Origin of the sequence: Variovorax davisae, from assembly GCF_030316845.1 — a bacterium.
Classification (GTDB): domain Bacteria; phylum Pseudomonadota; class Gammaproteobacteria; order Burkholderiales; family Burkholderiaceae_C; genus Variovorax; species Variovorax davisae.
In genome coordinates this window covers 1-109410 of sequence record NZ_JASZYS010000007.1, presented here as the reverse complement: position 1 = coordinate 109410, position 109410 = coordinate 1, and the positions used below count along the sequence as shown (strand labels likewise).

Sequence of the window (109410 nt, the reverse complement as noted above, 5' to 3'; positions counted from 1 at the left end):
GCGATTTGCGCATCCTCGTTCGACTTCACGCCGCTGACGCCGACGGCGCCGATGACCTGCCCGTCCTTGATGATCGGCACGCCGCCTTCGAGCAGCCCCTGCACGCCCGGCGCGGTCAGGAACGAGGTCCGGCCGCCGTTGATCATGTCTTCGTAGGTCTTGCTCTCGCGCCGCCCCATGGCCGCCGTATGGGCCTTGGCGGGCGCGATGTGGGACGACAGGGCCGCGGCACCGTCGAGCCGCTGCAGCCACAGCAGGTTGCCGCCGTCGTCGGCGATCGCGATGGTCACGGCCCAGTTGTTCTTGAGCGCCTCGGCCTCGGCGGCAGCGGCGATCGCCTTGACGTCGGACAGTTCGAGAAAGGATTTGGTCTTCATGGTCTTGCAGGAAAGTTGAGCAACTCCCAAGCATAGCGTTCAGGATGGGGGCCGAACCCGGCGACGACAGGAATGTTCGATGTCGGGGTTTTTCTGCGGGCCCGGCCTTGCAGGCCCCTAGAATGCGCCAACCTGCAGCGTTGCAGCCAACCCAGGAGCTTCAGCAATGAACGACCGCCTCAACACCCTCGACACCTCCGTCGGCTACGGCCAGACGCTGCCGCAGGCGGAGCGCCAGCGCGTCCTGCGCAACACCTACTGGCTGCTGGCCCTGAGCCTGCTGCCCACCGTGCTGGGGGCCTGGCTGGGCGTCGCCACCGGCATCACCCGCTCGCTGACCGGCGGCCTGGGCCTGATGGTCTTCCTGGGCGGCGCCTTCGGCTTCATGTTCGCGATCGAGAAAACCAAGAACTCGGCCGCCGGCGTGCCGGTGCTGCTCGGCTTCACTTTCTTCATGGGGCTGATGCTGTCGCGCCTGATCGCGATGGTGCTGGGCTTCAGGAACGGCTCCGAGCTCATCATGACGGCCTTCGGCGGCACCGCCGGTGTCTTCTTCGTCATGGCCTCGCTCGCCACCGTGATCAAGCGCGACCTGTCCGGCATGGGCAAGTGGCTGTTCGTCGGCGCTCTGGTGCTGATGTTCGGCGCCATCATCAACATCTTCGTCGGCTCGAGCGCCGGCATGCTGACCATCTCGGTCGCGGCCATCGGCATCTTCTCGGCCTACATGCTGTACGACCTGAAGCAGATCATCGACGGCGGCGAGACCAACTACATCAGTGCCACGCTGGCGCTGTACCTCGACCTCTTCAACGTGTTCCAGAGCCTGCTGGCCCTGCTCGGCATCTTCGGCGGCGAACGCGACTGAGCGCCTTCCGCAGCGATCGAGAAAAGGGCCCCCGGGGCCCTTTTTTCATGCCCGCTCGAAGACCGCGATGGACTCGACGTGCGCCGTGTGCGGGAACATGTTGACCACGCCCGCATGGGTGCAGCGGTAGCCCGCCTGGTGCACCAGCAGGCCGGCATCGCGGGCCAGGGTCGAGGGGTTGCAGCTGACGTAGACGATGCGCTTCGGCGGCGCCCAGCCGCCGTCGTGCAGTTCGACCTGCTGGTGCAGGTCGGCGAGCGCCTTGGCCAGCGCGAAGGCGCCCTCGCGCGGCGGATCGACCAGCCATTTGTCGGCTGCACCGTCGGCCACCAGCATCGCCGGCGTCATTTCGAACAGGTTGCGGGCGACGAAGGTCGTCGGCGACAGCGCGCGGCGGCCGGGCACGGCGGCGCGGTTGCGCTCGTAGTTGGCGCCGGCGCGCCCCACCAGCGTGTCGCTGCCCTCGATGCCGAGCACCTCGCGCGCCCGGCTCGCCAGCGGCAGCGTGAAGTTGCCGAGGCCGCAGAACCAGTCGATCACGCGTTCGTCGGGCCCGACGTCGAGCAGGCGCAGCGCCCGCCCGACCAGCACCCGGTTGATGTGCGGATTGACCTGGGTGAAATCGGTCGGCTTGAACGGCATCGTGACACCGAACTCGGGCAGCGCGTAGGCCAGGGCCGGTCCGCCCTCCTCCAACAGCTTCACCGTCTCGGGCCCCTTCGACTGGAGCCACCACTGCACGCCCTCGTTGCGGGCGGCGAAGTCCTTGAGGCGGGCCACGTCGGCCTCCGACAGCGGCTCCAGGTGCCGCAGCACCAGGGCGATCACGCCGAGGCCGGTCCCGCCCGGCGAATCACCGCAGGCCAGCTCGATCTGCGGACAGGTCTCGCGCGCATCCATCGAGCCGATCAGCGCGCGCAATGGCATCAGCATGGCGCTGACCTGCGCCGGCAGCACGGGGCACACCTGCATGTCGGCCAGATAGCGGCTCTTGCGTTCGTGGAAGCCGATCAGCACGGTGCCCTTCTTGACCACGTGGCGCACCGACAGGCGGGCCCGGTAGCGGTAGTGCCAGGCCGGCCCCTCGAGCGGCCGCAACACGTTCTCGGGCCGCACCTTGCCGAGATGCCAGAGGTTGTCCTCGAGCGAACGCTGCTTGACGGCCACCTGGGCTGCCGCATCGAGGTGCTGCATCTTGCAGCCGCCGCAGGCGCCCGGGTGCAGGCCGAAATGCGGGCAGCCGGGGCGCACGCGCTGCGAAGACTCGCGGCGGATCGCGGTGACCGTGCCCTGGGCCCAGTTGTTCTTCTTGCGGTGCACGTTGAGGCGTACCTCCTCGAACGGCAAGGCGCCCTCGATGAAGACCACCATGCCGTCGGCTTTGTGCGCCACGCCCTGGGCGTCGAGATCGAGCGACTCGACCCGCAGCCATTCATCGTGCGCCGGGGGCGCTTCCTTTTTGTCTGTAGCTTCCGTCATCCCCGGATTGTCTCAGGGCGGCGGCGGCCGCTCGGCACCCGCCCCTACAGGAGGGCATCGCGCTGCACGCCGGCGCGCGCCAGCTGCCGGCGCATCTTGGCCAGCGCCTCGTTCTGGATCTGCCGCACGCGCTCGCGCGTCAGGCCCAGCCGCAGGCTGAGCACCTCGAGCGTCTCGGGATCGCGGTCATGCAGCCCGAAGCGGCCTTCGAGCACTTCGCGCTCGCGCTCGCTCAGCGCCAGGATCCAGCGATCGAGAAGCTGCTCGACCTCGTGCGTCTGCGTCACGCCCGTGGGGTCGCCGCCCTCGTCGTCCGATGCCACGGTGTCGGCCAGCGTGAAGCTGTCGTCGCCGCGTTCGCTGCCGGCATCGAGCGACCGCGGCGCCTCCGCCAGCGCCAGCAGGTCGGCGACCTCCTGCACCTCGCGCCCGAGCAAGGAGGCCAGGTCCTCGACCCGCACGCCATCGGGCCGGCGGGCCAGGAACTCGGCATCGCCCTCGAGCGTGCGGCGCGCCCGCATGACCTGGTGCAGTTCGCGCACCACGTGCACCGGCAAGCGGATGGCGCGCGCCTGCATCATGGCGGCGCGCTCGATCGATTGCCGGATCCACCAGGTCGCGTAGGTGGAAAACCGGAAGCCCCGCTCGGGCTCGAACTTGTTGATCGCGTGCATCAGCCCGAGGTTGCCCTCCTCGATCAGGTCGGCCATCGGCACGCCGCGGCCGAGGTAGCCCTTGGCGATATTGACCACCAGGCGCAGGTTGTGCTCGATCATCGACTGTCGCGCCGCGAAGTCGCCGCTGCGCGCGGCGCAGGCGGTGCGGTATTCCTCGTCGGGCGTGAACAGCTCGGTACGCCGGATCTCGCGCAGGTAGAGCGTCAGCGAGTCGCTGCCGACCAGTTCGCCCGGCAGCGACTCGCCGGCCCTGTCGTCCAGGTCGGATTGGGCGATTCGCGCGAGGGTAGGAGCGCCGCCGTTGCCCGCCACTCGCCGCACGTCCGCGGTGCGATGAGGGCGAGCGGCGGCCATGGCATCAGCGCACCGGCAGATAGCGGGCCGGATCGACCGGCTTGCCCTGGCGGCGGATCTCGAAGTGCAGCTTCACGCGATCGGCGTCGCTGTTGCCCATCTCGGCAATCTTCTGGCCCTTCTGCACCGACTGGTCTTCCTTGACCAGCAGGGTGCGGTTGTGCGCATACGCCGTGAGGTAGGTGTTGTTGTGCTTGAGGATGATCAGGTTGCCGTAGCCGCGCAAGCCCGCGCCGGCATAGACGACGCGGCCGTCCGCCGCGGCCAGCACCGAGTCGCCCGCCTTGCCGCTGATGTCGAGGCCCTTGTTCTTGGCTTCGTCGAAGCCGGCGATCAGGGAGCCCTGCGCGGGCCAGATCCAGCCCACGTCCTCGTCGCCCGAGGCCGCGGCCGGCGGGGTCGGCGATGCCGTGACGGGCGCCGGCGGCTTGGCGGCCGCACTGGCGGCCGGGGCGGCGGTCGTGGCACCCGGGGGCGACGACGCTGCGGCCGCGGCCGCGGCAGCCGCAGCGCTGGCGGGAGCGACGATCGGCTGGGTCACCGGCCGCGTGGTGGCATCGGTGGCCGAGGCCGTCGCGCCGGTCGGCGGGATCACGCGCAACACCTGGCCGACTTCGATCAGGTCGGGATTGTCGAGGTTGTTCCAGCGCGCGATGTTCTGCCAGGTCTGGCCGGTCTCGATGCCGATGCGGCGGATGGTGTCACCCGGGCGCACCGCGTAGTAGCCGGGCTTGCCGTAGTTCTCGATGCCCGGCAGCGGCTTGCCGGAGGCATCGGTGGTGATCGGGGGCCCGCCCGCAACGCCCGAGCCGGGGGCCGCGCCCGGCGCCTGCGACATGGTGCCGCGGTCTTCGACCGGCACCGGACCGCGCGGTGCGGCACACCCCGCAATCACGAGCGCACCCACCAGCATCACGCCGGCGAGCCAGCTCCGATTGCCAATACCCTGCATTGTTCTTTCCCTTCAAGCAATTCCCGATTTTAGGGGGACAAAGTGGACCGCCTCAAGAATGCGGCGCTCGAGGCCGCGGGCGGTTTTATCGATGACGACCAGCGCCTGGCCGCCGCTCGCGGACTGGGTCGGCGCGACGATCCGGCCGCCGACCGCCAGCTGCGTGACCCAGGCCTCGGGCACCGCCTCGCCGCCCGCGGCGGCGATGATGCCGGCATAGGGCGCGCCTTTCGCATAGCCCACCATGCCATCGCCCAGCATCAGGTGGACCGTCGCCAGCCGGAACGGGCGCAGGTTGACCCGCGCCCTCTCGTGCAGGCCGCGCAGCCGCTCGATGCTGTAGACCTCGGCCGCGACATGGCTCAGCACCGCCGCCTGGTAGCCGCAGCCGGTGCCGATCTCGAGCACGCGTCCCAGCCGCTCGCCGGGCTTGTGGGCCAGCGCGGGGGCGCCCAGCAGCAGTTCGATCATGCGCGCCACCACGTTCGGCTTCGAGATCGTCTGGCCCAAGCCGATCGGCAGGCTCGTGTCTTCGTAGGCCTGGTTGACCAGCGCACTGTCGACGAACAAATGGCGCTCGACAGTGCCCATGGCGCGCAGCACGCGGGCGTCTGCGATGCCCTGGGCCGCGAGCCGCTGGACCATGCGCGCGCGCACCGCACCGGAAGCCATCGAGGGCGTCGTCGGAACGAGCGGCTTCACCGGCACCGAAGGCAGGCGTCCACGCGTTGCCGCGGAGGCCAAAGGCGTCAGGCGTACGGGAAATCCTGGCCGTTGACTTGCCAAGGTCAGCCTCCCGCCGCGCTGCGCGCGACACGCGCCATGGTCTCGTTCCAGTCCCCGAGATTCGCGTGGTCGGTGAGGTCGATCTGCAGTGGCGTGAGGGCCACGTGGCCGGCCGCTGTGGCATGGAAATCGGTGCCTTCGCCGCTGTCCTTGGCACTGCCGGCACCGGCGATCCAGTACATGGTCTCGCCCCGCGGGCTGTCCTGCGTGATGACCTTTTCTGCCGCATGGCGGCGGCCCAGTCGGCAGACCTTGACCGGCTTCAATTGGTCGAAGGGCAGGTTCGGCACGTTCACGTTGAGCAGGAACGGGTTGCCTCCGATCAGCTTCTCGCGCTCGATCTGCAGGACCAGGCGGCGTGCCACCTGCGCCGCGGCATCCACGTGCGCCCAGCCCTTCTCGATCTGCGAGAAGGCGATCGCCGGAATGCCGAACAGATAGGCCTCCATCGCGGCCCCGACGGTGCCCGAATAGATGGTGTCGTCGCCCATGTTGGCGCCGTTGTTGATGCCGGACACCACCAGGTCGGGCCGGTAGTCGAGCAGCCCCTTGAGCGCGATGTGCACGCAATCGGCCGGCGTGCCGGTGACGTAGCGGAAGCCGTTGTGCGCCTTGTGCACGTACAGCGGCGCGGCCAAGGTCAGGGCATTCGACTTGGCGCTGTTGTTGTGCTCGGGGGCCACGACCTCGACCTCGGCGATGTCCTTCAACGCGTCGTGCAGGGCGACGAGGCCGGGCGCCTGGAAACCGTCGTCGTTCGAAATAAGTATCTTCATGGCGTCAGTCTGTGGCGGCGATTGTAGGCGGGGGGTGGGTCACGGCAGGGACATGCGGCAACCGCGACAGCCGCCTATCATGGCCCGGATTTTCCGTTGCCCCAAGACTCAATCACAGGAGACACGAGCATGCACGCATGGCTCTGCGAGAACCCCGTCGGCGTCGAGGCGCTGACCTGGAAGGAACTGCCCACGCCCAGCCCGGGCCCGGGACAGGTGCTGATCGAAATCAAGGCCGCGAGCCTCAATTTCCCGGACCTGCTCATCGTGCAGAACAAATACCAGATGAAGCCGCCCCTGCCCTTCGTGCCGGGATCCGAATATGCCGGCGTGATCGCCGCGGTCGGCGAAGGCGTCACGCACCTGAAGGTCGGCCAGAACGTCGCCTGCCTGTCGGGCACCGGCGGCTTCGGCACCCACACGCTGGCCCCCGCGGCCTTGTGCATGCCATTGCCCGAAGGCTTCGGCCATGTCGACGCCGCCGCGTTCATCATGATCTACGCGACGTCGTGGCATGCATTGATGGACCGCGCCCAATTGAAGGCCGGCGAGACCGTATTGGTGCTGGGAGCCGCCGGCGGCGTCGGCACTGCGGCCATCCAAATTGCAAAGGCCGCCGGCGCCCGCGTCATTGCAGCGGCATCGACCGACGAGAAATGCGAACTGTGCAAGTCCATTGGCGCCGACGCCACGATCAACTACACCACGCATGCGCTGCCCAATGGGTTCCGCGAGGCCGTCAAGGCAGCGACCGACGGCAAGGGTCCGGATGTGATTTACGACCCGGTCGGTGGTGAATTCGCCGAGCCCGCATTCCGCTCCATCGGCTGGCGCGGCCGCTATCTGGTCGTCGGTTTCGCCGCCGGCCCGATTCCTTCGCTGCCCCTGAATTTGACGTTGCTCAAGGGTGCCTCGCTGGTGGGTGTGTTCTGGGGCGATTTCGCCCGCCGCGAGCCCAAGGCGAATGCACAGATGATGGCCGAATTGGCCACCTGGTACGGCCAGGGCAAGATCAAGCCGGTGATCGACCAGACCCTGCCGATGTCGGAACTCAAGGCAGCCTATGCGCACATGGGTTCGCGGGGCGTCAAGGGCAAGCTGGTCATGGTGAACTAGGCCGCCCGCCCGCGGCCGGCGCGAACCGGGCCGCAGGATGCAAAAAAGCCCGCGGAAGCGGGCTTTTTTGCATCTGGGAAAGCTGCAGGCCTTACTTGATCTCGAAATCCGACAGGGACTTGCCGGCGGTCAAGGCTTCGGTGATCCAGCGCGGCTTGCGGCCACGGCCGCCGGACCAGGTTTCGCCGGTGGGGCTGCGGTATTTGGCCGCGCTCTTGGGCGCCGCGGTGGCGGCACTGCGCTTGCCGGCGCGAGCGCCGAGCTTGAGATCGCTGGCGGTCAGGCCGTATTCAGCGATCTTCTTGCGCAGCTCTTCGATAACGCCAGCCCGCTCCTGATTCCGCAGATCTTCGGCTTGCTTGCGCAATTGCGCGATCTGCTCGTCGTGCTTCTTGATCTGGGAATTGATGTCGGCAAGGGTTGAAGCCATCTGTGCTTATCCTCTAATTGGAAAGCCAAAATTTTAATTCAAATCCCAATTGCCGCAAGCCGGGCCGCAAAAAAAACACCCCGCCTCGGCTACGGGTTTGTGTCAATGGCTGGCAGGTCCAGGGCTTGATTGGGGGAACCCAATCTACCGCGGCGGCCGGTCCTGGCCGCACAAAGCAAAACAGGCACCGAAGTGCCTGTTTTGCTGACGAATGTCTTTGGGGTGGCTGATGGGACTCGAACCCACGACGACCAGAATCACAATCTGGGACTCTACCAGCTGAGCTACAGCCACCGCTAAGCCATCAATTGTAGCGTGAAAAAAGCTAGCGTCCGGCCCCCGCTGTCGAATCTGCAGGCTTCGGCACCAGAATCTCGGCCTTGAAGCGGTTCTTGAGCAGGTTGTAGTAAGCGGCGGTCTCGGCCCCGCCCACCGCCTGGGCGTACTGTTCGGTCTCCTGCTTGGCCATCTCGGGCGCCGGCGGCGTGCGCGGCACGTTCTTGATCACCCGCACCACCGCATAGCCCTGGACGCCCAGATCGGCGCCGACCAATGCCGGCAGCTTGGCGGTGTCGGCGCGCAGCGCGACCTCGATCACCGGCAGCGGCTGCGATTGCGCCTCGAGCCGCGACACCGTGACCGGAGCGCCGAAGCCGGCACCGGTCGCATCGGTCTTCCAGGCCGCCAGTTTCGCCTCGCCCTCGGACCGTGCCAGCGCCGCCGCACGCTCGGCGACCAACTGGGTGCGCACCTTGTCCTTGACTTCGTCGAGCGGCAATGCGCGCGCCGGTTCGTACTGCACCACGCGTCCCGAGGCCAGCTGGTTGGCGCCGATCTCGATGGCTTCCGTGTTGTGCTTGCGCTCCAGCGTGTCGGGCGCGAACAGCGCATTCAGGAAGTTGCGGCTGGCCAGCGCGCCGGCGGCACCCGGCAGGGGCATGCGGGCGACGTTGCTCGCGGTCTGGATCGTCAGCTTGAGCTTGTCGGCCGCCGGCTGCAGGCTGTCGGGCTGCTGGTAGACGATGTCGGTGAAGGCCTCGGCGGCCTTGGCGAACTCCTGCGTCGCCTGCTGGCTGCGCACTTCGTTCTCGATCGTCGCGCGCACCTTGTCGAACGGCGGCACCACGCCCGGCTTGATGTCGTTGACCAGGATGATGTGATAGCCGAACTCGGTCTCGACCACGTTGCTGATCTCGCCCTTCTTGAGCGCGAACAGGGCATCCTCGAACGGCTTGACCATCGCGCCGCGGGTCACGACGTCGAGGTCGCCGCCCTTCTCCGCCGAACCGGGGTCCTGCGAATTCTTGCGCGCCACGTCGGCGAAGGTGTTGGGCGCCTTGCGCAGGTCCGCCAGCAGCTGTTCGGCCTTCTTGCGGGCCTGCTCGCGCTCGGCGGCCGGCGCGCCCTGGGGCGCGGCGATCAGGATGTGGCTCGCGCGCCGCTCTTCCTTGGAGCCGAAGCGGGCGGCATTCTGGTCGTAGTAGGCGCGCAGGTCGGCCTCGCTCACGGCGATGTTCTTCTTGGCGGCTTCGAGATCGAGCACCAGGTACTCGACCTTCGCGCTTTCGGGCTGCTGGAACTGCGCCGTGTGGGCCTTGTAGAAGGCCTCGAGATCGGCGTCGCTGACGCTCACCTTGGACGCGAAGTCGGCCGGCTTGAAGAGCGCGACCTGGATCTCGCGGCGATCGTAGAAGGCGTTGAGCGTGGCGGCGGCCTGGGCCGGCGTGGCGAAGGCCGTGCCCGAGACGCCGAGCGACACCTGCTGCGTCGCCAGGTCGGCGCGCACCGAGGCTTCGTACTGCTCGGGCGTGCGGCCGGTCGCCCGCATGAAGGTCTCGCGATCGAACTTGCCGTCGGCGGTGCGGAAGCTCGCCAGGCCCGGATCGGCCGCGAACAGCCGCGCCAGCCGCTCCTCGGACACCGACATGTTCGACTTCGACGCCGCCGCCGCGAGCACCCGCTCGCGCACCATGCGCTCCAGCGTGGCGTAGCGCGCCGCATCCGAGTCGAGCATCGCCGGGTCGATGGTGGGCGCCTGCTGGCGAATCCGGTCGACCTCGTTGCGATGCTGGGCATCCCACTCGGGCCGCGTGATGTCGGTGCCGGCCACGCGCGCGACCTTCTCGCCCTGGCCGCCCCCTTGGTAGCGATCGACGCCGAACAGCACGAACGAGGGAATGATCAGCAAGAACAAGAACACCATGATGATCTTGTTGTACTTGCGGAAGGAATCAAACATGCTTGAGCACTCTCTAGGACGAAAATTGACGCAGCAAGAAAAAAGGCGAACGATCCGTTCGCCTTTGCATCGGGTGGTGGGTGCTGAGGGGCTCGAACCCCCGACCTACGCCGTGTAAGAGCGCCGCTCTACCAACTGAGCTAAGCACCCCACCTTCAATCGATGGTCTCAGTTCAGCGCGTCTTTGAGCGCCTTGCCGGGACGGAACTTGGGAATCTTGGCGGCCTTGATTTTAATCGCGTCGCCGGTGCGCGGATTCCGGCCGGTCCGGGCGGCGCGCTTGCCGACTGCAAAAGTGCCGAAACCGACGAGCGACACGGAGCCGCCCTTCTTGAGCGTGGTACGAATGGCGCCGATCGTGGATTCGAGTGCCCGCGTGGCAGCGGCTTTGGAGATGTCGGCGTTCTTTGCGATGTGCTCAATCAGTTCGGTTTTGTTCACAAGGGCCCCTTGCAGAAAATTGTTGATCAGGGTCGTCAGAAGCGGCGCCAGCCCCGTGGCGACGCCACGGGGGTGGGTACAGCAGGTGGGTGGCAACTCTGACGCGCCGGCAGCGCGCTGCCGACAAGGATTACAACCACTGGTCTCGGGGGTGTCAATACGACGCAGCCCCGTGAAACGCAGCGAGGAGCGCAATTTTAGTGGCGTTTTGGCGAAGCGATTTTCAAAGCGCCTCGGCGATCGCCTGCCCCAGATCAACAGTTCCCGCGGTTCCGCCGATGTCCGGCGTGCGCGGGGCGCCGCTGCCGTGCGCGAGCACCTTCTCGATCGCGGCCAGGATGGCGTCGTGCGCCGCCTTGTGGCCCAGGAATTCCAGCATCATGGCGCCGCACCAGATCTGGCCGATCGGGTTGGCGATGCCGCGGCCGGCGATGTCCGGCGCCGATCCGTGCACCGGCTCGAACAGCGAGGGCGTGGTGCGTTCGGGGTTGAGGTTGGCGCTGGGCGCGATGCCGATGGTGCCGGTGCAGGCCGGGCCGAGGTCGGACAGGATGTCGCCGAACAGGTTGCTCGCCACCACGACATCGAAGAAATCGGGCCGCTGCACGAAGTGCGCGGTCAGGATGTCGATGTGGAACTTGTCGAGCGCGACGCCCGGATAGTGCTTCGCCATCGCCGCCACGCGCTCGTCCCAGTAGGGCATGGTGATCGAGATGCCGTTGGACTTGGTGGCGCTCGTGAGGTGCTTCTTCGGCCGCGACTGGGCCAGCTCGAAGGCGAACTTGAGCACCCGGTCGACGCCGATGCGCGACATCACGGTTTCCTGGATCACGATCTCGCGCGGCGTGCCCTCGTACATGCGCCCGCCGATGCTCGAGTATTCGCCCTCGGTGTTCTCGCGCACGATGTACATGTCGATCTCGCCGGGTTCGCGCGGCGTGCCGTCGCGCCGCACCACCGGCGCCACGATGCCGGGCATCAGGCGGGCCGGCCGCAGGTTGATGTATTGGTCGAACTCGCGCCGGAACAGCAGCAGGGAGCCCCAGAGCGACACATGGTCGGCGATCTTCTCGGGCCAGCCGACCGCACCGAAGTAGATCGCATCGTGGCCGCCGATCCGGTCCTTCCAGTCGTCGGGGAGCATCTTGCCGTGCTTCTCGAAGTAGTCCCAGCTCGAGAAATCGAAATGGTCGAACTTCAGGTCGATGCCGAACTTGCGGCCCGCGGCATCGAGCACGCGCAGGCCCTCGGGCATGGTCTCCTTGCCGATGCCGTCGCCGGCGATGACTGCGATGCGTTGGGTGCTCATGTCTCGATCCTTTGGTTCGCTTGAAAGAAAGAAAGCGCCTCGGCCAGCAGTTCGGCCGGCGCCTCCTCGGGAATGTAGTGTCCGCACGGCAGCGCGCCGCCGGTGACGTGGTCGGCCCGCTCGCGCCACAGCGACAGCACATCGAACGAGCGCCCGACCGCGCCATGCTCGCCCCACAGCACGCGCAGCGGCTGGCCCAGCCGGCGGCCGGCGGCGATGTCGGCACGGTCGTGGTCGAGGTCGATGCCGGCCGAGGCCCGGTAGTCCTCGCAGATCGCCTGCGCGCTGCCGGGGATCGCGGCGCAGCGTTCGTACTCGGCCATCGCCTCGGGCGCGAAAGGCGCCAGCCCCGCGTGGCGGCCGCCCATCACGCTGCGGATGTAGCGAACCGGATCGCTGTCGATCAGCGCTTCCGGCAGCGGCGGCGGCTGGATCAGGAAGAACCAGTGCCAGTAGGCACGGGCGAAGGCCTCCGAGGTGTGCTCGTACATCGCCAGCGTCGGCGCAATGTCGAGCAGCAGCAGCCGCTCGACCGCCTCCGGGTGGTCGGCAGCCAGCCGGTGGGCGACGCGCGCGCCGCGGTCATGCGCCAGCACGCCGAAGCGTTCGAAGCCGTGCTGGCGCATGGCGTGCAGCGCGTCGAGCGCCATTTCGCGCTTGCCGTGGTTCGAATGGGCGTCGTCGGCGGGCGGCCGGCCCGAGTCGCCGTAGCCGCGCAGGTCGAGCAGGACGACCGTGAACCGTTCGGCCAGGCGCGGCGCCACCCGATGCCAGTTGGCATGCGTCTGCGGATGGCCGTGCAGCAGCAGCAGGGGCGCGCCGCGGCCGCCGATGCGGCCATGCACCTTCACGCCGTCGCGCGTCAGGTCGAAGGGGGTGAAGGCATCGAACATGCGCTCGATTGTGCGTTGCGCGCCCGGGCACATCAAGCAACAATGAGCCAATTGATAATTTCCGAAATGGCACGAATGGAACGCAGTGACCTGGCGCTGGTGCTGGCGATCCGCAGCCGCGGCAGCCTGGCCGGCGCCGCGCTCGCGCTCGACGTCGTCCCGTCGGTCGTGACCAAGCGGCTGGGCGCGCTGGAGGCCCGGCTGGGCCAGCGGCTGTTCGAGCGCACCACGCGCCGGCTCAGCGCCACCGCCGAGGGCGAAACCGTGTGCCTGCATGCCCAGGGCCTGCTGGAGGGCTTCGCGGCGCTCGAGAACGAACTCGGCGAACGCCAGAGCGAACTCAGCGGGACGGTGCGGCTGGCCGGCACTTTCGGCTTCGGCCGCCGCTGGCTGGGCCCGGCGCTGGCGAGCTTCAACCAGCGCCACCCCGGGCTCGAGATCCAGCTGCAGCTGGTCGAGGCCCTGCCCGATCTGGGCGCCGAGGGCTTCGACGGCGCGGTCTGGCTCTGGGCGCCGCAGCATCGCCGCGCCGGCGACTGGGTCAGCCGGCGCATCGCGCGCAACCAGCGGGTGCTGGCCGCCAGCCCGGACTACCTCGCGCGCCGCGGCATGCCGGCCGACGTGGCGGCGCTGGCGGCGCACAACTGCCTGGTGGCGCGCGAGAACAGCGCCGGCGGCGAGCGGGAGTTCGCCCTGTGGACGCTGCGCCACGCCAGGGACGGCAGCACCGCGCGCGTGCGGGTGCGCGGCCCGCTGTCGAGCAACTCGGGCGAGATGGTGCGCGACTGGTGCCTGGCCGGCCACGGCATCATGCTGCGCAGCCTGTGGGACATCGCACCGCAGCTGGCCTCCGGCGAGCTGGTGCGCGTGCTGCCGCAGCATGCGATGCCGGATGCGGACATCCAATGGGTCGCGCCCTGGCGCCCCAAGACGCCGCGCCGGGTGCGGCTGCTGATCGATTTCCTGGTCGACAGCTTTCGCGCCGAACCGTGGAAGTACAGCGGGCCTACTTGACGACCAGGCTGACGCCGACCGCGGTGATCGCGATGCCGGCCAGGGTCAAGGCGGTGATCGGTTCCGCGAACAGCAGCCAGGCCATCACGGCCGTGCACGGCGGCACCAGGTAGAGCAGACTGGTGACGGCGGTGGCGGTGCCGCGCTGGATCAGCATGTAGAGCAGCGAGCTGCCGCCCAGCGACAGCGCGAGCACCGACCACGCCATGGCGCCGCCCGAGGCCAGGTTCCAATGGATGCTGTCGGGCTCGAGCGCCGCGAACGGCAGGGTGACGATCAAGGCCGCGGCCATCTGGATCGCGCTGGCGCTGCGCACGTCGCAGGGCGCGAGAAAGCGCTTCTGATACAGGGTGCCGGCGGTGATCGACAACAGCGCCAGCAAGGCCAGCCCCATGGTCAGTGCGCTGACCTCCCCGCCCTGCCCCAGCTTGCGCGACACGACCAGCACCAGGCCGCTGAACCCGAGCAGGAGCCCGGTCCATTGGCGCGCCGTGATCCGGCCGCCGAACATGCTGAGCCAGACCGCCGTCAACACCGGCTGGATGCCGACCAGCAGCGCGACCAGCCCCGATCCCATGCCGGCCCGCACCGCAGCCCAGACGCCACCGAGGTAGCCGGCCTGCATCAGCACGCCGATGACCGCGAGATGGCGCCATTGCGCGCGGTCGCGCGGCCAGGCGACGCGCGCCCAGCGCACCCAGACCAGGAAACACACCATGGAGAGCGCATAACGCACGGCAAGGAACTTGAGCGGCGGCGCATGGGGCATGCCGTAGCGCGCCACGATGAAGCCGGTGCTCCAGATGAGCACGAAGACCGCCGGCATCGCCCTCAGCCAGCCCGTCGACCGGGCCGCGGTCATTTCGCGCGGGCCCGGATTTCGGGGATCGCCTTCTGCAGGTAGTAGACCATCGACCAGACCGTGAGCACGGCCGACAGCCAGATCAGCCATTGACCCCAGGTGCCGGTGTCGATCCAGCCGAACAGCACGCCGTCGAACAGCAGGAACGGGATCGCCACCATCTGCACCACGGTCTTCACCTTGCCGACCATGTGGACCGCCACGCTCTTGCTGGCGCCGATCTGCGCCATCCATTCGCGCAGGGCGGAGATCGCGATCTCGCGGCCGATGATGATCAGCGCCACGAAGACGTCGGCGCGGTTCAGGTGGACCAGCACCAGCAGCGAGGCGCAGACCAGGAACTTGTCGGCCACCGGATCGAGGAAGGCGCCGAAGGCCGAGGTCTGCTTGAGCCGGCGGGCCAGGAAACCGTCGAGCCAGTCGGTCGCCGCGAAGACGATGAACATCACCGTGGCGATCCAGTTGCGCGTCGGCTCGGCCATCGGCAGGTAGAACACGCCCACGATCAGGGGGATCGCGACGATGCGCGTCCAGGTCATGATCGTTGGCAAGGTCCAGAACATTGCGCTGGAGTATAGGGGCGGGGACGACCCCGGTTCGGTCGGCAGGCTCAATGCAGCGCCCGGTAGATTTCCTCGGCCAGGTCGAAGGCGATGCCGTCCACCGACGCGATGTCCTCCACGCTCGCCGCGGCCACGCCGCGGATGCCGCCGAAGCGCTGCAGCAGGCGCGCGCGCCGCTTCGGGCCGATGCCCGGGATGTCCTCGAGCTGGCTGCCGCCGACCCGCACCTTGGCGCGCTTGGCGCGCATGCCGGTGATGGCGAAGCGATGCGCCTCGTCGCGGATCTGCGCCACCAGCATCAGCGCCGCGGAATCGCGGCCCAGGTAGACCTTCTCGCGGCCGTCGGCGAACACCAGTTCCTCGAGGCCGACCTTGCGGCCCTCGCCCTTCTCGACGCCGACGATCAGCGACAGCGGCAGGCCCAGCTCGCTGAACACCTCGCGCGCCATCGACACCTGGCCCTTGCCGCCATCGACCAGCACCAGCTCCGGCATGCGCGCCGATCGCGTGCCCGGCTTGGCGTCGGTGCCGGCGCCCGCGGCATCGCCGGCCGGCGGCGCCTCGGTCTCGGCCGCCATCGCCTCGGCCAGCTTGCCGTAGCGCCGGTGCAGCACCTGGCGCATCGCCGCGTAGTCGTCACCCGGCGTGATGCCGTCGATGTTGTAGCGCCGGTACTCGCGGTTCTGCATGGCGTGGTGCTCGAACACCACGCACGAGGCCTGGGTCGCCTCGCCCGCGGTGTGCGAGATGTCGAAGCACTCGACGCGGAAATTGTCGAGGTCGTCGGGCGCCAGTTCGAGCGCATCGACCAGCGCCCGGGTGCGAGCCTGCTGCGAGCCCTCCTCGGCCAGCAGGCGGGCCAGCTGCAGCCCGGCGTTCTTGCTCGCCATCTCGAGCCAGTGGCGGCGCTGCTCGCGCGGCTGGAAGACCGCCGTGACCCGGGTGCCCGACTGCTGCGACACGGCCTCGATCAGCTCGCGGCTCACGAGCTCGCTGAGCACCAGCGTGGCCGGCACCGCGACGTCGATGTAGTGCTGGGCGATGAAGGCCTCGAGCACCTGCACCTCGACCGCGTCGGCTGGCGGCGGGCTGTCGTCGCCCTCGACCTCGGCGTGCTGCATCTGCGCGGCATCCTCGACATGCACCGGGAAATAGGCCCGGTCGCCGAGATGCCGTCCGCCGCGCACCATGGCGAGGTTCACGCAGGCCTTGCCGCCCTGCACCTTGACCGCCAGGATGTCGACGTCCTTGTCGGAAGCGATCTCGATCGACTGCTGGTGCAGCACGCGCGACAGCGCCGACATCTGGTTGCGGAGCTCGGCCGCCTGCTCGAACTCGAGCTTCTCGGCATGGGCCATCATCCGGGCCTCGAGCTGGGTCAGCACGGCCTGCGTGTCGCCCATCAGGAAGGCTTCGGCATTGGCCACGTCCTGGGCATAGGCCTCGGGCGTGATGTGGCCGACGCAGGGCGCGGTGCAGCGCTTGATCTGGTAGAGCAGGCAGGGCCGGGCGCGGTTGGCGTAGACCGTGTCTTCGCAGGTGCGCAGCTTGAAGACCTTTTGCAGCAGCTGGATCGACTCCTTCACCGCCCAGGCGCTCGGATAGGGTCCAAAGTAGCGGTGCCGGCGGTCGACCGCGCCGCGGTAGTAGGCCAGCCGGGGGAAGGTGTGCGACGCGATCTTCAGGTAGGGATAGCTCTTGTCGTCGCGAAACAGGATGTTGTAGCGCGGCTTGAGCGACTTGATGAGGTTGTTCTCGAGCAGCAGCGCCTCGGCCTCGGAGCGCACCACGGTGGTCTCCATGCGGGCGATCTTCGAGATCATGTGGCCGATGCGCGTGCCGCCGTGGCTCTTCTGGAAATAGTTCGCGACCCGCTTCTTCAGGTTGCGCGCCTTGCCGACGTAGAGCACGCCGCCCTGGGCGTCGAAATAGCGGTAGACGCCCGGCAGCTGCGGCAGGGCCGCCACTTCGCTGAGCAGCTGGTCGGAATGGACGGGGGGAGTCTCTGGCATCGTGTTCAGGGTTGCGGGGCGGTCGCGATCACGGGCTCGCAGCGCACGTCCGTCTTGACCGAGTTGGCGATGAAGCACTGGTCGTGCGCCGAGTGATGCATCGCCTCGTGTTGTTCCGTCGACGGCAGGCTCTGGCCGGAGAACTGGACCTCGGGGCGCAGCGTGACGACGGTCATCGCGATCTTGCCTTCGGCATTGCGGCCCATCTTGCCGCTGGCGTGATCGGCGTAGCGCTCGACGCAGAAGCCGCGCGAGGCCGCGATCGACAGGAACCACAGCATGTGGCAGCTCGACAGCGAAGCGACGAAAGCCTCTTCGGGGTCGACCGCAGCGGCGTCCGACAGCGGCAGCGGCACCACGTGCGGCGAGGACGAGCCCAGCCATTCGGCGCCGCCGTCGAAACGGATGCTGTGCCGGCGGCTGTAGCGGTTGCCGAGAAAATCCTGGTCGCCGCGCTGCCAGAGGATGTCGGCCGAATGGTGTGACATGGGGGCTGTCTCCGGTGTCTTCATGGGGAGGGCTGTAGAGTATCCCGCGATGCGCTGGGACATTTTCTGCAAGGTGATCGACAACCATGGCGACGTGGGCGTCTGCTGGCGGCTGGCCAGTTCGCTGGCCGGCCCGGACGACCCGGTGCGCCTGTGGATCGACGACCCGTCCGCGCTGGCCTGGATGGCGCCCAGCGGCTGCGAGGGCGTCACGGTCATCCCCTGGACCCCGGCCCACGCGGCACGGGCCGCTTCCGAGCCGGCGCCGGAGGTGCTGATCGAGGCCTTCGGCTGCGATCCCGCCCCCGAGGTCATCGCCCGCTTCGCCGAGCAGGCGGGCCATGCGGGCGCCCGCCGCCACTGGATCAACCTGGAATACCTGTCGGCGGAGCCCTATGTCGAGCGCCTGCACGGCCTGCCCTCCCCCGTGTTCCGGGCCCCGGGCGCCGGCCTGACCAAGCACTTCTTCTACCCCGGGTTCACCGAGCGCACGGGCGGGCTGCTGCGCGGCCCCGAGCTGATGGCGCGGCGCGAGCGCTTCGACCGCGCCGCCTGGTTCCAGCGCCAGGGCATCGACTGGCGAGGCGAGCGGGTGGTCTCGCTGTTCTGCTACGAACCGCCGGCCCTGGAGGCGCTGCTGGCGCAGTTCGAGCACGCCGCCGAGCCGACCCGCCTGCTGGTCACGGCCGGGCGCGCCGCAGCCGCCTTGCCGCCCGGGCCGCCGCAGCGCGGCGCCCTCGCCATCTCCTGGCTGCCCACCCTGCCCCAGCCGGAATTCGACCACCTGCTGTGGGCCTGCGACCTCAATTTCGTGCGCGGCGAGGATTCGCTGGTGCGTGCACTCTGGGCCGGCGCGCCCTTCGTCTGGCAGATCTATCCGCAGGACGACGATGCCCACCACGAGAAACTGAACGCCTTCCTGGACTGGCTGGAGGCGCCGCCGACGCTGCGCGGCTTCCATCACCTGTGGAGCGGCATGAAAGGCGGCGAATTGCCGCCCCTGGACCCCGCGACGCTGGCCTCCTGGGCCTCCGCCGCGGGCGCGGCGCGTGCCAGGCTGCTGGCGCAAGACGACCTTTTGACCCGGCTTCGGCGATTCATCGCCCAAAAAAGCTAAAATTGCGGGCTTTGCGGAATTCCGACGACGTTCCCGACCCCCGGAGGACGCCGATCGAAGCTTCCGCTGAACCCGCCGCGGTGAATGCGCCAGAGGGCCGAACCCGAAGTGCACGAGCGGCCAACATCCAGAGACCCTGATTATGAAAATCGCTCAAGAAATCCGCGCTGGCAACGTGATCATGCACGGCAAGGACCCGATGGTCGTCCTGAAGACCGAATACAGCCGCGGCGGCCGCAATTCCGCCACCGTGCGCATGAAGCTCAAGAGCCTGATCGCCAACTTCAACACCGAAGTGGTCTTCAAGGCCGACGACAAGATGGAGCAGATCGTGCTCGACAAGAAGGAGTGCACCTACTCCTACTTCGCCGACCCGATGTACGTCTGCATGGACACCGAGTACAACCAGTACGAAGTCGAAGCCGAGAACATGGGCGACTCGCTCAACTACCTCGAAGACGGCATGCCGGTCGAAGTGGTGTTCTACGACGGCAAGGCCATCTCGGTCGAACTGCCGACCAGCGTCGAGCGCGAAATCACCTGGACCGAGCCGGCCGTCAAGGGCGACACCTCGGGCAAGGTCATGAAGCCGGCCAAGATCTCGACCGGCTTCGAGATCGGCGTGCCGCTCTTCGTCGCCCAGGGCGACAAGATCGAAATCGACACCCGCACCGGCGAATACCGCAAGCGCGTCTGACCGACCGCCACCCGACAAGAAGGCTCCCGCGGGAGCCTTTTTTGCGTCCCGGTCCCTGATGCGCGGCCGCAACGGGCCCGAAACCTGCAACGCGCACAATCCAAGAACCCGCTTTCCCTGCACGACCATGGACAACCAACGCACTCACGACCTACACGACAAGCGGCTTGCCGACGCCTGGGCCACCCTGCAGGCCCATTCGGACAAGGGGCTGCCGCTGCACACCGATCCTTCGCGACTGGCCTTCGCCGACCCCGAGTTCCTGCTGCGGCGCGAAACCCGCGGCCTGCGCATGCAGCTCGAACTGATGAAACCCGACCTCGAGATGCGGGCCCACGGGATCGAGAACACAGTGGTGGTGTTCGGCAGCGCGCGCTTTCGCAGCGAAGAGGAATCGGGCGCGCTGATCGCCCAGGCCGAGGCCGCCGGCGACAGCGTGGCCGCCGAGCGCTGGCGCAAGCTGGCGCGCAGCTCGCACTACTACGAGAAGGCGCGCGCCTTCGGCAAGCTGGTGGCGCAGTACAGCAACGACCGCGAGCCGCAGGACAAGCTCTTCGTCTGCACCGGCGGCGGCCCCGGCATCATGCAGGCCGCCAACCGCGGCGCCTACGAGGGCGGCGGCCTGTCGGTCGGGCTGGCGATCGCGCTGCCGATGGAAGAGGAAGCCAACCCGTACGTCACGCCGGCGCTGAGCTTCAAGTTCCACTACTTCGCGATCCGCAAGATGCATTTCATGATGCGGGCGAAGGCGCTGGTGGCCTTTCCGGGCGGCTTCGGCACGCTGGACGAACTGTTCGAAGTCATCACGCTGGTGCAGACCAAGAAGGCCAAGCCGGTGCCGATCGTGCTGTTCGGCTCGGACTACTGGAAGCAGCTCATCAACTTCGAGTTCCTGGCCGAGGAAGGCGTGATCTCGCCCAACGACGTGAAGCTGATCGAGTACGTCGACGCGCCCCAGGACGCCTGGAACTACATCAAGGCCTTCTACAAGCTGTAGCTACTCGCTGCGCGGCGGCACCTGCAGGCCCCACACCGAGCGGGTGCCCGCGGCCACCACGCCGCCGACGATCCAGAACACGCCGGCGACGCCGATCAGCGCGCCGGCAGCGCCGAACAGCATCGGCATCGCCACGCTCGAGGCGTTGAGCGTCATCACGCGCAGGCCCAGCGCCTCGCCGTGGCGGGCGTGCGGCGTGATCTGGTGCAGCATGCTCATCACCATCGGCTGCACGGCGCCGAGGGCGATGCCGAGCACCACCGAGCAGGCGCCCATGCCGAGCGCGCTGGTCATCAACGGATAGACCGCGAAGACCAGCGCCGTGACCACGTTGGATGCCGCGATCACGCTGCGCTCGCTGAAACGCGAAGCGACCAGCGGCAGCAGCACCCGGATGCCGGCCGCCGCGACCGCGAAGGCGCCGAGGATCGAGCCGATCATCGACGCGCTCAGGCCGCGCTCGTGACCGAGCAGCGGCAGCACGAAGGTGTGGACATCCCAGGCCGCCGACTGCAGCCAGTTGACGAACAGCAAGCGCCTGAACATCGGCTGGGCCAGCAGGTCCCAGGCGCGCGGCCTGGGGGCACCCGCCGCGGGCTGCACCAGCGGCAGCTCGACCGTGCCGCGCGCCAGCAGCCAGCAGGCGATCGGCAGCAGCGCCAGCAGCGCGAAGGCCACGCGAAAGCCGACCATGTCGCCAGGCACCGGGCCGGCGTGGTCGATCAGCAGCCCGGTGGCGAACGGCCCGACGAAATTGGCCGCCGCGGGCGCGATCGCCAGCCAGCTGAACACCTGCTTGAGCTGGGTCGGATTGGTGGCGGCGCGGCCCACGTGGCGCTGCAGCGCGATCACGGCGATGCCGGTCGCGCCGCCCGTCAGCAGTGCGGCCAGGCAGAGCACCGGAAACACCGGAAAAGCCCCTGCCAGCGCCGCACCCGCGGTGGCCGCCGCGACGGCGATCGTGAGCGGCAGGCGCAGCCCGTGCCGATCGGCGAAGCGTCCGGCGGGCAGCGCCAGGAACACCTGGGTCAGCGCGAACAGCGCCAGCAGCATGCCGACGGCGGCCGGACTGTAGCCGTCGCGCAAGGCCAGCAACGGGGCCGCCAGCCGGGTGCCCGTCATCGCGGCATGCAGGCAGACCTGCGCCAGGATCAGGCGAAGCAATCCAGCATTCACGGGGCGGCGGCGTCCTCGTCGTCGGCCTGCGGCAGCAAGGCCTGGGTCTGCGCCTCGGGCAGCGCCTCGACCTTGCGCAGCGCCAGCCGCATCTGCCGGGCCCGGGTGTCGGCCTTGTCGAGCGTGTCGGAGGCCTTGGCCACCTGCTCCTTGATGCGTGCCACCCATTCGCCGTAGCGCTCGAACTCGGTCTTGACCGCGCCCAGCACCTTCCAGACCTCGGACGCCTGGTGCTCCAGCGCCAGCGTGCGAAAGCCCATGTGCAGGCTGTTGAGCATCGCCAGCAGCGTGGTCGGGCCGGCCAGCGTCACGCGATGCTGGCGCTGGATGGCATCCATCAGGCCCGGCCGGCGAAGCACCTCGGCATAGAGGCTCTCGACCGGCAGGAACAGGATCGCGAAATCGGTGGTGTGCGGGGCCGCCAGGTAGTTGTCGGCGATCGACTTGGCCTCGCTGCGGATGCGCGCCTCGAGCGCCTTGGCCGCCAGTTCGGCGGCCGCCGCGTCGGCCCGCTCGTGGGCGTCGATCAGGCGCTCGTAGTCGTCGCGCGGAAACTTGGCGTCGATCGGCAGCCAGACCGGCGCGCCGTCGCCGCCGCGGCCCGGGAAGCGGACCGCGAAATCGACCCGCTGGCCGCTGCGCGGCTTGGTCTCGACCTGGCGGGCGAACTGCTCGGCCGTCAGCACCTGCTCGAGCAGCGCCTCGAGCTGCACTTCGCCGAACACGCCGCGGGTCTTGACGTTGGTCAGCACCCGCTGCAGGCTGCCGACGCCCACGGCCAGCGACTGCATCTCGCCCAGCCCCTTGTACACCTGCTCGAGCCGCTCGGCCACCTGCTTGAAGCTTTCGCCCAGCCGCGCCTCGAGCGTGCTCTGCAGCTTCTCGTCGACGGTCTGGCGCATCTCGTCGAGCTTGGCGGTGTTGCTCTGCTGCAGCTGCGCGAGCTGGGTCTCCATCGTCGCGCGCACTTCGGCGAGCCGGCGCGCATTGGACTCGGCCAGCCCCTGGAGCTGGGTATTGAGGGTGTCGGCCAGCGTCTTCTGCAACAGCGCGAGCTGCTGCGCGAAGGCATCGATCTGGGCGTTCTGGGTGCGGGTGGACTCCGCCCCCTGGTGCAGCAAGGCGCGCTGGAAGGTGGCGAAGGCCTGCGCGCTCTCCTGGCGCGCGCCGCGCGAGGATTCGCCGATCTCATGGCGCAGTTCGCGCTCGATGCGCTCGTTGCTGGCCAGCAGCGCCGAATGGTCGGACGGCGGTGCCGGCCGCAGCAGCAGCCACAGCAGGAGGACGACATTCAGGGCCGCGAGGGCCAGCAGGATCCAGGTCTCGGTCACGGGCTCAGCGCGCCCCCAGCACTGCGGGGTTCAGCGGCGTCACCGGCTTGCCGTCGACCAGGAAGCCGATCAGGTTATCGACCGCGAGATCGGCCATGGCCAGGCGGGTCGGCACGGTGGCGCTCGCGATGTGGGGCGTCAGCACGACGTTGGGCACGGTCAGCAGGTCGGGGTGCACCCGGGGTTCGCCCTCGAAGACGTCGAGGCCGGCGGCGGCGATGCGGCCTTCGCGCAGCGCGACGGCCAGCGCGGCGTCGTCGACGATGCCGCCGCGCGCGATGTTGACCAGGGTCGCGGTCGGCTTCATCAGTGCCAGTTCGGCGGCGCCGATGGTGTGGTGGGACGCCTGCGTGTAGGGCACCACCAGCACGACGTGGTCGGCGGTCTTGAGGAGCTCTTCCTTGCTCACGTAGCGGGCCTTGCATTCGGCTTCCAGGGCCGGGGCGAGCCGCGAGCGGTTGTGGTAGATCACCTTCATGCCGAAGCCGAGCGCTCCGCGCCGGGCGATGCCCTGCCCGATGCGGCCCATGCCGATGATGCCGAGCGTGGCGCCATGGATGTCGGACCCCGAGAACATGTCGTAGCGCCACTTCTTCCACTGGCCCGCGCGCAGGAAATGCTCGCTCTCGGCGATGCGCCGCGCCGTCGCCATCAGCAGCGCGAAGCCGAAGTCGGCCGTGGTCTCGGTCAGCACGTCCGGCGCGTTGGTGCCCAGCACGCCGCGCGCGGTCATGGCGTCGAGGTCGAAATTGTTGTAGCCCACGGCCATGTTGGCGCAGATCTTCAGGTCGGGACAGGCCGCGAGCAGCGCGGCGTCGATGCGCTCGCTGCCGGTGGTGAAGACGCCCTGCTTGCCCTGCAGCTTCTCGATCAGCTGGGCCGGGCTCCAGTCGTCGTCGGCCTGGTTGGCCTCGACGTCGAAGTGGGCCTGGAGCCGGGCGATGGTCTCGGGGAAGATCGAACGGGCGACGAGGACTTTGGCTTGGGTCATGGTCAGCGGAAGAAGATGAGGGTGGTGAAAATGAACAGCGGCAGCAGGATCGCGCCCGACCACAGCATGTAGCCGAAGAAGCTGGGCATGCGCACGCCGCGGCTTTCTGCGATGGCCTTGACCATCAGGTTGGGCGCGTTGCCGATGTAGGTGTTGGCGCCCATGAACACGGCACCGGCCGAGATCGCCGCCAGTGTCGTCGCATAGGTGGTCATCAGCGCCTGCGGGTCGCCGCCCGCGGTGTTGAAGAACACCAGGTAGGTCGGCGCATTGTCCAGGAAAGAGCTCAGGATGCCGGTGGCCCAGAAGTACATCGCCGGATCGGGCTGGCCGTCGGGCCGGGTGACGGCCGAGACGATGGCGCCGAACGGGCCATGGAGGCCGGCCTTGAGCATCGCGATCACCGGCACGATGGTCAGGAAGATGCCTGCGAACAGCTTGGCCACCTCGGCCATCGGACCCCAGCCGAACTGGTTGTCGGCATGGACCTGGGCGGCGGTGATCTTGAGCGACAGCAGCGTGAGCGCCACCAGCCCGACGTCGCGCACCAGGCCCGGCAGGCCGACCTGCGTGCCGTGGATCTCGAAGCCGAGCGGCGACTTCCACAGCCCGCTCAGCAGCACCAGCAAGAGCACGCCGCCCAGCAGCCAGAAGTTGACGGCGCCGTCGAAGCCGATGCCGCCGGTGTCGGGCGTCGGGTCGAAGGGCGTGACGCCTTCGTGGCGGAAGTACCAGCGGTCGAGCGCATAAAACAGGGCGAGCAGCGCGCCGACCACGAACAGCGTGTCGGGAAAGATGTTCTTCGCGGTCCAGAAGAAATCGACACCCTTGAGGAAGCCGAGGAACAGCGGCGGATCGCCCAGCGGGGTCAGCGAGCCGCCGACGTTCGAGACGATGAAGATGAAGAACACGACCACGTGCACCTTGTGCCGGCGGTCGTCGTTGGCGCGGATCAGCGGCCGGATCAGCAGCATCGAGGCGCCGGTGGTGCCCATCAGGCTCGCGAGCACCGCGCCGATCGCGAGGATCGCGGTGTTCAGGCCGGCCGAGCCGCGCAGGTTGCCGCGGATGTGGATGCCGCCGGCGATCGCGAACAGGGCCGCCAGCAGGATGATGAACGGGATGTACTCGGCCACCAGCGCATGGACCAGTTGGGCCCCGGCCTGCGGGGCGCCGTAGGTCAGCCCGAAGGGCAGCAGGAAGGCCAGCGACCAGGCCGCCGACACCTTGCCGTAATGGTGGTGCCAGAACGAGGGCGCCAGCAGCGGCAGCAGCGCGATCGACAACAGGATGCCGGCGAAGGGCAGGCCCCACAGCGGCGACAGGCTGCCGCCGTCGAACTCGGCGGCGGCCGCCAGCGCCGGGAAAGCCATGCTCGACGCGCCGGCCACCCCGAGGCGCAGCCGGCGGCCGGAGCGCGGCGGCACCCTCATGCGGCGGGCTGCTCGATCTCGAAGACCTGCCGCAGGTAGGCCAGGTAGCGTTCGTCCTCGCACATGTTCTTGGACGGCGTGTCCGACAGCTTGGCCACCGGCTGGTCGTTGCAGCGGATCATCTTGATGACGATCTGCAGCGGCTCGTAGCCGAGGTCGTTGGTGAGGTTGGTGCCGATGCCGAAAGCCAGCTGGCAGCGGCCGCGGAACTGCTGGTAGAGCTCGATGGTCTTGGGCACCGTGAGGCCGTCGCTGAAGATCAGCGTCTTGGTCAGGGGGTCGACCCTGCTGGCGAGGTAGTGGGCCAGCATCCGCTCGCCCCACTGGAAGGGGTCGCCGCTGTCGTGGCGGGCGCCGTCGAAGAGCTTGCAGAAATAGAGGTCGAAGTCGCGCAGGAAGGCGCTCATGCCGTAGACGTCCGACAGCGCGATGCCGAGGTCGCCGCGGTATTCGCGGGCCCACGATTCGAAGCCGAAGACCTGGCTGTCGCGCAGCCGGGGGCCGAGCGCCTGGCAGGCCTGCAGGTATTCGTGCGCCATGGTGCCGAGCGGAATCAGGCCGAGCTTCATGGCATACAGCACGTTGCTGGTGCCGGCCAGCTGCGGCAGCTTCGACATCGCGTGCAGCGGCGCCGGCGCCGTGACCGCGCCGAGCCGGCTCACCAGCGTGCGCAGCACCTCTTCGTGCCAGTCCTTGGAGAAGCGCCGGCGGGTGCCGTAGTCGGCGATCTTGAGGTCGGCCAGGCGGTCGTCCTGGAGCTGGGCGATCTTGGTCTCGAGCCGGCGCCGGCCCTCGGCCAGATCGGGCTGGGGCTGGGTGTTGCGGAAGTACACCTCGTTGACGATCGCCAGCACCGGGATCTCGAACAGGATGGTGTGCAGCCACGGCCCCTTGATGCTGATCTCGAGTTCGCCCGAGGGCTGGGGAACGATGTCGATGTACTTCTCGTTGAGCCGGAACAGCCCGAGGAAGTCGACGAAGTCGCTCTTGATGAAGCGCATCGAGCGCAGGTAGCTCAGCTCGGGTTCGCGGAACTGCAGCGAGCAGAGATGCCGCACCTCCTCCCGGATCTGGACGGCGAAGCGCGCCAGGTCGATGCCGGGGTTGCGGCACTTGAACCGGTACTCCACCCGCGCACCCGGAAAGTGATGCAGGACCACCTGCATCATCGTGAACTTGTAGAGGTCGGTATCGAGCAGGCTGTGAATGATCATGGTGCGGCGCGCTGGTGTCCGGATTTCGCTGTGCGTTCGATTATCACGGGCGGCGTCGGCATGTGCCTACGGCCCCTTCCCCGGGCGTCCTACCAGAGCGGCGACAGCCGCACGCGACAGTGTCTCCACGCCGACCAGCAAGCGCTCCGGTCGGCGGGCAACCATCTGAAGCTGAAGGAGATACGTCATGAACAAGGACACCGTCGAAGGCAACTGGAAGCAGTTCAAGGGCAAGATCAAGGAGCAATGGGGCAAGCTGACGGACGACGATTTCGACGTCATCGCCGGCAAGCGCGACCAGTTGCTCGGTCGCATCCAGGAACGCCACGGCATCAGCCGGGACGAAGCCGAAAAGCAGGTCGCCGACTGGGAAAGCCGCGATGGCCGCACCCCCGCCGCGATCTGGATGGAACGCGTCTGACGTCCCACCCCCTCATCACAACTCTGGAGAATCCAAATGAAGAAACATCTGCTCATGCTCGCGATCGCGTCCACCTGCTTCGTCGCCGGCCAGGCCAGCGCGCTGACCCAGGACGAATACAAGGTCGCCAAGGAAAAGATCGAGGCCGACTACAAGGTCGCCAAGGCTCAGTGCGACACCTTGAAGGACAACGCCAAGGACGTCTGCGACAAGGAAGCCAAGGGCCGTGAAAACGTCGCCAAGGCTGAACTCGAACAGCAGTACAAGCCGAGCCCCGCCCACGCCCGCAATGTGGCGGAAGAAAAGGTCAAGGCCAACTACGAAGTCGCCAAGGAAAAGTGCGACGACCTGAAGAGCGATGCCAAGAGCGCCTGCGAGAAGCAGGCCAAGGCCGACGAAGCCAAGGGCAAGGCCGACATCAAGGCCATGAAGATGTAACTCGCCTTCGGGCGGGCTGATTCCCCGTAGCCCTCGACCCCCTGCCGGAAGCCCTGGCAGGGGGTTTCCTATTTGAGCTCGTCGATCACGGCCTGCAAGGCGGCCGGCAGCTTGACCGGCCGCTGGGTTTCCCGGTCGACGTACACATGGACGAAATGCCCTTGCGCCGCGGCCGTCTCCGCCCCCTGGGCGAACAAGGCGATCTCGTAGCGCACGCTGGAACTGCCGGCATGCGCCACCCGGATGCCGGCCTCCACGGTCTGCGGGAAGGCCAGCGGGGCGAAATAGTTGCACTGGGTCTCCACCACGAAGCCGATCGTGGTGCCCTGGTGGATGTCGAGCGCACCGCGCTCGATCAGCAGCGAATTCACCGCCGTGTCGAACCAGGCGTAATAGACGACGTTGTTGACGTGGCCGTACATGTCGTTGTCGGCCCAGCGCGTGGGGATGCTGCGAAAGCAGCGGTAGCCGCTGCGGGCGTGGGGGGTCGGTCGAACAGCGCTCATGGCGCGGCATTCTGCCAGCGCGCAGCGCGATGTGAACGCATTCGGAACATTCTCGTGGACCGGTTTTAGAAAGCACGTTCTAAATTGCTGCAGCGCAATAAAAACCCCTTGTCCAGAACGCGTGGCTGCCTATACTTGGGGCCATGCTGCACCGCAACATGAGTGAAGGGGCAGCTCAAGCGTGAATCAACATTTTCAATTCAACTGGAGCACCACCATGGCCCTCACCGCCGACCAAATCATCTCTTCGCAAAAAGCCAGCCTCGAAACCCTGTTCGGCCTGACCACCAAGGCTTTCGAAGGCGTCGAAAAGCTGGTCGAACTCAATGTGACCGCTTCGAAGGCCGCCCTGACCGAAGCCGCCGGCACCAGCCAGGCCCTGCTGAGCGTCAAGGATGCGCAAGAGCTGCTGACGCTGCAAGCCAGCCTGTTCCAGCCCCTGGCCGAGAAGACCGCTGCCTACAGCCGTCACCTGTACGACATCGCCCAAGGCACCAGCGCCGAATTCACCAAGGCGTTCGAAGTCAAGGCCGCTGAAGCCCAGCAAGCCTTCGTCGGCCTGGTCGACAGCGCCGCCAAGAACGCACCGGCCGGCTCGGAAACCGCCGTCGCCGTCATGAAGAGCGCCGTGGCTGCCGCCAACAACGCCTTCGAATCGGTGCAAAAGGCTGTCAAGCAAGCCTCCGACGTCGCCGAAGCCAACTTCCAGGCCGTGCAGACCACCGCCGTGAACGCTGCCAAGAGCACCGCCCAGACCGCCACGCGCAAGCGCTAAGCCATCCAGGCCCGCTGCGAGCGGGCCGACGATTGTCTCCTTGGGTCCTTCGGGATCCAATTCAGGGCCCCGTCCTCGGACGGGGCCTTTTTTTATGGCCGATCGGGTCTTCGATAATGGCCGCCACACCATTTGGAGATCGGCATGCAAATCAACGGCAAGGTTTTTATCGTGACGGGCGGCGCTTCGGGCCTGGGCGAAGGCACGGCGCGGATGCTGGCGGCGAACGGCGGCAAGGTGGTCGTGGCCGACATGCAGGCCGACAAGGGCGAAGCGGTGGCCAAGGACATCGGCGGCGTCTTCGTCCGCTGCGACGTCAGCCAGGAAGCCGACGGCCAGGCCGTGGTGGCGGCTGCGCTGCAGCTCGGCAAGCTGGTCGGCCTGGTCAACTGCGCCGGCATCGCGCCGGCCGAGAAGACCGTGGGCAAGAATGGCCCGCACGCGCTGACGGTTTTCAGCAAGACCGTCACGGTCAACCTGATCGGCAGCTTCAACATGATCCGTCTCGCGGCCGATGCGATGGGCAAGAACGAACCCGAGGCCACCGGCGAGCGCGGCGTGCTGATCTCGACCGCCTCGGTCGCGGCCTACGACGGCCAGATCGGCCAGGCCGCCTACAGCGCCTCGAAGGGCGGCGTGGTCGGCATGACCTTGCCGATCGCGCGCGACCTGGCGCGCAGCGGCATCCGCAACATGACGATCGCCCCCGGCATCTTCGGCACGCCGATGCTGTTCGGCATGCCGCAGGAGGTGCAGGACGCCCTGGCCGCCAGCGTGCCCTTCCCCTCGCGCCTGGGCACCCCCGAGGACTACGCCAAGCTGGCGAAGCACATCATCGAGAACGACATGCTCAACGGCGAGGTGATCCGGCTCGACGGCGCGATCCGGCTGGCGCCCCGCTGACCGGCTCGACGCCGCCGAGGGCCCCGTCGGCGGCCTCGTCCGGCTTGAGGCTGCCGGTGCGCTCCAGGCGCTCGAACTGCGCGATCACCTGGGCGCCGAACAGCACCAGGGTGGCGGCGATCTCCAGGCTCAGCAGCACCACGATCGCGGTGGTGAGCGAGCCGTAGACGACGTTCACCTGCGACAGGGTGGCGAAATAGAACACCAGCAGGCGGCGCGTGACCTCCCACAGCAAGGCGGCGGTCACGCCGCCGATCAAGGCATGCCGAAGGCGCAGCCGGCCGACCGGCATCACCAGGTAGAGCGAGGTCAGCATGAAGATCTCGCCGCCCAGCCCGAGCAGGTAGAGCAGCACGCCCGACACGCCCGACAGCGACCAGCTGTAGCCGAGCAGTTCGACGCTTTCCTCGCCGATCACCTGCAGCGCCCCCGTCACCAGCGTCACCAGCATCAGGCCGACGCACAGGCACAGGATGTAGATGTAGGGCATCACCACCGAGATCAGGAAGTGTCGCGAATGCTCGGCCTTGCGGTGGTGGAAGATCACCGCCATCGCGCCCTCGAGCACCGTGAAGGCCAGCGAACTGAAGAAGATCATCGTCACCAGCAGCACCGGGCCGAGCACCTCCGCATGGGTGAGGAAGTTCGACAGCTCGCCGACGATCGCCTGCGACTGGCCGGGCAGCAGCCACGCCAGGTAGCGTCCCACCGCACTCAGCAGCGCCGCCTGGTCGATGAAATGCGACAGCGCGATGACGCTGACGATCAGGAGCGGCACGATCGACAGCAGCGCGTAATAGGCCACCGCGCCGGCGAGCAGCAGGCCCTGGTTGGCCTTGAAACTCTTGAGCGCCTGCCAGATGAAACGCAGCGGGTGGCGCAGCACGGGGCCGACCTGGTGGGTGAGGGAACGGCGGATCATTCGGTGCTTTCGGGCCATCGGCGGTTCGGAGGCCCGGCGCGGGCCTGGCGGCTTGCGTATCATTTGGAGTTCCGAGCCTACATGACCATCCCCGCTTCTTTCATCCAGGAACTGATCGCACGCGCGGACGTGGTGGAAATCGTCGGACGCTATGTCCAGCTCAAGAAGGCCGGCGCCAATTTCATGGGCCTGTGCCCCTTCCACGGCGAGAAATCCCCTTCCTTCTCGGTCAGCCCGACCAAGCAGTTCTATCACTGCTTCGGCTGCGGCGTGCACGGCAACGCGATCGGCTTCCTGATGGAGCATGCCGGCATGGGCTTCGTCGAGGCGGTGCACGACCTGGCCGGCCAGTACGGCCTGCAGGTGCCCGAGGACGACGCCTCGCCCGAGGAGCGCGCCCGCGCCGCCGGCCAGCGGCAGAAGCAGGCCACCCTGTCCGAGGTGCTCGAGAAGGCCGGCGAGGCCTACCGCAAGCAGCTGCGCCAGTCGCCCGGTGCGATCGACTACCTCAAGGGCCGCGGCGTCTCGGGCGAGGTCGCCAAGCAGTTCGGCATCGGCTACGCCCCGGCCGGGTGGCGCTCGCTGGCCAGCGTCTTCCCGGACTACGACGACCCGCTGCTGGCCGAGAGCGGCCTGGTGATCGCCGGCGAGGCCGAGGAAGGCGGCGACGCCAAGCGCTACGACCGCTTCCGCGACCGCGTGATGTTCCCGATCCGCAACGTCAAGGGCGAATGCATCGGCTTCGGCGGCCGGGTGCTGGGCGACGAAAAGCCCAAGTACCTGAACTCGCCCGAGACCCCCGTGTTCAGCAAGGGGCGCGAGCTCTACGGGCTCTACGAGGCCCGGGCGGCCTTCCGCGACCGCGGCTACGCGCTCGTCACCGAGGGCTACATGGACGTCGTGGCGCTGGCGCAGCTGGGCTTTCCGAACGCGGTCGCGACCCTCGGCACCGCCTGCACCCCCGAGCACGTGCAGAAGCTGTTCCGCTTCACCGAATCGGTGGTGTTCAGCTTCGACGGCGATGCCGCCGGCCGGCGCGCCGCGCGCAAGGCGCTCGACGGTGCCCTGAGCTACGCCACCGATGTGCGCAGCATCAAGTTCCTGTTCCTGCCCGCCGAGCACGACCCCGACAGCTTCATCCGCGAGTTCGGCGCCGACGCCTTCGCGCGTTTCGTGGCCGAGGCCACGCCCCTCAGCCGTTTCCTGATCGAGGCGGCCCGCGAGGGCTGCGAGCTGTCGAGCGCCGAGGGCCGCGCCCACATGGCCAGCAATGCACGGCCGCTGTGGAGCGCGCTGCCCGAAGGCGCGCTCAAGCGCCAGCTGCTGGCCGAGATCGCGGCCTTGGCGCAGCTCGGCACCCAGGAACTGGGCGAGCTCTGGGCGCCGGCGGCGCCGCGCCCCAGCGCCCCGGCGCCGTCCCGGGCCAGCGCGCCTGCGGCCGCCGACATGACCGAGGAGGACTGGGCCAGCCGCGACCAGTGGTTCGACGAACAGTCGCGCGGCGGCACGGAGAAAAAGCGCTTCAAGTCCTTCCGCCAGCCGCCGCCGCCCCGCCCGCCCCCGGGCGGGCGCCGGCTGCCGACCAGCCGGGCCGACGTGGCGGCGCGGCTGGTGCTGTCGAATCCGGCCGAATGGGAGGCGCTGTCGCACGAGCTGCACGCCCTGCTCTGCGACCTGCCCGGCGAACACGGCCAGTTGTTCGCCTGGCTCGACAGCCAGGGGCACGAACACGGGATCCAGCCCTGGGCGGCGCTACGCGAGGGCCTGCGCGGCCTGGCGTTCGAAGCGCTGGCGGTGCGGGTCATGACCGGGCCGGACGGCGGCCCGATCGGCGACGCCGAGGGCGAGCAGGCGGCCGATGCGGCCCGCGAGCTGCGCAACGTGCTCGACTACATGCTGGACGACCTGCTCAAGGCCCAGCAAAGCGAGGCGATCGCGGCCGTCGGCAGCGATCCCCGGGCGCTGGAACGCTACAAGGCGCTCGAAGCGCGCCGGCTGGAGTTGCGAAATCGCCTCAGGCCAAGCACAAACAGCGCTTGAAAAACCGGCAGCGCGCTATAATGTAAGGCTTAGCCAGACGCCAGCCAGCGTCTGGTCACAAGGCAAGAGCGACAGCAGCACCTCCGGGCCGACCCCAAGCGCAATGCACTTCCCGACGGGAAAAGGGTCAATACACCGCAAGGACTGCACACCAAATGTTCGCCCGACATCTTGCCTTTTGACGGCTGCCGGGGGGCTCGCGTCCCCCCAGCCTCAGTGTTTGTGCTCCTGCCTGCGCCGGGTTTCGAGGCGCGTGTGATTCCGCTTGGTCCATCTTGTTGTACGAGGTCGTATGCCCAGTTCAAAGAAGCCTGCCGTGTCCGCTGCCAAGAAGCCCGCTGCAGAAAAACCGTCGAAGACCGCCGCGCTGCAGGCAACCAAGACGGGTGCCGTCGCCTCCAAGGCGTCAGCAGCTACGAAAGTGAAAACCGTGCCCACCAAAACGACTCTCTCCGCCGATCCCACCATTGAAAAGCCCGCCGCCAAGAAGGTGGGCCGTCCGCCCAAGGCCGCCGGCACCTCCACCGGCGCCAAGCGCGGCCGCAAGCCGAAGGCCGGCAACGAATCGGCGGGCAGCGACATCGACCTGTCGGACATCGAAGACGATCTGGCCGGCGAGGAACCGGCGGCGACCACGACCGAAGAAAAGGTCAAGCCGCTGCGCATGAAGATCAGCAAGGCCAAGGAACGCGCCTTGATGAAGGAATTCGGCCTCGACGAGACCGTCCTGTCCGAAGAAGACCTGGCCAAGCGCCGTTCGCGCCTGAAGACCCTGATCACGCTGGGCAAGACCCGCGGCTACCTGACACACGGCGAAATCTCCGACCACCTGCCCGACAAGCTGGTCGACGCCGAGACCATGGAAGTCGTGGTCACGATGCTCAACGACATGGGCGTGGCCGTCTACGAGCAGACCCCCGACGCCGAAACCCTGCTGCTGAACAACACCGCCCCGACCGCCACCACCGTCGAGGAAGCCGAAGAAGAGGCCGAAGCCGCCCTGTCGACCGTCGACAGCGAATTCGGCCGCACCACCGACCCGGTGCGCATGTACATGCGCGAGATGGGCACGGTCGAACTGCTCACGCGCGAAGGCGAAATCGAGATCGCCAAGCGCATCGAAGGCGGCCTGATGGCGATGATGGAGGCCATCTCGGCTTCGCCTGCCACGATCGCCGAGATCCTGCGCCTGGGCCAGGAAATCCGTGACGGCAAGGTCGTGATCTCGACCATCGTCGACGGCTTCTCGAACCCCAACGAGGCCGACGACTACGTGGCCGAGGAAGACTTCGACGAGTTCGACGAGGAAGACGACGACGATGGCAAGGGCGGCTCCAAGGCGCTGACCAAGAAGCTCGAGGAACTCAAGCGCGACGCGCTCGAGCGCTTCGACCGCATCGCCGTGCTGTTCGAGAAGGTCCACAAGATCTACGACAAGGAAGGCTACGGCACGCCGGCCTACGAGAAGGCGCAGCACGCCCTGTCGGAAGAGCTGATGACCATCCGCTTCACCGCCCGCACGATCGAGAAGCTGTGCGACCTGGTGCGCACCCAGGTCGACGACGTCCGCAAGAAGGAGCGCGAGCTGCGCCGCATCATCGTCGACAAGTGCGGCTTCCCGCAGGAAGAGTTCATCCGCGACTTCAGCGGCTACGACAAGAACGGCAACCGCGTCGCCTCCAACCTGCTCAACCTCAAGTGGGTCGAGAAGCAGGCCGCCGCCGGCAAGCCCTGGAGCGCCGTGCTGGCGCGCAACATCCCGCCGGTGCAGGAACTGCAGCAGCGCCTGACCGACATCCAGTCGCGCGTGGTGGTGCCGCTGACGCAGCTCAAGGACATCAACAAGCGCATGAACGAAGGCGAATCGTCTTCGCGCGATGCCAAGAAGGAAATGATCGAGGCCAACCTGCGCCTCGTGATCTCGATCGCCAAGAAGTACACCAACCGCGGCCTGCAGTTCCTGGACCTGATCCAGGAAGGCAACATCGGCCTGATGAAGGCGGTCGACAAGTTCGAATACCGCCGCGGCTACAAGTTTTCGACCTATGCCACGTGGTGGATCCGCCAGGCGATCACCCGCTCGATCGCCGACCAGGCGCGCACCATCCGCATCCCGGTGCACATGATCGAGACCATCAACAAGATGAACCGCATCAGCCGCCAGCATCTGCAGGAGTTCGGCTTCGAGCCCGACGCCAGCATCCTGGCCGCCAAGATGGAGATCCCGGAAGACAAGATCCGCAAGATCATGAAGATCGCCAAGGAGCCGATCTCCATGGAAACCCCCATTGGCGACGACGACGATTCGCACCTGGGCGACTTCATCGAGGACAGCAGCAACACGGCCCCGATCGAGGCCGCGATGCAGGCCGGCCTGCGCGACGTGGTCAAGGACATCCTCGACAGCCTGACGCCGCGCGAAGCCAAGGTGCTGCGCATGCGCTTCGGCATCGAGATGTCGACCGACCACACGCTGGAAGAAGTGGGCAAGCAGTTCGACGTGACGCGCGAGCGTATCCGCCAGATCGAGGCCAAGGCGCTGCGCAAGCTCAAGCACCCGAGCCGCTCCGACAAGCTGCGCAGCTTTATTGATACCCTGTAGGCTCGCTGCAAGCCGAACAAGGAAGGCGCCCTCGGGCGCCCTTCTTTTTTCAAGAACACCGAGAACCGAACGGAGACGCCATCCATGAACCCCGAAGCCGACAAACTCTGGCGCGCGCCGCGCTGGGCGCTGGCCGTGCTGCTGGCGGTGCTCGGCATGCTGGGTCCGTTCTCGATCGACACCTACATCCCGGCCTTCTCGGGCATCGCGCGATCGATCGGTGCCACCCCCGCCGAGATGCAGCAGACGCTCTCGGCCTACCTGTTCGGCTTCGCCTTCATGAACCTGTTCCACGGCGCGCTGTCGGACAGCTTCGGGCGCCGGCCGGTGGTGCTGTGGGGCCTGGCGGTGTTCACCCTCGCCTCGCTGGGCTGCGCCCTGTCGCAGACCATCGGGCAGCTGGTGCTGTTCCGCGCCCTGCAGGGCCTGTCGACCGGCGCCGGCATCGTGGTCTCGCGGGCCGTGATCCGCGACATGTTCCCGCCGGCCGAGGCGCAGAAGGTGATGGCGCAGGTGACGATCTACTTCGGCATCGCGCCGGCGATCGCGCCGATCGTCGGCGGCTTCCTGTTCGTACACCTGGGCTGGCACAGCATCTTCTGGTTCCTGGTCGGCGTCGGCGTGGTGCTGTGGGTCGCCAACTTCAAGCTGCTGCCCGAGACGCTGCACCGGGACCATCGCCAGCCCTTCGAGGTGCGCCACCTCATGCGCGGCTACTGGGACCTCTGCTCCGACCCGCGCTTCCTGCTGCTGGCGCTGGCCAGCGGCGTGCCGTTCAACGGCATGTTCCTCTACGTGCTGGCCGCGCCCGCCTTCCTCGGCGACCACCTGGCGCTGGCGCCGACCCAGTTCTTCTGGTTCTTCCTGCTGACCATCGGCGGCATCATGGCCGGCGCCTGGGCCAGCGGCCGGATGGCCGGCAAGGTGGCGCCCAAGCGGCAGATCCGCGACGGCTTCGTGATCATGCTCGCGACCTCGGTGGTCAACGTGATCGCCAACACGCTCTTCACGCCGCACGCGGCCTGGGCGCTGTGGCCGCTGGCGGTGTTCGCCTTCGGCTGGGCGCTGATGGTGCCGGTCGTGACCCTGCTGGTGCTCGACCTGCACCCGGAGCGCCGCGGCATGGCCTCGTCGCTGCAGGCCGTCATCGGCTCGACCGCCAACGGCATCGTCGCCGGCGTGGTCGCGCCGCTGGTCATGCACTCCACGCTGGCGCTGGCCGCCACCTCGCTGCTGATGCTGAGCGTCGGCCTGGTGGCCTGGGTCTGGCTGCATGGGCGCTGGCCCGAGATCGGTCGCCGGGTTGCCGGCGAGGCGGCCTGAAGCGATGCGCTCGTTCGACCTGCGAAGCTTCGCCCGCGCCTGGCTGCCCGGGCCCACCGTCGTCGACGGGCGCGAACGGCTGCGCGCCGTCGCGGGAGCCGCGATCGGCCTGTTGTTCACCGGTCTGGCCTGCGAGTGGCTGGCCGGCGGCAGCGGCTGGCTGATCGCGCCGCTCGGCGCCAGCGCGGTGCTGGTGTTCGCCTTGCCGGCCAGCCCGCTGGCGCAGCCCTGGCCGGTGATCGGCGGCAACACGCTTGCGGCCCTGGTCGGCGTCGCCTGCGCCCATTGGCTGCCCGACGCCGTCTGGGTCGGCGCGCTGGCCACCGCCCTGGCCATCGGCCTGATGTTCGCCATGCGCTGCCTGCATCCGCCGGGCGGCGCGGTGGCGCTGCTGGCCGTCCTGACCCACACCAGCGAGCTGCCGTTCGCCTTTCTCCCGGTGTTCGCCGACTCGCTGCTGCTGGTGCTGGCCGGCGTGGTCTACAACAGCCTGACGGGCCGCCGCTATCCGCACCTGCAATTGGCGCCGCCGCGCCCCCCCGGCGCCGATGCGGGCGCCAGTTCGGCCGACATCGACGCCGTGCTGGCGCGCTACAACCAGGTCCTGGACATCAGCCGCGACGACCTCGAATCGCTGATCCGCCAGACCGAGATGGAAGCCTGGCACCGCCGGCTCGGCACGGTGCGCTGCGCCGACATCATGTCGCGCGACCCGGTGGTGGCCGAGTTCGGCATGCCCCTGCAAGACGCCTGGACCCTGATGCACGAGCGCCGCATCAAGGCGCTGCCGGTGACCGACCGGACCCGCCGGGTGGTCGGCATCGTGACCCAGGCCGACTTCTTCCGCCAGATCGACCTGGAGCACCACGAAGGCATCGGCGGCCGGCTGCGCCACTTCATCCGCGCGACCCGCAGCGTGGTGTCGAACAAGCCCGAGGTGGTGGGCCAGATCATGACGCGCCAAGTGCGCGTGGCCAGCGAGGACCGGCCGCTGGCCGAACTGGTGCCGTTGTTCTCCGAGGGCGGCCACCACCACATCCCGATCATCGACGCCGAGCGCCGCCTGACCGGGATGGTCACGCAGTCGGATTTCGTGCGCGCGCTCTACCGCGCGGTCGGGCCGGAGCACTGAGCGCGCCGGGCGGCCAGTGGGCCGGGTCGGCGAAGCGCGCCGCCAGGAAGTCGAGCAGCGCCCGCAGCGACGCCGGCATCTGGCGCCGCGACGCGTAGACACCGTACACCCCCAGGCCCTGGGGCACGAACTCCGGCAGCAGCGCCACCAGCCGGCCCTGGGCGATCGGCCCGCGGGCCGAGTAGGCCGGCTGCATCGCGATGCCGGCGCCCTCGATGGCCGCCGCCAGCAGCACCTGCGATTCGTTGGCGCTCAGGTTGCCGCTGACCGGCACCGCGATGCGCTCGGCGCCCTGCTCGAACTGCCACAGGCTCTTGCCGAAGTAGGAATAGGTCAGGCAGTTGTGCAGTGCCAGGTCCTGCACGCCGGCCGGCTCGCCGTGGGCCGCCAGGTAGGCCGGCGAGGCGCAGACCACCGAGTCGCAGTGGCCCAGCGGCCGGGCGATCAGGTTCGGATCGAGTTCGTTGGTGATCCGGATCGCGAGGTCGATGCGCTCTTCGACCAGGTTCACCGGCCGGGCGTCGATGTGCAGGTCGATCGCCGCCTGGGGATGGCGGCGCAGGTAGTCGGCCACCGCCGAGGCGAGCACGTCCTGGGCCAGCGACTGGGCGCAGGCGACCCGCAGCAGGCCGCGCGGTTCGTCCGCGCAGGCGCTGGCGGCGTTCGCCATCTCGGCCGCGACCTCGAGCATGCGGCGGCAGCGCGCCAGCGTCTCTTCGCCGGCCTCGGTGAGGCTGAGGCGCCGGGTGGTGCGATGCAGCAGCCGGGCACCGGCCCACTGCTCCATCTGCGCCAGGTATCGCGTCACCATGGCGCGCGACATGTCGAGCGCCTCGGCGGCCGCGGTCATGCTGCCGCGCTCGGCGATGCGGACGAAGACTTCGGCGGCGGCGATGCGGTCCATATTCGATCGAATCAAGCAACAAACAATTGCATGCTACGCGGTTTTTCGATCGGATCAAGAAACATACGATACGGGGCATGACGGCAACGAACCCCCTCCCCCGGCGCGCGACGCTGCACTACGTCTTCGACCCGCTGTGCGGCTGGTGCTACGCCGCAGCACCCTTGATCGAGGCCGCGCGCAGCGTGCCGGCGCTGGCGATCGAATGCCATGGCGGCGGCATGCTGACCGGCAGCAACCGGCGACCGATCACGCCCGCATGGCGCGACTACGTGATGCCGCACGACCGCCGTATCGCCGAACTCAGCGGACAGCCCTTCGGCGCTGCCTACTTCGATGGCCTGCTGAAGGACAGCGGCGCCATGCTGGACTCCGCACCGCCGCTGACGGCGATCCTGGTGGCCGAGGCCGGGGCGGGCCGGGGGCTGGACATGCTCCTCCGCCTCCAGCGCGCCCACTACGTCGAGGGGCAGCGCATCGCCGACCCGGCGGTGCTGCGCACGCTGGCGGCGGACCTCGGTCTCGACGCCGCCGCCTTCTCCGACCACTTCGACGTCATGGCCGGCGAACCAACCCAGCGCCATATCGACGAGAGCCGCCGCTGGTTGGCACGGATCGGCGGACAAGGCTTTCCGACCCTGGCGCTGGCAGCCCCCGATGGACGGCTGACGCCACTGGACGCCGGCCGTTTCCTCGGTCGCGCCGAGGCCTGGACCACGCAGCTCGAAGCCCTTCTCTCCCAAACCCTCCCACCCAAGGAACACCCATGAGCAAGATCGCCCTTCTCGGAATCACCGGCCGCGCCGGCTCCCGCATCGCCGACGAACTGCTGGCGCGCGGCCACCGCGTGACCGGCATCGCCCGCCATGTCGACGGCGTCGAAGCCCGCCCCGGGCTCAGCCTCCAGGCCGCCGACGCGAAGGCGCTCGACGCCCTGGTGCCGCTGCTGCGCGGCCATGACGTGCTCGTCAGCGCGACCCGGTTCGCTGGCGGCACCGACGCCGCGACCCTGATCGCCGCCGCCCGGCAGGCCGGCGTGCCGCGCCTGCTGGTGGTCGGCGGCGCCGGCAGCCTCGAGGTCGCGCCGGGCGCGGCGCTGATCGACGCGCCCGGCTTCCCCGACGCCTACAAGGCCGAGGCTTCCGCCGGCGGCACGCTGCTGGCCGCGCTGCGGGCGGAGAAGGATCTGGACTGGACCTTCTTGTCGCCCTCGGCGATCTTCGAGCCCGGCCAGCGCACCGGCAAGTTCCGCGTAGGGGGCGACGGCCTGCTGAGCGACGCCGGCGGCAAGAGCTGGATCTCGATGGAGGACTACGCGATCGCGATGGTCGACGAGATCGAGTCGCCGAAGCACCCGCGCCAGCGCTTCACGGTCGGCTACTGATCCCCGCGACGCTCAAGCCTCGAGCGTCTTCTTCATGGCCTGCATCCCGGCCGCGATCATGCCGGTGATCGGCTGCGCCATCTCGTTCGGCAACAGATCGGCGATCCAGACCAGGCGGCTGTGCCCCGCGTCCTCGGCGAACACCTGCAGCGAGGCGTTGTGGTGCGTGAGGCGGCCGCCGCTGGCCGACCAGACGGCACGGCGCGCAGCGTCGTCGAGGTCGACGATGACCTCGCGCGCCACCATGCCATTGCCGAAGGTCACGATGCGGGCGTCGCCGTCGAGCTTGCAGTCGGTGACGAAACCCGGCACCAGCCGGCGGTGGATCTCGCCGACGTCGCGGACCGCGTCCCAGATCTTCTCGGCCGGGGCCGCAACCTGGATTTCCTGTCGAATCGATGCCATGGTCCGGCCCTTTCAGCGGAAACGAGGGCCGTGAGTTTAGGCCGCTGCGCGCTAGCGGCCAACCCCGAGCAGGCGCTCCAGCACCTCGGGCTGGGCCCGCAGGCTGGCCGCGTGGTCGGCATGCACCACGGTGCCGTGGTCGAGCACCACCGCCTCGTCGGAGATCGCGAGGATCGCCTGCGGATGCTGCTCGACGATGATCGCCGCCAGGCCCTCGTCGCGGGTGATGCGGCGGATCGCGCGCAGCAGCTCTTCGACGATGATCGGCGCCAGCCCTTCGAGCGGCTCGTCGAGCAGCAGCAGGGTCGGGTTCAGCACCAGCGCGCGGCCGACCGCCAGCATCTGCTGCTCGCCGCCCGACAGCTGCGTGCCCAGGTTGCCCTTGCGCTCGGCCAGCCGCGGGAACATCTCGTAGACCCGCTGCGGATTCCAGCGGCCCGGCCGCTCCACCGCCGTCAGGTTCTCGTGCACCGTCAGCGACTTGAAGATGTTGCGCTCCTGCGGCACCCAGCCGATGCCGGCCGCCGCCCGCAGGTGCGGCGCCAGCTTGTGCAGCGCCGCGCCGCCCAGCGTGATGCTGCCGCCGTGCTGGCGCGTGGCGCCGGCCAGCGTGTTGATCAGCGTGGTCTTGCCGGTGCCGTTGCGGCCCAGCAGCGCCAGCGTCTGGCCCTCGCCGAGCGCAAGCCCGACGTCGTGCAGCACCACGGCCTCGCCGTAGCCGGCGCTCAGGTTCTCGATGCGCAAGAGCTCAGACATGCTCGGCTCCATGGCCCAGGTAGACCTCTTTCACCTTCGGGTCGTTGGCGATCGTGTCCGGATCGCCTTCGGTCAGCAGCGTGCCGTTGACCAGCACGGTCATGCGGTCGGCGAAGCTGAAGACCAGGTCCATGTCGTGCTCGATCAGCAGCACCGAGACATCGGCCGGCAAGGCCGCCACGGTCTCGAGCAATTCCTCGCGTTCGCCGGCCGGCACGCCCGCCACCGGCTCGTCGAGCAGCAGCACGCGCGGCTCGCAGGCCAGCGCGATCGCGATCTCCAGCAGCCGGCGCTTGCCGTAGGCCAGATGGCGGGTCTGCTGCCCGGCGACGTCGGCCAGGCGGAACTGCTCGAGCAGTTGCCCGGCCCGCTCGGCCACCGCCGTCGAAGAACCGAGCGGGCGCCACCACTGCGCGCCCACACCGCCGTGCTGCGAGACCACCAGCGCCAGCGTCTCCAGCGGCGTCATCGAGTCGAACAGCTGGTTGATCTGGAAGGTGCGCACCATGCCGCGCGCCACCCGCTTGTGCGGAGCGAGGCGCGTGATGTCCTCGCCTTCGAGCACGATGCGGCCCTCGGTGGGCGTGAGCACGCCGGTCAGCAGGTTGATCAGGGTCGTCTTGCCGGCGCCGTTGGGGCCGATCAGGGCATGGCGGGCACCGCGCCGCAGGTTCAGCGAGACATTGTTGGTGGCCGTGATGCCGCCGAAGCGCATCACCAGCCCGGTGGCCGAGAGCACGATGTCGTTCGCGATGGCGCTCATGGCTTCACCGCCTTGCCCGCACCGAACCAGGTCCACGGCTTGAGCAGCCGGTCGCGCCCCACCAGCACCAGCAGCACCAGGATCAGGCCGATCCAGAACATCCAGTACTGCGGCGTGACGGTCGACAGCGCGTCCTGCAGCAGCTTGAAGACGATCGCGCCGGCCACCCCGCCATAGAGCCAGCCGACCCCGCCGATGACCAGCATCAGCACCACGTCGGCCGAGCGGTCGAAGGCCAGCACGTCGAGCGAGGCGAAGCCGGTGGTCTGGGCCAGCAGCGCGCCCGCGGCGCCCGCCACGGCCGCCGCCACGGTGTAGATCACGGCCAGCCGCGACACCACCGGGATGCCGATCGCCATCGCCCGCAGCCGGTTGTCGCGGATCGCCTTGAGCGTGGCGCCGAAGGGCGAATGCACCAGCCGACGCATCAGCAGGAACAGGAGCAGCAGCACCGACAGCGAATACCAGGCGGCGGTGCGGCCGAACAGGTCGAAGTCGAAGACGCCCAGCACCGGCCCCATCACCACGCCCTGCAGCCCGTCGGCGCCGCCGGTGAGCCAGTCGAGCTTGTTGGCCAGCTCGAGCAGCAGCAGCGCGGTGCCGAGAGTGACCATCAGCCGCGTCAGGTCGCTGCCGCGCAGGATGGTGACGCTGGCCACGGCGCCGAGCAGCGCCGACAGCGCGATGGCCACCAGCAGGCCGATCGTCGGATCGGGCATCACGTGCTTGGCGAACAGGGCCGCGGTGTAGGCGCCGAAGCCGAAGAAGGCCGCGTGGCCCAGCGACACGATGCCGGTGTAGCCGAGGATCAGGTCAAGAGACATCGCGAACAGCGCGACGATGGCGATCTCGTTGATCATCAGCGCATGAGAGGGCACCAGCAGCGGCAGCGCGAAGACCACCACCCACAGCGCGTATTCCCACGGGCGCCAGCGCGCCTTCTGCAACAGGGGCTGACGAAAATCCATCACTTGCCCCCCTTGCGCGTGAACAGCCCCTGCGGGCGCCACATCAGGATCAGGATCATCAGCAGGTAGACCGTGAAGGCGCCCATCTTCGGGATGAAGTACTTGCCCGCCACGTCGGCGACGCCGAGCAGCAGCGCGGCCAGCAGCGGCCCGGTAATCGACGAGGTGCCGCCGACCGAGACCACGATGAGGAAATAGATCATGTACTTGAGCGGGAAGGTCGGATCGAGCCCGAGGATCTCGGCGCCCAGCGCACCGCCCAGCCCCGCCAGCCCCGAGCCCACCGCGAAGGTCAGCAGGAACACCACGTTGACGTTGATGCCCAGCCCGGCCGCCACCCGCGGGTCGTCGACCGCCGCGCGCAGCCGGCTGCCGAAGCGGGTCTTCGAGAGGATCAGCTGCAGCACCACGGTGAGCAAGGTGCAGACCGCGATGATGAAGATGCGGTAGTGGCCCATGCCCAGCAGCAGGGCGCCGTCGCCGAGCTCGGTGCGCCCGCGCAGCCATTCGGGCAGGTGGATGTTCTGCTGCGAGGAGCCGACGAAGTAGTCGACCGCCGCCACCGCCATGAAGGCCAGCCCGATCGAGAACAGCACCTGGTCCAGGTGCGACTTGCCGTACATCGGCCGGTAGAGCGTGCGCTCCAGCAGCGCCCCCGCCGCACCCACCACCAGGAAGGCCAGCGGCAGGCACAGCAGGAAGGGCACGCCCAGCTTCTGCATCGCGAACACCGTGAGATAGCCGCCGGCCATCGCGAAGGCGCCGTGCGCGAGGTTGATGAAATTCATCAGACCCAGCGTCACGGCCAGGCCGACCGCGAGCACGAACAGCAGCATGCCGTAAGCAATGCCGTCAAAGAGAATGGTCAACATGCGGCTGTCCGGAATCCTTCGCCTGGCTTACTTGGACTTGCCCGGGTCCTTGACGGACTTGATGACGTCGAACTCGATGTTGTAGAGCTGGCCGTCCTTCTTCTCGACCTTGCGCAGGTAGATGTCCTGCGTGATGTCGCGGGTCTGGGCGTCGATCAGCACCGGGCCGCGCGGGCTCTCGAAGACCTGGCCCTTCATCGCGGCCAGCAGCGCGTCGCCGCCGCCCTGGCCCTTGGTGGTCTTGAGCGCCTCGTAGATGATGCGCATGCCGTCATAGCCGCCGACGGCCATGAAGTTCGGCCGCATGTTCTTGTTGGCGGCCTGGAAGTCGGTCACGAACTTCTTGTTCATCGCCGAAGGGTGGGCGGTCGAGTAGTGGTGCGAGGTGACCACGCCGAGCGCGCCGTCGCCCATGTCGTTGAGCTGGTCGTCGTCGGTCACGTCGCCGGTGCCGATCATCTTGATGCCGGCCTTGTCCATGCCGCGCTCCAGGAACTGCTTCATCACCGCCGCGCCGGCGCCCGAAGGCACGAAGACGAACAGCGCGTCGGGCTTGGCATCGCGCACCTTCTGCAGGAAGGGAGCGAAGTCGGGGTTGCGCAGCGGCACCCGCAGCTTCTCGATCACCTTGCCGCCGTTGAGCTCGAAGCGCTCGGCGAAGAACTTCTCGGCGTCGTTGCCCGGACCGTAGTCGGCCACCAGCGTGACCACCGACTTGATGCCGTTCTTGGGGGCCCAGTCGCCCATCGCGACCGCGGCCTGCGGCAGCGTGAAGCTGGAGCGCACGATGTAGGGCGAGGCCTGGGTGATGCTCGAGGTGGCGGCGGCCATCACGATCTCGGGCGTCTTCGACTGGGTCGCGATCGGCGCCACGGCGAGCGCCAGCGGCGTCAGGCCGAAGCCGGCCAGCACGTTGACCTTGTCGTTCACCACCATCTCCTGCGCGATGCGCTTGGTGACGTCGGGCAGGCCGGTGTCGTCCTTGACGATCAGCTGGACCTTCTTGCCGGCGACCGTGTCGCCATGCTGGGCCATGTAGAGCTTGGCGGCGGCTTCGATCTGGCGGCCGGTCGAGGCCGACTGGCCGGTCATCGGCAGGATCATCCCGATCTTGAAGGTGTTGTCCTGTGCCTGGGCGGCCAGCGGCAAGGCCAGCGCGATGGCGGTCAGGCTGGCGGCCTGGACGAGATGGCGACGAAGCATGGGAACTCTCCTTTTTCAGTGGAAGCGTGACGGGGCATATTGTGACCAGATGCAAGCAGGCCGGGGCGCCGGCAAATCCCTAGGCCTCGAGCCCGGGCTGCGAATACTGCGCGATCAGCAAAACGGCTGCGCGATGATCGCGCAAAGCGTTCGGGCTCTCAGGGGTTGTCGGGGCGCCAGGCGGAGTCCAGCGTGATGGTGCCGACCGCGCGCGAGACGCAGGCGCAGATGCGGCGCCCGGCGGCCTTCTCGTGTTCGCCCAGGAACACGTCGCGGTGGTCGATCTCGCCGTCGATGGCCAGCACGTCCATCGCGCACAGGCCGCACTCGCCGCGGCGGCAGTCCCACAGCGTCTGGACGCCGGCGCCCTCGAGCGCTTCGAGCAGCGTGCTGCCGGCCGGCACGGTGATGGCGAGGCCGTGGCGCGGAATCCGCACCTCGAAAGCCTGCGTCGGAAGCCGGCCGCTGCTGCCGAAGGTCTCGAAGCGCAGGTCGGCCGGCGGCCGGCCCGCGGCGGCCCAGGCCCGCTTGACCGCTTCGAGCATCGGCACCGGGCCGCAGGTGTAGAGCTGGCCGCCGGCGGGCAGCGCGGCGATCTCGGCGGCGAAGTCGATCGGCGCCGCGCCGGTGTGGGCCTGCACGCTGGCGCCCGGGTGCGGCGCCAGCGCCTCGCGCAGCTCGGGCAGGTAGGCCAGCTCGGCCTCGCTGCGCGCGCCGTAGAGCATGCGCACCGGGACGCCGCCGCGCCCGGCCAGCGCCGCCAGCCGCTGCGCCATGTAGACCAGCGGCGTGATGCCGATCCCGCCCGCCACCAGCAGGTAGCCGGGCGCCGTCAGGTCGAGGCCGAAGTGGCTCTGCGGTTCGCTCACCAGCAGCCGGTCGCCGACGCCCAGCCGCCACATCGCGAGCGAGCCGCCGCGGCCGTCGTCGAGGCGCTTGACCGCGATCCGCCAGCTGCGGCCGTCGGGCGCGCCGACCACCGAGTAGGAGCGGTTCTGCATGCGCCCTGCCCCGGGCGCGCCGACCAGCACCTGCACCTGCAGGTGGGCGCCGGGCTCGTGGCCGGCGACCTCGCCCGACTCGGGCGTGATCTCGAATTCGCGCACGGTGGGACTGCGGTCGTTGATGGCGCTGATGCGCGCCGGCATCCAGTGGATATCGCTTTTCATCGTCTGGGCTTCTTCATGCGCGGCGGCGGATCAGCTGCACGCCCGGCAGGGGATGGTTCTGGGCGCCGTGCAGGGCTTCGCGCAGGTTGCGCTGGGCGATCCGGCTGTGCTCGCGCATCAGCGCCTCGGCGCGCGAGCCTTCGCGGTTCTCGATCGCGTCCAGCACCTGGCCGTGCTGGTCCTGCGCGATCAGCAGCATGTCGCGGGCGGCGGGCGAATTGGCCTGCACCACCACGAAGCCCGAGGGCGAAGCGAACGGCAGGTTGATGACGCGCTCCATCTGCTTGGCGATCAGCGCGCTGCCCGCCATCTCCGACAGCAGCCGGTGGAACTCCTCGTTGAAGGCGACGTAGCGCGAGAAGGCGGCATCGTCGAGCGCCGGCTGGCGCAGCAGCTCGTCGATGCGCCGCAGGCAGGCCCGGGCCTCGCGCAGCACCACCGGCGGCGCGCCGCGCTCGGCCGCCAGCCGCGCCGAAAGCCCTTCGAGCGTGCCGCGCAGCTCGATCGCATCGGCCACGTCGCGCTCCGAGAAGGTCCGCACGGCATAGCCGCCGTTGGGCAGGCTTTCGAGCAGCCCTTCCTGTTCGAGCCGCATCAGCGCGCTGCGCACCGGGGTGCGCGAGACGCCCAGCAGCTCCGACACCGCCACCTCGGCGATGCGAGCCCCGCCGGCCAGCTCGCCGGCCAGGATCATCTCGCGCAGGCGCAGCTGGGCCTTGACCGCGTGGGAACCGCCGGCCTCGACCGGCTCGGGGGCCGACCCGACTGCGCTCATCGGACGATCTCCGCCGGCTGGATCGGGATCGTCGGCGCACGCGGCTTCTCGCGCGCCACCATCTGGTCGATCAGCCGCCGGGCCCACATCGCGCCGGCGTCGATGTTGAGGTTGTAGAAGCTGTAGTCGGGCCGCTCGTCGATCGCCTGCTGCTGGGCTTCGAGCACCAGTTCGTCCTCGCGGAAGATGCCGGCCACGCCTTCGCGCAGCTGGTGGGTGAGGCGCTGCTCGCCGACGCAGTAGTTGCGCGCGAAGGCCCAGAAATAGAGGCAGCTCTTGTCGGTCTCGGGCGTGATCGTGTTGAGCACGTAGCCGTTGACGCCCTTGCTGCGGTCGCCGGGCAGGCCGTCGCGCGGCACCGCCCCGCTGCCCGCCTCGGCCACGCCGACGTCGATGTTGACGGTGCACGGACCCTCGAAGCGGATGATCTGCCAGCGGTCCACCGGGCCCCGGTAGCCGCGTGCATGCTGGATCTGGCCGGCCCAGAACGGCGGCGCCTCGATGCCTTCCATCCAGCGCGTGACGGTCGCCGAGCGGTCGCCATGGGTGGCGACGAAGGGCGCCTCGGCCACCGCGCGGTTGCCGATCGAAGAGCCGTGGACGAAGGTCTCGTGCGTCAGGTCCATCAGGTTGTCGACCACCAGCCGGTAGTCGCAGGCGACCCGGATCATCTTGCCGTCGCCGGCCCATTCGGGGTCGTCGTTCCAGTGCATGTCGGGCACCAGCGCCGGATCGGCCTTGGCCGGGTCGCCGGGCCAGACCCAGACGAAACGGTGCTTCTCGACCACCGGATAGGCCCGCACGCAGGCCGACGGGTTGAGCGTCTCCTGGCTCGGCATGAAGGTGCAGCGGCCCTGGCTGTTGTAGACCAGGCCGTGGTAGCCGCAGACCACCTCGTCGCCGTCGAGCCGCCCGAGCGACAGCGGCATCAACCGATGCCAGCAGGCGTCTTCCAGCACCGCGACCTGGCCGTCGGTGCGCCGGTACAGCACCAGCTTCTGGTTGCAGATGGTGCGCGGCAGCAGCGCATGCGCGACTTCGACGTCGTAGGCGGCCGCGTACCAGGCGTCGAGCGGAAAGGGGCGGGTTTCGGCTTTCATGGGATACGCAATGTATACAGAGATGCGTTAAAGTCCATCGTTTTTAGCCAATTCAAGGGTAAACACCGATCTTTCGGTATCCATCGCGGGGGATGCCTGTGCGGATACGATCGACCGTTCTTTTCCAGATACGACGGAGCCATCCCATGTCCCAGCACGCATCCCTGCCTGCCCGCTACGACCACGTCGGCAGCTTCCTTCGCCCCCAATACCTGCTCGAAGCCCGCGAGCAAAAAGCCAAGGGCGAGATCACGCCCGAGCAGCTCCGCAAGGTCGAGGACAAGGCGATCACCGAGATCGTCAAGTTCCAGGAAGACATCGGCCTGAAGAGCATCACCGACGGCGAATTCCGCCGCACCTACTTCCACATCGACTTCCTCGAGCAGCTCGGCGGCGTCAAGACCGACATCCCGGTCACGATCCGCAAGCCCGACGGCACCGAGGAGCTCGCGCCCCCCGTGATGCGCGTGATCGACAAGGTGCGCCACGCCAAGAACATCCAGCTGGCCGACTTCGAGTACCTCAAGAGCCAGGTGTCGGCCGGCAACACGCCCAAGGTGACCATCCCCTCGCCCACCATGCTGCACTTCCGCGGCGGGCGCGCCGGCATCAGCCGGGAGGCGTACCCCGAGCTCGACCCGGTGTTCTACGACGACGTCGCCAAGGCCTATGGCGACGAGCTGCGCTCGCTGGCGGCCGCCGGCTGCACCTACGTCCAGATGGACGACACCAACCTGGCCTACCTCTGCGATGAGAAGATGCGCGAAGCGGCGCGCCAGCGCGGCGACGACCCGAACGAGCTGCCGCACCGCTACGCCGCCTTCATCAACAAGGTGGTGGCGCAGAAGCCCGAGGGCATGATCCTGGCGATGCACCTGTGCCGCGGCAACTTCAAGAGCACCCATGCGGCGGCCGGCAACTACGAGCCGGTGGCCGAGGCGCTGCTCAAGGAGATGGACCTCGACGCCTACTTCCTCGAGTACGACGACGCCCGCTCGGGCGACTTCCGGCCGCTGCGCTTCCTGCCCAAGGGCAAGACCGTGGTGCTGGGCCTGGTGACCACCAAGTTCGGCCAGATGGAAGACAAGGACGAACTCAAGGCCCGCATCGAGTCGGCCGCCAAGTACGTGTCGCTCGACCAGCTCGCGCTGTCGCCGCAGTGCGGATTCTCCAGCACGGTGCACGGCAACAACATCGCGGTCGAGGCGCAGCGCGCCAAGCTGCGCCTGGTGGTCGAGACCGCGCAGGAAGTCTGGGGCGCGTAGCACGCCGCACCGCCGCCCGGTTGGACTCCGGGCCGGTGTGAAGTAGGCTCGGGGGCCATGAAGCTCTATTCAGGCCCCCTCAGCATGTTCGGCGCCAAGGTGCAGATCGCGGCGCTCGAAAAAGGCCTCGCCTTCGAATGCATCATGGTGCCCTTCGACCGCGACGACCGCTACGAGCCCCGGCACCCGGAGGTGCTGCGGGTCAATCCGAAGCGGCAGGTGCCGGTGCTGATCGACGGCGAGGTCGAGCTGTTCGACTCGACCCAGATCTTCGAGTACCTCGAAGACCGCTTCCCCGAGCCTGCGCTGTGGCCCGACGGCGTGGCGGCACGGGCCCAGGCGCGCCGGCTCGAGCTCGAATCCGACGAGGTGTTCTTTCCGCACGTCATCCGGCTGTTCGGGCTGCAGGACGACATGGGCAGCGAGGCCGCGGTCGCGGCCTGCGCCGGCTGTGCCGCCTACTACGCGAAGCTCGAAGCACTGCTCGCCCAACGCGACTACCTCGCGGGCGGCTATTCCTTCGTCGACATCGCCTTCTACATGGCGCAGGTGTTCGCCGAGCGCAAGGGCGCGCTGATGACGCCGGCCACGCCGCGCCTGCTGGCCTGGCGCGACCGCGTGGGCGCGCGGCCGCCGGTGCGCGAGGTGGTCGGCACGATGATGCGCTTCCTGGCTTCCGAGGGCCGACCGGTGCCACCGCACCTGCAGGCGCTGGCCCGCCCGTGAACCAGATCGACGACCTGCTCGACTGGCTGCCCTCGCCGTCGCAGCATCTGCTGGTCGTCACCTTCGCCCTGCTGGTCTACGTGCTCACGACCCGCGCGCGGCGCGAGCAGCGCGCGCCAACGACCGCCATCGCCTGGGTCATGGGCCTGGCGCTGCTGCCCTATGTGATCTTGCCCATGTACCTGGTGTTCGGCCAGCGCAAGCTCAGGCCGGTGGGCATTCCCCGGCCGCCGCGCTCGGCGCCGGCGGGGCACTGGGCCGCCGAGCTGGTCGAGAGCTTCGGCCTCGCGGCGCCCAGCCGCTGCGACACGCGGCTGCATTCCGACGGCGCGGCCGCGCGCGACGCGCTGTTCGAGGTGATCGAGGGCGCCCGCCACTCGATCGACGTCTCGACCTTCATCATCGGCGACGACGCGCTCGGACACGAGGTGATCAACCGCCTGTCGCGCCGGGCCCGCGGCGGCGTCAAGGTGCGGGTGCTGCTGGACGGCTTCGGCGCCCTGTCGCTGCCGCGCACGCATTTCGACTCGCTGCGCGATGCCGGTGCCGAGGTCGCGGTGTTCCGGCCGATCTTCAGCCTGCGGCGCAGCGGCCCGCGCAACCTGCGCAACCACCGCAAGCTGACGATCGCCGACGACCACTGGCTCTGGTCCGGCGGCCGCAACCTGGCGGGCGAATACTTCACCGGCAACGACGCCCATCCAGTGCCCTGGCGCGACCTGTCCTTCGATCTGCGCGGCGACGCGGCGGCCGCGGCGGCGCGCCAGTTCGACCACGACTGGACATCGGTGCGCGGGCGCCAGTCACGCGCCATCGCCGCCGATGCGGGCCCGCAGGACCACGGCGGCCCGGCGCAGTTCCTGCCCAGCGGCCCCGACCAGACCGAAGACACGGCACAGGCGCTGCTGATCGACGCCTGCTTCCGCGCCGAACACCGCCTGCTCGCGGTGACGCCCTACTTCGTCCCCGGCGACGGACTGCGCGATGCGCTGCGGCTGGCCGCCCGGCGCGGCGTGCAGGTGACGATCGCGATACCGGCCCGGTCGAACCACCGCCTGGCCGACTTCGTGCGCGCCCGCACCATGCGCGACCTGGCGCGCGCCGGCGTGATGTTCCGGATGCTGCCCTTCATGGCCCACGCCAAGGCGGTGGTCATGGACGACGACCTGGCGCTCTGCGGCTCGATCAATCTCGACCTGCGCAGCCTGCTGCTCAACCACGAGGCAGCGGTGGTGTTCTACGGCCGTGCCGAAGTCGACTGGCTGGCGCAATGGATCGAGACCACGGCCTCTGCCGGCGAGACCTACCGGGCGCGCACGCCGGGCCTGGTGCGCGACGTCGCCGAAGGGCTGCTGCTCACGATCGCTTTCCAGCTTTAGCCTTCTTGCCCTGGTTGGTGAAGCTGGCATTGCCGAGGCCGGTGCCGATGGTCAGCACCGCCCAGTGCTTCACGTCCCGCATGAACGGCAGCTCGCTCAGGCCCTGCACCACCGCGTCGTTGTGCATCAGCGCCACGGTCGGCTCGCCGGCGATCTCCGGCAGGCGCTTGACCAGTTCGCTCGGCAGGTGGAAGTTGTCGCTCTCCCAATCGCCCGGCAGGTTCTGGGCGCCGCGAGAGATCGAGCCGTCCTTGCGGATCAGCCCCGGACAGGCGATGCCGATGAAGGGCGCGAGCCGGATGCCCTGCTTCCTGCTGTAGCGGATCTGCGCCTCGAGCATCTCGGCCAGCCGGTCGATCAGCACTCGACGGCTCGGGCGATCGTCGGCGTGGCGCCATTTCTCGCGCCGCACCACCTTGGCCTTCGACAGATCGGGCGCCCGCTTCTTGCGCAGCTTGACGATGCCGCAGCGCACGTTGGTGCCGCCGATGTCGAGCGCCAGGATCGCGTCATGGCCCTTCCGCATCGGCGGCGGCACCAGATGGACCCAGCCGAGCAGGCCGCCGTCGTCCGGCTCGTGGCAGATGCGGGCCAGCTCGACCGACACATTCATGTGCTGCAGGATCGCCGCCGCCTGGAGCACCGCACGCTCGCCCACATCGCTGCCCGGAAAGCCGCCGCCGATCACGATGCGCTGCACGCCCTTCCACGACGGCTGGCGCAGGAAGCGGTCGATCACCCAGGCCAGTTCCTCCGAGAACTCCTCGATGACGCCGTGGACCACGTCCGCCGCCTCGGAAGTCTCGGCCTCGCCCAGGGCCGCGTCGAGTTCGCTCTTGCTGAGGTCCTTGGAATGCACGCCGCCCAGCGGGTCGTGGCCCTTGCGCCGGCGGCGCTGGCGCCAGCGCTCCAGCAGCTGCCTGAAGGCGGTCTGGCTGGCCTGGTCGCCGATGAAGCCGTCCTTGTCGCGCAACTGCAGGCTGTAGCCGTCGACCGTCACCGAAGGCAGTTCGCGAGCGCCGTGCGGGTGCTGTTTCTTCATTGCGGCAGAGGCCCTTTCAATCGGCGGTGGTGTCGAGGATCAGGCGAGCGGTCTCTTCGGGCTGATCCCAGTGGGGATAGTGGCCGCAGCACTCGAACCAGTGCAGCCGGGCATCGGGAAACTGTGCTTGCGCGCGTGCCGCCTGGCGCGGAAGGCAGACCTTGTCGAGCCGGCCCCAGCCGATCACGACCGGCTTGGCGAGCGTCCCGACGTCGGCGCCTTCGAGCGGCGATCCGCGTACGACATCCTCCAGCATGAGGTCGAAGGACTTCGCCACCGCGTAGCTGCGCATCTCTTCCAGTACCAGCGCCGGCGACAGCCGACGGCCCTGCGCCGAGAACCGCGCCAGCAGCAGCGTGCGCGCCCATGCATGGGCCACCAGGGCGGGCATGGCGGCGTGCAAACCGCGCGCCAGCCGCATCGACAGGCAAAGCGAGACCTGGTAGGCCAGGTGCTCCCGGCCAGCCCAGAAGCCGCCCGGCCCCAGCGACACGACGGTGCCGAGCACCTGGCCGCGGCGCGCCAGTTCGAGCACCAGCCGCGCCCCCATCGAACTGCCGACAGCATCGGCACCGCAAAGATCGTGTTCGTGCAGGAAGCGGGCCACGGCGCTCGCCAGGGTTCGCAGAGAAACCTCGCCGTCCAGCGGCGGACTCTTGCCGAAGCCGGGCAGGTCGATCGCCACCACCGCGCGCTCGGCGGCCAGGGGGTCGAGGATGGTCTGCCAGGTCCGCCAGTTGCTGCCGAGCCCGTGCACGAGCAACAAAGGCTTTCCCTGGCCGCGACGGACATAGTTGATGAGCACCCACTCACTGTGGTGGCCACCCGCGCTTTCCCGCATCAGCGGCGCGCACCATCGGCTGTAGGAGAAGGACACCAGCCAGCGACACGAAGGCCGCACGCAGGGACCGGCGCCGATACACTGGCCGCGATGCACCTGCTGCGCCGCACCGGCCTTGCCGCCCTGGCTTTCATCGTCCTGCTCGGCGCCGCCCTGGCCGCGGCCGCCCAGGAGCAGCCGCTGCGCGCAGGCTCCAAGCGCTTCACCGAGTCCTACATCCTGGCCGAGGTGCTGGCGCAGACCGCGGCGCCGCACACGGCCGTCGCCCCGGCGGTGCGGCAGGGGCTGGGCAACACGGCGATCGTCTACGAAGCGCTGCGCTCAGGCAGCATCGATGTCTACGCCGAATACACCGGCACCATCGCGCTCGAGATCTTGAAGGGCCAGGCCGCGATGACGCGCGAGGCCATGAACGACGCGCTGCGCCCGCTCGGGCTCGGCGTGGCGGTGCCGCTCGGGTTCAACGACGGCTATGCGCTCGCGATGCGTGCCGCCGACGCCGAGCGGCTCGGCATCCGCACCCTGAGCGACCTGGCCGGCCGGCGCGAACTGCGCTTCGGCCTGTCGAACGAGTTCATCGGCCGCGCCGACGGCTGGCAGGGCCTGGCGGCGCGCTACGGCTTCGGCCAGTCACCGACCGGCCTCGACCACGGCCTGGCCTACGAAGCGATCGCCGCCAAGCAGATCGACGTCATCGACATCTACACCACCGACGCCAAGATCGATCACCTCGGCCTGCGCGTGCTGGAGGACGACCGGCGCTACTTTCCCCGCTACGACGCCGTGCTGCTGTACCGGCTCGACCTGCCGGCCCGGCTGCCGGCCGCCTGGACCGCGCTGCAACGGCTGGAGGGCCGGATCGACGAGCACGCCATGATCGCGATGAACGCACGCGCCGAGTTGCAGGGCGTGGCCTTCGACGTCATCGCGCGCGATTTCCTGGCCGCGGCGCAGCCGGGCGCGCGCGCCGCGGCCCCAAGCGGCGAAGGCGCCCGCGGCTTCATGGCCAAGCTGTTCGGCCCCGACCTCGGGCGGCTCGCGCGCCAGCACCTGCTGCTGGTCGCGGTCTCGGTCGCCGTCGCGATCCTGATCGCAGTGCCGCTCGGGGTCGCGGTGTTCGCCCACCTGCGGCTGCGCGCGCTGGTCCTCGGCTTGACCGGGCTGCTGCAGACCATTCCGTCGTTGGCGCTGCTGGCCGTGCTGATCTCGCTGCTCGGCGCGATCGGCACCTTGCCGGCGCTGATCGCGCTGACGCTCTATTCGCTGCTGCCGATCATGCGCAACACGGTGACCGGCCTGGCCGAAGTGCCCACCGGCCTGCGCGACGCCGGCACCGCGCTCGGCATGACCGGCGGCCAGAACCTGCGCGCGGTGCTGCTGCCGCTGGCCCTGCCGACCTTGCTGGCCGGCGTGCGCACCGCGACCACCATCGCGATCGGAACCGCCACCATCGCCGCCTTCATCGGTGCCGGCGGCTTCGGCGAACGCATCGTGACCGGACTGGCACTCAACGACCGCGAGCTGCTGGTCGCCGGCGCCGTGCCGGCCGCGGCGCTCGCGCTGCTGAGCGAAGCGCTGTTCGAGGCGCTCGAGTACCTGTTGCGGCGCCGCTATCGCGGCCGTGGCACCGACCCGGGTCCGTGAAAATCCCGACGGGGCTGCACCCTGGCTTCAGGCATAGTCGCGCGGCATCCTTCCAACACCGGAGACAACATGAAACTCGGCACCCTCGCCGCCTGCCTCTCGCTCGCCCTCGGGGCCAGCGCCTTCGCCCAGACCACCACGCTGAAGATCGGCTACGCGACCACCAAGGAGTCGCACTACGGCGTCGGCTCGACGGTGTTCTGCGACGAAGTCGAGAAGGGCACGCAAGGCCGCTACAAGTGCCAGCAGTTCCCGAACTCGGCGCTCGGCGGCGAGCGCGAGCAGATCGAGGCGGTCCAGCTGGGAACCCAGGACCTGGTCAACACCTCGACCGGTCCGGTGGGCAACTTCGTGCCCGAGGTCAAGATCGTCGACATTCCTTTCCTGTTCCGCGACTACGACCATGCGCGCAAGGTGATGGACGGCCCGATCGGCCAGGACATCCTGGCCAAGTTCCCGAGCAAGGGCATCATCGCGCTGGGCTGGACCGAGAACGGCTTTCGCCACATGACCAACAGCAAGCGCGACATCGTCAAGCCGGCCGACGCCGCCGGCCTGAAGATGCGCACGATGGAAAACAAGGTCCACATGGACGGCTACCGCACCTTCGGCATCCTGCCGACGCCGATGGCCTTCCCCGAACTGTTCGGCGCCCTGCAGCAGGGCACGGTCGATGGCCAGGAGAATCCGATCCCCGTGATCCTGTCGGCCAAGTTCGCGCAGGTGCAGAACCACCTCTCCCTGACCGGGCATGTCTACAGCCCGGCCCTGCTGCTGCTATCGCCCAGGGTCTGGAACAAGCTCTCCGACGCCGACAAGAAGGTCTTCCTCGACGCCGCCCGGAAGGCCGGCGCCGCCCAGCGCAAGAAGGTCAACGAAGACGAGGACAACGGCATCGCGCAACTCGAGAAGGACGGCATGAAGGTGGTGCGCAAGGTCGACGGCGCCGCCTTCCGCGAGGCGCTCAAGCCGGCCTACGTCGGCTATGCCAAGGAATTCGGCGCCGACAACATCAAGAAGATCACCGACGTCCAGTAGGCGCGCGCCGCGCGCCGAGGGCAGCGCCGCCCGGTGAGCCAGCGATGGCACCGGGCGGTTTCTTTGTCCGCTCCCGCAACATCAAGAAGCCGCAGTGAAAACCTTCGAACACTACTTTCTGGCCGCCAACCGCTGGGCGCTGATTCTGCTCCTCGCATCGATGTCGGTGATCATCTTCATCAACGTCGCGATGCGCTACCTCACCAGCAACTCGCTCGAATGGGCCGAGGAGGTCTCGCGCCACATGATGATCTGGCTCACCTTCCTGGGCGCCGGCCCGGTGCTGCGCTACGGCGGCCACATCGCGGTCGAGAACCTGCAGGATGCGCTGCCGCCCAAGGCCGCGATCGCGCTGCGGGCACTGGTCGCAGCGCTGCTGTTCGCCTTTTTCGGCTTCATGGTCTGGTACGGCTGGCTCTACATGGAACGCACCATGTTCCAGCTCACGGCCGTCACGCAGATCCCCTTCGCCTACATCTACAGCGCGATGTTCTTCGGCGGCCTGCTGCTGATCGTCCACTGGCTGCTGATCGTGCGCGGCTACGTGCTGCGGCGCGAATTCGCCACCGATGCGCATTTCGATGCGGCCGCGAGCGCCTCGCTATGAACGCCAGCCTGGTCCTGATCCTCTCGGTCTGCGTCTTTCTCGCGATCGGCGTGCCGGTCGCCTTCGCGCTCGGCCTGGCCACCGCCGCCACGCTGATCCTGGCCGAATCCTTTCCGCTGATGGTGCTGCTGAAGGAGACCTTCACCGGCATCGACAGCTTTCCGCTGATGGCGGTGCCGTTCTTCATCCTGGCGGCCGAGCTCATGAGCGGCGGCTCGCTGACCGAGGTGCTGCTGCGCTTCGCGGGCCAGTTCGTCGGCCATCGGCGCGGCGGCCTGGGCTACACCAACGTGGTGTCGCTGACCTTCTTCTCGGGCATCTCGGGCTCGGCCCTGGCCGATGCCGCGGGGCCGGGCTCGATGCTGATCAAGATGATGGACAAGGCCGGCTACGACCGCTCGTATGCCGCGGCGCTGACCGCGTCGACGGCGATCGTCGGCCCGATCATTCCGCCCTCGATCATCATGATCATCTACGCGCTGCAGGACGACAACGTCTCGGTCGGCAGCCTGTTCGTGGCCGGCCTGATCCCGGGCCTCCTGATCGCGGTGGCGATGTGCGTGGTGAACTTCCATGTCTCGAAGAAGCGCAATTACAAGGGCGACGGCGGCATGCCGCCCTGGCGCGAGGTGCTGCTGACGACCTGGAAGGCGATCCCCGCGATCCTGCTGCCGGTGGTGATCCTCGGCGGCATGCGCGCCGGCTGGTTCACGCCCACCGAGGCCTCGGTGGTGGCGGTCTTCTATGCACTGGTGTGCGGCAAGTTCGTCTATCGCACGCTCGAATGGAAGGCCCTGCCCGACATCCTGTCGCGCTCCGCGCTGCTCTCGGCGTCGGTGCTGATCATCATCGGCCTGTCGGCTTCCTTCGCCTGGATCCTGACGATCGAGAACGTGCCGCAACAGCTCGCCGAATGGCTGGCCGCGATGAACCTGTCGCCCTGGATGTTCCTGATCATCGTGAACATCTTCCTGCTCTTGTTCGGCATCTTCATCGAGCCGCTGCCGGGCGTGATGGTGCTCGCGCCGATCCTGGCGCCGGTGGCGGTCAAGCTCGGCATCGATCCGATCCACTTCGCCATGATCGTGATCTACAACCTGACGCTCGGCATGATCACGCCGCCGGTGGGCGGGCTGTTGTTCGTCACCTGCAACGTCTCGCGGGTGCCGATGTCGCAGCTGGTGCGCGAGCTGGTGCCCTTTCTCTGGGCGCACGGCGCGGTGCTGGTGGTGCTGACCTTCGTGCCCGCGCTCAGCACCTGGCTGCCGCATCTGTGGGGCTTCAAGTAGCCGGGGACGATTTCACGAGGATGTCATGCGGATCCCCGATGCTGCAGCGCTCGCCTCCCGACGCCGCAGCATCCCATGTTCCTCACCAAGACCGACAAGGCGCGCCACGAACTCCAGCCCGGCCGCCGCACGCTGGGCCAGCGCGAGCGCGCCCTGCTGCTGATGGCCGACGGCCAGCGCTCGCTGACCGATTTCGGCGCCCTGTTCGGCGGCCGCGAGGAAGCCGGCCGGGTGGCGCGCCACCTGGTGCAGGAGGGCTATCTGCAGGGCCGCGCGGTCGAAGCGCTCGAAACGATCGAAGCAGTACCCGTCGCGGCCGACGTCTTCGACGGCAAGCCCTCGCTGGCCACCACGCGCATGTTCCTGTTCGACCTCTGCGAGCGCATGTTCGTGCGCCGTGACCCGGCGCTGGCCGAGCGCTTCCGCGAAGCGCTGCGCGAGGCGCGCGACCGCGAGTCGATGCTGGCCACCGCCCGCGCGATGCTCGGCGAGATCGCGCAGGCGGCGGGCGCCGCGCGCGCCGAGGCGATCCAGGAGCGCATCGAGAAACTGCTCCCGGCCTCGCCGGTGCATTGAAGTCGCCGGCCGGCGCCCGATTCCCTTACACTTCCCCGGTCAGGAGAGCGTCCCGCCGCGGTGGGGCCGCCGAAGGCGCAGGTCCCCCGAAACAAGGGCCCGAACGCTCAGGCAAAAGGACTGACAAGACGCCCGGATCCGGGCGTTTCCTTGCTGGAGAGAGGTGGTTCGGCGCGCCAGGCGCACCGTGCCGCCCACCGAAGGAGCAAACCCCGATCGTGGGGCGAATCTCTCAGGTAAAGCGGACAGCAGGGGTGGCCCATGGCTTCTCGTCATGGAACAAGCACTGCCCCTTTGGAGAACCGCCCTTGGCCGCCGCATCCGACGATCTGCTGAAGACCCCGCTCCACGGCCTGCACCTGGAACTCGGCGCCCGCATGGTGCCCTTCGCGGGCTACGCCATGCCGGTGCAATACCCCGCCGGCCTGATGGCCGAGCACAAGCACACCCGCACGGCCGCCGGCCTGTTCGACATCTCCCACATGGGCCAGCTGCGGCTGGTGGGGCCCGATGCCGCCACCGCCCTCGAGAGCCTGATGCCGGTCGACGTGATCGGCCTGGCGCCGGGCAAACAGCGCTACGGCCTGCTGCTGAACGACCAGGGCGGCATCCTCGACGACCTGATGTTCTTCAACGAAGGCAACGATTCGCTGTTCGTGATCGTCAACGGCGCCTGCAAGGCGGCCGACATCGCCCATATCCAGGCCCGGATCGGCCAGCGCTGCCAGGTGCAGCCGCTGCCCGACCACGCGCTGCTGGCGCTCCAGGGTCCGCAGGCGGCGGCCGTGCTGGCGCGGCTGTCGCCGGGCATCGAGCGCTTCGTCTTCATGACCGGCGGCCCGGTGCGCATCGGCGGCATCGAGGCCTTCGCCACCCGCAGCGGCTACACCGGCGAGGACGGCTTCGAGATCTCGGTCGCGGCCCGGGATGCCGAGGCGCTGGCCCGGCTGCTGCTGGCCCAGCCCGAGGTCCAGCCGATCGGCCTGGGCGCGCGCAATTCGCTGCGGCTGGAGGCCGGCCTGTGCCTCTACGGCAACGACATCGACGAAAGCACGACGCCGGTCGAGGCGGCGCTGAACTGGGCGATCCAGAAAGTCCGACGCAGCGGCGGCGCCCGCGAAGGCGGCTTTCCGGGCGCAGCCAGGGTGCTGGCCCAGCTCACGGCCGCCAGCGGCACGGCCGGCCACCTCGACCACGAGACGCTGAAGCGCCGGCGGGTCGGCCTGGTCGCGCTGGAGCGCGTGCCGGTGCGCGAAGGCACGGTGCTCGAATCCTTCGAGGGCCTGCCCATCGGCCAGGTCACCAGCGGCCTGCTCGGCCCCAGCGTCGACCGGCCGGTGGCCATGGGCTATGTCGCGCTGGCCTATGCCGAACCGGGCACCCGGCTCCAGGCCATGGTGCGGGGCAAGCCGGTGCCGATGGAAGTCAGCACCCTGCCCTTCGTGCCGGCCCGGTACTACCGCGGCTGACCCCTTTTTATTTGCCATTTCTTCAAGCCAGTCTTTCTTCCAAGGAGTTCCCCCCATGACCATCAAGTACACCAAGGACCACGAGTGGGTGCGCCAGGAAGCCGACGCGGCGCTGGTCACCGTCGGCATCACGGTGCATGCCCAGGACGCGCTCGGCGACGTGGTGTTCGTCGACCTGCCCGATGTCGGCAAGACATTTGCCCAGGGCGAGGTCGCGGGTGTCGTCGAATCGGTCAAGGCCGCGGCCGACGTCTTCATGCCGGTCTCGGGCGAGATCGTCGAAGTCAACGAGGCCCTGCGCGCCGACCCCTCGCTGGCCAACAGCGCGCCGATGGACGGCGGCTGGTTCTTCAAGGTGCGTGTGAGCGAAGCGGCCCAGCTCGAGCCCCTGCTCGACGAAACCGCCTACCAGAAGTTCTCCGCCGACAACTGATTCCCACGCCCCACCACCCGAGCCCTCCATGCCGACGCCCGTGCCTTTCCATCCCTCGCTGCGCGAACTGCAGAACGCCGAAGAATTCATCGCCCGCCACATCGGCATCGAGGCCGCAGACGAACCGGCGATGCTCGCGGCCATCGGCTCGACCACGCGCGCCGAACTGATCAACGGCATCGTGCCGCCGGCGATCCGCCGCAGCCGGCCGATGCGGCTGCCGGCGCCGATCACCGAGGCCGACGCACTGGCCGAGCTGAAGGCGATCGCGGCGAAGAACAAGGTGGCGAAGAGCTTCATCGGCCAGGGCTACTACGGCACCCACACGCCGGGCGTGATCCTGCGCAACGTGCTCGAGAACCCGGCCTGGTACACCGCCTACACGCCCTACCAGGCCGAGATCTCGCAGGGCCGCATGGAGGCGCTGGTCAACTTCCAGACCATGGTGTGCGACCTGACGGGCATGGCGATCGCCAACGCCTCGATGCTCGACGAGGCCACCGCCGCGGCCGAGGCGATGACGCTGGCCCGGCGCAGCGTCAAGAGCAGGAGCAACGTGTTCCTGGTCTCGGGCGACTGCCATCCGCAGACCATCGAGGTGCTGCGCACCCGGGCCGGGCCGCTCGGCATCGAGATCAGGGTCAGCACCGCCACCGAGCCGCTGCCCCTGCTGATGGCCAGCGGCGGCTTCTTCGGCGCCCTGGCGCAATACCCCTCCACCACCGGCCACGTGCACGACCTGCGGCCGCTGGCCGGCCATGCCCACCAGTGCCAGGCGGCCTTCTGCGTCGCCGCCGACCTGCTGGCCCTGACCCTGCTGGCGCCGCCCGGCGAGTGGGATGCCGACATCGTCTGCGGCACCACGCAGCGCTTCGGCATGCCGATGTGCAACGGCGGCCCGCATGCGGCCTACCTGGCCTGCCGCGACGAGTTCAAGCGTTCGCTGCCCGGGCGGCTGGTCGGCGTCAGCGTCGACACCCACGGCCAGCCGGCCTACCGCCTCGCGCTGCAGACGCGCGAGCAGCACATCCGGCGCGAGAAGGCGACCTCGAACATCTGCACCGCGCAGGTGCTTCCGGCGGTGGTCGCCAGCATGTACGCGGTCTACCACGGGCCCGATGGCCTGCGCCGCATCGCGCAGCGGGTGGCCTTGCTGACGGCGGTGCTGGCACAGGGCCTGGAGCAGATGGGCCGCGAACTGGTCAACGCCACCGCCTTCGATTCGCTCACCATCCACACCGGCGAGGACACCCAGGCCATCCATGACCGCGCCGAGGCGGCGGGCGTCAACCTGCGCCATCGCCTGCAGCAGCACCTGGGCCTGTCGCTCGACGAGACCACCACGCGCGCCGACATCGAGATGCTGTGGGGCCTGTTCGCGACCGAAGGCACGCGCGGACCCGACTTCGACGCCATCGCCGCCACGGTGCGCATTCGCATCCCCGAGGACCTGCGCCGCAGCAGCGACTTCCTGGCGCACCCGGTGTTCAACACGCACAAGAGCGAGACCGCGATGCTGCGCTACATCCGCAGCCTGAGCGACAAGGACCTGGCACTCGACCGCAGCATGATCCCGCTCGGCAGCTGCACCATGAAGCTCAACGCGACCAGCGAGATGATCCCGATCACCTGGCCCGAGTTCGCCAACATCCATCCGTTCGCGCCGGCCGACCAGCTGCTCGGCTATGCGCAGCTCGATGCCCAACTGCGTGCCTGGCTCTGCGAGGCGACCGGCTATGCGGGCATCAGCCTGCAGCCCAACGCCGGATCGCAGGGCGAGTACGCGGGCCTGCTCGCGATCAAGGCCTTCCACGAGGCCCGGGGCGAAGCGCACCGCAACGTCTGCCTGATCCCGTCGTCCGCCCACGGCACCAATCCGGCCAGCGCCCACATGGTGGGCATGAAGGTGGTCGTGACCGGCTGCGACGCCGAAGGCAATGTCGACATCGACGACCTGGCGCGCGCCTGCGAGCAGCACCGCGACACGCTGGCCGCCGTCATGATCACCTACCCCAGCACCCACGGCGTCTTCGAGACCCGCGTCAAGGAGCTCTGCGAGATCGTGCACGCGCACGGCGGCCGGGTCTACGTCGACGGCGCCAACATGAACGCCCTGGTCGGCGTGGCGGCGCCGGGCGAGTTCGGCGGCGACGTCAGCCACCTCAACCTGCACAAGACCTTCTGCATCCCGCACGGCGGCGGCGGGCCGGGCGTCGGCCCGGTCTGCGTGGTCGAGGACCTGGTGCCCTACCTGCCCGGCCATGCGACCGGCGGACTGGCATCGAACGGCGCGGTCGGCGCGGTGTCGGCGGCGCCGCTGGGCAACGCCGCCGTGCTGCCGATCAGCTGGATGTACTGCCGCATGATGGGCGCCAAGGGCCTGCAGGCCGCGACCGAAACCGCGATCCTGAGCGCCAACTACATCAGCGCCCGGCTCAAGGACCACTATCCGACGCTCTACGCGAGCCCCAACGGCCACGTGGCGCACGAGTGCATCCTCGACCTGCGTCCGCTCAAGGACGCCAGCGGCGTCAGTGCCGAGGACGTCGCCAAGCGGCTGATCGACTACGGCTTCCACGCGCCGACCTTGAGTTTCCCGGTGCCCGGCACGCTGATGGTCGAGCCGACCGAAAGCGAACCGCTGGCCGAACTCGACCGCTTCATCGACGCGATGATCGCGATCCGGGGCGAGATCCGCCGCATCGAGGAAGGCATCTGGCCGAAAGAGGACAACCCGTTGCGCAACGCTCCGCACACCGCGGCCAGCCTGCTCGCGAGCGACTGGACGCGCCCCTACTCGCGCGAGCTGGGCGCCTTCCCGCTGGCCAGCCTGCGGCAGGCCAAGTACTGGCCGCCGATCGGGCGGGTCGACAACGTCTATGGCGATCGCAACCTGTTCTGCAGCTGCGTGCCGCTGGACGCCTACGTGAACGGCTGAAGTAGATACGCATTTTTACAATCGACGGCCCGCGGGCTGTCGATTTCGCTTCCGTTGCTTCGACGATCTCCCAGAGCCACCGGCTGTGGGCAGTCGATTCCCGACCGCCGCCGGCCTCGCAACCGAAGGAGCGAAGGACATGCGATTCATGGTGATCGTCAAGGCCAGCCAGGCGTCCGAAGCCGGCGTGATGCCGAGCCAGCAGCTGCTGACCGACATGGGCAACTACAACGAGGCGCTGGTCAAGGCCGGCGTGCTGCTCGCCGGCGAAGGCCTGCACCCGAGCTCGAAGGGGGCGCGCATGCGCTTCTCCGGCAAGGAGCGCACCGTCGTCGACGGCCCCTTCAGCGAGACCAAGGAGCTGATCGCCGGCTTCTGGCTCTGGCAGGTGCGCTCGAAGGAAGAAGCGCTCGAATGGCTGCGCCGCGCTCCCTTCGACGACGGCGCCGAGCTCGAGCTGCGCCAGTTGTTCGAGATGGACGATTTCGGCGCCGAGCTCACCCCCGAACTGCGCGAACAGGAAAAGCGGGTGTTCGACGCCTCCCGCTCGAAGCGGCCCTGAACGCACCGATGGAGGCACGACCATGAAATTCATGATCATCCGCAAGGCCGACCCCGAGACCGAGGCCGGCGCCATGCCGACCGCGCAGCTGGTGAGCGACATGATGGCGTACAACAAGGCGATGATCGATGCCGGCGTGATGCTCGACGGCATGGGCCTCAAGCCCAGCGCCAGCGGCGGCGCCCGCATCCAGTTCGCAGGCGGCAAGCCGACGGTGGTGGACGGGCCTTTCGCAGAGACCAAGGAACTGGTCGCGGGCTTCACCCTGATCCAGGTCGCGTCGCGCGAGGAAGCGCTCGAATGGGTCAGGCGCTGGCCGCCGATCGACGGCCACGGCAACGTCGCGCTGGAACTGCGCCAGGTCTACGAGGCGGAAGACTTCGGTGCCGAGTTCACGCCCGAGATCCGCCAGCAGGAAGCGCTTCTGCGCGAGCGCGCCGCGGCCCGCGGTTGAGACCACGACGCATGGACGCCACCGAGACGCACCGCACGATCAACGCCGTCTGGCGCATCGAGTCGGCCCGCATCATCGGCGCGCTGGCGCGCCGGGTGCGCGACGTCGGCCTGGCCGAGGAACTGGCGCAGGACGCACTGCTGGCGGCCCTCGAGCAATGGCCGCGCGAAGGCATCCCGGACAATCCCGCGGCCTGGCTGACGGCGGCCGCGAAGCATCGCGCGATCGACCTGCTGCGCAGGCGCACGCTGCACGCCCACAAGGAAGGCCAGATCGCCCGCGAGATCGATGCCCGGCACGCCATCGCCGCCGCGGACTTCGCCGACGCGGTCGACGCCGCCCTCGACGACCAGGTCGGCGACGACCTGCTGCGGCTGATGTTCACCGCCTGCCATCCGGTGCTGTCGCCGGAAGCCCGGGTCGCCCTGACGCTGCGGCTGCTGGGTGGACTCAGCACCGACGAGATCGCGCGCTCCTTCCTGCTGCCCGAGGCCACGATCGCGCAGCGCATCGTGCGCGCCAAGCGAACGCTGGCCGCCGCCCGCGTGCCCTTCGAGGCGCCGCGCGGGCACGAGCTCGGCGCCCGCCTGTCCTCGGTCCTCGAAGTCATCTACCTGGTCTTCAACGAAGGCTACGCAGCCACCGCCGGCGAGGACTGGATGCGGCCCGCCCTGTGCGACGAAGCGCTGCGGCTCGGGCGCATCCTGGCCGAACTGATGCCCGACGCGCCGGAGGTGCACGGGCTGGTGGCGCTGATGGAGATCCAGGCCTCGCGGGCCGCCGCGCGCGTCGGCGCCGATGGCGAACCGGTTCTGCTGCTGGCGCAGAACCGCGCCCGCTGGGACCGGCTGCTGATCCGCCGCGGCCTGGCGGCGCTGGAACGGGCGGAGCAGCTCGGCGGTGCGCTCGGCCCCTACGCGCTGCAGGCCGCCATCGCCGCCTGCCACGCCCGTGCGCAGGAGGCGGCGCAGACCGACTGGCCCCGCATCGCAGCGCTCTACGAGGCGCTGGCCCAGCTCTCGCCGTCGCCGATCGTCGAGCTGAACCGGGCCGTCGCGCTGTCGATGGCCTTCGGCCCGGCGGTTGGCCTGGAACACGTCGACCCGCTGCGATCCGAGCCCCAGCTGCAGGGCTACCACCTGCTGCCGAGCGTGCGCGGCGACCTGCTGGCCAGGCTGGGCCGAAATGCCGAAGCGTGCGAGGAGTTCAGGCGGGCCGCGGACCTCACGCGCAACGTGCGCGAGCGCAAGCTGCTGCTGGCGCGCGCGCAGGCCTGTGCGGGTGGCTGAAGGCCCGGCCCGCTATTTCTTCGCCACCGCCCCGGTGGCGACCTGGGCCCGCAGTTCCTTGAGCTTGGCCTTCATGCGGCGCTCGTTGACCGGACCCATGCGCACCAGCATCTTCTGGCCGGCCGACAGCGACTCGAGCTTCGGGTCGGCGAACTCGTAGCTGACCCAGGGACGCCCGCCCGCCATCTCGCCCTTCACCTCGGTCAGCTTCACCTGCACCGGTCCCTGGGGCTCGGGAGCCTGCAGCAGATGGTCGATGACGGCGACCAGCCGGTCGTTGAAATAGCGGTCCGGATAGCCCAGCTCCTCGTAGGCCTGCTGGAACAGCGGATAGAACCGGGCATAGAGCGCGGCCGCCCGGGCGCTGTCGACCGACTCGGCGAACAGCACGAACGGCGTGTAGCGGCTGGCGTTGTCGATCCCGATGGTCTTGACCTCGCCGTTGCCCTGGACCTCGAAGGCCTTGGGCGCGCGCTGAGTCGGCCACATGCGCGCCGAGGCCTGCGCGCGCGGCAGGTTGTCCACGGTGGCGACGAAATGGCGCACGAAGCCGCCGGTGTCGAGGAACGAAGCGACCGCCTTCTTGCCCAGCAGCTCGTTGAGCGCCGCGGCGACGCGCCCGTCGGCATCGTTCAGGGGCGGCAGTGCCGGTTCGGGCGGAGCCAGGGCATCGACCAGGTTCTGCGGGCCGGTCGCGACCGGAGCCGGAGCCGGCGCATCGGCGGGCCGGTCGGACGGCGGCGGTGCGCTGGCGGCGGGCGGCGCCGGCGCTGGCTCCTTTTGCAGGGACCATCGCCACCAGCCGAAGGCAGCGGCGAGAATCACCACCACGACGACGACCAAGGTCCAGACCGAGGACTCGCGCGCTGGCCTGAATTCTGCTGGGTCCCTTTCGGGCATGTTCGAATCCTCCTTTGAATCACGGGCAATGCATGCGGTCCATTGGAAACCACGCCGGCGCTTCGTGCCGTAACGCCCTGTGACCGTCAAGGAATCCGAATGGACATCGACTTTTCCACCCTCACCGAATACCAGCGCTACAAGCTCATGGCGAGCCTGATCGTGCCACGCCCGATCGCCCTCGTCACCACGCTCGGCGCCGACGGCGTCGTCAACGCCGCGCCCTTCAGCATGTTCAACATGCTCGGCGAGGAGCCGCCGATCGTGATGATCAGCGTCAACCGGCTGCAGGACAACGCGCTCAAGGACACGGCCGCGAACATCGTGCGCACCGGCGAGTTCGTGGTCCACCTGGCGGACGAGGAGATCGCCGAGCAGATGCACCGCTGCGGCGACCGCCATCCGCCGCATGTCAGCGAGCTCGATGTGGTCGGCTTCACGCCGCTGCCGAGCCGCTCCGTGAAGCCGCCGCGCATCGCCGAGGCCCCGGTGGCGTTCGAGTGCACGCTCTGGGAAACGCTGGAGACCGAGAGCCGGCAGATCTTCATCGGCCAGGTGCGCTGGATGCACGCCCGCGACGAGCTGATCGACACCGACGCCTGGCGGGTGCGGCTGCAGCACTACTTTCCGGTCGGGCGCTTCGGGGCGAGCTTCTACGTGAAGACGCGCGAGCGCTACGCGCTGGCGGCGCAGGAGCGGACGCGCAGCACGCAGATCGACGAGATGTAGGCGTGGCGCGCCTCAGCGCAGGCGCACCACATGCGCAATGCGAGCGGCACGCCCGACGATGCGGCCTGGGTCGCCGGATGGACGAGATCGCGTGGCGCAGCGCGGTTGCAAGCGATCCCGTGCAGGCAAAAAAAAAGCCACCCGGCGGGTGGCTTTTTTGCATCGACCAGGCGGGTGAACCGGCTGTGATGCTTCGCGTTTCCAAAATTCTCGAAAATCTGGAGCGGGAGAAGAGTCTCGAACTCTCGACCTCAACCTTGGCAAGGTTGCGCTCTACCAACTGAGCTACTCCCGCGAAGCCTTCGATTATAGAGTATTTTTTTCCGGTTCTGCTCCGGCCGGCAAATGAATTTGTCCGGTGCGCAGATCGAACTCGAACACCTCGCCGTAGCGGCCCCATTCGATCGCGGTCCGCAGCACCCGTTCGGCAGTCGCGCGGTCCAGGCTCTCCTCGAGCAGGTCGAGGAAAGGCTCCTGCGGCAATTCGCCCGCGGGCGCCTGCTCCAGGCTGTGGCGGATGTGCGCTGCCAACGGCACGTGCGCGAGCAGCTGCTGGCCCAGCAGCTGCTGGCGCAGCGTGTGCGCACCCGCGACGTAGTGGCGCCCCAGCTCGGTCAGGTGCAGGTCGGCATCCGCCAATTGCGCGAAGCCCAGCAGCGCCAGCGCCTGCGCCAGTGGCAGCAGGTCGTGGTCGGTGAGTTCGGCCTCCTCCGCCAGCTGCGGCAGGTCGGCGCGGCCTTCGCGGCCGTCTTCCACCAGCATCTCGAGCAAGGCCTCCATGCGGCCGATGTCGGCATCGGGCAGCCGGTCGCCCAGGTGCATGCGCGCCGGCTCCTCGGGCGCGCGGCCGGCCACCGGCGCGCTGGCCGTCATGAGCGCATAGGCCTCGTCGATCAGCGCCCGCACTTCGAGGCTGTCGGCGTCGCGCGGCCGCGCCAGCCGGATCGGCAGCTCGGCGCGCACGCGGCCCGGGTCGGCGGCGAAGATCAGCACCCGGTCGGCCATCAGCACCGCTTCCTCGATGTTGTGGGAGACGATCAGCATCGCCTTGGTCGGCATCGCGCCGCCGCCCCACAGGCGCAGGATGTCGTCGCGCAGGCGCTCGCCCGTGAGCACGTCGAGGGCCGAGAAGGCCTCGTCCATCAGCAGCACCTCGGGCTCGATCACCAGCGCACGCGCGATGCCCACCCGCTGGCGCATGCCGCCCGACAACTCGCGCGGCAAGGCGCCCTCGAAACCCGCGAGGCCGATGAGCTCGATCGCAGCGCTCGCGCGCCGGGCGCGCTCGGCCGGCGCGACGCCGCGCGCCTCGAGCCCGAGCTCGACGTTCTGCTGCACCGTGAGCCAGGGAAAGAGCGCGAACGACTGGAACACCATCGCAATGCCGCGCGCCGGCCCGTAGAGCGGCTGGCCGCGGTAGCGCACGCTGCCGGCGTCGGCGCCGATCAGGCCGGCGAGGATCCGCAGCAGGGTCGACTTGCCCGAGCCCGACTGGCCCAGCAGGGCCACGATCTCGCCCTCGGCCAGGCGGAAGTCGACGCCTTCGAGCACCGAGCGCGCAGCGCCGTCGGCCGAGCGAAAGGACTTGCCCACGCCCTTGAGTTCAACGATGGCTTCGGCCATGGGCCCTCCTCGCGCGTGGGTCATCAGAAGTGCATCCGGTTCTCGGCCAGCTCGTAGAGCCGGCGCCAGACGAAGTGGTTCATCCCCATCACGAACACGCACATCACGCCGATGCCCAGCGCGATGCGCGGGAAGTCGCCGATGGCCGTCATGTGGGCGATGTAGCTGCCCAGGCCCGCGGCCTGCAGCGTGGTGTCGCCCCAGGTCACGTACTCGGCGACGATGCTGGCGTTCCAGGAGCCGCCGCTGGCCGTGATGGCGCCGGTGACGAAGCTCGGGAACACCGCCGGCAGCAGGTAGCGCCGCCATTTGAGCCAACCCGTGAGCCCGAGGTTGCTGGCCGCGTAGCGCAGCTCGGTCGGCACGGTGGAGGCGCCCGCGATCACGTTGAACAGCAGGTACCACTGCGTGCCCAGCACCATCAGCGGCGCCAGCCAGATGTTGGGGTTGAGCTGCCAGCGCACGATGAACAGCACCGCCACCGGGAACATCAGGTTGGCCGGGAAGGCGGCCATGAACTGCGCCACGCCCTGCAGCCGCCCGGCCCAGCGCGGGTTCATGCCGATCCAGATGCCGATCGGCACCCACACCAGCGCCGCCAGCGCGATCAGCACCACCACACGGATCATGGTGTAGAGCCCGAGCACGAACACGTGCGCCACCTCGGACCATCCGACCTCGGTGTGGATGAAGCGCACCAGCCAGACCATGGCCAGCAGCACCGCGGCGGCGAGCACGGCGTCCCACACGCGCGCGGCGGCCGGGTTCGGCGCGCTCGGCCGGGCCTTGATCGAGGTGCCGTCGTGGTCGCGCCGGAACAGCAGCAGCGAGCGCTCGAGCAGCCGCGCCGCGGCGCCGATGCCTTGCCGGATGCGTTCGGTGCGCCGCAGCCAGGTCAAAAGCCAGGAGCGCGGCGCATCCTCGCTGCTGCCCTCCTCGAAGCGGAACTTGTCGGCCCAGGCGATCAGCGGGCGGAAGAACAGCTGGTCGTAGAGCGTGATCCCGATCAGCATGCCGCCGATGGCCCAGCCGATGGCGCCGAGGTCGCGGGCCTGGATCGCCATCGCGATGTAGGAGCCCACGCCCGGCAGCATGATGCTCTGGTTGGACACCGAGATCGCCTCCGAGGCGACCACGAAGAACCAGCCGCCCGACATCGACATCATCATGTTCCACAGCAGGCCGGGCATCGCGAACGGCAGTTCGAGCCGCCAGAAGCGGTGCCAGGCCGAGAGCTGGAACACCGAGGCCGCCTCGCGCAGCTCGGACGGCACGGTGCGCAGCGACTGGTAGAGGCTGAAGGCCATGTTCCAGGCCTGCGAGGTGAAGATGGCGAAGATCGCCGCGCACTCGACCCCCAGCAGGTTGCCCGGAAACAGCGCGATGAAGCCGGTCACCGTGATCGACAGGAAGCCGAGGATCGGGATCGACTGCAGGATGTCGAGCATCGGCACCAGCACCTTCTCGGCCGCGCGATAGCGGTTCGCGAGCACGGCGAAGGCGCAGCTGAACAGCAGCGAAGCCCCGAGCGCCAGGAACATGCGCAGGGTGGTGCGCAGCAGGTAGTACGGCAGCTGCCACGGGTCGAGGCTGATCGGCAGCGGCTGGCCGAGCTCGTAAGGCCGCGCCATCTGGGCGCCGCCGTAGGCCAGCGCGAACAGCGTCGCCAGCACCAGCGGCAGCAGCGCCCAATCCCAGCGGTTGCCGCCGGACGCGACGGCCTGGCGCGGAAAAAAGCGTTTGTCGAGCATGAGCGGGGGCGGAAGGGGTTCGGTTCACGGACCCGGTCCGCGCGCGGCGCCATTGTGCCTTCGCCACCGGACCCCAGCCTGACCGCCCGCGCCACGCCCCGCGCTGCGGCGGAAAAGCTACAGCGGAAAGGCCTGCAGCCCCGGTTGGCCCTCGGCACCCTGCACCGGCGTGTGGGCCGCGTTCATGATCCAGCAGACCATCGCGAAGTACCCCACCAGGGCCGACAGCTCGACCACCGTGGCCTGGCCGAAGCGGGCCTCGGCGGCGGCATAGGTGGGCTCGCTGACACCGTGGCGCTGCAGCAGCTCGAGCGCGAAATCGAGGGCCAGCTGTTCGTCCTCGGCCAGCGGCGCCGCGCGGCGGCCCAGGCGCAGCGCCTCGATGGCACCGGCATCGACGCCGGCCTTGACCGCCGCCGCCGCATGCAGCACCCACTCGAACTGGTTGCCGACCTCGCGCGCGACCACGCAGGTCACCAGCTCGCGCACGCGGGCGTCGAGCGCGCTGTCGAAGCGCAGGTACTCGCCCAGGCTGCCGATGCGCTCCATGAGCACCGGGCTTTGCAGCAGTGGCACGAAGGGGCCGAAGACGGCTTTGCGCGGACCGTCGATCAGCGCTTGCGCAGCGGCGCGCTGCGCCTCGGACATGGCCTCGGCGGCAGGCATCGGCAGGCGCTCGGCCCAGGGTTCGGTGTGGCCTTGTCGGATCAGCATGCGGACTCCTTTCAGTTGTTCGATGCGGGGCGGACGCTGCGCGGCGGGCGCAGCAGCCATGCGGCGCTGGCCAGCAGTGCCACGGCACCCGTCGCCAGCGCCATGAAGAGGCCGCCGAAGCCCGCCGCGCCGCCGCTCAGGGCGGAGGACAGCACCGGCCCGGCCATCTGGCCGATCGCGAAGGACGCCGTCATGCGGCCGAGCGCGCGCGCCGGGTCGCCCGCGGCACCGGCACGTGCCGCCTGGATGCCGGCCATGGTGGCGACCATGAAGGTCCCGCCCACCAGCAGCGCGGCCGCGAGCACGGTGCCCGCGGACAGGTGCAGCACCGGCAGCAGGCAGCCCAGCGCCATCAGCAGATGGCTGCCCGCCAGCACCTGCCGGCGCGACAGGCCCGCGAGCAGGGCCCCCGCCAACAGCGTCGACAACGCGGCCGCGGCGCCGAAGACCGGCCAGGCGGCACCGAACACCGCGGGGTTGTCGACCACCGCCCGCGCCAACACCGGCAGGAAGGTGGCCGGCAGGATGTAACCGAAGCCGAGCATGCCGTAGCAGATGACGAGGTCCCATTGCGCATCGCCCGCCCCTGGGTCCGCCCTGCCCCCGGTCGCAGGGGCCGCCACCGGGCCGGGCTCGCGCGGCATCAGCGCCGCCACCACGATCGAGCCGACCAGCGCCAGCAGGCCGAGATGCAGCCAGAGACGATCGGGCGCGACCTCGGCCGCGCCGGCGCGCCAGCAGTAAAGGCCCGCGAGCGCGATGCCGGCGCCGACGCCCGCATAGACCATCCCGGCGCTGTTCGGCCGGCCCAGGCGCGCCAGCCACGACAGGCACCAGACGCTGGTGCTCACCAGCGCCCAGGCGCTGGCGACGCCGGCGATCCCGCGCAGCAGCAGCCAGGCCGCGAGCGAATCGACCAGCCCCATCGCCGCCGTGGAAGCGACGATCGCGGCCAGCGACAGCAGGCCCGTGCGCTGCGGCGACAGGGGCAGCCGCGCCGCCGTCAGCGCACCCAGCAGGTAGCCCGCGTAGTTGGCCGCCGCCAGCCAGCCGCCGGCACCGACGTCGGCGCTGCCGGCGCGGATCATCAGCGGCAGCATCGGGGTGAAGGCGAAGCGGCCGATGCCCATCGCGATCGCCAGCGCCAGCAGGCCGGCGCCGCAGACGGCGAACAGGGAAGGCCGGGCGAGAGCGATGGAAGGGTTCGACATGGCTTCAGATTGGACGCAAAATCATCCCATCCGACAAATGAATTATTCAGAACATTCATTCTTGTTATGAGAACCATCGACCTCGACTCCCTGGAGATCTTCCGCACCGTCGTGGCCGAAGGCGGCGTGATACGGGCCGCCGACAAGCTCAACCGGGTGCAGTCCAACGTCACCACCCGCATCCAGCAGCTGGAGGAGCGCCTGGGCCAGAAGCTGTTCCACCGGCAGGGCCGCTCGCTCGCGCTGGCGCCGGCCGGCCACAAGCTGCTGCCCTATGCCGAGCGCCTGCTGCGCCTGGCCGACGAGGCCGAAAGCGAATTGCGCAGCGATCTCCCCTTCGGCACCTTCAGGCTCGGCTCGCTCGAAAGCACGGCGGGCAGCCGGCTGGCGCCGGTGCTGTCACGCTTCCACAGGCTCTATCCGGGGGTGGTAGTCGAGCTGGCGACCGGCACCACGGGCGCCTTGCTCAAGCGGGTCAGGGCCTTCGAGCTGGAGGCCGCGTTCGTGTCGGAGCCCTTCGCCGCGCCGGAGCTCGAATCGATGCCGGTGTTCGACGAAGAACTGGTGCTCATCACGGCGCGCAGCGTGGCCGCCGTGGGCCGTCCCGGCGACTTGGCCGATGCCACCTTGATCGCCTTCGCGCCCGGCTGCTCCTACCGCCGCCTGCTCGAGCAATGGCTGGTCAAGGGCGGCGTCTCGGCCTCGCGTTCGCTGGAGTTTTCTTCCTACCAGGCGATGATCGCCTGCGTCGCTGCCGGCACCGGCTTCGCGATCGTGCCGGTGTCGGTGCTGAAGGCACTGCGCGCCACGGCCGATGTCCGCCAGCACCCGCTGCCGGAGCGCATCCGCGGCAACCGCACGCACCTGGTCTGGCAGGGCACGCCGTCGGTGGCGCTGGCCCGGCTCGTCGAGATGCTGCAGAAGCCCTGACGAAAGGGCCTCAGCGCCTCAGGCTTCGGCCACGCGGGCGGGCTCGGCGCCCGCGATCTGCCGCAGCGCGCGCTCGAACACTTCCACCGGCTGGCCGCCGGAGATCAGGTGCTTGTTGTCGATGATGATCGCCGGCACCGAATGGATGCCCGCGTCGGTGTAGAGCCGCTCGCGCTCGCGGGTCTCGGCGGCGTATTCGTCGCTCGCCAGGATGGCCCGCGCACGCGCCGGATCGAGCCCCGATTCGGTGGCCAGGCGCACCAGCACCTCGGGGTCCGACGGATTCTCGCCATCGGTATGGCAGGCTTTGAGCAGCGCCTTCTTGAGCGCCGCCTGCTTGGCCAGGTCTTCCAGCTCGGCCCAATGCAGCAGCCGGTGGGCATCGAAGGTGTTGTAGATGCGCGGCCGGCCGCCCTCGCTGAAGGCGAAGCCGACCTCGGCGCCGCGGGCCCGGATCGCGGCGCGGGCCTGGGCCTGCTGCTCGCGGTTCGAGCCGTACTTCTGGTTCAGGTGCTCGAAGGTGTCCTGGCCTTCGGGCGGCATCTGCGGGTTCAGCTCGAAAGGCTGGAAGCACAGTTCGGCGGTCACCTCGGGCGCGACCTTGCGCAGCGCGGCTTCGAGCGCGCCCAGCCCGACGGCGCACCAGGGGCACGAGACGTCGGACACGAAATCGATGTGGAGTCGGGTGGTAGGCATGGCTCGGATGATGGGGCCGACGGCGCATCTTTCAAGCGCCGGGCGACGGATTCCCCTGCCCGCGTTGCGGCATCGCCGGCGCGACCAGCTCGCGCCCGAACTGCGCCACCAGGCCGCGCAGCCAGCGATGGGCCGCCGAATGATGGACCCGGTCGTGCCACAGCTGGTAGAAGCGCATGCGCGGGAATCCCGCCGGCGCGTCGAGCAGCGCCAGCGGCAACAGCCGCGCGTGGTACTCGGCGAAGTGCCGCGCGGTGGTGAACAGCAGCCGCGTGCTGGCCGCGATCGACGGCGCCAGCCCGAAGTAAGGCACCTGCACGCGGGCGTCGCGCCCGAGGCGGCGCTCGCCGAGGTAGGTCTCGACCACGCCGCGCTGCGCCATCGCATAGGGCACCGGCACCACATGCCCCGCGGCCAGGTAGTCGGCCTCGCTGACCTGGGTGGCGCCCTGGGCCAGCGGATGGTCGCGGGCCATCAGGCAGACCAGTTCGTCCTCCAGCAGCAGCGAGATGTGCAGGTGCTCGGGCGGCGACGGCCAGTTGCCGATCACGAGATCGAGTTCGTCGTCGCCCAGCGCGCGCTCGAAGTCGAAGGTGGGGCCGAGCGCGCGCAGCTCGATGCGGCAGCGCGGCGCCTCGGCGCCCACGTGCTGCGCCAGCCGCGCGATCCATGAGGGCGCGATGTAGTCCGGCGATGCGATCCGGAAGCGCTGCTCGGCGTCGGACGGCACGAAGGCTTCGGGCTCGACCAGCAAGGCTTCGAGTTCGCCGAGCGCGCGCCGCGCCTGCACGGCGAGACCGGCGGCGCGGGCGGTCGGCACCATCGCGGTGCCGTCGCGCACCAGCAGCGCGTCGCCGAAGATCTCGCGCAGGCGCTTGAGCGAGCCGCTCACGGCGGGCTGCGTCTGGTGCAGCCGGGCGGCGGCGCGCGACACGCTGCGCTCCTCCACCACCGTGGCGAGCACGCGCAGCAGATGGCCGTCGAGCAGATCGACGCCGCGTTGCATGGTGTTTTCCCTTAGGACTTGTCTATCGATATGTCCGATGCAGTCTATAGCGATTCGCATGCCGCCACGGTCTCGACAGGCCGGGAGCGCGCTGGCCCAATTCACGAACGCATCCGACGCCCCACCCGCATCCCGTCAAGGAGTTGTTCATGGCCACCCTGGAAGTTCCCCAACATGCCGTGCCCACTGCGCCGGCCAGCGCGCTCGACACGGCCTACAGCCGCATCACCTGGCGCATCATTCCGTTCATCTTCGCGCTCTGGGTCCTGGCCTGGGTCGATCGCGTCAACGTCGGCTTCGTCAAGCTCACCATGCTCGACGACCTGGGCTGGAGCGAAGCGGTCTACGGGCTGGGCGCGGGCATCTTCTTCCTCGGCTACTTCTTCTTCGAAGTGCCGTCGAACCTGCTGCTGCAAAGGATCGGCGCCAGGAAGACCATCATGCGCATCACCATCGGGTGGGGCATCGTCTGCGTCGCCACGATGTTCGTGAAGACGCCGGCGATGTTCTATTTCCTGCGCTTCCTCATGGGCGTGTTCGAGGCCGGCTTCTATCCCGGCATCATCCTGTACCTCACCTACTGGTATCCGAGCGAGCGGCGCGCCAAGGCCTTCGGCATCTTCATGTCGGCCTCGGCCATCGCCGGTGTCATCGGCGGGCCGCTGGCCGGCAGCATCATGAACAACCTGCACGGCCTCAATGGCTGGTCGGGCTGGCAATGGGTGTTCCTGATCGAAGGCATCCCGTCGATCCTTGCCGGCTTCGTGACCTGGTTCTACCTGACCGACCGGCCCGAGCAGGCCCACTGGCTCACGGCCGAGCAGCGCCGCCTCGTGCACGAGGACATGGCGCGCGACAGCAAGGCGCTCGGCCACCGCGAGGAGAGCCTGATCGCCTCGCTGAAGGACGGCCGCATGTGGCTGCTGATCCTGATCTTCTTCTGCATCATCGCGGCCAATTCCTCGCTGACCTTCTTCGGCCCCTCCGTGGTCAAGGAAGTGGGCTTCACCAACCCGGCGACGGTCGGCTGGATCATGGCCGCCTCGTACCTCTGCGGCGCCGTCGGCATGATCTGCAACGGCCTGCATTCCGACCGGCAGCAGGAAAGCCGCCTGCACTGCGCCTTCGCGGCGGCACTCGGCGCGCTCGGGCTGGCGCTCACGGCGCTCTTCATGAAGCAGAGCCCGGCGATCGCGCTGGCCGCGCAGACGCTGGCGATCGTCGGCACCATGAGCGCGATCCCGGTGTTCTGGCAGCTGCCGGGCCGCTTCCTCGCCGGGGCGGCGGCGGCGGGCGGCGTGGCGCTGATCAACTCGATCGCCAACCTCGCCGGCTTCGGGGCCCCGTCCATGCTGGGCGCCATCAAGACGTCGACCGGGCTGCTCTCGCCGGGGCTCTACATCGTGGCGGCGGTCGAGGTCTGCGCCGCGATCCTCATCATTGCCTTCGTGCCGCGTTTCGCGAAGAAGGCGGTGACGCGATGAGCGCGGTCATGCAGGCCGCCGAAGCGCCGGCGCTGACCCTGTCCGACATCAACCCGCTCGACCGCGTGCGCTTCGTCGCTGCACTGGGCGGCGTGTTCGAGCACTCGCCCTGGGTCGCGACCCAGGCCTGGGCCGAGCGGCCGTTCGCGAGCATCGACCATCTGCACCGCGCGATGATGGGCGCAGTGCGCGCAAGCTCCCGCGAGGCGCGCATCGAGTTCCTGCGCAGGCACCCGGAGCTGGCCGGCAAGGAGGCCCAGGCCGGCACCATGACCGGCCATTCGACCGCCGAGCAAGCCGGCCTCAATGCCCTGACGCGCAACGAGTTGCAGACGCTTCGGCGGCTCAACGCGGCGTACGCGGCGAAGCACGGCTTCCCCTTCATCATCGCGGTGCTCAAGAACACGCGCTCGCAGATCTTCGAGGCACTGCGCACGCGCATCGAGCGCGACACCGATGGCGAGCTCGAAGCCGCGCTCGAACAGATCTCGATCATCACGCGGCTGCGCCTGGGCAGGCTGCTGGCCCATTGAACGGAGCGAGCACGCCATGACTTCGCCCACCCTGACCCGCCGCGCCTTCCTGCCTGCGGGTCTCGCACTCGGCAGCCTCGCGGCCGGCGGCGCGGCCGCGCAGAACGCGCTGACGACCGCGCCGGTGTCGCAGATCGACCTGAGCCCGCGCCTCACGATGCATGCGATCGACACCCACAACGGCTCGCCCGGTGCCGGCATGAAGGTGCAGCTCTCCAGATACGACGGCGACGACCTGCACCTGCTGCGCCGCTTCGAGACCAACAAGGGCGGCCGCACCGACGAGCCCCTGCTGCTCGACGCCGCCTACCAGCCCGGCCGCTACGAGCTGCTGCTGCAGTTGGAGGACTACTTCGCCGCGCGCGGCACGCCGCTGCCGAAGCCGAACTTCCTGTCGCAGGTGCCGGTGCGCTTCCGCATCACGAACCCGGCGCAGCGCATCCACCTCGCGATCCTGTTCACCCCCTGGGGCTACTCGTATTACCGCGGCTCGTAAGCCCGCACAAGGAGACAAGGACATGGCCGGCATTTCCACCCACGTACTCGACAGCGGCACCGGCCGCCCCGGCGCCGGCATGCGCATCGATTTCTCGGTGCGCGACGGCGACGGCTGGAAGCTGGTGAAGACCCTCACCACCAACGCCGACGGCCGCACCGACCAGCCCGTGCTGGCGCCCGACGCGGCGCGCACGGGTCAGTACGAGTTGCTCTTCCACGTCGGCGAGTACTTCCGCCGCGAGCCCGGCGGCGGCAACGAGACGCCCTTTCTCGACACCGTGCCCGTGCGCTTCGCGATCTTCGACACGCAGCAGCACTACCACGTGCCGATGCTGTGCACGCTGTGGAGCTGCTCGACCTACCGCGGCAGCTGAGCGACGGCGCCGCCGTGCATCAAAGGCTGCGCCAGAAATCCACCAGCAGCTGGGTGAAAGCCAGCGGCCGCTCGACCGCGCTCAAGTGGGCGGCGTCGATGGCGGCGAGGCGCGACCCCGGAATCGCCGCCACCATTGCCTCGGACATCGAAGGCGGCGTGGCCTCGTCACGGGTGCCGGCGATCACCAGGGCCGGCACCGCGATGGCGCGGTTGCTCTCGCGGAAATCGATCGCCGCCACGGCCTCGCAGCTCGCGATGTAGCCGGCCGCATCGGTGCGCAGCAGCATGCCGCGCAACCGGCGGGCCGCCGCGGCACCTTCGGGGGTGGCCACGTAGCCGGGTGTGAGCCAGCGCGACACGGCGCCGTCGGCGATGCCCGCGACGCCTTGCGCCCGCACCGTCTCGATGCGGCTGCGCCAGGGGGCGGCATCCGGATAGCGCGACGCCGAATTGGCGATCACCACGGTCTTCAGCAACGCGGGGTGCCGGGCCGCCAGCGCCTGGGCCACCATGCCGCCCATCGACAGCCCGACGAAATGCACCGGCTCGCCTTCGGCCTCGCGCTCGATCAGCGCGGCCGCGTCGTCCGCCAGGTCCTGCATGGTGACCGGCCCGGCCACCGACTCGGAGGCGCCGTGGTTGCGGTGGTCGTAGCGCAGCACCGTGTGGGCTTGCGCCAGCAGCGCCGCCGCCCCGTCCCACATGTGGAGGTCGCAGCCCAGCGCATGGCCCAGGACGACGATCGGGCCACCGCCCTCGCGGACGACGTTCAAGCGGATCATGGGCTTTCCTTTCGTGGATGCGGCAGCGGCAGGCGAGGCAGCCAGACATAGGCGATCAGCACCAGCGCGGCGCCGGCCAGCGCCATCGGCAGCACCATCGGCCAGGCGCCATGGCTGAGTTCGGGGTCGACGAAGCCGGCGGCCACCTGGCCGACGACGAAGGCAACCGCCATCATCGCAAATCCGGACCACGACACCGCGCGGCCCGCCAGATGCGGCAGGTCGCCGACCGCGCCGGCCTGGCCGCAGGGCTGGTGGATGCCATGTCCGATGCAGTAGATCGCATGGCCCAGCAGCAGCGGCCAGGCCGCCAGCGGCAGCAGCCAGCAGCCCAGCGCCTGCACCAGCGGGCCGGCCAGGCTCAGCAGCGAGCCCAGTTGCACCGCACGCACCGCCCCCATGCGCCGCAGCAGGCGACGGCACAGCGTGGTGCTGAAGATGTAGACCAGCGAGCCGCCGGCCGGGATCCAGCCGTACCAGGCCGGCGAGAAGCCCAGGTAACTGATGTAGACCATCGGCGACAGCAGCAGGAAGCAGAAGATCCCCCCATAGGTGGCGGCGGCCAGCGAGGCCCAGGCTCGGAAGCTCGCGCTGGCGAAGACTTCGCGCAGGCTGCCCTTGGGCGCCGACGGGCCGGCGCTGTCGGCGCGCGTTTCGTGGAAGCCGCGCCAGCACAGCAGCCAGAGCAGGAAGGCATAGGCCGCCATGCCGCCCAACACCCAGCGCCAGCCCGCAGACTGCACCGTCCAGGCCCCCATCAGCGGCGCCAGCAAACCCACCACGCCGAGCCCGGTGAGGCCGCGCGCCATCACGTGCGGCCCTTCGTGCGCCGGATAGAGATCGCGCACCGCAGCCCGCGCGCAGACCAGGATCGCCGCCATCGAGAAGCCCTGCAGCGCCCGGCAGGCCACCAGCATCGGGATTCCGCTCGACAGCGCACAGCCCAGCGCCGCCAGCGCATAGCCGGCGAGGCCGATCAGCAGCACCGGACGGCGCCCGAACCGGTCCGACAACGGGCCGCAGGGCAGCTGCCCGAAACCGAAGGCGAGCACGAAGACCGTCAGGCTGGCGCTGGCCGCGCCCATGTCGCGCGTGATCGCCGGCAGGGCCGGCAGGTAGCTGTCGGTGGCGACCGGCTGCGCCGCCAGCAGCAGCGGCAGCAGCAGCGCGAACGAGATGCCGCGACGGGCTGCGGCGGAAGTCATCGTGCAGTGTCGCTGGGATCGAAGGCTTCGGAGGGCGACTGAAGAGCCAGCACCTGCGCCAGCGCTTGCACGCCGGCGGCCTCGGCCAGCGCCGGGTCGAGGCCATCGCCGGCGCTGCCGGGTGGCAGCGCGTGGCGCAGCCGGTCGATGTGCGACCGCATCCGCACGGCATCGACCTGCAGGCCGGGCAAGGCGTCCGCCAGCGCCCGCGCGCTGCCATGCGCCGACATCAGGAGCTGGGGCCATTCGGCCAGCGCGGCCTGCCAGCTGCCGGGGGCCAGCGCCTGCGGCATCGCGGCCAGCAGCGCCGCCACGCGCTGCGGAGCGCGCTGCGCGGCCGCCAGCGCGACCACCGACGCCGGCCGCTCGCCGCGGGCGGGATCGCCGGCCTCCGCCAGTTCGCCGATCTCGGATCGGCCCAGCAGCGCGATGTCGCTGGCGACCCGGCCCAGGCTGCCGACCATGAGCCCCAGTTCGCAGCCGAGCGCGATCCAGTCGTCGCGCTCGCTGCGCCAGTGGCCCCCCGGGTCGCGCAGGCCGAGCGCCTCGGCCAGCTGCCGGCGCACCGCAGCGCCCTGCCCCTGCATCCGGTCCGCCACGCCGGCGTCGGCGCCGAACTGCACCTGCAGCGCCTGCCGCGCGGCCTCGGCCAGCCGCGCACGGCGGCGGGCGAGCGGCGCCGCCCACTCGACGCACACCCGGCCGAAACTCGTGACCGTGCCCGGCTGCCCCAGCGGGCGCGCGAGCATCGCCGTGGTCGCATGGCGCTGCGCCTGGGCGAGCAGCGCCTGCACGGCCCGGGCAAGGTCGGCATCGACCAGCACCACGGCCTCGCGCGTGAGCAGCGCCATCGCGCTGTCGACCAGCGCCTGGGCGTCGCAGCCGAAATGCACGAAGGGCACCGCGTCGACGTTGAAGAGGCCGACCGCCTCCTTGAGGCTGTGGACCAGCGGCTGCGCGAGGCTGCCGGCCCGGCCGCTGTCGCGAACGATCTTGGCGACGTCGAACAGCTCGACCTTGCAGCTGCCGGCGATCGACGCGGCGGCCGAGGCCGGGATCAGCCCGAGCCCGGCCTGGGCGCGTGCCAGGGCGGCCTCGAAGCGCAGCATCGCGTCGACCACGCTGCGCTCGCTGAAGACGCCGCGCATCTCGGACGTCGAAAGCACCGCCTCGAAGAGGCTCATGATTCGCTCAATAGGCCAGCGTCGCCACCGCCCGCAAATCTTCCGGGGTCGCGCTGCCGAAACCGAAGAATTCGAGGTAGGCCGGAATCATCTCGAACAGCATGTCGGTGCCGACCTGCACCGCGCAGCCCTTGTCGCGCACCGCGCGCAGCAGGGGCGTGTATTCGCTCTTCATCACCACTTCGCCGACGAAGGTGGACGGCGCGATGCGCGCGACGTCGAAGGGCAGCGGATCGCCCTCCTTCATGCCGAGCGGCGTGGCGTTGACCACCAGGTCGAAGCCGGCCGGATCGTTGGAGCCGGTCGTGACCACCAGCTGCGGATAATGCGCGCGCAGGCGGCCGGCAAGAGCTTCCGACGAGGCCGCGCTGCTGTCGTAGAGCGCCATCTCGGCCACGCCGGCCGCGGCCAGCGAGGCGGCGATCGCCGAACCGACGCCGCCGCTGCCCGACACCAGCACCCGCGCGCCTTCCAGCGCACGGCCCTTGCGCTGCACGCCGCGCACGAAGCCGGCGCCATCGAACTGGTCGCCCAGCAAGGTGCCGTCGGGCCGCTTGAGGATCGCGTTGCAGGCGCCGGCGATCTTCGCGGTCGGCGTCGCCTCGTCGACGAGCGACAAGGTCGTGATCTTGTGCGGCATCGTGACCAGCGCGCCGCGGATGTTGGTCAGCTTGAACAGCGAGGCCAGCACGACGGCGTAGTCCTCGGCCTTGACGCCCATCGGCATCACGACGGCGTCGATGCCCTGCTGGTCGAACCAGGGGTTGTAGATCATCGGAGCCTTGAAGCTCTCGGTCGGGTAGCCCAGGTGGGCGATCAGGGTGGTCTTGCCGGAAATCATGGGGGTGTGGTCCTTGGGTCGGCCGGCCTCGCGCCAGCCACATGCGATTCGCTGATCCAGCGCGCGCTCTTCATCGCGCGCTGGCCGATGACCATCGGGTCGGAGTTGACGTAGTCGTCGTTGAAGACCTCGAAGGTGTAGTGGCCGCGGTAGCCCTTGTCCTCCAGCAGCTGCACCAGGTCGCGCACGTCGTGCAGACCCTCGCCCGGGAACAGCCGCTGGTGGCGCGCCAGCTCGATCATGTCGGCCTGGCGGTCGCTGTACTCGAAGAAGTAGTCCGCCAGCTGCACCAGGAAGATCTTCTCGACCGGCACCTCGGCCAGTTGCGCCAGCATCTCGGCACCGTCGTCGCCATGCACCGACATGTGGAAGAAATCCAGGTTGAGGCCGACGTTCTCGCGGTCGCAGCGGCGCACGATGTCCCAGGCCTGGTGCCAGCGATTCACGTGGCGGCCCCACGAGAGCGCCTCGTAGCAGATGCGGATGCCCAGCGGCGTCGCCAGCGTGGCGAGCGTGCGCAGGTCCTCGGCGGCGCGCTCCGGGTCGTCGATCGCCAGCGGCGAGGTGGTCGAGCAGCACAGCAGCAGGCCGGTGTCGACCAGCGCCATCTGGCGCAGCTGCTCGCGCGCCATCTCGAGCCGGTGCGGGCGCATCGCGTCGGGCGCGCATTCGAAGTCGCGCAGCGGCTGGAAGTCGGTGACCTTGAGCCCGCTCTGCTTCACCAGCTGCGCCGCCTTCTCGACCCCGGCCGGATGGTTGATCAGGTCGCGCGCCCACAGCTCGACGCCGGCGAAACCGGCCGCTTTCATGCATTCGAGCTTGTGGCCGAGCTCGCCACCCATGGTGACAGTGTTGAAGCCGAAGCGGTCGAGGGCGATGGCCATGGCAGTCTCTGGTTCGGGTGAATCGGTGCTCAGGCCACGAAGCGCAACTGGGCGCGCCGGGGCACATCGACGAGTTCGGGCTCGGGCTTGAGGTCCAGCACGGTGGGCCGGCCCTCTTCGAACAAGGGCCAGTGCGGCAGGCCCTCGCCGTTGGGGTTGCCGGTCTTTGCGAACCGGCTCCAGAAGCCCTGCATGAGGGCCGTCATGCGGTCGTCCTCGGCGCCCCAGTCGCGCGTGAGTTCGCGCGTGGTGCCGAAGACGTACGGGTATTCCGAGCTGTGGAAGACGCCGAGCGCCGCGGCCGGGTCGGCCTCGCGATAGCGCTGGCCCGGCCGGAAGGGCTGCATGTGCGCGAAGTGATAGACATAGGTCGGCGCCCGCAGGGCCTGGGCCCGCGCAGCCGCATGCACGCCGCCCGCGAACAGGCCGTCGCCGAACAGCGCCCGGCTCGAGGCCGCCGCCTGGGCGTCGTCGCCGGCCGGATAGAAGGCTTCGGCCTCGCCGGCGCGCGCGCCGAAGCGCTGCTTCAGCTGGGCCCGGAAGGCCTCTGCACTGGCCGCCGCCGGGAAGGCCGTGCCTTCGTCGCGGTTCCAGCCGGTGAGGAAGGGCACGGCCTGCTGCTCGCCGGCCTCGAAGGTCCGCGCCAGGGTGCGGGTGAGGAAGCGGCCGTCGACGATCGGCATGAAGCGCGCGCCCTGCGCCAGGTAGCGCTGCAGCAGTTGGTCCGCGCTCAAAGCGCGCAGCGCGGCGATGGCATCGCCGTCCGCGAAGGCCAGCCCCTGCGCTTCGCCGGCCGCCAGGTCCTCGGTCGGGCTGATGCCGAAGCTCTGCGCGATCGCGTGCCTGAACAGGCCGCGCGCCTCCAGCGAAGCCATCAGGGCCACGACCCCGTGGCCGCCGGCGGACTGCCCGAACACCGTGACCTTGGCCGGATCGCCGCCGAAGGCCGCGACATTGCGCTGGACCCAGCGCAGGGCCGCCGCCATGTCGAGCAGGCCGTAGTTGCCCGAGCTGCCGCCCGCCTCCGCGCTCAGTTCCGGATGCGCCATGAAGCCGAAGGGCCCGAGGCGGTAGTTGATCGTGACCAGCACCACGCCCTGCTGCGCGAGATCGCCGCGCACGAAGACCGGGTTGGCCGCCGAGCCCTGCTGGAAGGCGCCGCCATGGATCCAGACCATGACCGGCAGCGCCTCGTCGGCCGCTGCGGCGGGGGTCCACAGGTTCAGGCAGAGGCAGTCCTCGCTCATCGGCTGGACGCCCGAGAATTCCGCGTAGACCGAATCGGCGGCGCGGCCCGGCTGCACGCACTGCGGTGCGAAGCGGTCGGCCCGGCGCACGCCGTCCCAGGGCTCCACCGGTGCCGGCGGGCGCCAGCGCAGCGCACCCACCGGCGGCGCCGCGAAGGGCACGCCCAGGTAGGCGCGCATGCCGGTGGCGGCGTCGCGCACGCCGGCCAGCAGGCCGCCGTCGACGCGCACGGTCTCGGCGTCGGACACGGGCGGGGTGGCCGGCGACGCCATCGGCTGTTGCGGATCGTTGCGCATCAGGCGAAGGCCCTCGCGTTCTTGCCGAGTTCGTGCATCGGCACCTGGTAGGTCTCGCGCGCCGTGAAGATCGAGATCGCGGCGATCACGCAGGACGCCGTCACGAGGGCCGCCACCGGCATCCAGCCATTCGGTCCCTCGCCCATGATCGCGGCGCTGATGGTGGGAGCGAAGCCGCCGAGCGCGAAGCCGATCTGGGTGCCGATCGCCATGCCCGAGAGGCGCACGCGGGTGTCGAACATCTCGCCGTAGAGCGAGGGCCAGATCGCGTTCGAGGCGCTGTAGACGATCCCCGAGGTGAGCAGGCCGAAGATGAAGATCAGCGTCAGGTCGCCACGGCTGATGGCCCACAGCGTCGGCCAGATCAGCACCGCGCAGCCCAGCGCGCCGAAGATGAAGACCGGCCTGCGGCCGATGCGGTCGGCCAGGATCGCCCACAGCGGGATCGCGGCCAGCGCCACCACGTTGCTGCACACCAGCAGCGTCAGCATGGTGGCGCGCGGGATATGCACGGTGTTGACCGCATAGGACAGCACGAAGAGGCCGAAGATGGTGCTCACCACCGACACCAGGGCGCCGAAGATCACGCGCAGCACGGCCGGCGTGTGGTCGCGGAACAGCACGGCCGCGGGCAGCTTGACGGTCTCGTTGGCGTCGGCCTCTTCCTTGAAGGCCGGGGTCTCGGGCAGCGTGCGGCGGACCCAGAAGCCCACCGCCACCACGATCGCGCTCAGGAAGAACGGAATCCGCCAGCCCCAGGAGAGCAGCTGGTCCTCCGGCAGGGCCGAGATCGGCAGGAACACCAGGGTCGCCAGGATGAAGCCCATCTGCGTGCCGCTCAAGGTGAAGCTGGTGTAGAACGCGCGCCGGTGGGCCGGTGCGTGTTCGAGCGTCATCGAGTTGGCGCCGGCCTGCTCGCCGGCCGCCGACAGCCCCTGCAGCAGGCGCAGGATGACCAGCATGATCGGCGCCGCCATGCCGACCTGGTTGTAGGTCGGCAAGAGGCCGATCAGGAAGGTCGAGATGCCCATCAGCAGCAGCGTGAAGGTCAGCACCTTCTTGCGGCCGAACTTGTCGCCGACGTGGCCCATGAAGAAGGCGCCGATCGGGCGCGTGATGTAGCCGACGCCGAAGGTCGCGAAGGCGGCCACCGTGGCCAGCTTGGGGTCGATCGACGGAAAGAAGATCTTGCCGAACACCAGCGCCGCCGCCGTGCCGTAGATGAAGAAGTCGTAGTACTCGACCGCGCTGCCGATCCAGCTCGCGAAGGCGGCCTTGCGCGGCGTCTTGAGCCCTTCGGGCTCCGGCTGCGTCGCGCGTGAGTCCGCCGCGTTGAGGGTGATGGCCATCGTGATTGTCTCCTGGGGAAGTGGGGAAGTGCTGGAACGGGCGGGCGCTGGCTCAGGCCACGCTCGCAGAGTGGTAGCGCAGGGGATGGCGGATCTCGTCGGCCATGGCCGCGGGGTAGATCAGCTCGCGCAGGAAATCGGCGTCGTGGCGCAGCGCATGGGCGGCGTCGCGGTGGCCGAAGAATTCGAAGTAGTGCGGCATCTGCTGCACCAGCATCTCGAAGCCGGCCTGGGCATGGAGGCCGCGCTCGCGGGCGGCGCGCACCAGCGGCGTCGGCTGGTTGCGCAGCAGGATGTCGAACAGCGCGGCGTGCGGCTCCATGCGCGCGACGTCGACCGGCAGCGCGTCGTCGGGCTGGAGCCCGAGCGCCGTGGCGTTGACCACCAGGTCGTAGCCGGCCGGGTCGCTGCTGTCGACCGCCACCGTGGTGGCATCGAAGAAGGCGTCGAGTTGGGCCGCGACGCCGGCCGCCTTGCCGGCCACGACGTCGTGGAAGGCGATGTGCTCGGCGCCGTTGACCGTGCCGCCTTCGGCCAGGGCGACGCCGATCGCCGCCGCGCTGACGCCGGCGCCCAGGATCAGCACGCGCTTGCCGCGGAAGGGGATGTTGTAGTGGTCGAGCGCACCGAGCAGGCCCTCGCCGTCGAACAGGTCGCCTTCGAGCTCGCCGTTGGCGATGCGCCGCACCACGTTGACTGAGCCGGCCACGCGGCCGAACAGGCCGCAGCCGTCGAGCAGGTCCACCAGCAGCGGTTTGTGCGGCGGCGCGATCGCCATGCCGCGCACGTTCTTCGCCAGGAAGGCGGCCTTGACGAACACCGCCAGGTCGCGCTTGGCGACCTGCACCGGCACCATCACGGCATCGATGCCGCAGCGCTCGAAGACCGCGTTGAACATCCGCGGCAGGCGGACGTTCGTGACCGGGTCACCGGGGAGCAGGTAGACGGAGGTGCTGCCGACGATGGAGGGGAACATGGGTGGTGTCTCGCTTCAAATTGTTCGAATATCGCGCGATTTCGAAGAAGCGGCGCTAATGTAGGTCGCCATCCGCCGGCTGCGATCGTTCGCCCCTCGCAGGAAAATCGATCATCGAACACAAATGATCGATAATCGCACGCATTCAGGGTTTCCCCGAGAACGATGACCACCGACGACTTCCCCCCTCCTGAACTCGACAAACGCGACTGGATCGCCGGCCTGGAGCGCGGCGTGGCCGTCATCGAAGCCTTCGACGATGCCCATCCGCGGATGACGGCCAGCGAGGCCGGCCAGCGCACCGGCATGACGCGAACCGCCGCCCGGCGCTACCTGCTGACCTTGCAGCACATGGGCTACGTGGCCGGCGACGGCAAGCTGTTCTGGCTGACGCCGCGGGTGCTGCGGCTGGGCCAGTCCTACCTCGAGTCGGCGCGGCTGCCGCGCATCGTCCAGCCCTTCCTGCAGCGGGTGGCGGCGGGCACGCACGAGATCGCCTACCTGAGCGTGATGGACGGCGACGAGGTGGTCTACATCGCGCGCAACGGACCGAATCGCAGCATGAGCACCGGCTACGTGCTGGGCGCGCGGGTCCCGGCCCAGGTCACGGCTGCGGGCATGCTGATGCTGGCCCTGCGCAGCGACGCGGAGCGCAGCCACTGGCTCGACACCCGCGAACTCGCGGTCTTCACGCCGCACACCATCGCCAGCAAGGAGCGCATGAAGCTGGAGCTGGCGCGCATCCGGGCCCAGGGCTGGGCACTGTCGGAGCAGCAGCTGGACCTCAACTCGCGCGGCATCGCGGTGCCCCTGCGCGACCGCCACGGCGACCTCGTGGGGGCGCTCAACATCACGATGCCGATGGGCCACGAAGGCAGCGAAGACGCCGTGGCGCGCGTGCTGCCGGTGCTGCGCGAGACGGCGCAGGCGATGCGCGGGCTGCTCTGAGCCCCGGCCGTCAATGGCCGGCCGCGCCGCCCCATGCGGTGGCGATGGCCGCGGCCCCCGACAGCATCAGGCCGGCAGACCAGAGCGTGTCGAGGTCGAGCCAGGCGCTGCGCAGCGCCTTCAGGCCCAGGTAGCGGTAGACCAGCCAGGCGACGCAGAGCCCCGAGCCGATCATCGCGGCCGAGTGGACCAGTGAGACCGCGACCGCCGTGGCGGCGCTGGCGCGCATCAGGGCCAGGGTGGAGGGCGGATCGAGCGCCGGGTCGGCCGGGACGCCGCACAGCCCCACCAGGATCGGCAGCAGCATCAGCCCGGCGCCGTGCGCGCTGGCCATCAGGAAGGACCACAAGGTCAGCTGGGTCGGCCGCAGGCGCCGGCTCCAGCGGTGGCGCCCGGGCCGGACCAGCCGCCAGGCGCCGAAGGCCAGCACCAGCAGGCCGACGGCGATGCGGATCTCGCGGCCCCAGGGCAGCAGGCTCGCCAGCAGCGCGAAGGGCAGCAGCACCAGCGCCATGGCCAGCAGATGGCCGGCCCCCAGCGGCAGCCAGGTGGCGAACACGGCCGCGCCGCGCTGGCGCTCGAGGCCGTTGGCCACGGCCAGCGGCCAGCCCATCGCGGGATTCAGTCCATGGTAGAGGCCGATCGCCACCACCCCGGCCCAGAGCGAAGCGGCAGCGAGGGGGCTCACGGCGGCTCGGACGCCTCGCTTCAGGCCGACGAATAGCAGAAGGAGTCGGTCGAGCAGTCGCCCCCCTGCAGCCGGACCTGGTGGGCGCCGTAGTCGCTGCCGAAATCGACCAGGAAGTTGGGGTCCAGCGTGAGGCCCCCGTCCGCACCGACGTGGCACATCGCCTGCCGGCCCGGCACCCCGTCGGGGTAGAACTGGGCGTCCCAGCGGCTGTAGAGCGAGTTGGTGAAATGGACGCGCCGGCCGTCGCGGCTGATCTCGGTCATTTGCGGTCCGCCGCCGAAGACCGTGCCGTTCGGGTGCGGCGTGCGCCGCGCGATGCCGCCGATATGCACGCTGCCCGCCAGGCGCGGGTTCATCGGGTCGGAGACCTCGTACTGGCGCAGCTCGCCGGTGCCCCAGCAGGCCACGTAGAGGAAGCGGTCGTCCAGCGACAGGTCGATGTCGCTGACCAGCGGCGGCACGGCGCCGAAGCCCTTCAGCAGCGGCGGCAGCAGCGCGGCATCGGCCGGCTCGGGCGGAATCACCGCCGTCTTCTTCGCATGGAACTGGCCGCCTTCGCGCCACCAGGTCCAGATCGAGGCTTCGAGGTTGGTGGTGTCGACCACCACCCCGACGAAGCCGTATTCGCGCGTCGGATCGTGCGCGGGCCGGACTTCCAGCGCCATCTGGTGATGGGCGCCCAGGTCGATGGTCTGCACGTGGCGGCGCCCGCGCAGGTCCCAGAAGTGGAGCTGGTGCCCGTAGCGGTTGCCCAGCAGGTCTTCTGCCACGATCCCGCCCTCGAACTGCGGCGGCAGGCCCCATTCGCTCGACACCATGTAGTCGCGCGGCAGGTTCCACCAGAAGTCGTAGTGCAGCTTCTGCGGCCCGCGCTCGATCTCCCACTGGCCGAGAATCTCGAAGCTCTCGCAGTCCATCAGGAACACGCCCGGCGGCCCGTCGGTCCCGTCGGCGCCGGCACCGCCGAGGGTGCTGATGTACAGGCCCTCGGGACCGCAATGCACCGTGTGCGGGCGCGAGTAGCCGGTCTTGCGCAGCACCTCTTCCGGCTCGATCACGCGGGCGATGGTCGGCCGCACGGGGTCGGGCTGCGTGTCGACCACGTAGATGCGGGACGAACGGATGCCCGGGATGATCAGATAGCGCCGCTTCAGGAACGCATGGCCGGACATCGGCGACAGCGCGGAGCTGCAGGCGTTCCAGCCGAAGTGATGGAATTCGTCGCCCCGGTTCGGCATGTCCAGCCGGTGCAGCACCCGGCCATAGGTGGCTGAGGCGGGGTCGACGTCCACCACCGCCAGCGCATCGGGCCGGGAGGCATCGGGCGACAGCAGCGCGGTGTAGGCGATGCGCTCGGCATCGGCCTCCATCGCCAGCCGCGGCGAGGCGTGGAAGGTGGGATCGGTTCGCAGCGATTCGAGCATGGTGCGCTCCTGCAGGCGACGGCGCGTCAGTATGCGCCTGTCGCCGGCTCTCTCAAAAACCCCCTGAGCCGGTCCGGGACTTTCCGTGCGCCGCTGTCCTCAGGCCGCGGCCCTGGCCAGCTTGGCATCGGCCAGCGTCTGGGCCCGCATGCGCTCGTAGTCGGGCTTCGGCACCGGCACCGCCTGGGCGTTGCCGAGGTCGTTCAGGTGGACCCGGTAGGTTTCGCGCGCACTCAGCACCGCCAGCGCCGAGATGACGGTGATGCCGAAAGTCAGCGCGCCGATGGTCAGCGGGATGTTGGCCGCGCCCGGGGGCGCCACGGCGACGAAGAGCGCCGGCAGCAGGGCCGTGATGGTGGTGCCGATGTTCTGCGAGATCGCCATCGCCGAGCAGCGGGTGCGGGTCGGGAACAGTTCCGGGTAGAAGCTCGGGAACACGGCGTTGTAGCCCTGGTAGACGATGCCCCACATCAGCAGCGACATGACGATCGCCAGCGGCACGTTGTGGATGCTGATCGCGTAGAGGTAGCCGAAGGACAGCAGGCCGGCGCCGAGCGCACCGATCACGATCGGCGGCTTGCGCCCGACCTTGTCGGACAGGTTGCCGATGAACGGGATCACGATCACGGCCAGGATGTTGCCGAGCACCGGGATCCACAGGTAGACGTCCTTCTGGAAGCCGATGCCGTAGGCCGGCTGCACCGCATAGGCGGCGCCGAACACCGTGGCCACCACCGGGATCACGTTCATCAGGGCCGCGCAGACCACGCGCAGCATGTCGCGCCAGCTGTTGGTGAAGGCCTCGATGATCGGCGCCTTGGGCGCCGCATGCGCCTTGTCGACCTCGGCGAAGGCCGGCGTCTCGTCGACTTCGCGGCGGATGATGTAGCCGGCCACGATCACGATGAAGCTCAGCAGGAACGGAATGCGCCAGCCCCACGACAGGAAGGCGTCCTCGGGCATGAAGTGCGCGAGCGGGAGGAACACGGCGGCCGCCAGGATCTGCCCGGCCTGGACGCCCTGCAGGCTGAAGCTGGCGAAGAAGCCGCGGCGCCCGAACGGCGCATGCTCGAGGATCATCGAGCTGGCGCCGGCGATCTCGCCGGCCACCGCGAAGCCCTGGATCAGCCGCAGCACCACCAGCAGCGCCGGTGCCAGCAGGCCGACCTGGGCGTAGGTCGGCAGCAGCCCGACCGCGATGGTCGAGAAGCCCATCAGGAACATGCACACCAGCAGCACGTGCTTGCGTCCGCGCGTGTCGCCCCAGTGGCCGAGCACGAAGGCGCCGATCGGCCGTGCCACGTAGCCCACGCCGTAGGTGGCGAGCGAGGCGATGATCGCGATCCGCGGATTGCCCGAGGGAAAGAAGATCTGCGGGAAGATCAGCGACGCCGCCGTGGCGTAGATGAAGAAGTCGTAGTACTCGAGCGCCGAGCCGATCCAGCCGCTGGCGGCGGCCTTCCTCGATTGGTGCCGGCCTTGCGGCTCGTGGTCGTTGGGGTTGCTCATTTGTCTCTCCTTGTGGGTTCCGGGGGGTCGGCGGGCGCTTCGCTGCCCGAGGAGGCGACTTTGGACCGCCTCAGGGTTCTCCACAACGCAGGAGGCGCACGTCGCGAGCGATGATCGACCGCGCCCGTGCACCTTGCGCACGAAAACCGGGTTTCCCCCAGCCATGTCCTCCCCTGCCGAGCCACCCCCCATCGACCGCAAGCTCCTCATCGAAGGCCTCGGCAAGGGGCTTCGGGTGATCGAGGCCTTTTCGGAGGACCGGCCCCGCCTGACCGCCACCGAGGCCGGCGAGCGCGCCCTGCTGACCCGCACCGCCGCCCGCCGCTACCTGCTGAGCCTGGTGCACTACGGCTATGCGGCGACCGACGGCAAGTACTACTGGCTGCTGCCGCGGGTGCTGCGGCTCGGCCAGGCCTTCATGGAGGTCGCGCGGGTGCCGCGCATCGCCCAGCCCTTCATCCAGCGGGCGTCGATGCAGTGCGGCGAGTCGCTCAACGTCGTCACGCTGGACGGGCACGAGGTGGTCTACCTGTCGCGCAGCAATTCGCCGCGCGTGGTGTCGATCGGCTTCCACCCGGGAGCGCGGGTGCCGGCCCACGTGGTGGCGCCGGGCCTGGCGCTGTTGTCGACCCTGGACGACGCCGGCCTCGATGCCTGGCTCGCTGCCCACGACTTCGCCAGCTTCACCGGCTTCACGGTGGTCGACCCAGGCCGCTTCCGCGACAACGTGGGGGTGGCGCGCCGGCTCGGCTACGCGCATGCCGACCAGTACCTCGACTTCGGCCTCAGCGGCCTCGCCCTGCCCCTCAAGGACCGCAAGGGCCATTGCCAGTACGCGCTCAGCGTCACGGTGCAGCGGCAGGTCTATCCCGACACGCAGCTGGTCGACAAGCTGCTGCCGGTGCTGCGCGACGTGGCCGAGGCGCTGCGGCCGATCATCTGAGACCCTGCCGGGCAAGCGCGTATCGGCGCCGGGTGCTGGCGGACTGGTTCGAAGCGGCGCCAACCTGTAATCTCCTCGTTCCTCACTTTCAAGGATCGACATGTTCGTGGTCTGCGGCGAAGCCCTGATGGATGTCTACACGGGCGAAGCCACCCCCACCGGCCTGGCGCTCGATGCCCGCATCGGCGGCTCGCCGCTCAACGTGGCGCAGGGCCTGGCCCGGCTCGGGCGGCCGGTGGCCTTCCTGGCCGGCCTGTCGACCGACGCCTTCGGCGAGCGCCTGCTGGCCTCGCTCGCGGCCGAAGGGGTCGACACCTCGCTGGTCGTGCGCAGCGACGCGCCCAGCACGCTCAGCGTGGTCAGCGTCGATGCCCGCGGCGTGCCGCGCTATGCCTTCCACGGCACCGGCGCGGCCGACCGGCAACTCAGCCACGACACCCTTCCGGCGCTGCCGCCGACGGTGCGGGTGCTGCAGTTCGGCTCTTATGCGCTGGCGGTCGAGCCGGTCGGCAGCGCGCTGCTGGCGCTCGCCGCCCGCGAACGCGGGCAGCGGCTGGTGGCCTACGACCCCAACGTGCGCCTCAACGTCGAACCCGACGTGGCGCGATGGCGCGCGCTGGTCGACCGGATGGTCTCGATCGCGCACCTGGTCAAGGTCAGCGACGAGGACCTGGGCCTGCTCTATCCGGCCGAGACGCCCGAGCAGGTCGCGGCGCGCTGGCTGGCGCAGGGCGCGGTGCTGGTCGCCGTGACCCGCGGCGGCCAGGGCGCCAGCGCCTGGACCCGAACGGCGCGGGCCGACGTGCCGACGCCGCAGGTGAAGGTGATCGACACCGTGGGCGCCGGCGACACCTTTCAGGCCGGGCTGCTGACCTGGCTCGACGAACACGACGCCTTGACGCCCGGGGCGCTCGCCGCACTCGATGGCCAGGCGCTCGGCGCCCTGCTCGGCTTCGCGGCCAAGGCGGCGGCCATCACCTGCTCGCGCCGGGGTGCAGACATGCCGAGGCGGGCCGAGTTGGACTGAGGCTTCAGCGCGGGTCGAAGCCCGCGATGAAATCCTCGATCCGCACGATCGTGATCGCCGTGCCGCCGGCCAGCACCAGCAGGTCACGGTCGCCGGTCACCAAGGTCGCCGCGCCGGCCGCGGCCAGATGCAGGAACGGCAGATCGAAAACATCGCGGCATGCGGGCACCTCGGGCGGCGGGTCGGGCACCACCACGACCTCGGCGAACGGCAGGTAGTCGCCCAGCAGTTCCTCGCGCTCGGCGGGCGAGAGGCGGAATTTCGGATAGGCCAGCACGCGAAGCAACTCGGCGGCCGTGGCCGCGCTCACCAGCGGCACGCAGGCGCCCTTCTGCCAGAGGCTGCGCAGCCGCGCCGTCGCCGGGCCACCGAACAGCAAGGCCGAAACGACGACGTTGGTGTCGAGCACCACCCGGATGGCGGCCACGCGGCTCAGGCCTTGGGCTTGCGTCGGGTGGCGGGGTCCCGGTATGCGGGCGCGGCCTCGGCGGCCACCGGCACCGGCTGCGTGCTGCGGGCCCAGTCCACCGCGTCGGCCACGTCCGAAGCGCCCAGGCCCAGCGCCGCCAGCTTGGCCCGCACGGCGTCGCCGCGCTGGATGCGCACCGGGGTCAGGACGATCTGGCCGTCGCGCAGCGCCACGTCGAAATATTCCGGGACGTCGCCGAGCTGGTCCGTCACGCTGCGCGGCAACGTGAGCTGGTTCTTGGAGGTCATCTTGGCGAGCATGGCATTCCCTCGAGTAAGGAATCCTTACTTTAGCCTTGATCCACCCCCACAGTCAAACCGCGCCGCCGAGCCGCTGCGCCCGCCACGCACAGCCGCTCGCGATCGCCGCCACCACCGTCGCCACGCCGAACATCGCGACATAGCCGAAGCGCTGCGCGATGGCGCCGCCCACCAGGACGCCGAGCACGCCGCCGAAGCCATAGCCGATCACCGTGAACAGCGCCTGCCCGCGGCCGCGCAGCCGGCCCGGAAAGTGGCGCGACACCATCGCGATGCAGGTGGTGTGGTGGGCCGCGAAGGACAGCGCATGCAGCGCCTGCGCCACCACCAGGGCCCAGATCCATTGCCCGCAGCCGGCCGTGATGCCCAGCCGCAGCACCGCCGCGACACCGCACAGCAGCAGCCAGCGCGGCATCGACAGCAGCCCGAGCAGCCGCCCCTGCAGGAAGAACCAGACGATCTCGGCCACCACCGAGAGCGCCCACAGGAGGCCGATCGTGCCCTTGCCGTAGCCCAGCGAATCGAGGTAGAGCGAGAGAAAGCCGTAGACCGCGAAGTGCGCCATCACGTGGAAGAACAGCGAGACGAAGAACCAGCGCACCGCCGGATTGCGCAGCACCGGGCCGACCGGCTCGCGGGCCTGCGCGTGCTGCGACACCGGTTCGCGCACGTCGGGCAGCCGCAGCGTCGCGATCAGCACGATCGCCAGCGTGCCGCCGGCCCAGGCCGGAAAGTGCCGCATGCCGAAGCGCTCGAACCATTCGCCGGCGAAGAACACCGTGACCAGGAAGCCCGCCGAGCCCCAGAGCCGGATGCGGCCATAGCGGCCCCAGTCGCCGGCCACCAGGTGGGCCATTGCGGCCTCGGTGAGCGACATCATCGAGCTGGTGTGGGTGAACATCACGAGCAGCACCAGCATCAGCCACCACGGGCCTCCGTTCCACCAGAGGCCGAACGAGGAGACCAGCGCCACCGCGGCGCTGAAGCGCAGCAGCTTGACGCGCTCGCCCGTGTGGTCGCTCAGCGCGCCCCAGGCATATGGCGCGAAGACCCGGGTCACCGACTGCACCGAGGTCAGCAGGCTGATCACGAAGATCGGCAGCCCGAGGTCCTTGAGCCACAGCGGCAGGTAAGGATTGAAGAAGCCGATGTGGGCGAAATAGCTCGCCGACAGGGTCGCGAACGCCAGCAGGTGGCCGCGCCCCCCCGCGGCGGGCGGCGCGGACGCCACTAGAGGAACGAAGCCTGCGGCGAGGGATGTTCCGGCAGCTCCGGCGCATGCACATCGCCGCACTGGGCGCGGTTGCGCAGCGCATGCTCCATCACGACCAGCGCCAGCATCGCCTCCGCGATCGGGGTCGCCCGAATGCCGACGCAGGGGTCATGCCGCCCCTTGGTCACGACTTCGACCGGCTGGTTGTGGACATCGATGGATTGGCGCGGGCTGATGATCGAGCTGGTCGGCTTGATCGCGATGCTCACCTCGAGATCCTGGCCCGTGCTGATGCCGCCGAGCACGCCGCCCGCGTTGTTGGTCACGAAGCCCTGCGGCGTGATCGAGTCGCCGTGGGTGGTGCCGCGCTGCGTGACGCTGGCGAAGCCGGCGCCGATCTCGACGCCCTTGACCGCGTTGATGCCCATCATCGCCCAGGCGATGTCGGCATCCATCTTGTCGAACAGCGGCTCGCCGAGGCCCACCGGCACGTTCGACGCCGTGACCCGGATGCGGGCGCCGCAGGAGTCGCCGGCCTTGCGCAGCGCGTCCATGTAGGCCTCGAGCTGCGAGACGTCGGCCATCGGCGCGAAGAAGGGGTTGTTCGGCACGTGCTCCCAGCCCTCGAAGGGGATCACGACGTCGCCGATCTGCGCCATGCAGCCGCGGAAACGGGTGCCGTACTTTTCGAACAGCCACTTCTTGGCGACCGCGCCGGCGGCCACCATCGGTGCCGTCAGGCGGGCCGACGACCGACCGCCGCCGCGCGGGTCGCGGATGCCGTATTTCTTCCAGTAGCTGAAGTCGGCGTGGCCGGGGCGGAACTGCTGCGCGATCTGGCCGTAGTCCTTGCTGCGCTGGTCGGTGTTCTGGATCAGCAGCGCGATCGGCGTGCCGGTGGTCTTGCCTTCGTAGACGCCGCTCAGGATCTGCACCGCGTCAGGTTCGTTGCGCTGCGTCACGTGGCGGCTGGTGCCGGGGCGGCGCCGGTCGAGGTCGCCCTGGATGTCGGCTTCGGTCAGAGCCATGCCGGGCGGGCAGCCGTCGATGACGCAGCCGATCGCCGGGCCGTGGGACTCACCGAAGTTGGTGACCGCGAATAAGGTGCCGAAGGTATTGCCGCTCATGGCGGGGATTATCCCAACAAAGGCGCGATGCTCCGGCTGGTCGGCCAGATCGACCTTCCAATGGCCGGCCGCGATCGGCTCGCCAGCGGACCAGCGGGTGGGCCGGGAACCGCCGGGCGTCATGGAAGCCGAACAGTTCGTCATGGTTCAGCACGCTCTGGCGCAAGGTCGGCCACACGAATTCGCGCGGGAAGATCTGGTCGGCGAAGCGGGTCAGGTCGCCCGGCCGCGCCAGCCAGGTCGAACTGGCGTGCCGCGCGCAGGCTCGGAGGCGCGGCGCAGGGCGAGCGGCGGGTTTTCTGGCGGCCATGGACATCGTTCCGGGGCGGGCCGGACGATCAAAACCGGACACTCCAGCGACGCCGCCGCAGCCGCCTGCGCGCGGCCAGGCAAGGATCCGAAACTGCCTGCAACGAGATCAGAGAGATCGTTGCGACAAGCCGAGCAGCGCCTCCAGCTTGGCCATCGATCCGGTCCAGCCGTGGCGATGGCCGTCGCGCGCGGCCTCGTCGGCGAACCGCTCGTGGTGCAAGGTCAGTTCGCTGCCGTGGCCCTGGGGTTCGATCAGCACCGTGACGCGCGACACCCGCTCCGGCGTGCCGGCCCAGGCCCATTCGAAGACCAGCTTGCGCTCAGGCACCAGTTCGAGGTACCGGCCGCCGACCTCGTGCCGCTCGCCGTCCCCGGCCAGCATCACGACCCTGAAGCCGCCGCCGACGCGCAGGTCGACCTCCGCCACGGGCACCGACACGATCTCGGCCGGGCCGAACCATCGCTTCAGCGCTTGCGGCTGGGTCCAGGCCCGCCAGACCTGGGCGGGAGCGGCGTCGAAGCGGCGCCGGAGGGTGAGCGAGGGGCAATCGTCGCGCCCGGTGACGGGTCTCGCCATTCGGTCTCCTCCTGGTGGTAGAGAAAGCGCGCCAGTGCGTCGAGGCGACCGGCCCAGAACTTCTCGTAGTGCGACAACCACACGGCCGCCTCCTGCATCGGGGCCGGCGACAGCGCGCAGCGCACGATGCGGCCCTCCTTCGTGCGCGACACCAGGCCGGCCTCCTCGAGCACGCGCAAGTGCTTCATGAAGCCGGTCAGCGACATGCCGTGCGGCTGGGCCAGTTCGCTGACCGTGAGGCCGCCGCCCTGCCCCAGGCGTTCGAGCACGTCGCGCCGGGTGGCGTCCGACAAGGCGGAAAAGACGGCATCGAGGGTGGCGGCATCAGAGTGAACCATATGGTTGAGTTTCGAAGCCGGGCGCCCGCTTGTCAAGCCACGCGGCAGGAATGGTTTATGCGTGCTGCGGCGCAGCATCCCCACCCCTTGCGAAGGAGCAGGCCCATGCTGGACCGTACCGACACGAAGTTCTCCCACGTCAAACCCGGCGACACCGACTACGTTTCCGGCGGATTGCGCGATTTCTTCCTGTATCGCGACCTCGGGGTGGCCGAGGCCACCCAGGGCAAGGTCATCGCGCACCTCGTCAAGGCCAACATGGCACCGGAAACGGGCACCGGCTGGCACCGTCACGAAGCGGATTTCCAGATCGTCTACATGCTCAAGGGCTGGGCTCGCTTCATGTACGAGGACCAGGAAACGCTGGTGGCCGCCGGCGACGTGGTCCACCAGCGCCCGGGCATCCGCCACTACCTGTTCGACTATTCGCCCGACATGGAATACCTCGAGATCGTGTCGCCGGCCGACTTCAAGAGCGTCGACGTCGAGCCGGCCGCCGAGGTCCCGCCACCGACGCCCTGGAAGTAGCCTTTCAGTCTTTCTTGAAGCTTCAGCAATTCGGCCTGAAAATCGGCCGATGCCCAAAGACGCCCTGCCCGCCCTCAGCCGAGAATTCATCGCCCACTTCGGGGAGATGGGCAGCAAATGGGGGATCAATCGCACGGTCGGCCAGATCTACGCGCTGATCTTCATCTCGGAGCGGGCGCTGAACGCCGACGAGATCGCCGAGTCGCTCGAGTTCTCGCGCTCCAACGTGAGCATGGGCCTGAAGGAACTGCAGGCCTGGCGGCTGGTGCGGCTGCGCCACCATGCGGGCGATCGGCGCGAGTACTTCGAGGCGCCGTCCGATGTGTGGGAGATCTTCCGCGTGCTGGCCGAGGAGCGCCGCCGGCGCGAGATCGAGCCGACGCTGTCGATGCTGCGCATGGCGCTGCTCGAAGAACCCCAGACCGACGCCGAGCGCCATGCCCAACAGCGCATGCGCGAGATGCACGACCTGATCGACCGGCTCATGAAGTGGTTCGACGACGTGCAGCGGCTCGCCCCCGAAACCGCGATGCAGCTCATGGGCATGGGCGCGACGGTGACCAAGGTGCTGGGGCTCAAGGACCGGTTGACGGGCGGGTCCAAGCCACGCACTGCGACGAAGGAATAGCGGCCGGCGCAGCCAGGCCCGTTGGTGAAACACCGCGGAACTGGCTTTGCCAGGCCGCTGGTGTTGCCCCCGGCAGGGGGTGGGCGCCCGGACACGAAGTGCCGGGCAACCGGGAGGCGAGCTAAGGTTTATCCAGCTTGTCGCGCCGGACGGCCTCGTCGTCCATCAGCTCGTACCACATCGCGTTCAGCACCGCGAAGGTCGCGGCGAGCGGCAGTCCCAGGATCCAGGCGAAGTACCACATGGTCGGATTCTCTTTCTGTGACTAGTAGGCGTGGCCGCGGTCTTCGCTGATCGCGGCGGCGTCGACCTTGCCGCGCAGCACGCTGTACACCCAGCTGGTGTAGGCGACGATGATCGGGATGAACACGGCCGTGACCACCAGCATGATGAACAGCGTCAGGTGGCTGGACGAGGAGTCGAACACCGTGAGGCTGGCGCGCGGGTCGATGGTCGAGGGCAGGATGAACGGGAACATCGAGACGCCGACGCTCAGGATGATGCCGGCGATCGACAGCGCGCTGGCCACGAAGGTCATCATCTCGGCCCGCATGCGCAGGCCCAGGAGCGCCAGCAGCGCACCGGCCAGGCCCAGCCCCGGCACCACGTAGAGCCAGGGATGCGCCTCGTAGTTGGTGAACCAGGCGCTCGCATGCACCTCGACCGTCTTGAGCAAGGGGTTCGACGGCCCGTCGGCCGGCAGCGCGCTGGTCACGCGGTAGCCGTCGACGAACTTCCACAGCAGCACGCCGGCCAGCGCGTACAGCACGATGGTCGCGACCGCCGCCACGCTGCCGTAGGCCCGCGCGCGCTGGGCCACCGGGCCCTGCGTCTTGAGTTGCAGCCAGGCGGCGCCGTGCATCGCGAGCATCGCCACCGACACCAGGCCGCACAGCAGCGCGAACGGATTGAGCAGGCCGAAGAAGCTGCCGTCGTAGAAGATGTGCATGTCGGGGTTGAAGCGGAACGGCACGCCGCGCAGCACGTTGCCCATCGCGACGCCGAAGATCAGCGCCGGCACGAAGCCGCCGATGAACAGCGCCCAGTCCCAGCGCGCGCGCCAGGCCGGCTCGTCGCGCTTGCCGCGGAACTTGAAGGCCACCGGCCGCAGGATCAAGGCCACCAGGATCGCGAACATCGCGATGTAGAAGCCCGAGAACGACACCGCGTAGAGCTGCGGCCAGGCCGCGAAGATCGCGCCGCCGCCGAGGATCAGCCAGACCTGGTTGCCCTCCCAGACCGGGCCGACGCTGTTGATGATCACGCGGCGCTCGAGGTCGTCGCGGCCCGCGAACGGCAGCAGCATGCCGGCGCCGAGGTCGAAGCCGTCCATGACCGCGAAGCCGACCAGCAGCACGCCGAGCAGCAGCCACCAGACGAGGCGCAGCACCTCGTAGGAAATGAGGGTGTGAAGAATCATGGTCAAGCTCCCAGCGAGGTGCGCGGACGGCCCGCGATGTCGGGGCCGGCGCGCCAGGCGCCGGCCGGGGTCGGCGGCTGTTCGGCCGGTCCCTTGCGGATCGCCTTCAGCATCAGCTTCATCTCGATCACGAACAGGACCGTGTAGATCGCCACGAAGCCGACGATGGTGCCGAGCACCGTCGCGGCGCCGAGGTTCGAGACCGCGACCGCGGTCGGCAGCACGCCTTCGATCACCCACGGCTGGCGGCCGACCTCGGCCACGATCCAGCCCATCTCGGCCGCCACCCAGGGCAGCGGTATCGAGAACACGGCGACCTTCAGCAGCCAGGGATGGGCGTCCAGCCGGCGCCGGGTCGACAGCACGAAGAAGGTGGCGGTCAGCACGATGAAGAACATGCCCAGGCCGACCATGATCCGGAACGACCAGTAGAGCGAGAACACCGGCGGCACCAGGTCCCAGGAGGCCTTGGTGATCTGTTCCGGCGTGGCCTGGCGCGGATCGTCGACATAGCGCTTGAGCAGCAGCGCGTAGCCCATGAAGCTGCCGTGGGCCTCGAAGTCGGCGCGCGCCTTCGCGGGCACCTCGGCATCGCTCCTGGCCTGGCGGATCGTCTGCAGCGCGTCGTAGGCCTTGATGCCCTCGCGGATGTGGTCCTCGGCACGGGCGACCAGGTCCTCGATGCCCGGCACCTCCTTGGTCAGCGAGCGAGTGCCGATCAGGCCCAGCAGCATCGGGATGTGGACCGCGAAATGGGTCTCTCGGGTGCGCTGGTCCGGGAAGCCGAAGGCGGTGAAGGCGGCCGGCGCGGGCTCGGTCTTCCACATCGCCTCGATCGAGGCGACCTTCATCTTCTGGTGCTCGGTCGACAGGTAGCCGCTCTCGTCGCCGAGCACCACCACCGACAGCGAGGCCGCGAGACCGAAGGAGGCGGCCACGGTCATCGAGCGCTTGGCGAGTTCGAGATGGCGGCCCTTGAGCAGGTACCAGGCCGAGACGCCGAGCACGAAGATCGCCGCCACGGTGTAGCCCGCCGACACCGTGTGCACGAACTTGGCCTGCGCCACCGGGTTGGTCAGCACGGCGGCGAAGTCGGTCACCTCCATGCGCATGGTCTGCGGATTGAAGGCCGCGCCCACCGGGTTCTGCATCCAGCCGTTGGCGATCAGGATCCAGAGCGCCGACAGGTTGGAGCCGATCGCCACCAGCCAGGTGACGACCAGGTGCGCCACCTTCGACAGCTTGTCCCAGCCGAAGAAGAACAGGCCGACGAAGCTGGCTTCGAGGAAGAAGGCCATCAGCCCCTCGATCGCCAGCGGCGCGCCGAAGACGTCGCCCACGTAGTGGCTGTAGTAGCTCCAGTTCATGCCGAACTGGAACTCCATGACGATGCCGGTGGCCACGCCCATCGCGAAGTTGATGCCGAACAGCACGCCCCAGAACTTCGTCATGTCGCGCCAGATGGTGCGCCCGGTCATCACGTAGACCGTCTCCATGATCGCGAGGATCACGGCCAACCCGATGGTCAGCGGCACGAACAGGAAGTGGTAGAGCGCCGTCAGGGCGAACTGCAATCGGGAGAGGGCAACGATGTCGAGGTCCATGGGGTTCCTTTCGTATTCTTCGTTCTCAGTCCGGGCGCAGCGCCTGCAGTGCCGCGTCGAAGGCGGCGGTGCCGCGCCGCAGGTCGGCGGCGATCCGGCCGTCCTGCATCGAGATCAAGCGGTGGGCCAGCGCCGCCTCGCGACGCAGGTGGGTCGCGACCAGCAGCGTGCGGCCTGCCGCCTGGGCATCGAGGCGCTGCAACACGTCGTGGGCGGTCGCAGTGTCCAATGCTTCGGTGGGTTCGTCCAGCAGCCAGAGCGGCACGTCGCGCAGCATCAACCGCGCCAGCGCGAGCCGCCGCGACTGGCCGCCCGAGAGGCCCAGGCCGCCCTCGCCCAGCGGCGTGTCGAGCCCGGCGGCCATCGCGTGCACTTCCGGGGCCAGGCCGGCGGCCTGCAGGACGGCCCAGAGCCGGGCATCGTCGGCGGCCGGATCGGCCAGCCGGAGGTTGTCTCGCAGGCTGTCCTGGAACAGCTCCGTGCGCTGGGTCAGCAGGCAATGCGGCGCACTGCCCACCTCGCCGGAGGCCGCAGCGAACTCGCCCGCGACCAGGGCCAGCAAGGTGGATTTGCCGGCGCCGCTGGGGCCGACCAGCGCGACCCGCTCGCCGGCGGCCAAGGTCAGGGAGATCTCGCGCAGCGCCGGCGCCCGACTGCCGGGGTGGGCCGCGACGACGCGCGTGAGGCGCAGCGCCAGGCCGGCGTCGGATGGCGCGGCCGGCCAGGCCGGCGCCGCCGCCTCGACGGGCAGGCCCGGCGCGAGGCGGGGCGCCAGGCGCCGGGCCGCCAGCCAGGCGCGGCCGGCCTCGAGCGCGCCGCGGCGCAAGGCAGCGAAGGGTTCGAGCGCGGTGAGCGCCACCAGCAGCGCCAGCGCCGCCGCGGGCGCGCCGATCGCGCCCTCGCCCACCAGCGAGGCGGCCGCCAGCAGCACCGCCACCAAGGTCAGCGTGCCGGCCATGCCGTAGGCCATGCCGGCGCGCACCTCGAGCCGGTTGAGCGCAAGGTCGGCGTGGGCCAGATGGCGATCGGCGGCGGCCAGCGCCTCGCGCTGCGCCGCGCTCCGGCCGGCCATGACGAGTTCGGTCTGGCCCGACACCAGGTCGGCGGCGCGGGCCCGCAGGGTTTCCATCGCCTGCGCGCGCCGCAGCGCCGCCGGCCGGCCCCGCGCGGCCACGGCCAGCGCGATGCCCCAGCCCGCCACGACCAGCCACAGCGCCAGCGCAACGCCGATCCAGGCTTTCATGACGCCCAGCACGACGCCGGCAAACAGCGCCGCGCCCAGCGCGGCCACGGCCGGCACCAGCAGCCGCAGGTAGAAGGATTCGAGGGCGTCGATGTCGGCCGTCAGGCGGAACAGCAGGCGCGCCGGCCGGGCCAGCAGCCGACGTGCGGCATCGGGGCGGGCCCAGCCGCGGAACAGGCGCTCGCGCAGTGCGGCCAGCACGCCGAAGGTGGCGTCGTGCGTGACCAGCCGCTCGGCGTAGCGCGAGCCGGTGCGGCCCAGCGCCAGCAGGCGGATGCCCGCCGAGGGCATGAAGACATCGAAGCGCAGGGCCGTGGCCGCCTGCAGCCCGGCCAGCGCGGTGGCGCTGATGAACCAACCCGAGAGGCCCAGCAGCGCCATCCCCATCAACACCGTCAGCATCGCCAGCGCGGCGCCGAGGGCCAGGCGGCGCGGCTGCGCCTGCCAGAAGGCCGCGAGCAGCGACCGCACGTCGCGCCAGTGCTTCATGCGGCCTCCTTCGCCGGCAGTTCGTCGAGCCGGATCACGCGGCCCAGGCGGGCCGCCAGCACCGGGTCGTGGGTGGCGGCGATCAGCGTCTTGCCGCGCGCCAGCTGCATCAGGGCGTCGACGACACGTTCGGCGGTCTCGCTGTCGAGGTGCGCGGTCGGCTCGTCGACCAGCAGCAGATCGGCCCCGGGGTTCGCCGCCACGCGCGCCAGCGCCAGCCGCACTGCCTCGCCGCCCGACAGGCCGCCGCCGCCTTCCCCCAGCGCGACGCCGGGGCGGGCCTGGGCGACGCCGTCGAGCGCGGCGAAGCGCATCGCGGCCTCCACCTGCGCCGCCTGCACGCCGGCCCGCCCGAGCGCCACGTTGGCCTGCACCGAGCCCGCGAAGACATGCGGCTTCTGGCCCATCCACGCCATCCGCGTGCGCAGCGCGGCCGCCGTCTGGTCCGACAGCGGCACGCCGCCGATCAGGATCTCGCCGCCCTGCGCCGGCACCAGGCCGGCGATCAGGCTCAGCAGCGCCGTCTTGCCCGAGCCGCTGGGCCCCATCAGGGCCACGTGCTCGCCGGCGGCCACGCGCAGGTCGTAGCGGTCGAAGAAGGCGGCCTCGCCGGCATGCGAGAAGCACAGGCCGTGGACGCGCACCGCCGGCGCGCCCGGCGTGCCGGCCGGCGCTCGCGGCCCGTCGCCTGCCGGCGCGCCACCGGGCAGCGCGACGCCACCCTCGCTCAGGCGAGCCAGCGACGCCAGCGCGGCTTCACCGGCCGCGCGGTCGTGCCAGACCGCCGACAGCTCCCGCAGCGGCTCGAAGAAGGCCGGCGCCAGCAGCAGGATGAACAGCCCCTCGCCCAGGCTCAGCGTGCGGCCCCAGGTGCCGAAGCCGAAGGTGCCCAGCAGATGGAAGCCGACGTAGGCCGCCACCATCGCGACGCCGAGCGCCGAGAACAGCTCCAGCACCGCCGACGACAGGAAGGCGATGCGCAGCACCGCCATCGTCCGGGCCCGCAGCGACTGGGCCGACGCGCCCAGGCGCCGCGCGGTGGCGTCGACGGCATCGAGCGCGCGCAAGGTCGCAAGGCCGCGCAGGCGATCGAGCAGGAAGCCGTTCATGCCGCCCAGTTCGACCATCTGCGCCTCGCTCGCGGCCCGGGCGCGCCAGCCGACGACGGCCATGAAGACCGGGATCAGCGGCGCCGCCACCAGCAGCACGGCGGCCGCCACCCAGGACAGGCAGGCCACCACGGCGACGATGACCAGCGGCACCACCATCGCCCGCCAGCGCGCCGGCCCGTAGCGCACCAGGCAGGGCACGACCGCTTCGGCCTGCTCGGCGATCACGCTGGCGGCCAGGCCCGCGGCCGGGCGGGCGCTGTCCATCGGCGAACGGGCGGCCAGCGCGGCCGCGACCCGGGCCCGCAGCGCGGACAGGTGCAGCCGCGCCTGCGCATAGACGCGGCGCGCGCCCCAGGCTTCCGCCGCCGCCCGCAGCAGCCCGAGCAGCAGGATCCCGGCCGCCGGCCAGAGCACCGCCGCCGGGCCCTCCCCCGCCCCCAGTCGCTGCACCGCCGCCGCCAGCAGCGCCGCCTGCGGCACCCAGAGCAGCGCGGCGGCGCCCTGGACCAGGCTGGCGAACGAAGGGGCGGCGGTGTTCACGTATTAAACTTTTGTAATTTCAGTATTTACTGAAAACTCATAAATCATACGGGATGTGCGCCTTCGCTGCAGGCGACGGGTCGCTAAGCTAACAGAAGGTCGTGACGCGCGGGCCCCCGCGGTGCGCGCACCGGCGCGCGGCGGCCGCTCAGGCCGAGACCAGCAAGCCGCAGGCCAGCAGGGCCGCGAACAGGCCCAGCACCGCGCGCCAGGTCGCAGGCCGCGATTCGACCCAGCGATACAGCAGCGAGGCGGCCGCGATCGACAGCGCGAAGGTCGCCAGCAGGCCCATCAGGTCGATCCACGGGGTCGCCGGCAGCAGGTGGCTCATCGCCGCGCTGACCAGCAGCAGCACCGGGAAATGGATCAGGAACAGCGAATACGAAATGCGGCCGAGCCGCACCAGCGGCGCGCCGATGCGCGGCCAGGCGGCGGACGCCAGTCCGTCGCGATGCTGCACCACGGCCACGGCCAATGCGGTGACCAGCGCGATCGCGATGCGGCTGCGCCAGTCGAGCGCCAGCGCCGCAGCCCCGACCAGCGCCAGCAGCAGCACCGCGTAGCGCCAGGTGCTGTCGCGGGTCGCGCGGCCGATCCAGAACACCAGCATGCCCAGCCCGTACGAGCCGAAGAAATAGATCGCCGTGACATCGAGCGCCTGCCGGCGGTTGAACACCGCCAGCGAGGCCATCACCAGCGCCAGCACGAGGCCGGCCACCAGCCAGCGGGAGCGCTCGCGGCCCAGCGCCCAGCGCCGCTGCAACAGCTCCGACAGGCCGATCGCCGCCAGCGCCAGCACGAACAGCTGGAAGTCGATCGCCACGTACCAGACCCCGGTCGAGAGGGCTTCGAAGCCCAGCAGGTCCTGCAGCAGCAGCCCGTGCGCCAGCAGCTGGGCCAGGCCGGGCGCGGCCGGCACCGCGTCGCCCTCGAGCCAGGGCCGCACCAGCGCGGCGACCAGCACGCTGAAGCAGAGCGCCGCCAGGTAGGGCATGACCAGGCGCCCGTAGCGCTGGCCGACGCGCGCCAAAGGGCGGTCGACCCGCAGCACGCCATCGGGCGCCAGGCTGCCGGCCGCCAGGAAGCCGGCCAGCACCAGGAAGACCTGCACCGCCAGCCGGCCGTGCTGGGCCAGCCAGTCGAACAACGCCGGCGCGAGGACCGAAGCGCCCTCTTGCAGCGGACCGTAGCGCGCCAGGTGATGGCCGACGATCAGGGCGCATGCCACGCCCTTGACTGCGTCCAGCAGCGGCATGCGACCCACCGCCGCCCCTCGCCGTGTCACGGTCCTAGAGCGCGAGTCGCCGGCGGGCGTCGAAGTATTCGCGCTTGAGCTTCTCGACGAAGGCCGCGGCGCTCGCGACCTCGGTCACCGCGCCGATGCCCTGGCCCGAACCCCAGATGTCCTTCCAGGCCTTGGCCTTGCTGCCTTCGCCGCCGCCGAAGTTCATGGTCTTGAGGTCGCCTTCGGGCAGGTTGGCCGGGTCCATGCCGGCGGCCACGATGCTGGGCGCCAGGTAATTGCCATGCACGCCGGTGAACAGGTTCGAGTAGACGATGTCGTCGGAGCTGCCGTCGACGATCGCCTGCTTGTACTCGTCGCTCGCGCGGGCCTCCTCGGTGGCGATGAAGGCGGTGCCGATGTAGGCGAAGTCGGCGCCCATGGCCTGCGCGGCGAGCACCGCGTCGCCGGTGGCGATCGAGCCCGACAGCGCGACCGGGCCGTCGAACCACTGGCGGATTTCCTGGATCAGGGCGAACGGGCTCTTCACGCCGGCGTGGCCGCCGGCACCGGCCGCCACCGCGATCAGGCCGTCGGCGCCCTTCTCGATCGCCTTCTTCGCGAAGGTGTTGTTGATGATGTCGTGCAGGGTCACGCCGCCGTAGCTGTGGACCGCATCGTTGACGTCGGTGCGCGCGCCGAGCGAGGTGATCACGATCGGCACCTTGTACTTCACGACCATCGCCATGTCGTGCTCGAGCCGGTCATTGCTCTTGTGCACGATCTGGTTGATGGCGAAAGGCGCCGCCGGCTTGTCGGGGTTGGCCTTGTTGTAGGCGGCCAGCTCCTCGGTGATCTCGATCAGCCATTCCTCGAGTTGCGCGGCCGGACGCGCATTGAGCGCGGGCATCGAGCCCACCACCCCGGCCTTGCACTGGGCGATCACCAGCTTGGGGTTGCTGATGATGAACAGCGGCGAGCCGATGATGGGCAGCGGAAGCTTGGCGAGCACGGGGGGCAGCTTGGACATGGAGTCTCCGGAAATCAATGAACGAGATATTTCTTAGAACGATTCGAGCGCCAGTGCGGTGACGCTGTCGGCGCCCTCGACGATGCTGTCGCGCAGGCCGGGCGCCTTGTTCAGGATGTGCTCGGCATAGAAGCGCGCGGTGGCGATCTTGGCCTTCATGAAGGCGACGTCGGTGCCGGCCTTGGCGAGGTCTTCGGCCACCAGCAGCGAGCGCGCCAGCTGCCAGCCGGCCACCACGTTGCCCGCCAGCATCAGGTAGGGCACGCTGCCCGCGAACACCGCGTTGGGCGAGGCCTTGGTCTGGCCGGCGACGAAGCCGACCACGTCGACGAAGGCTTCGCGCGCGGCCTTCAGCTTCCTGGCCACCGCCTGGGCGTCGGCACTGTCGCGCTGGGCCAGCTCGGCTTCGGTCTTCTCGATCTGGGCGGCGATGGCGCGGGCGGTCTGGCCGCCGTCGCGCGCCGTCTTGCGGCCCACCAGGTCGTTGGCCTGGATCGCGGTCGTGCCTTCGTAGATGGTCAGGATCTTGGCGTCGCGCAGGTACTGCGCCGCGCCGGTCTCCTCGATGAAGCCCATGCCGCCATGCACCTGCACGCCCAGCGAGGCCACTTCCAGGCTCATCTCGGTGCTGTAGCCCTTGACCAACGGCACCATGAATTCGTAGAAGGCCTGGTTCTGCTTGCGCGTCTCGGCGTCGGGGTGGTGATGGGTCGCGTCGTAGGCGGCCGCGGCCACGGCGGCCATCGCGCGGCAGCCTTCGGTGTAGGCGCGCATCGTCATCAGCATGCGCTTGACGTCCGGGTGATGAATGATCGGCGCGCTGGCGTTGATGGATCCGTCGACCGGGCGGCTCTGCACGCGGTCCCTGGCATAGGCCACGGCGTGCTGGTAGGCGCGCTCGGCAATCGCGATGCCCTGCATGCCTACCGCATAGCGGGCCGAGTTCATCATGATGAACATGTACTCGAGGCCGCGGTTCTCCTGGCCCACCAGGTAGCCGATCGCACCGCCATGGTCGCCATACTGGAGGACGGCGGTCGGCGAGGCCTTGATGCCCAGCTTGTGCTCGATGCTGACGCAATGCACGTCGTTGCGCGCGCCCAATGCGCCGTCCTTGTTCACCATGAACTTCGGCACCACGAACAGGCTGATGCCCTTCACGCCTTCGGGCGCGCCGGTGACGCGGGCCAGCACCAGATGGACGATGTTCTCGGCCATGTCGTGCTCGCCATAGGTGATGAAGATCTTGGTGCCGAACACCTTGTAGGTGCCGTCCGCCTGCGGCTCGGCGCGGCTGCGCACCATCGCAAGGTCGCTGCCGGCCTGGGGCTCGGTCAGGTTCATGGTGCCGGTCCACTGGCCGCTCACCAGCTTCTCGAGATAGATCGCCTTGAGTTCGTCGGAGCCGGCCGTCAGCAGGGCCTCCGTGGCACCGTCCGTCAGCAGCGGGCACAGCGCGAAACTCATGTTGGCCGAGTTGAGCATCTCGACGCAGGCCGCGCCGATGGCCTTGGGCAGGCCCTGGCCGCCGAAGTCCGCTGGATGCTGCAGCCCTTGCCAGCCGCCCGCCACGTACTGCGCAAAGGCTTCCTTGAAGCCCGGCGTGGTCGTGACCTGGCCGTCCTTGAACGATGAAGGGTTGCGGTCGCCGTCCACGTTCAGCGGCGCGATCACGTCCTGGTTGAAGCGGGCGCATTCCTCGAGCACCGCCTGGGCGGTTTCGAGGCCGGCGTCTTCGAGGCCCGGCATCTGCGCCACCTGCGCGATGTTCGCGAGATGCTCGATGTCGAACAGCATGTCCTTGAGGGGGGCGATATAGCTCATGTGCGTCTCCTGCGGCCTCTGGTGCCGGATACCAACCGATGTGAAAAAGGGCACCGCGAACGATGCCCTTTGGCTCACATGTCTCGAAGTGTCAAAGGGCCTTGACCAGTTCCGGCACGGCCGTGAACAGGTCGGCGACCAGGCCGTAGTCGGCCACCGAGAAGATCGGCGCCTCCTCGTCCTTGTTGATCGCCACGATCACCTTGGAGTC

The 109410-nt window shown here is 69.4% G+C and carries 107 protein-coding genes, 3 tRNA genes, 1 pseudogene and 2 riboswitches (1 of these 113 only partly in view); of the genes and pseudogenes, 41 read left to right on the top strand and 70 right to left on the bottom strand.

Features of this window, described 5'->3' with window-relative positions; all coding sequences use genetic code 11:
- Positions 1-377: the 5' portion of a GlcG/HbpS family heme-binding protein gene (locus QTI33_RS17480; protein ID WP_286507423.1), read on the bottom strand. 31 nt of this gene lie to the left of the window's left edge; 377 of the gene's 408 nt are visible here — the first part of the coding sequence; it begins with the start codon at positions 375-377; the stop codon falls past the left edge of the window.
- Between the two features lie 166 nt (positions 378-543).
- Here QTI33_RS17480 and QTI33_RS17475 point away from each other — a divergent pair, with 166 nt between their 5' ends.
- A complete protein-coding gene (locus tag QTI33_RS17475) occupies positions 544-1245 on the top strand; it encodes a Bax inhibitor-1/YccA family protein (protein ID WP_286507422.1) in 702 nt (233 codons plus the stop codon).
- 45 nt (positions 1246-1290) lie between these two features.
- Here the strand turns inward: QTI33_RS17475 and rlmD are convergent, their stop codons facing one another.
- From rlmD to surE, 5 genes are read right to left on the bottom strand one after another with little or no spacing between them, the layout of a single operon-like run.
- Positions 1291-2724, bottom strand: a complete 1434-nt coding sequence (rlmD, locus tag QTI33_RS17470; protein WP_286507421.1) for a 23S rRNA (uracil(1939)-C(5))-methyltransferase RlmD — start codon at positions 2722-2724, stop codon at positions 1291-1293.
- Positions 2725-2768: 44 nt separating this feature from the next.
- Positions 2769-3755: a sigma-70 family RNA polymerase sigma factor gene (locus tag QTI33_RS17465; protein WP_286507420.1), complete on the bottom strand. Its 987-nt coding sequence runs from the start codon at positions 3753-3755 to the stop codon at positions 2769-2771.
- A 4-nt stretch (positions 3756-3759) separates the two neighbouring features.
- Positions 3760-4707: a peptidoglycan DD-metalloendopeptidase family protein gene (locus QTI33_RS17460; RefSeq protein WP_286507419.1), complete on the bottom strand. Its 948-nt coding sequence runs from the start codon at positions 4705-4707 to the stop codon at positions 3760-3762.
- A gap of 12 nt (positions 4708-4719) precedes the next feature.
- Positions 4720-5493 (bottom strand): protein-L-isoaspartate(D-aspartate) O-methyltransferase, encoded by a 774-nt coding sequence (locus tag QTI33_RS17455; RefSeq protein WP_286507418.1) that lies wholly within the window; start codon positions 5491-5493, stop codon positions 4720-4722.
- Between the two features lie 2 nt (positions 5494-5495).
- Positions 5496-6269 carry a 5'/3'-nucleotidase SurE gene (gene surE, locus QTI33_RS17450; protein ID WP_286507416.1) on the bottom strand — a complete coding sequence of 258 codons (774 nt, stop codon included), beginning with the start codon at positions 6267-6269 and terminating at the stop codon, positions 5496-5498.
- 129 nt (positions 6270-6398) lie between these two features.
- Between surE and QTI33_RS17445 the strand changes: the two genes are divergently transcribed.
- Positions 6399-7385, top strand: coding sequence for an NADPH:quinone oxidoreductase family protein (locus tag QTI33_RS17445; protein WP_286507415.1), 987 nt, complete (start codon positions 6399-6401; stop codon positions 7383-7385).
- A 91-nt stretch (positions 7386-7476) separates the two neighbouring features.
- Here QTI33_RS17445 and QTI33_RS17440 read toward each other — a convergent pair whose 3' ends face one another.
- From QTI33_RS17440 to QTI33_RS17410, 7 genes are all read right to left on the bottom strand, one after another.
- Positions 7477-7815 (bottom strand): H-NS histone family protein, encoded by a 339-nt coding sequence (locus QTI33_RS17440; protein WP_286507414.1) that lies wholly within the window; start codon positions 7813-7815, stop codon positions 7477-7479.
- A 218-nt stretch (positions 7816-8033) separates the two neighbouring features.
- Positions 8034-8109 (bottom strand) — tRNA-His (locus tag QTI33_RS17435).
- Positions 8110-8140: 31 nt separating this feature from the next.
- Positions 8141-10054 (bottom strand): SurA N-terminal domain-containing protein, encoded by a 1914-nt coding sequence (locus tag QTI33_RS17430; protein ID WP_286507413.1) that lies wholly within the window; start codon positions 10052-10054, stop codon positions 8141-8143.
- A 74-nt stretch (positions 10055-10128) separates the two neighbouring features.
- Positions 10129-10204: transfer RNA gene (locus QTI33_RS17425), tRNA-Val, on the bottom strand.
- 18 nt (positions 10205-10222) lie between these two features.
- Positions 10223-10495 (bottom strand): HU family DNA-binding protein, encoded by a 273-nt coding sequence (locus tag QTI33_RS17420; RefSeq protein WP_007830705.1) that lies wholly within the window; start codon positions 10493-10495, stop codon positions 10223-10225.
- Positions 10496-10718: 223 nt separating this feature from the next.
- On the bottom strand, positions 10719-11804 hold the full coding sequence (locus tag QTI33_RS17415; RefSeq protein ID WP_286507412.1) for a tartrate dehydrogenase: 1086 nt from the start codon (positions 11802-11804) through the stop codon (positions 10719-10721).
- Positions 11801-12697 (bottom strand): alpha/beta fold hydrolase, encoded by an 897-nt coding sequence (locus tag QTI33_RS17410; RefSeq protein WP_286507411.1) that lies wholly within the window; start codon positions 12695-12697, stop codon positions 11801-11803. The genes QTI33_RS17415 and QTI33_RS17410 overlap by 4 nt, the downstream gene beginning before the upstream one ends.
- 75 nt (positions 12698-12772) lie before the next feature.
- Here QTI33_RS17410 and QTI33_RS17405 point away from each other — a divergent pair, with 75 nt between their 5' ends.
- Positions 12773-13711 carry a LysR family transcriptional regulator gene (locus QTI33_RS17405; RefSeq protein ID WP_286507410.1) on the top strand — a complete coding sequence of 313 codons (939 nt, stop codon included), beginning with the start codon at positions 12773-12775 and terminating at the stop codon, positions 13709-13711.
- On the opposite strand, the gene QTI33_RS17400 is transcribed toward QTI33_RS17405, so the two are convergent.
- The 4 genes from QTI33_RS17400 to QTI33_RS17385 are packed head-to-tail and all read right to left on the bottom strand — an operon-like array spanning position 13704 to position 17636.
- Entirely contained in the window at positions 13704-14573 is an 870-nt protein-coding gene (locus QTI33_RS17400) for a DMT family transporter (protein WP_286507409.1), read from the bottom strand. The genes QTI33_RS17405 and QTI33_RS17400 overlap by 8 nt on opposite strands.
- The gene (gene pgsA, locus QTI33_RS17395) at positions 14570-15136 is read right to left on the bottom strand and encodes a CDP-diacylglycerol--glycerol-3-phosphate 3-phosphatidyltransferase (RefSeq protein ID WP_286507408.1); all 567 of its coding nucleotides are present in this window, start codon (positions 15134-15136) and stop codon (positions 14570-14572) included. The genes QTI33_RS17400 and pgsA overlap by 4 nt, the downstream gene beginning before the upstream one ends.
- A gap of 47 nt (positions 15137-15183) precedes the next feature.
- Positions 15184-17148, bottom strand: coding sequence for an excinuclease ABC subunit UvrC (uvrC, locus tag QTI33_RS17390; protein WP_286507407.1), 1965 nt, complete (start codon positions 17146-17148; stop codon positions 15184-15186).
- Between the two features lie 5 nt (positions 17149-17153).
- A complete protein-coding gene (locus QTI33_RS17385) occupies positions 17154-17636 on the bottom strand; it encodes an OsmC family protein (RefSeq protein WP_286507406.1) in 483 nt (160 codons plus the stop codon).
- A gap of 49 nt (positions 17637-17685) precedes the next feature.
- Here QTI33_RS17385 and earP point away from each other — a divergent pair, with 49 nt between their 5' ends.
- From earP to QTI33_RS17370, 3 genes are all read left to right on the top strand, one after another.
- On the top strand, positions 17686-18753 hold the full coding sequence (earP, locus tag QTI33_RS17380; protein WP_286507405.1) for an elongation factor P maturation arginine rhamnosyltransferase EarP: 1068 nt from the start codon (positions 17686-17688) through the stop codon (positions 18751-18753).
- Positions 18754-18895: 142 nt separating this feature from the next.
- The gene (gene efp / locus QTI33_RS17375) at positions 18896-19450 is read left to right on the top strand and encodes an elongation factor P (protein WP_286507404.1); all 555 of its coding nucleotides are present in this window, start codon (positions 18896-18898) and stop codon (positions 19448-19450) included.
- 127 nt (positions 19451-19577) lie between these two features.
- Entirely contained in the window at positions 19578-20447 is an 870-nt protein-coding gene (locus QTI33_RS17370; RefSeq protein WP_286507403.1) for an LOG family protein, read from the top strand.
- On the opposite strand, the gene QTI33_RS17365 is transcribed toward QTI33_RS17370, so the two are convergent.
- Genes QTI33_RS17365 through pncB form a run of 5 tightly spaced genes read right to left on the bottom strand, consistent with a single transcriptional unit; the run spans position 20448 to position 26592 of the window.
- Entirely contained in the window at positions 20448-21623 is a 1176-nt protein-coding gene (locus QTI33_RS17365; RefSeq protein WP_286507402.1) for an MFS transporter, read from the bottom strand.
- Positions 21620-22954, bottom strand: a complete 1335-nt coding sequence (locus QTI33_RS17360) for a DNA recombination protein RmuC (protein WP_286507400.1) — start codon at positions 22952-22954, stop codon at positions 21620-21622. Before QTI33_RS17360 ends, QTI33_RS17365 begins: the two co-directional genes overlap by 4 nt.
- A gap of 4 nt (positions 22955-22958) precedes the next feature.
- Positions 22959-23945 carry a 2-hydroxyacid dehydrogenase gene (locus QTI33_RS17355; protein WP_286507399.1) on the bottom strand — a complete coding sequence of 329 codons (987 nt, stop codon included), beginning with the start codon at positions 23943-23945 and terminating at the stop codon, positions 22959-22961.
- Between the two features lie 2 nt (positions 23946-23947).
- Positions 23948-25378: a sodium:proton antiporter gene (locus QTI33_RS17350; RefSeq protein ID WP_444814852.1), complete on the bottom strand. Its 1431-nt coding sequence runs from the start codon at positions 25376-25378 to the stop codon at positions 23948-23950.
- Positions 25375-26592, bottom strand: a complete 1218-nt coding sequence (pncB, locus tag QTI33_RS17345) for a nicotinate phosphoribosyltransferase (protein WP_286507398.1) — start codon at positions 26590-26592, stop codon at positions 25375-25377. Before pncB ends, QTI33_RS17350 begins: the two co-directional genes overlap by 4 nt.
- A 187-nt stretch (positions 26593-26779) precedes the next feature.
- On the opposite strand from pncB, the gene QTI33_RS17340 reads away from it, so the two are divergent.
- Together QTI33_RS17340 and QTI33_RS17335 are read left to right on the top strand one after the other, a co-directional pair.
- A complete protein-coding gene (locus tag QTI33_RS17340; protein ID WP_286507397.1) occupies positions 26780-27013 on the top strand; it encodes a CsbD family protein in 234 nt (77 codons plus the stop codon).
- Between the two features lie 36 nt (positions 27014-27049).
- Complete coding sequence (locus tag QTI33_RS17335) at positions 27050-27451, top strand: hypothetical protein (RefSeq protein ID WP_286507396.1); 402 nt, start codon at positions 27050-27052, stop codon at positions 27449-27451.
- Between the two features lie 68 nt (positions 27452-27519).
- On the opposite strand, the gene QTI33_RS17330 is transcribed toward QTI33_RS17335, so the two are convergent.
- Positions 27520-27957: an acyl-CoA thioesterase gene (locus QTI33_RS17330; RefSeq protein ID WP_286507394.1), complete on the bottom strand. Its 438-nt coding sequence runs from the start codon at positions 27955-27957 to the stop codon at positions 27520-27522.
- A gap of 217 nt (positions 27958-28174) precedes the next feature.
- On the opposite strand from QTI33_RS17330, the gene QTI33_RS17325 reads away from it, so the two are divergent.
- Positions 28175-28732 carry a phasin family protein gene (locus QTI33_RS17325; RefSeq protein ID WP_286507393.1) on the top strand — a complete coding sequence of 186 codons (558 nt, stop codon included), beginning with the start codon at positions 28175-28177 and terminating at the stop codon, positions 28730-28732.
- A gap of 144 nt (positions 28733-28876) precedes the next feature.
- Positions 28877-29635, top strand: a complete 759-nt coding sequence (locus QTI33_RS17320; RefSeq protein ID WP_286507392.1) for a 3-hydroxyacyl-CoA dehydrogenase — start codon at positions 28877-28879, stop codon at positions 29633-29635.
- On the opposite strand, the gene QTI33_RS17315 is transcribed toward QTI33_RS17320, so the two are convergent.
- The gene (locus QTI33_RS17315; protein WP_286507391.1) at positions 29583-30557 is read right to left on the bottom strand and encodes a YihY/virulence factor BrkB family protein; all 975 of its coding nucleotides are present in this window, start codon (positions 30555-30557) and stop codon (positions 29583-29585) included. The two genes, QTI33_RS17320 and QTI33_RS17315, sit on opposite strands and share 53 nt — an antisense overlap.
- An 81-nt stretch (positions 30558-30638) precedes the next feature.
- Here QTI33_RS17315 and dnaG point away from each other — a divergent pair, with 81 nt between their 5' ends.
- From dnaG to QTI33_RS17295, 4 genes are all read left to right on the top strand, one after another.
- Positions 30639-32597 (top strand): DNA primase, encoded by a 1959-nt coding sequence (dnaG, locus tag QTI33_RS17310; protein WP_286507390.1) that lies wholly within the window; start codon positions 30639-30641, stop codon positions 32595-32597.
- Between the two features lie 292 nt (positions 32598-32889).
- Positions 32890-35199, top strand: coding sequence for an RNA polymerase sigma factor RpoD (gene rpoD, locus QTI33_RS17305; RefSeq protein ID WP_286507389.1), 2310 nt, complete (start codon positions 32890-32892; stop codon positions 35197-35199).
- Positions 35200-35283: 84 nt separating this feature from the next.
- Complete coding sequence (locus QTI33_RS17300) at positions 35284-36522, top strand: multidrug effflux MFS transporter (RefSeq protein WP_286507388.1); 1239 nt, start codon at positions 35284-35286, stop codon at positions 36520-36522.
- 4 nt (positions 36523-36526) lie between these two features.
- Complete coding sequence (locus tag QTI33_RS17295; RefSeq protein ID WP_286507386.1) at positions 36527-37654, top strand: HPP family protein; 1128 nt, start codon at positions 36527-36529, stop codon at positions 37652-37654.
- Here QTI33_RS17295 and QTI33_RS17290 read toward each other — a convergent pair.
- Entirely contained in the window at positions 37599-38558 is a 960-nt protein-coding gene (locus QTI33_RS17290) for a LysR family transcriptional regulator (protein WP_286507385.1), read from the bottom strand. The two genes, QTI33_RS17295 and QTI33_RS17290, sit on opposite strands and share 56 nt — an antisense overlap.
- Before the next feature lie 77 nt (positions 38559-38635).
- On the opposite strand from QTI33_RS17290, the gene QTI33_RS17285 reads away from it, so the two are divergent.
- Both QTI33_RS17285 and QTI33_RS17280 read left to right on the top strand, forming a co-directional pair.
- Positions 38636-39328: a DsbA family protein gene (locus QTI33_RS17285; protein ID WP_286507384.1), complete on the top strand. Its 693-nt coding sequence runs from the start codon at positions 38636-38638 to the stop codon at positions 39326-39328.
- Positions 39325-39942 (top strand): NAD(P)-dependent oxidoreductase, encoded by a 618-nt coding sequence (locus tag QTI33_RS17280; RefSeq protein ID WP_286507383.1) that lies wholly within the window; start codon positions 39325-39327, stop codon positions 39940-39942. The genes QTI33_RS17285 and QTI33_RS17280 overlap by 4 nt, the downstream gene beginning before the upstream one ends.
- A 12-nt stretch (positions 39943-39954) precedes the next feature.
- Here the strand turns inward: QTI33_RS17280 and QTI33_RS17275 are convergent, their stop codons facing one another.
- The 9 genes from QTI33_RS17275 to QTI33_RS17235 all read right to left on the bottom strand — a co-directional run bounded on the left by QTI33_RS17275 (position 39955) and on the right by QTI33_RS17235 (position 47953).
- Positions 39955-40347: an SRPBCC family protein gene (locus QTI33_RS17275; protein WP_286507382.1), complete on the bottom strand. Its 393-nt coding sequence runs from the start codon at positions 40345-40347 to the stop codon at positions 39955-39957.
- A gap of 51 nt (positions 40348-40398) precedes the next feature.
- Positions 40399-41103: an ABC transporter ATP-binding protein gene (locus QTI33_RS17270; RefSeq protein WP_286507380.1), complete on the bottom strand. Its 705-nt coding sequence runs from the start codon at positions 41101-41103 to the stop codon at positions 40399-40401.
- Positions 41096-41866, bottom strand: coding sequence for an ABC transporter ATP-binding protein (locus QTI33_RS17265; protein ID WP_286507379.1), 771 nt, complete (start codon positions 41864-41866; stop codon positions 41096-41098). Before QTI33_RS17265 ends, QTI33_RS17270 begins: the two co-directional genes overlap by 8 nt.
- Positions 41863-42834 carry a branched-chain amino acid ABC transporter permease gene (locus tag QTI33_RS17260; protein WP_286507376.1) on the bottom strand — a complete coding sequence of 324 codons (972 nt, stop codon included), beginning with the start codon at positions 42832-42834 and terminating at the stop codon, positions 41863-41865. The genes QTI33_RS17265 and QTI33_RS17260 overlap by 4 nt, the downstream gene beginning before the upstream one ends.
- Entirely contained in the window at positions 42834-43706 is an 873-nt protein-coding gene (locus tag QTI33_RS17255) for a branched-chain amino acid ABC transporter permease (protein WP_286507375.1), read from the bottom strand. Before QTI33_RS17255 ends, QTI33_RS17260 begins: the two co-directional genes overlap by 1 nt.
- A 27-nt stretch (positions 43707-43733) precedes the next feature.
- On the bottom strand, positions 43734-44909 hold the full coding sequence (locus QTI33_RS17250; protein ID WP_286507373.1) for an ABC transporter substrate-binding protein: 1176 nt from the start codon (positions 44907-44909) through the stop codon (positions 43734-43736).
- A gap of 158 nt (positions 44910-45067) precedes the next feature.
- Positions 45068-46078 carry a PDR/VanB family oxidoreductase gene (locus QTI33_RS17245; RefSeq protein ID WP_286507372.1) on the bottom strand — a complete coding sequence of 337 codons (1011 nt, stop codon included), beginning with the start codon at positions 46076-46078 and terminating at the stop codon, positions 45068-45070.
- Between the two features lie 13 nt (positions 46079-46091).
- The gene (locus QTI33_RS17240; protein WP_286507371.1) at positions 46092-46853 is read right to left on the bottom strand and encodes a GntR family transcriptional regulator; all 762 of its coding nucleotides are present in this window, start codon (positions 46851-46853) and stop codon (positions 46092-46094) included.
- The gene (locus tag QTI33_RS17235; protein ID WP_286507370.1) at positions 46850-47953 is read right to left on the bottom strand and encodes an aromatic ring-hydroxylating dioxygenase subunit alpha; all 1104 of its coding nucleotides are present in this window, start codon (positions 47951-47953) and stop codon (positions 46850-46852) included. The genes QTI33_RS17240 and QTI33_RS17235 overlap by 4 nt, the downstream gene beginning before the upstream one ends.
- Before the next feature lie 146 nt (positions 47954-48099).
- On the opposite strand from QTI33_RS17235, the gene QTI33_RS17230 reads away from it, so the two are divergent.
- From QTI33_RS17230 to QTI33_RS17220, 3 genes are read left to right on the top strand one after another with little or no spacing between them, the layout of a single operon-like run.
- Positions 48100-49218, top strand: a complete 1119-nt coding sequence (locus QTI33_RS17230; RefSeq protein WP_286507368.1) for a 5-methyltetrahydropteroyltriglutamate--homocysteine S-methyltransferase — start codon at positions 48100-48102, stop codon at positions 49216-49218.
- Between the two features lie 57 nt (positions 49219-49275).
- A complete protein-coding gene (locus QTI33_RS17225; protein WP_286507367.1) occupies positions 49276-49944 on the top strand; it encodes a glutathione S-transferase family protein in 669 nt (222 codons plus the stop codon).
- A complete protein-coding gene (locus QTI33_RS17220; RefSeq protein ID WP_286507366.1) occupies positions 49941-51323 on the top strand; it encodes a phospholipase D-like domain-containing protein in 1383 nt (460 codons plus the stop codon). Before QTI33_RS17225 ends, QTI33_RS17220 begins: the two co-directional genes overlap by 4 nt.
- Here the strand turns inward: QTI33_RS17220 and QTI33_RS17215 are convergent.
- Both QTI33_RS17215 and QTI33_RS17210 read right to left on the bottom strand, forming a co-directional pair.
- Positions 51301-52365: an ROK family protein gene (locus QTI33_RS17215; RefSeq protein WP_286507364.1), complete on the bottom strand. Its 1065-nt coding sequence runs from the start codon at positions 52363-52365 to the stop codon at positions 51301-51303. The two genes, QTI33_RS17220 and QTI33_RS17215, sit on opposite strands and share 23 nt — an antisense overlap.
- 16 nt (positions 52366-52381) lie before the next feature.
- Positions 52382-53131 carry an alpha/beta fold hydrolase gene (locus QTI33_RS17210; protein WP_286507363.1) on the bottom strand — a complete coding sequence of 250 codons (750 nt, stop codon included), beginning with the start codon at positions 53129-53131 and terminating at the stop codon, positions 52382-52384.
- A 165-nt stretch (positions 53132-53296) separates the two neighbouring features.
- On the opposite strand from QTI33_RS17210, the gene QTI33_RS17205 reads away from it, so the two are divergent.
- From QTI33_RS17205 to QTI33_RS17155, 11 genes are all read left to right on the top strand, one after another.
- Positions 53297-54850: an ABC transporter permease/substrate-binding protein gene (locus tag QTI33_RS17205; RefSeq protein ID WP_286507362.1), complete on the top strand. Its 1554-nt coding sequence runs from the start codon at positions 53297-53299 to the stop codon at positions 54848-54850.
- 69 nt (positions 54851-54919) lie between these two features.
- A complete protein-coding gene (locus tag QTI33_RS17200; protein ID WP_286507361.1) occupies positions 54920-55888 on the top strand; it encodes a TRAP transporter substrate-binding protein in 969 nt (322 codons plus the stop codon).
- Positions 55889-55982: 94 nt separating this feature from the next.
- Positions 55983-56495 (top strand): TRAP transporter small permease, encoded by a 513-nt coding sequence (locus QTI33_RS17195; protein WP_286507359.1) that lies wholly within the window; start codon positions 55983-55985, stop codon positions 56493-56495.
- On the top strand, positions 56492-57784 hold the full coding sequence (locus QTI33_RS17190; protein WP_286507358.1) for a TRAP transporter large permease: 1293 nt from the start codon (positions 56492-56494) through the stop codon (positions 57782-57784). The genes QTI33_RS17195 and QTI33_RS17190 overlap by 4 nt, the downstream gene beginning before the upstream one ends.
- A gap of 75 nt (positions 57785-57859) precedes the next feature.
- Positions 57860-58360, top strand: a complete 501-nt coding sequence (locus QTI33_RS17185; RefSeq protein ID WP_286507357.1) for a hypothetical protein — start codon at positions 57860-57862, stop codon at positions 58358-58360.
- Positions 58361-58390: 30 nt separating this feature from the next.
- Positions 58391-58493, top strand: a riboswitch (glycine riboswitch).
- A gap of 10 nt (positions 58494-58503) precedes the next feature.
- A riboswitch (glycine riboswitch) is annotated at positions 58504-58619 on the top strand.
- A 49-nt stretch (positions 58620-58668) separates the two neighbouring features.
- Positions 58669-59829 carry a glycine cleavage system aminomethyltransferase GcvT gene (gene gcvT / locus QTI33_RS17180; protein WP_286507355.1) on the top strand — a complete coding sequence of 387 codons (1161 nt, stop codon included), beginning with the start codon at positions 58669-58671 and terminating at the stop codon, positions 59827-59829.
- A 55-nt stretch (positions 59830-59884) separates the two neighbouring features.
- The gene (gcvH, locus tag QTI33_RS17175) at positions 59885-60262 is read left to right on the top strand and encodes a glycine cleavage system protein GcvH (protein ID WP_286507354.1); all 378 of its coding nucleotides are present in this window, start codon (positions 59885-59887) and stop codon (positions 60260-60262) included.
- 28 nt (positions 60263-60290) lie between these two features.
- Positions 60291-63200 carry an aminomethyl-transferring glycine dehydrogenase gene (gcvP, locus tag QTI33_RS17170; RefSeq protein WP_286507353.1) on the top strand — a complete coding sequence of 970 codons (2910 nt, stop codon included), beginning with the start codon at positions 60291-60293 and terminating at the stop codon, positions 63198-63200.
- 139 nt (positions 63201-63339) lie between these two features.
- Positions 63340-63762 carry a YciI family protein gene (locus QTI33_RS17165; protein ID WP_286507352.1) on the top strand — a complete coding sequence of 141 codons (423 nt, stop codon included), beginning with the start codon at positions 63340-63342 and terminating at the stop codon, positions 63760-63762.
- A gap of 22 nt (positions 63763-63784) precedes the next feature.
- Positions 63785-64216, top strand: a complete 432-nt coding sequence (locus QTI33_RS17160; protein ID WP_286507350.1) for a YciI family protein — start codon at positions 63785-63787, stop codon at positions 64214-64216.
- An 11-nt stretch (positions 64217-64227) separates the two neighbouring features.
- Complete coding sequence (locus QTI33_RS17155) at positions 64228-65505, top strand: RNA polymerase sigma factor (protein ID WP_286507349.1); 1278 nt, start codon at positions 64228-64230, stop codon at positions 65503-65505.
- A gap of 12 nt (positions 65506-65517) precedes the next feature.
- On the opposite strand, the gene QTI33_RS17150 is transcribed toward QTI33_RS17155, so the two are convergent.
- Positions 65518-66405, bottom strand: coding sequence for a DUF3014 domain-containing protein (locus QTI33_RS17150; protein ID WP_286507348.1), 888 nt, complete (start codon positions 66403-66405; stop codon positions 65518-65520).
- A 99-nt stretch (positions 66406-66504) separates the two neighbouring features.
- On the opposite strand from QTI33_RS17150, the gene QTI33_RS17145 reads away from it, so the two are divergent.
- The gene (locus QTI33_RS17145) at positions 66505-67134 is read left to right on the top strand and encodes a flavin reductase family protein (RefSeq protein WP_286507347.1); all 630 of its coding nucleotides are present in this window, start codon (positions 66505-66507) and stop codon (positions 67132-67134) included.
- Positions 67135-67353: 219 nt separating this feature from the next.
- Here the strand turns inward: QTI33_RS17145 and QTI33_RS17140 are convergent.
- The 5 genes from QTI33_RS17140 to QTI33_RS17120 form a co-directional block, all read right to left on the bottom strand.
- Positions 67354-67429, bottom strand: a tRNA-Gly gene (locus QTI33_RS17140).
- 11 nt (positions 67430-67440) lie between these two features.
- A complete protein-coding gene (locus QTI33_RS17135) occupies positions 67441-68757 on the bottom strand; it encodes an ABC transporter ATP-binding protein (RefSeq protein ID WP_286507345.1) in 1317 nt (438 codons plus the stop codon).
- A gap of 23 nt (positions 68758-68780) precedes the next feature.
- Positions 68781-70508, bottom strand: coding sequence for an ABC transporter permease (locus QTI33_RS17130; protein ID WP_286507344.1), 1728 nt, complete (start codon positions 70506-70508; stop codon positions 68781-68783).
- A 117-nt stretch (positions 70509-70625) separates the two neighbouring features.
- Positions 70626-71222, bottom strand: a complete 597-nt coding sequence (locus QTI33_RS17125; RefSeq protein ID WP_286507342.1) for a carboxymuconolactone decarboxylase family protein — start codon at positions 71220-71222, stop codon at positions 70626-70628.
- An 11-nt stretch (positions 71223-71233) separates the two neighbouring features.
- Positions 71234-72433, bottom strand: coding sequence for a YbfB/YjiJ family MFS transporter (locus tag QTI33_RS17120; protein ID WP_286507341.1), 1200 nt, complete (start codon positions 72431-72433; stop codon positions 71234-71236).
- Positions 72434-72499: 66 nt separating this feature from the next.
- Here QTI33_RS17120 and QTI33_RS17115 point away from each other — a divergent pair, with 66 nt between their 5' ends.
- Complete coding sequence (locus QTI33_RS17115) at positions 72500-73363, top strand: LysR family transcriptional regulator (protein ID WP_286507339.1); 864 nt, start codon at positions 72500-72502, stop codon at positions 73361-73363.
- A gap of 18 nt (positions 73364-73381) precedes the next feature.
- Here the strand turns inward: QTI33_RS17115 and QTI33_RS17110 are convergent, their stop codons facing one another.
- Both QTI33_RS17110 and QTI33_RS17105 read right to left on the bottom strand, forming a co-directional pair.
- Complete coding sequence (locus QTI33_RS17110) at positions 73382-74059, bottom strand: DsbA family oxidoreductase (protein ID WP_286507338.1); 678 nt, start codon at positions 74057-74059, stop codon at positions 73382-73384.
- 31 nt (positions 74060-74090) lie between these two features.
- Positions 74091-75065 carry a LysR family transcriptional regulator gene (locus tag QTI33_RS17105; RefSeq protein WP_286507337.1) on the bottom strand — a complete coding sequence of 325 codons (975 nt, stop codon included), beginning with the start codon at positions 75063-75065 and terminating at the stop codon, positions 74091-74093.
- A 149-nt stretch (positions 75066-75214) separates the two neighbouring features.
- Between QTI33_RS17105 and QTI33_RS17100 the strand changes: the two genes are divergently transcribed.
- Genes QTI33_RS17100 through uraH (QTI33_RS17085) form a run of 4 tightly spaced genes read left to right on the top strand, consistent with a single transcriptional unit; the run spans position 75215 to position 77954 of the window.
- A complete protein-coding gene (locus tag QTI33_RS17100; RefSeq protein WP_286507335.1) occupies positions 75215-76549 on the top strand; it encodes an MFS transporter in 1335 nt (444 codons plus the stop codon).
- A complete protein-coding gene (gene uraD / locus QTI33_RS17095) occupies positions 76546-77082 on the top strand; it encodes a 2-oxo-4-hydroxy-4-carboxy-5-ureidoimidazoline decarboxylase (protein ID WP_286507334.1) in 537 nt (178 codons plus the stop codon). The genes QTI33_RS17100 and uraD overlap by 4 nt, the downstream gene beginning before the upstream one ends.
- Positions 77083-77098: 16 nt before the next feature.
- Entirely contained in the window at positions 77099-77578 is a 480-nt protein-coding gene (gene uraH / locus QTI33_RS17090) for a hydroxyisourate hydrolase (protein WP_286507333.1), read from the top strand.
- 22 nt (positions 77579-77600) lie between these two features.
- Positions 77601-77954: a hydroxyisourate hydrolase gene (gene uraH / locus QTI33_RS17085; RefSeq protein WP_286507332.1), complete on the top strand. Its 354-nt coding sequence runs from the start codon at positions 77601-77603 to the stop codon at positions 77952-77954.
- 19 nt (positions 77955-77973) lie between these two features.
- Here the strand turns inward: uraH (QTI33_RS17085) and QTI33_RS17080 are convergent, their stop codons facing one another.
- Genes QTI33_RS17080 through QTI33_RS17045 form a run of 8 tightly spaced genes read right to left on the bottom strand, consistent with a single transcriptional unit; the run spans position 77974 to position 86721 of the window.
- Positions 77974-78738, bottom strand: coding sequence for an alpha/beta fold hydrolase (locus tag QTI33_RS17080; RefSeq protein WP_286507331.1), 765 nt, complete (start codon positions 78736-78738; stop codon positions 77974-77976).
- Positions 78735-79943, bottom strand: a complete 1209-nt coding sequence (locus QTI33_RS17075; protein ID WP_286507329.1) for a Bcr/CflA family efflux MFS transporter — start codon at positions 79941-79943, stop codon at positions 78735-78737. Before QTI33_RS17075 ends, QTI33_RS17080 begins: the two co-directional genes overlap by 4 nt.
- Entirely contained in the window at positions 79940-81127 is a 1188-nt protein-coding gene (locus tag QTI33_RS17070) for a lyase family protein (RefSeq protein WP_286507328.1), read from the bottom strand. Before QTI33_RS17070 ends, QTI33_RS17075 begins: the two co-directional genes overlap by 4 nt.
- A 7-nt stretch (positions 81128-81134) precedes the next feature.
- Positions 81135-81968: a shikimate dehydrogenase family protein gene (locus QTI33_RS17065; RefSeq protein ID WP_286507327.1), complete on the bottom strand. Its 834-nt coding sequence runs from the start codon at positions 81966-81968 to the stop codon at positions 81135-81137.
- Positions 81965-82852, bottom strand: a complete 888-nt coding sequence (locus QTI33_RS17060) for a sugar phosphate isomerase/epimerase family protein (RefSeq protein WP_286507326.1) — start codon at positions 82850-82852, stop codon at positions 81965-81967. The genes QTI33_RS17065 and QTI33_RS17060 overlap by 4 nt, the downstream gene beginning before the upstream one ends.
- A 29-nt stretch (positions 82853-82881) precedes the next feature.
- Positions 82882-84396 (bottom strand): carboxylesterase/lipase family protein, encoded by a 1515-nt coding sequence (locus tag QTI33_RS17055; protein WP_286507325.1) that lies wholly within the window; start codon positions 84394-84396, stop codon positions 82882-82884.
- Positions 84396-85745, bottom strand: coding sequence for an MFS transporter (locus tag QTI33_RS17050; RefSeq protein WP_286507324.1), 1350 nt, complete (start codon positions 85743-85745; stop codon positions 84396-84398). The genes QTI33_RS17055 and QTI33_RS17050 overlap by 1 nt, the downstream gene beginning before the upstream one ends.
- Before the next feature lie 52 nt (positions 85746-85797).
- On the bottom strand, positions 85798-86721 hold the full coding sequence (locus QTI33_RS17045) for a shikimate dehydrogenase family protein (protein WP_286507323.1): 924 nt from the start codon (positions 86719-86721) through the stop codon (positions 85798-85800).
- Between the two features lie 165 nt (positions 86722-86886).
- On the opposite strand from QTI33_RS17045, the gene QTI33_RS17040 reads away from it, so the two are divergent.
- Positions 86887-87669: an IclR family transcriptional regulator domain-containing protein gene (locus tag QTI33_RS17040; protein ID WP_286507322.1), complete on the top strand. Its 783-nt coding sequence runs from the start codon at positions 86887-86889 to the stop codon at positions 87667-87669.
- A 10-nt stretch (positions 87670-87679) separates the two neighbouring features.
- Here the strand turns inward: QTI33_RS17040 and QTI33_RS17035 are convergent, their stop codons facing one another.
- The 3 genes from QTI33_RS17035 to QTI33_RS17025 all read right to left on the bottom strand — a co-directional run bounded on the left by QTI33_RS17035 (position 87680) and on the right by QTI33_RS17025 (position 91293).
- Entirely contained in the window at positions 87680-88357 is a 678-nt protein-coding gene (locus QTI33_RS17035; protein ID WP_286507321.1) for a hypothetical protein, read from the bottom strand.
- 20 nt (positions 88358-88377) lie between these two features.
- The gene (locus QTI33_RS17030) at positions 88378-89784 is read right to left on the bottom strand and encodes a selenium-binding protein SBP56-related protein (protein WP_286507319.1); all 1407 of its coding nucleotides are present in this window, start codon (positions 89782-89784) and stop codon (positions 88378-88380) included.
- Between the two features lie 99 nt (positions 89785-89883).
- Complete coding sequence (locus QTI33_RS17025) at positions 89884-91293, bottom strand: MFS transporter (RefSeq protein ID WP_286507318.1); 1410 nt, start codon at positions 91291-91293, stop codon at positions 89884-89886.
- A 163-nt stretch (positions 91294-91456) separates the two neighbouring features.
- Between QTI33_RS17025 and QTI33_RS17020 the strand changes: the two genes are divergently transcribed.
- Together QTI33_RS17020 and QTI33_RS17015 are read left to right on the top strand one after the other, a co-directional pair.
- Entirely contained in the window at positions 91457-92236 is a 780-nt protein-coding gene (locus tag QTI33_RS17020) for an IclR family transcriptional regulator domain-containing protein (RefSeq protein WP_286507316.1), read from the top strand.
- Between the two features lie 100 nt (positions 92237-92336).
- On the top strand, positions 92337-93263 hold the full coding sequence (locus QTI33_RS17015; protein ID WP_286507315.1) for a carbohydrate kinase family protein: 927 nt from the start codon (positions 92337-92339) through the stop codon (positions 93261-93263).
- 4 nt (positions 93264-93267) lie between these two features.
- On the opposite strand, the gene QTI33_RS17010 is transcribed toward QTI33_RS17015, so the two are convergent.
- The 6 genes from QTI33_RS17010 to QTI33_RS16985 form a co-directional block, all read right to left on the bottom strand.
- Positions 93268-93690 carry a putative toxin-antitoxin system toxin component, PIN family gene (locus QTI33_RS17010; protein WP_286507313.1) on the bottom strand — a complete coding sequence of 141 codons (423 nt, stop codon included), beginning with the start codon at positions 93688-93690 and terminating at the stop codon, positions 93268-93270.
- Between the two features lie 5 nt (positions 93691-93695).
- Positions 93696-93992, bottom strand: coding sequence for an AbrB/MazE/SpoVT family DNA-binding domain-containing protein (locus QTI33_RS17005; RefSeq protein WP_286507312.1), 297 nt, complete (start codon positions 93990-93992; stop codon positions 93696-93698).
- 52 nt (positions 93993-94044) lie between these two features.
- Entirely contained in the window at positions 94045-95223 is a 1179-nt protein-coding gene (locus QTI33_RS17000; RefSeq protein ID WP_286507310.1) for an MFS transporter, read from the bottom strand.
- On the bottom strand, positions 95223-96332 hold the full coding sequence (gene aroC / locus QTI33_RS16995) for a chorismate synthase (protein ID WP_286507309.1): 1110 nt from the start codon (positions 96330-96332) through the stop codon (positions 95223-95225). The genes QTI33_RS17000 and aroC overlap by 1 nt, the downstream gene beginning before the upstream one ends.
- 418 nt (positions 96333-96750) lie before the next feature.
- A complete protein-coding gene (locus QTI33_RS16990; protein WP_286507308.1) occupies positions 96751-97221 on the bottom strand; it encodes an SRPBCC family protein in 471 nt (156 codons plus the stop codon).
- Positions 97110-97559, bottom strand: coding sequence for an ArsR/SmtB family transcription factor (locus QTI33_RS16985; RefSeq protein ID WP_286507307.1), 450 nt, complete (start codon positions 97557-97559; stop codon positions 97110-97112). Before QTI33_RS16985 ends, QTI33_RS16990 begins: the two co-directional genes overlap by 112 nt.
- Positions 97560-97664: 105 nt before the next feature.
- Here QTI33_RS16985 and QTI33_RS16980 point away from each other — a divergent pair, with 105 nt between their 5' ends.
- Together QTI33_RS16980 and QTI33_RS16975 are read left to right on the top strand one after the other, a co-directional pair.
- Positions 97665-98087, top strand: coding sequence for a cupin domain-containing protein (locus QTI33_RS16980; protein ID WP_286507305.1), 423 nt, complete (start codon positions 97665-97667; stop codon positions 98085-98087).
- Between the two features lie 49 nt (positions 98088-98136).
- Positions 98137-98715: a GbsR/MarR family transcriptional regulator gene (locus QTI33_RS16975; protein WP_286507304.1), complete on the top strand. Its 579-nt coding sequence runs from the start codon at positions 98137-98139 to the stop codon at positions 98713-98715.
- Positions 98716-98836: 121 nt separating this feature from the next.
- Here the strand turns inward: QTI33_RS16975 and cydX are convergent, their stop codons facing one another.
- The 9 genes and pseudogenes from cydX to QTI33_RS16930 all read right to left on the bottom strand — a co-directional run.
- On the bottom strand, positions 98837-98959 hold the full coding sequence (gene cydX / locus QTI33_RS16970) for a cytochrome bd-I oxidase subunit CydX (protein ID WP_286507303.1): 123 nt from the start codon (positions 98957-98959) through the stop codon (positions 98837-98839).
- Positions 98960-98980: 21 nt separating this feature from the next.
- Positions 98981-100135, bottom strand: coding sequence for a cytochrome d ubiquinol oxidase subunit II (gene cydB / locus QTI33_RS16965; protein WP_286507302.1), 1155 nt, complete (start codon positions 100133-100135; stop codon positions 98981-98983).
- A 2-nt stretch (positions 100136-100137) separates the two neighbouring features.
- Positions 100138-101739 (bottom strand): cytochrome ubiquinol oxidase subunit I, encoded by a 1602-nt coding sequence (locus QTI33_RS16960; protein WP_286507299.1) that lies wholly within the window; start codon positions 101737-101739, stop codon positions 100138-100140.
- A gap of 25 nt (positions 101740-101764) precedes the next feature.
- Positions 101765-103471: an amino acid ABC transporter ATP-binding/permease protein gene (locus tag QTI33_RS16955; RefSeq protein ID WP_286507298.1), complete on the bottom strand. Its 1707-nt coding sequence runs from the start codon at positions 103469-103471 to the stop codon at positions 101765-101767.
- Positions 103468-105123 (bottom strand): thiol reductant ABC exporter subunit CydD, encoded by a 1656-nt coding sequence (cydD, locus tag QTI33_RS16950; RefSeq protein ID WP_286507296.1) that lies wholly within the window; start codon positions 105121-105123, stop codon positions 103468-103470. Before cydD ends, QTI33_RS16955 begins: the two co-directional genes overlap by 4 nt.
- Positions 105124-105271: 148 nt before the next feature.
- Entirely contained in the window at positions 105272-106378 is a 1107-nt protein-coding gene (locus tag QTI33_RS16945; RefSeq protein ID WP_286507295.1) for an acyltransferase family protein, read from the bottom strand.
- Between the two features lie 34 nt (positions 106379-106412).
- The gene (locus QTI33_RS16940; protein WP_286507293.1) at positions 106413-107375 is read right to left on the bottom strand and encodes an NAD(P)H-dependent flavin oxidoreductase; all 963 of its coding nucleotides are present in this window, start codon (positions 107373-107375) and stop codon (positions 106413-106415) included.
- A gap of 33 nt (positions 107376-107408) precedes the next feature.
- Positions 107409-109199, bottom strand: coding sequence for an acyl-CoA dehydrogenase (locus tag QTI33_RS16935; RefSeq protein ID WP_286507292.1), 1791 nt, complete (start codon positions 109197-109199; stop codon positions 107409-107411).
- 91 nt (positions 109200-109290) lie between these two features.
- Positions 109291-109410: pseudogene (locus tag QTI33_RS16930) on the bottom strand (electron transfer flavoprotein subunit alpha/FixB family protein); the annotation flags it as partial.

Excerpts from the sequence above, each read along its gene's own strand:
- QTI33_RS16945 (WP_286507295.1), bottom strand. The coding sequence starts at position 106,378 with ATGCCGCTGCTGGACGCAGTCAAGGGCGTGGCATGCGCCCTGATCGTC.
- uraD (WP_286507334.1), top strand. The coding sequence starts at position 76,546 with ATGAGCGCGGTCATGCAGGCCGCCGAAGCGCCGGCGCTGACCCTGTCC.
- QTI33_RS17290 (WP_286507385.1), bottom strand. The coding sequence starts at position 38,558 with ATGGACCGCATCGCCGCCGCCGAAGTCTTCGTCCGCATCGCCGAGCGC.
- QTI33_RS17325 (WP_286507393.1), top strand. The coding sequence starts at position 28,175 with ATGGCCCTCACCGCCGACCAAATCATCTCTTCGCAAAAAGCCAGCCTC.
- QTI33_RS17020 (WP_286507316.1), top strand. The coding sequence starts at position 91,457 with ATGTCCTCCCCTGCCGAGCCACCCCCCATCGACCGCAAGCTCCTCATC.
- QTI33_RS17415 (WP_286507412.1), bottom strand. The coding sequence starts at position 11,804 with ATGAGCACCCAACGCATCGCAGTCATCGCCGGCGACGGCATCGGCAAG.
- QTI33_RS17460 (WP_286507419.1), bottom strand. The coding sequence starts at position 4,707 with ATGCAGGGTATTGGCAATCGGAGCTGGCTCGCCGGCGTGATGCTGGTG.
- QTI33_RS17065 (WP_286507327.1), bottom strand. The coding sequence starts at position 81,968 with ATGATTTCCGGCAAGACCACCCTGATCGCCCACCTGGGCTACCCGACC.
- QTI33_RS17080 (WP_286507331.1), bottom strand. The coding sequence starts at position 78,738 with ATGATCCGCTTGAACGTCGTCCGCGAGGGCGGTGGCCCGATCGTCGTC.
- rlmD (WP_286507421.1), bottom strand. The coding sequence starts at position 2,724 with ATGACGGAAGCTACAGACAAAAAGGAAGCGCCCCCGGCGCACGATGAA.
- QTI33_RS17225 (WP_286507367.1), top strand. The coding sequence starts at position 49,276 with ATGAAGCTCTATTCAGGCCCCCTCAGCATGTTCGGCGCCAAGGTGCAG.
- QTI33_RS17055 (WP_286507325.1), bottom strand. The coding sequence starts at position 84,396 with ATGCGCAACGATCCGCAACAGCCGATGGCGTCGCCGGCCACCCCGCCC.
- QTI33_RS17270 (WP_286507380.1), bottom strand. The coding sequence starts at position 41,103 with ATGTCTGAGCTCTTGCGCATCGAGAACCTGAGCGCCGGCTACGGCGAG.
- QTI33_RS17445 (WP_286507415.1), top strand. The coding sequence starts at position 6,399 with ATGCACGCATGGCTCTGCGAGAACCCCGTCGGCGTCGAGGCGCTGACC.
- surE (WP_286507416.1), bottom strand. The coding sequence starts at position 6,269 with ATGAAGATACTTATTTCGAACGACGACGGTTTCCAGGCGCCCGGCCTC.
- QTI33_RS17025 (WP_286507318.1), bottom strand. The coding sequence starts at position 91,293 with ATGAGCAACCCCAACGACCACGAGCCGCAAGGCCGGCACCAATCGAGG.
- QTI33_RS17155 (WP_286507349.1), top strand. The coding sequence starts at position 64,228 with ATGGACGCCACCGAGACGCACCGCACGATCAACGCCGTCTGGCGCATC.
- QTI33_RS17145 (WP_286507347.1), top strand. The coding sequence starts at position 66,505 with ATGGACATCGACTTTTCCACCCTCACCGAATACCAGCGCTACAAGCTC.
- QTI33_RS17350 (WP_444814852.1), bottom strand. The coding sequence starts at position 25,378 with ATGAGGGTGCCGCCGCGCTCCGGCCGCCGGCTGCGCCTCGGGGTGGCC.
- QTI33_RS17275 (WP_286507382.1), bottom strand. The coding sequence starts at position 40,347 with ATGGCATCGATTCGACAGGAAATCCAGGTTGCGGCCCCGGCCGAGAAG.
- QTI33_RS17230 (WP_286507368.1), top strand. The coding sequence starts at position 48,100 with ATGTCCCAGCACGCATCCCTGCCTGCCCGCTACGACCACGTCGGCAGC.
- QTI33_RS17050 (WP_286507324.1), bottom strand. The coding sequence starts at position 85,745 with ATGGCCATCACCCTCAACGCGGCGGACTCACGCGCGACGCAGCCGGAG.
- QTI33_RS17165 (WP_286507352.1), top strand. The coding sequence starts at position 63,340 with ATGCGATTCATGGTGATCGTCAAGGCCAGCCAGGCGTCCGAAGCCGGC.
- QTI33_RS17245 (WP_286507372.1), bottom strand. The coding sequence starts at position 46,078 with ATGAAAAGCGATATCCACTGGATGCCGGCGCGCATCAGCGCCATCAAC.
- QTI33_RS16940 (WP_286507293.1), bottom strand. The coding sequence starts at position 107,375 with ATGTCCAAGCTGCCCCCCGTGCTCGCCAAGCTTCCGCTGCCCATCATC.
- QTI33_RS17475 (WP_286507422.1), top strand. The coding sequence starts at position 544 with ATGAACGACCGCCTCAACACCCTCGACACCTCCGTCGGCTACGGCCAG.
- QTI33_RS17355 (WP_286507399.1), bottom strand. The coding sequence starts at position 23,945 with ATGACCCAAGCCAAAGTCCTCGTCGCCCGTTCGATCTTCCCCGAGACC.
- QTI33_RS17285 (WP_286507384.1), top strand. The coding sequence starts at position 38,636 with ATGACGGCAACGAACCCCCTCCCCCGGCGCGCGACGCTGCACTACGTC.
- QTI33_RS17280 (WP_286507383.1), top strand. The coding sequence starts at position 39,325 with ATGAGCAAGATCGCCCTTCTCGGAATCACCGGCCGCGCCGGCTCCCGC.
- QTI33_RS17060 (WP_286507326.1), bottom strand. The coding sequence starts at position 82,852 with ATGGCCATCGCCCTCGACCGCTTCGGCTTCAACACTGTCACCATGGGT.
- QTI33_RS17205 (WP_286507362.1), top strand. The coding sequence starts at position 53,297 with ATGCACCTGCTGCGCCGCACCGGCCTTGCCGCCCTGGCTTTCATCGTC.
- QTI33_RS17200 (WP_286507361.1), top strand. The coding sequence starts at position 54,920 with ATGAAACTCGGCACCCTCGCCGCCTGCCTCTCGCTCGCCCTCGGGGCC.
- pgsA (WP_286507408.1), bottom strand. The coding sequence starts at position 15,136 with ATGTTCTGGACCTTGCCAACGATCATGACCTGGACGCGCATCGTCGCG.
- QTI33_RS17385 (WP_286507406.1), bottom strand. The coding sequence starts at position 17,636 with ATGTCACACCATTCGGCCGACATCCTCTGGCAGCGCGGCGACCAGGAT.
- QTI33_RS16990 (WP_286507308.1), bottom strand. The coding sequence starts at position 97,221 with ATGGCGAGACCCGTCACCGGGCGCGACGATTGCCCCTCGCTCACCCTC.
- QTI33_RS17330 (WP_286507394.1), bottom strand. The coding sequence starts at position 27,957 with ATGAGCGCTGTTCGACCGACCCCCCACGCCCGCAGCGGCTACCGCTGC.
- earP (WP_286507405.1), top strand. The coding sequence starts at position 17,686 with ATGCGCTGGGACATTTTCTGCAAGGTGATCGACAACCATGGCGACGTG.
- QTI33_RS17125 (WP_286507342.1), bottom strand. The coding sequence starts at position 71,222 with ATGCTGATCCGACAAGGCCACACCGAACCCTGGGCCGAGCGCCTGCCG.
- QTI33_RS17295 (WP_286507386.1), top strand. The coding sequence starts at position 36,527 with ATGCGCTCGTTCGACCTGCGAAGCTTCGCCCGCGCCTGGCTGCCCGGG.
- QTI33_RS17265 (WP_286507379.1), bottom strand. The coding sequence starts at position 41,866 with ATGAGCGCCATCGCGAACGACATCGTGCTCTCGGCCACCGGGCTGGTG.
- QTI33_RS17340 (WP_286507397.1), top strand. The coding sequence starts at position 26,780 with ATGAACAAGGACACCGTCGAAGGCAACTGGAAGCAGTTCAAGGGCAAG.
- QTI33_RS17465 (WP_286507420.1), bottom strand. The coding sequence starts at position 3,755 with ATGGCCGCCGCTCGCCCTCATCGCACCGCGGACGTGCGGCGAGTGGCG.
- QTI33_RS17320 (WP_286507392.1), top strand. The coding sequence starts at position 28,877 with ATGCAAATCAACGGCAAGGTTTTTATCGTGACGGGCGGCGCTTCGGGC.
- QTI33_RS16935 (WP_286507292.1), bottom strand. The coding sequence starts at position 109,199 with ATGAGCTATATCGCCCCCCTCAAGGACATGCTGTTCGACATCGAGCAT.
- QTI33_RS17400 (WP_286507409.1), bottom strand. The coding sequence starts at position 14,573 with ATGACCGCGGCCCGGTCGACGGGCTGGCTGAGGGCGATGCCGGCGGTC.
- QTI33_RS17030 (WP_286507319.1), bottom strand. The coding sequence starts at position 89,784 with ATGCTCGAATCGCTGCGAACCGATCCCACCTTCCACGCCTCGCCGCGG.
- QTI33_RS17335 (WP_286507396.1), top strand. The coding sequence starts at position 27,050 with ATGAAGAAACATCTGCTCATGCTCGCGATCGCGTCCACCTGCTTCGTC.
- QTI33_RS17405 (WP_286507410.1), top strand. The coding sequence starts at position 12,773 with ATGGAACGCAGTGACCTGGCGCTGGTGCTGGCGATCCGCAGCCGCGGC.
- QTI33_RS17045 (WP_286507323.1), bottom strand. The coding sequence starts at position 86,721 with ATGTTCCCCTCCATCGTCGGCAGCACCTCCGTCTACCTGCTCCCCGGT.
- QTI33_RS17370 (WP_286507403.1), top strand. The coding sequence starts at position 19,578 with ATGGACAACCAACGCACTCACGACCTACACGACAAGCGGCTTGCCGAC.
- QTI33_RS17240 (WP_286507371.1), bottom strand. The coding sequence starts at position 46,853 with ATGAGCGCAGTCGGGTCGGCCCCCGAGCCGGTCGAGGCCGGCGGTTCC.
- QTI33_RS17235 (WP_286507370.1), bottom strand. The coding sequence starts at position 47,953 with ATGAAAGCCGAAACCCGCCCCTTTCCGCTCGACGCCTGGTACGCGGCC.
- QTI33_RS17430 (WP_286507413.1), bottom strand. The coding sequence starts at position 10,054 with ATGTTTGATTCCTTCCGCAAGTACAACAAGATCATCATGGTGTTCTTG.
- QTI33_RS17135 (WP_286507345.1), bottom strand. The coding sequence starts at position 68,757 with ATGGCCGAAGCCATCGTTGAACTCAAGGGCGTGGGCAAGTCCTTTCGC.
- QTI33_RS17075 (WP_286507329.1), bottom strand. The coding sequence starts at position 79,943 with ATGACTTCCGCCGCAGCCCGTCGCGGCATCTCGTTCGCGCTGCTGCTG.
- uraH (WP_286507333.1), top strand. The coding sequence starts at position 77,099 with ATGACTTCGCCCACCCTGACCCGCCGCGCCTTCCTGCCTGCGGGTCTC.
- QTI33_RS17015 (WP_286507315.1), top strand. The coding sequence starts at position 92,337 with ATGTTCGTGGTCTGCGGCGAAGCCCTGATGGATGTCTACACGGGCGAA.
- QTI33_RS17005 (WP_286507312.1), bottom strand. The coding sequence starts at position 93,992 with ATGCTCGCCAAGATGACCTCCAAGAACCAGCTCACGTTGCCGCGCAGC.
- QTI33_RS17160 (WP_286507350.1), top strand. The coding sequence starts at position 63,785 with ATGAAATTCATGATCATCCGCAAGGCCGACCCCGAGACCGAGGCCGGC.
- QTI33_RS17315 (WP_286507391.1), bottom strand. The coding sequence starts at position 30,557 with ATGATCCGCCGTTCCCTCACCCACCAGGTCGGCCCCGTGCTGCGCCAC.
- QTI33_RS17215 (WP_286507364.1), bottom strand. The coding sequence starts at position 52,365 with ATGAAGAAACAGCACCCGCACGGCGCTCGCGAACTGCCTTCGGTGACG.
- QTI33_RS17260 (WP_286507376.1), bottom strand. The coding sequence starts at position 42,834 with ATGGATTTTCGTCAGCCCCTGTTGCAGAAGGCGCGCTGGCGCCCGTGG.
- QTI33_RS17100 (WP_286507335.1), top strand. The coding sequence starts at position 75,215 with ATGGCCACCCTGGAAGTTCCCCAACATGCCGTGCCCACTGCGCCGGCC.
- QTI33_RS17040 (WP_286507322.1), top strand. The coding sequence starts at position 86,887 with ATGACCACCGACGACTTCCCCCCTCCTGAACTCGACAAACGCGACTGG.
- cydB (WP_286507302.1), bottom strand. The coding sequence starts at position 100,135 with ATGATTCTTCACACCCTCATTTCCTACGAGGTGCTGCGCCTCGTCTGG.
- efp (WP_286507404.1), top strand. The coding sequence starts at position 18,896 with ATGAAAATCGCTCAAGAAATCCGCGCTGGCAACGTGATCATGCACGGC.
- QTI33_RS17185 (WP_286507357.1), top strand. The coding sequence starts at position 57,860 with ATGTTCCTCACCAAGACCGACAAGGCGCGCCACGAACTCCAGCCCGGC.
- QTI33_RS17410 (WP_286507411.1), bottom strand. The coding sequence starts at position 12,697 with ATGTTCGATGCCTTCACCCCCTTCGACCTGACGCGCGACGGCGTGAAG.
- gcvH (WP_286507354.1), top strand. The coding sequence starts at position 59,885 with ATGACCATCAAGTACACCAAGGACCACGAGTGGGTGCGCCAGGAAGCC.
- QTI33_RS16980 (WP_286507305.1), top strand. The coding sequence starts at position 97,665 with ATGCTGGACCGTACCGACACGAAGTTCTCCCACGTCAAACCCGGCGAC.
- cydX (WP_286507303.1), bottom strand. The coding sequence starts at position 98,959 with ATGTGGTACTTCGCCTGGATCCTGGGACTGCCGCTCGCCGCGACCTTC.
- aroC (WP_286507309.1), bottom strand. The coding sequence starts at position 96,332 with ATGAGCGGCAATACCTTCGGCACCTTATTCGCGGTCACCAACTTCGGT.
- dnaG (WP_286507390.1), top strand. The coding sequence starts at position 30,639 with ATGACCATCCCCGCTTCTTTCATCCAGGAACTGATCGCACGCGCGGAC.
- QTI33_RS17150 (WP_286507348.1), bottom strand. The coding sequence starts at position 66,405 with ATGCCCGAAAGGGACCCAGCAGAATTCAGGCCAGCGCGCGAGTCCTCG.
- rpoD (WP_286507389.1), top strand. The coding sequence starts at position 32,890 with ATGCCCAGTTCAAAGAAGCCTGCCGTGTCCGCTGCCAAGAAGCCCGCT.
- uraH (WP_286507332.1), top strand. The coding sequence starts at position 77,601 with ATGGCCGGCATTTCCACCCACGTACTCGACAGCGGCACCGGCCGCCCC.
- gcvP (WP_286507353.1), top strand. The coding sequence starts at position 60,291 with ATGCCGACGCCCGTGCCTTTCCATCCCTCGCTGCGCGAACTGCAGAAC.
- QTI33_RS17190 (WP_286507358.1), top strand. The coding sequence starts at position 56,492 with ATGAACGCCAGCCTGGTCCTGATCCTCTCGGTCTGCGTCTTTCTCGCG.
- QTI33_RS16960 (WP_286507299.1), bottom strand. The coding sequence starts at position 101,739 with ATGGACCTCGACATCGTTGCCCTCTCCCGATTGCAGTTCGCCCTGACG.
- QTI33_RS17110 (WP_286507338.1), bottom strand. The coding sequence starts at position 74,059 with ATGCCTACCACCCGACTCCACATCGATTTCGTGTCCGACGTCTCGTGC.
- QTI33_RS16985 (WP_286507307.1), bottom strand. The coding sequence starts at position 97,559 with ATGGTTCACTCTGATGCCGCCACCCTCGATGCCGTCTTTTCCGCCTTG.
- QTI33_RS17440 (WP_286507414.1), bottom strand. The coding sequence starts at position 7,815 with ATGGCTTCAACCCTTGCCGACATCAATTCCCAGATCAAGAAGCACGAC.
- QTI33_RS17255 (WP_286507375.1), bottom strand. The coding sequence starts at position 43,706 with ATGTTGACCATTCTCTTTGACGGCATTGCTTACGGCATGCTGCTGTTC.
- QTI33_RS17070 (WP_286507328.1), bottom strand. The coding sequence starts at position 81,127 with ATGAGCCTCTTCGAGGCGGTGCTTTCGACGTCCGAGATGCGCGGCGTC.
- QTI33_RS17130 (WP_286507344.1), bottom strand. The coding sequence starts at position 70,508 with ATGCTCGACAAACGCTTTTTTCCGCGCCAGGCCGTCGCGTCCGGCGGC.
- QTI33_RS17115 (WP_286507339.1), top strand. The coding sequence starts at position 72,500 with ATGAGAACCATCGACCTCGACTCCCTGGAGATCTTCCGCACCGTCGTG.
- QTI33_RS17250 (WP_286507373.1), bottom strand. The coding sequence starts at position 44,909 with ATGCTTCGTCGCCATCTCGTCCAGGCCGCCAGCCTGACCGCCATCGCG.
- QTI33_RS16955 (WP_286507298.1), bottom strand. The coding sequence starts at position 103,471 with ATGAAGCACTGGCGCGACGTGCGGTCGCTGCTCGCGGCCTTCTGGCAG.
- QTI33_RS17300 (WP_286507388.1), top strand. The coding sequence starts at position 35,284 with ATGAACCCCGAAGCCGACAAACTCTGGCGCGCGCCGCGCTGGGCGCTG.
- uvrC (WP_286507407.1), bottom strand. The coding sequence starts at position 17,148 with ATGCCAGAGACTCCCCCCGTCCATTCCGACCAGCTGCTCAGCGAAGTG.
- pncB (WP_286507398.1), bottom strand. The coding sequence starts at position 26,592 with ATGATCATTCACAGCCTGCTCGATACCGACCTCTACAAGTTCACGATG.
- QTI33_RS17120 (WP_286507341.1), bottom strand. The coding sequence starts at position 72,433 with ATGTCGAACCCTTCCATCGCTCTCGCCCGGCCTTCCCTGTTCGCCGTC.
- QTI33_RS17105 (WP_286507337.1), bottom strand. The coding sequence starts at position 75,065 with ATGCAACGCGGCGTCGATCTGCTCGACGGCCATCTGCTGCGCGTGCTC.
- QTI33_RS16975 (WP_286507304.1), top strand. The coding sequence starts at position 98,137 with ATGCCCAAAGACGCCCTGCCCGCCCTCAGCCGAGAATTCATCGCCCAC.